General features: G+C 60.8%; 101 protein-coding genes and 3 pseudogenes (1 of these 104 running past the window's edge). 51 read left to right on the forward strand and 53 right to left on the reverse strand.

What is annotated here, in order from left to right; translation table 11 throughout:
* Positions 1–166 precede the first annotated feature (166 nt).
* A complete protein-coding gene (locus AC1Q6D_RS17540) occupies positions 167–1,090 on the reverse strand; it encodes a TIGR03571 family LLM class oxidoreductase (RefSeq protein WP_103405881.1) in 924 nt (307 codons plus the stop codon).
* Between the two features lie 268 nt (positions 1,091–1,358).
* On the opposite strand from AC1Q6D_RS17540, the gene mrdA reads away from it, so the two are divergent.
* The 5 genes from mrdA (at position 1,359) to qhpG (ending at position 8,962) form a co-directional block, all read left to right on the forward strand.
* Entirely contained in the window at positions 1,359–3,251 is a 1,893-nt protein-coding gene (gene mrdA, locus AC1Q6D_RS17545) for a penicillin-binding protein 2 (protein WP_103405880.1), read from the forward strand.
* Positions 3,252–3,380: 129 nt separating this feature from the next.
* Positions 3,381–5,285, forward strand: coding sequence for a sigma-54-dependent Fis family transcriptional regulator (locus tag AC1Q6D_RS17550; RefSeq protein ID WP_103405879.1), 1,905 nt, complete (start codon positions 3,381–3,383; stop codon positions 5,283–5,285).
* A complete protein-coding gene (locus tag AC1Q6D_RS17555) occupies positions 5,285–7,003 on the forward strand; it encodes an ABC transporter ATP-binding protein (protein ID WP_103405878.1) in 1,719 nt (572 codons plus the stop codon). Before AC1Q6D_RS17550 ends, AC1Q6D_RS17555 begins: the two co-directional genes overlap by 1 nt.
* Positions 6,993–7,670, forward strand: a complete 678-nt coding sequence (qhpE, locus tag AC1Q6D_RS17560; RefSeq protein ID WP_103405877.1) for a subtilisin-like serine protease QhpE — start codon at positions 6,993–6,995, stop codon at positions 7,668–7,670. The genes AC1Q6D_RS17555 and qhpE overlap by 11 nt, the downstream gene beginning before the upstream one ends.
* Positions 7,667–8,962, forward strand: a complete 1,296-nt coding sequence (qhpG, locus tag AC1Q6D_RS17565; RefSeq protein WP_103405876.1) for a flavin-dependent monooxygenase QhpG — start codon at positions 7,667–7,669, stop codon at positions 8,960–8,962. The genes qhpE and qhpG overlap by 4 nt, the downstream gene beginning before the upstream one ends.
* Positions 8,963–9,029: 67 nt before the next feature.
* Here qhpG and AC1Q6D_RS17570 read toward each other — a convergent pair whose 3' ends face one another.
* Both AC1Q6D_RS17570 and AC1Q6D_RS17575 read right to left on the reverse strand, forming a co-directional pair.
* Entirely contained in the window at positions 9,030–10,520 is a 1,491-nt protein-coding gene (locus tag AC1Q6D_RS17570; protein WP_103405875.1) for an aldehyde dehydrogenase family protein, read from the reverse strand.
* 225 nt (positions 10,521–10,745) lie between these two features.
* A complete protein-coding gene (locus AC1Q6D_RS17575) occupies positions 10,746–11,474 on the reverse strand; it encodes a hypothetical protein (RefSeq protein ID WP_103405874.1) in 729 nt (242 codons plus the stop codon).
* Positions 11,475–11,853: 379 nt separating this feature from the next.
* Here AC1Q6D_RS17575 and peaA point away from each other — a divergent pair, with 379 nt between their 5' ends.
* The 4 genes from peaA (at position 11,854) to peaD (ending at position 16,428) form a co-directional block, all read left to right on the forward strand.
* Positions 11,854–13,434, forward strand: coding sequence for a quinohemoprotein amine dehydrogenase subunit alpha (gene peaA, locus AC1Q6D_RS17580; protein WP_103405873.1), 1,581 nt, complete (start codon positions 11,854–11,856; stop codon positions 13,432–13,434).
* Between the two features lie 95 nt (positions 13,435–13,529).
* Complete coding sequence (gene peaB, locus AC1Q6D_RS17585) at positions 13,530–14,960, forward strand: quinohemoprotein amine dehydrogenase maturation protein (RefSeq protein WP_103405872.1); 1,431 nt, start codon at positions 13,530–13,532, stop codon at positions 14,958–14,960.
* Position 14,961: 1 nt separating this feature from the next.
* A complete protein-coding gene (gene qhpC, locus AC1Q6D_RS17590; protein WP_007971075.1) occupies positions 14,962–15,285 on the forward strand; it encodes a quinohemoprotein amine dehydrogenase subunit gamma in 324 nt (107 codons plus the stop codon).
* Between the two features lie 24 nt (positions 15,286–15,309).
* Complete coding sequence (gene peaD, locus AC1Q6D_RS17595; RefSeq protein WP_103405871.1) at positions 15,310–16,428, forward strand: quinohemoprotein amine dehydrogenase subunit beta; 1,119 nt, start codon at positions 15,310–15,312, stop codon at positions 16,426–16,428.
* Between the two features lie 143 nt (positions 16,429–16,571).
* On the opposite strand, the gene AC1Q6D_RS17600 is transcribed toward peaD, so the two are convergent.
* Both AC1Q6D_RS17600 and AC1Q6D_RS17605 read right to left on the reverse strand, forming a co-directional pair.
* Positions 16,572–16,973 carry a lysozyme inhibitor LprI family protein gene (locus tag AC1Q6D_RS17600; RefSeq protein WP_103405870.1) on the reverse strand — a complete coding sequence of 134 codons (402 nt, stop codon included), beginning with the start codon at positions 16,971–16,973 and terminating at the stop codon, positions 16,572–16,574.
* A 64-nt stretch (positions 16,974–17,037) separates the two neighbouring features.
* Positions 17,038–17,436, reverse strand: coding sequence for a GFA family protein (locus AC1Q6D_RS17605; RefSeq protein ID WP_103405869.1), 399 nt, complete (start codon positions 17,434–17,436; stop codon positions 17,038–17,040).
* Positions 17,437–17,638: 202 nt separating this feature from the next.
* On the opposite strand from AC1Q6D_RS17605, the gene AC1Q6D_RS17610 reads away from it, so the two are divergent.
* Positions 17,639–18,121, forward strand: coding sequence for an SRPBCC family protein (locus tag AC1Q6D_RS17610; protein ID WP_103405868.1), 483 nt, complete (start codon positions 17,639–17,641; stop codon positions 18,119–18,121).
* A 334-nt stretch (positions 18,122–18,455) separates the two neighbouring features.
* Here AC1Q6D_RS17610 and inhA read toward each other — a convergent pair whose 3' ends face one another.
* Positions 18,456–19,142, reverse strand: a complete 687-nt coding sequence (gene inhA / locus AC1Q6D_RS17615; RefSeq protein WP_047527351.1) for an isonitrile hydratase — start codon at positions 19,140–19,142, stop codon at positions 18,456–18,458.
* 90 nt (positions 19,143–19,232) lie between these two features.
* Between inhA and AC1Q6D_RS17620 the strand changes: the two genes are divergently transcribed.
* On the forward strand, positions 19,233–20,216 hold the full coding sequence (locus tag AC1Q6D_RS17620) for a GlxA family transcriptional regulator (RefSeq protein ID WP_090468199.1): 984 nt from the start codon (positions 19,233–19,235) through the stop codon (positions 20,214–20,216).
* A gap of 35 nt (positions 20,217–20,251) precedes the next feature.
* On the opposite strand, the gene AC1Q6D_RS17625 is transcribed toward AC1Q6D_RS17620, so the two are convergent.
* Positions 20,252–22,078: a glycoside hydrolase family 15 protein gene (locus tag AC1Q6D_RS17625; protein WP_103405867.1), complete on the reverse strand. Its 1,827-nt coding sequence runs from the start codon at positions 22,076–22,078 to the stop codon at positions 20,252–20,254.
* A 174-nt stretch (positions 22,079–22,252) separates the two neighbouring features.
* Here AC1Q6D_RS17625 and AC1Q6D_RS17630 point away from each other — a divergent pair, with 174 nt between their 5' ends.
* On the forward strand, positions 22,253–23,428 hold the full coding sequence (locus tag AC1Q6D_RS17630; RefSeq protein ID WP_103405866.1) for an MFS transporter: 1,176 nt from the start codon (positions 22,253–22,255) through the stop codon (positions 23,426–23,428).
* 96 nt (positions 23,429–23,524) lie between these two features.
* Here the strand turns inward: AC1Q6D_RS17630 and AC1Q6D_RS17635 are convergent, their stop codons facing one another.
* Positions 23,525–25,987, reverse strand: coding sequence for a TonB-dependent siderophore receptor (locus tag AC1Q6D_RS17635; RefSeq protein ID WP_103405865.1), 2,463 nt, complete (start codon positions 25,985–25,987; stop codon positions 23,525–23,527).
* A 423-nt stretch (positions 25,988–26,410) separates the two neighbouring features.
* Between AC1Q6D_RS17635 and AC1Q6D_RS17640 the strand changes: the two genes are divergently transcribed.
* From AC1Q6D_RS17640 to AC1Q6D_RS17660, 5 genes are all read left to right on the forward strand, one after another.
* Positions 26,411–26,893: a sigma-70 family RNA polymerase sigma factor gene (locus AC1Q6D_RS17640; protein WP_103405864.1), complete on the forward strand. Its 483-nt coding sequence runs from the start codon at positions 26,411–26,413 to the stop codon at positions 26,891–26,893.
* Positions 26,894–27,348: 455 nt separating this feature from the next.
* Positions 27,349–30,066: a magnesium-translocating P-type ATPase gene (gene mgtA, locus AC1Q6D_RS17645; RefSeq protein WP_090468206.1), complete on the forward strand. Its 2,718-nt coding sequence runs from the start codon at positions 27,349–27,351 to the stop codon at positions 30,064–30,066.
* A 153-nt stretch (positions 30,067–30,219) separates the two neighbouring features.
* The gene (locus tag AC1Q6D_RS17650; RefSeq protein ID WP_103405863.1) at positions 30,220–30,633 is read left to right on the forward strand and encodes a chemotaxis protein CheY; all 414 of its coding nucleotides are present in this window, start codon (positions 30,220–30,222) and stop codon (positions 30,631–30,633) included.
* 110 nt (positions 30,634–30,743) lie between these two features.
* Positions 30,744–31,370, forward strand: coding sequence for a response regulator transcription factor (locus AC1Q6D_RS17655; protein WP_103405862.1), 627 nt, complete (start codon positions 30,744–30,746; stop codon positions 31,368–31,370).
* Complete coding sequence (locus AC1Q6D_RS17660; protein WP_103405861.1) at positions 31,371–34,610, forward strand: transporter substrate-binding domain-containing protein; 3,240 nt, start codon at positions 31,371–31,373, stop codon at positions 34,608–34,610.
* A gap of 3 nt (positions 34,611–34,613) precedes the next feature.
* On the opposite strand, the gene dkgB is transcribed toward AC1Q6D_RS17660, so the two are convergent.
* Positions 34,614–35,417 carry a 2,5-didehydrogluconate reductase DkgB gene (gene dkgB / locus AC1Q6D_RS17665; RefSeq protein ID WP_103405860.1) on the reverse strand — a complete coding sequence of 268 codons (804 nt, stop codon included), beginning with the start codon at positions 35,415–35,417 and terminating at the stop codon, positions 34,614–34,616.
* Between the two features lie 270 nt (positions 35,418–35,687).
* Between dkgB and AC1Q6D_RS17670 the strand changes: the two genes are divergently transcribed.
* From AC1Q6D_RS17670 to AC1Q6D_RS17680, 3 genes are all read left to right on the forward strand, one after another.
* Positions 35,688–36,554 carry a pirin family protein gene (locus AC1Q6D_RS17670; protein ID WP_103405859.1) on the forward strand — a complete coding sequence of 289 codons (867 nt, stop codon included), beginning with the start codon at positions 35,688–35,690 and terminating at the stop codon, positions 36,552–36,554.
* A 180-nt stretch (positions 36,555–36,734) separates the two neighbouring features.
* On the forward strand, positions 36,735–38,177 hold the full coding sequence (locus AC1Q6D_RS17675) for a mechanosensitive ion channel domain-containing protein (RefSeq protein WP_207291519.1): 1,443 nt from the start codon (positions 36,735–36,737) through the stop codon (positions 38,175–38,177).
* Between the two features lie 142 nt (positions 38,178–38,319).
* Positions 38,320–38,760: a carboxymuconolactone decarboxylase family protein gene (locus AC1Q6D_RS17680; protein ID WP_103405858.1), complete on the forward strand. Its 441-nt coding sequence runs from the start codon at positions 38,320–38,322 to the stop codon at positions 38,758–38,760.
* A gap of 24 nt (positions 38,761–38,784) precedes the next feature.
* Here AC1Q6D_RS17680 and AC1Q6D_RS17685 read toward each other — a convergent pair whose 3' ends face one another.
* From AC1Q6D_RS17685 to AC1Q6D_RS17700, 4 genes are all read right to left on the reverse strand, one after another.
* Positions 38,785–40,377 (reverse strand): DHA2 family efflux MFS transporter permease subunit, encoded by a 1,593-nt coding sequence (locus AC1Q6D_RS17685; RefSeq protein WP_103405857.1) that lies wholly within the window; start codon positions 40,375–40,377, stop codon positions 38,785–38,787.
* Positions 40,374–41,495 (reverse strand): HlyD family secretion protein, encoded by a 1,122-nt coding sequence (locus AC1Q6D_RS17690; RefSeq protein WP_103405856.1) that lies wholly within the window; start codon positions 41,493–41,495, stop codon positions 40,374–40,376. Before AC1Q6D_RS17690 ends, AC1Q6D_RS17685 begins: the two co-directional genes overlap by 4 nt.
* A 177-nt stretch (positions 41,496–41,672) precedes the next feature.
* Positions 41,673–42,854 (reverse strand): acetyl-CoA C-acyltransferase family protein, encoded by a 1,182-nt coding sequence (locus tag AC1Q6D_RS17695; protein WP_103405855.1) that lies wholly within the window; start codon positions 42,852–42,854, stop codon positions 41,673–41,675.
* Complete coding sequence (locus tag AC1Q6D_RS17700) at positions 42,851–43,633, reverse strand: enoyl-CoA hydratase-related protein (protein WP_103405854.1); 783 nt, start codon at positions 43,631–43,633, stop codon at positions 42,851–42,853. Before AC1Q6D_RS17700 ends, AC1Q6D_RS17695 begins: the two co-directional genes overlap by 4 nt.
* Positions 43,634–43,865: 232 nt before the next feature.
* Here AC1Q6D_RS17700 and AC1Q6D_RS17705 point away from each other — a divergent pair, with 232 nt between their 5' ends.
* Genes AC1Q6D_RS17705 through AC1Q6D_RS17715 form a run of 3 tightly spaced genes read left to right on the forward strand, consistent with a single transcriptional unit; the run spans position 43,866 to position 47,323 of the window.
* Positions 43,866–44,969, forward strand: a complete 1,104-nt coding sequence (locus AC1Q6D_RS17705) for a polyamine ABC transporter substrate-binding protein (RefSeq protein WP_103405853.1) — start codon at positions 43,866–43,868, stop codon at positions 44,967–44,969.
* 30 nt (positions 44,970–44,999) lie between these two features.
* Entirely contained in the window at positions 45,000–46,418 is a 1,419-nt protein-coding gene (locus tag AC1Q6D_RS17710; RefSeq protein ID WP_103405852.1) for an aminotransferase, read from the forward strand.
* A gap of 53 nt (positions 46,419–46,471) precedes the next feature.
* Positions 46,472–47,323 carry a helix-turn-helix domain-containing protein gene (locus tag AC1Q6D_RS17715; protein ID WP_178083151.1) on the forward strand — a complete coding sequence of 284 codons (852 nt, stop codon included), beginning with the start codon at positions 46,472–46,474 and terminating at the stop codon, positions 47,321–47,323.
* Between the two features lie 126 nt (positions 47,324–47,449).
* Here the strand turns inward: AC1Q6D_RS17715 and paaZ are convergent, their stop codons facing one another.
* From paaZ to paaA, 9 genes are all read right to left on the reverse strand, one after another.
* The gene (gene paaZ / locus AC1Q6D_RS17720; RefSeq protein ID WP_103405850.1) at positions 47,450–49,519 is read right to left on the reverse strand and encodes a phenylacetic acid degradation bifunctional protein PaaZ; all 2,070 of its coding nucleotides are present in this window, start codon (positions 49,517–49,519) and stop codon (positions 47,450–47,452) included.
* Positions 49,520–49,577: 58 nt separating this feature from the next.
* Positions 49,578–50,831 carry an OprD family porin gene (locus tag AC1Q6D_RS17725; protein ID WP_103405849.1) on the reverse strand — a complete coding sequence of 418 codons (1,254 nt, stop codon included), beginning with the start codon at positions 50,829–50,831 and terminating at the stop codon, positions 49,578–49,580.
* A 34-nt stretch (positions 50,832–50,865) separates the two neighbouring features.
* Complete coding sequence (locus AC1Q6D_RS17730; RefSeq protein ID WP_103405848.1) at positions 50,866–52,512, reverse strand: cation acetate symporter; 1,647 nt, start codon at positions 52,510–52,512, stop codon at positions 50,866–50,868.
* Entirely contained in the window at positions 52,509–52,817 is a 309-nt protein-coding gene (locus AC1Q6D_RS17735; RefSeq protein WP_103405847.1) for a DUF485 domain-containing protein, read from the reverse strand. Before AC1Q6D_RS17735 ends, AC1Q6D_RS17730 begins: the two co-directional genes overlap by 4 nt.
* Before the next feature lie 183 nt (positions 52,818–53,000).
* Positions 53,001–54,077, reverse strand: coding sequence for a 1,2-phenylacetyl-CoA epoxidase subunit PaaE (paaE, locus tag AC1Q6D_RS17740; RefSeq protein WP_103405846.1), 1,077 nt, complete (start codon positions 54,075–54,077; stop codon positions 53,001–53,003).
* A 33-nt stretch (positions 54,078–54,110) separates the two neighbouring features.
* Positions 54,111–54,644: a 1,2-phenylacetyl-CoA epoxidase subunit PaaD gene (gene paaD / locus AC1Q6D_RS17745; protein ID WP_103405845.1), complete on the reverse strand. Its 534-nt coding sequence runs from the start codon at positions 54,642–54,644 to the stop codon at positions 54,111–54,113.
* Complete coding sequence (gene paaC, locus AC1Q6D_RS17750; RefSeq protein WP_103405844.1) at positions 54,631–55,392, reverse strand: 1,2-phenylacetyl-CoA epoxidase subunit PaaC; 762 nt, start codon at positions 55,390–55,392, stop codon at positions 54,631–54,633. Before paaC ends, paaD begins: the two co-directional genes overlap by 14 nt.
* An 8-nt stretch (positions 55,393–55,400) precedes the next feature.
* Positions 55,401–55,682: a 1,2-phenylacetyl-CoA epoxidase subunit PaaB gene (gene paaB / locus AC1Q6D_RS17755; protein WP_007943393.1), complete on the reverse strand. Its 282-nt coding sequence runs from the start codon at positions 55,680–55,682 to the stop codon at positions 55,401–55,403.
* A gap of 28 nt (positions 55,683–55,710) precedes the next feature.
* Positions 55,711–56,700: a 1,2-phenylacetyl-CoA epoxidase subunit PaaA gene (paaA, locus tag AC1Q6D_RS17760; protein ID WP_047527409.1), complete on the reverse strand. Its 990-nt coding sequence runs from the start codon at positions 56,698–56,700 to the stop codon at positions 55,711–55,713.
* 15 nt (positions 56,701–56,715) lie between these two features.
* Here paaA and AC1Q6D_RS17765 point away from each other — a divergent pair, with 15 nt between their 5' ends.
* Positions 56,716–57,075, forward strand: a complete 360-nt coding sequence (locus tag AC1Q6D_RS17765; protein WP_103405843.1) for a hypothetical protein — start codon at positions 56,716–56,718, stop codon at positions 57,073–57,075.
* A gap of 12 nt (positions 57,076–57,087) precedes the next feature.
* On the opposite strand, the gene paaK is transcribed toward AC1Q6D_RS17765, so the two are convergent.
* From paaK to paaF, 6 genes are all read right to left on the reverse strand, one after another.
* Positions 57,088–58,413 carry a phenylacetate--CoA ligase PaaK gene (gene paaK, locus AC1Q6D_RS17770; RefSeq protein ID WP_047527413.1) on the reverse strand — a complete coding sequence of 442 codons (1,326 nt, stop codon included), beginning with the start codon at positions 58,411–58,413 and terminating at the stop codon, positions 57,088–57,090.
* A gap of 99 nt (positions 58,414–58,512) precedes the next feature.
* Positions 58,513–59,724 (reverse strand): 3-oxoadipyl-CoA thiolase, encoded by a 1,212-nt coding sequence (gene pcaF / locus AC1Q6D_RS17775; protein WP_103405842.1) that lies wholly within the window; start codon positions 59,722–59,724, stop codon positions 58,513–58,515.
* A complete protein-coding gene (paaI, locus tag AC1Q6D_RS17780) occupies positions 59,717–60,166 on the reverse strand; it encodes a hydroxyphenylacetyl-CoA thioesterase PaaI (protein ID WP_103405841.1) in 450 nt (149 codons plus the stop codon). The genes pcaF and paaI overlap by 8 nt, the downstream gene beginning before the upstream one ends.
* Positions 60,159–61,676 carry a 3-hydroxyacyl-CoA dehydrogenase PaaH gene (gene paaH, locus AC1Q6D_RS17785; RefSeq protein ID WP_103405840.1) on the reverse strand — a complete coding sequence of 506 codons (1,518 nt, stop codon included), beginning with the start codon at positions 61,674–61,676 and terminating at the stop codon, positions 60,159–60,161. Before paaH ends, paaI begins: the two co-directional genes overlap by 8 nt.
* Positions 61,677–61,679: 3 nt before the next feature.
* On the reverse strand, positions 61,680–62,471 hold the full coding sequence (gene paaG / locus AC1Q6D_RS17790) for a 2-(1,2-epoxy-1,2-dihydrophenyl)acetyl-CoA isomerase PaaG (RefSeq protein ID WP_047527419.1): 792 nt from the start codon (positions 62,469–62,471) through the stop codon (positions 61,680–61,682).
* A gap of 50 nt (positions 62,472–62,521) precedes the next feature.
* Positions 62,522–63,295 (reverse strand): 2,3-dehydroadipyl-CoA hydratase PaaF, encoded by a 774-nt coding sequence (gene paaF / locus AC1Q6D_RS17795; protein ID WP_103405839.1) that lies wholly within the window; start codon positions 63,293–63,295, stop codon positions 62,522–62,524.
* Between the two features lie 349 nt (positions 63,296–63,644).
* Here paaF and paaY point away from each other — a divergent pair, with 349 nt between their 5' ends.
* From paaY to feaR, 3 genes are all read left to right on the forward strand, one after another.
* Entirely contained in the window at positions 63,645–64,238 is a 594-nt protein-coding gene (gene paaY / locus AC1Q6D_RS17800) for a phenylacetic acid degradation protein PaaY (RefSeq protein ID WP_103405838.1), read from the forward strand.
* 178 nt (positions 64,239–64,416) lie between these two features.
* On the forward strand, positions 64,417–65,340 hold the full coding sequence (paaX, locus tag AC1Q6D_RS17805) for a phenylacetic acid degradation operon negative regulatory protein PaaX (RefSeq protein ID WP_103405837.1): 924 nt from the start codon (positions 64,417–64,419) through the stop codon (positions 65,338–65,340).
* Positions 65,341–65,425: 85 nt separating this feature from the next.
* Positions 65,426–66,340, forward strand: coding sequence for a transcriptional regulator FeaR (gene feaR, locus AC1Q6D_RS17810; protein WP_103405836.1), 915 nt, complete (start codon positions 65,426–65,428; stop codon positions 66,338–66,340).
* Between the two features lie 39 nt (positions 66,341–66,379).
* Here feaR and AC1Q6D_RS17815 read toward each other — a convergent pair whose 3' ends face one another.
* The gene (locus AC1Q6D_RS17815) at positions 66,380–67,117 is read right to left on the reverse strand and encodes an anti-sigma factor family protein (protein ID WP_103405835.1); all 738 of its coding nucleotides are present in this window, start codon (positions 67,115–67,117) and stop codon (positions 66,380–66,382) included.
* Positions 67,110–67,622 (reverse strand): sigma-70 family RNA polymerase sigma factor, encoded by a 513-nt coding sequence (locus AC1Q6D_RS17820; RefSeq protein WP_103405834.1) that lies wholly within the window; start codon positions 67,620–67,622, stop codon positions 67,110–67,112. Before AC1Q6D_RS17820 ends, AC1Q6D_RS17815 begins: the two co-directional genes overlap by 8 nt.
* A gap of 153 nt (positions 67,623–67,775) precedes the next feature.
* On the opposite strand from AC1Q6D_RS17820, the gene AC1Q6D_RS17825 reads away from it, so the two are divergent.
* Together AC1Q6D_RS17825 and AC1Q6D_RS17830 are read left to right on the forward strand one after the other, a co-directional pair.
* Positions 67,776–68,744 (forward strand): metallophosphoesterase family protein, encoded by a 969-nt coding sequence (locus AC1Q6D_RS17825; protein ID WP_103405833.1) that lies wholly within the window; start codon positions 67,776–67,778, stop codon positions 68,742–68,744.
* 14 nt (positions 68,745–68,758) lie between these two features.
* Positions 68,759–69,067, forward strand: a complete 309-nt coding sequence (locus tag AC1Q6D_RS17830) for a cupredoxin domain-containing protein (protein WP_047527430.1) — start codon at positions 68,759–68,761, stop codon at positions 69,065–69,067.
* 47 nt (positions 69,068–69,114) lie between these two features.
* Here AC1Q6D_RS17830 and AC1Q6D_RS17835 read toward each other — a convergent pair whose 3' ends face one another.
* The 9 genes and pseudogenes from AC1Q6D_RS17835 to AC1Q6D_RS17875 form a co-directional block, all read right to left on the reverse strand.
* A complete protein-coding gene (locus AC1Q6D_RS17835) occupies positions 69,115–69,387 on the reverse strand; it encodes a hypothetical protein (RefSeq protein WP_158249409.1) in 273 nt (90 codons plus the stop codon).
* Between the two features lie 3 nt (positions 69,388–69,390).
* Positions 69,391–70,572, reverse strand: coding sequence for a hypothetical protein (locus AC1Q6D_RS17840; protein ID WP_103405832.1), 1,182 nt, complete (start codon positions 70,570–70,572; stop codon positions 69,391–69,393).
* A 2-nt stretch (positions 70,573–70,574) separates the two neighbouring features.
* Positions 70,575–70,838 (reverse strand): PAAR domain-containing protein, encoded by a 264-nt coding sequence (locus AC1Q6D_RS17845; protein ID WP_103405831.1) that lies wholly within the window; start codon positions 70,836–70,838, stop codon positions 70,575–70,577.
* Positions 70,839–71,038: 200 nt separating this feature from the next.
* Positions 71,039–71,473, reverse strand: coding sequence for a hypothetical protein (locus AC1Q6D_RS17850; RefSeq protein WP_103405830.1), 435 nt, complete (start codon positions 71,471–71,473; stop codon positions 71,039–71,041).
* Positions 71,467–72,174: pseudogene (locus AC1Q6D_RS17855) on the reverse strand (VgrG-related protein). The gene AC1Q6D_RS17850 and the pseudogene AC1Q6D_RS17855 overlap by 7 nt, the downstream one beginning before the upstream one ends.
* Before the next feature lie 144 nt (positions 72,175–72,318).
* Entirely contained in the window at positions 72,319–73,005 is a 687-nt protein-coding gene (locus AC1Q6D_RS17860) for a hypothetical protein (RefSeq protein WP_146041545.1), read from the reverse strand.
* An 82-nt stretch (positions 73,006–73,087) separates the two neighbouring features.
* Entirely contained in the window at positions 73,088–73,879 is a 792-nt protein-coding gene (locus AC1Q6D_RS17865) for a hypothetical protein (protein ID WP_146041544.1), read from the reverse strand.
* Entirely contained in the window at positions 73,876–76,542 is a 2,667-nt protein-coding gene (locus tag AC1Q6D_RS17870; RefSeq protein ID WP_158249418.1) for a glycoside hydrolase family 19 protein, read from the reverse strand. Before AC1Q6D_RS17870 ends, AC1Q6D_RS17865 begins: the two co-directional genes overlap by 4 nt.
* A 32-nt stretch (positions 76,543–76,574) precedes the next feature.
* Positions 76,575–78,953 (reverse strand): type VI secretion system Vgr family protein, encoded by a 2,379-nt coding sequence (locus AC1Q6D_RS17875; RefSeq protein WP_103406780.1) that lies wholly within the window; start codon positions 78,951–78,953, stop codon positions 76,575–76,577.
* 599 nt (positions 78,954–79,552) lie between these two features.
* On the opposite strand from AC1Q6D_RS17875, the gene AC1Q6D_RS17880 reads away from it, so the two are divergent.
* Entirely contained in the window at positions 79,553–79,900 is a 348-nt protein-coding gene (locus AC1Q6D_RS17880) for a DUF6124 family protein (protein WP_103406779.1), read from the forward strand.
* 188 nt (positions 79,901–80,088) lie between these two features.
* On the opposite strand, the gene tynA is transcribed toward AC1Q6D_RS17880, so the two are convergent.
* Positions 80,089–82,377, reverse strand: coding sequence for a primary-amine oxidase (gene tynA, locus AC1Q6D_RS17885; protein ID WP_103406778.1), 2,289 nt, complete (start codon positions 82,375–82,377; stop codon positions 80,089–80,091).
* A gap of 233 nt (positions 82,378–82,610) precedes the next feature.
* Positions 82,611–83,762: an MFS transporter gene (locus AC1Q6D_RS17890; protein WP_103406777.1), complete on the reverse strand. Its 1,152-nt coding sequence runs from the start codon at positions 83,760–83,762 to the stop codon at positions 82,611–82,613.
* A 171-nt stretch (positions 83,763–83,933) separates the two neighbouring features.
* Here AC1Q6D_RS17890 and AC1Q6D_RS17895 point away from each other — a divergent pair, with 171 nt between their 5' ends.
* Complete coding sequence (locus tag AC1Q6D_RS17895; RefSeq protein ID WP_103406776.1) at positions 83,934–84,926, forward strand: diaminopimelate epimerase; 993 nt, start codon at positions 83,934–83,936, stop codon at positions 84,924–84,926.
* A 48-nt stretch (positions 84,927–84,974) separates the two neighbouring features.
* Here the strand turns inward: AC1Q6D_RS17895 and codA are convergent, their stop codons facing one another.
* From codA to AC1Q6D_RS17915, 4 genes are all read right to left on the reverse strand, one after another.
* Positions 84,975–86,222 (reverse strand): cytosine deaminase, encoded by a 1,248-nt coding sequence (codA, locus tag AC1Q6D_RS17900; protein WP_103406775.1) that lies wholly within the window; start codon positions 86,220–86,222, stop codon positions 84,975–84,977.
* Positions 86,223–86,409: 187 nt separating this feature from the next.
* Positions 86,410–87,240, reverse strand: a complete 831-nt coding sequence (locus AC1Q6D_RS17905) for an alpha/beta fold hydrolase (protein ID WP_103406774.1) — start codon at positions 87,238–87,240, stop codon at positions 86,410–86,412.
* Positions 87,241–87,462: 222 nt separating this feature from the next.
* A complete protein-coding gene (queD, locus tag AC1Q6D_RS17910) occupies positions 87,463–87,819 on the reverse strand; it encodes a 6-carboxytetrahydropterin synthase QueD (protein WP_047527439.1) in 357 nt (118 codons plus the stop codon).
* A 75-nt stretch (positions 87,820–87,894) separates the two neighbouring features.
* Entirely contained in the window at positions 87,895–88,974 is a 1,080-nt protein-coding gene (locus AC1Q6D_RS17915; protein ID WP_103406773.1) for a patatin-like phospholipase family protein, read from the reverse strand.
* Positions 88,975–89,233: 259 nt separating this feature from the next.
* Between AC1Q6D_RS17915 and AC1Q6D_RS17920 the strand changes: the two are divergent.
* From AC1Q6D_RS17920 to AC1Q6D_RS17935, 4 genes and pseudogenes are all read left to right on the forward strand, one after another.
* A pseudogene (locus AC1Q6D_RS17920) lies at positions 89,234–89,305 on the forward strand (PepSY domain-containing protein); the annotation flags it as partial.
* Positions 89,306–89,369: 64 nt separating this feature from the next.
* Positions 89,370–89,690: a PepSY domain-containing protein gene (locus tag AC1Q6D_RS17925; protein WP_103406772.1), complete on the forward strand. Its 321-nt coding sequence runs from the start codon at positions 89,370–89,372 to the stop codon at positions 89,688–89,690.
* A gap of 3 nt (positions 89,691–89,693) precedes the next feature.
* Entirely contained in the window at positions 89,694–90,362 is a 669-nt protein-coding gene (locus AC1Q6D_RS17930) for a response regulator transcription factor (protein WP_103406771.1), read from the forward strand.
* Positions 90,359–91,675, forward strand: coding sequence for a sensor histidine kinase (locus AC1Q6D_RS17935; RefSeq protein ID WP_103406770.1), 1,317 nt, complete (start codon positions 90,359–90,361; stop codon positions 91,673–91,675). Before AC1Q6D_RS17930 ends, AC1Q6D_RS17935 begins: the two co-directional genes overlap by 4 nt.
* Before the next feature lie 110 nt (positions 91,676–91,785).
* Here AC1Q6D_RS17935 and AC1Q6D_RS17940 read toward each other — a convergent pair whose 3' ends face one another.
* Entirely contained in the window at positions 91,786–92,541 is a 756-nt protein-coding gene (locus tag AC1Q6D_RS17940) for a methyl-accepting chemotaxis protein (protein ID WP_404943293.1), read from the reverse strand.
* Between the two features lie 102 nt (positions 92,542–92,643).
* A pseudogene (locus AC1Q6D_RS17945) lies at positions 92,644–94,215 on the reverse strand (methyl-accepting chemotaxis protein); the annotation flags it as partial.
* A 68-nt stretch (positions 94,216–94,283) separates the two neighbouring features.
* Here AC1Q6D_RS17945 and AC1Q6D_RS17950 point away from each other — a divergent pair.
* Complete coding sequence (locus AC1Q6D_RS17950; protein WP_103406732.1) at positions 94,284–95,600, forward strand: Na+/H+ antiporter family protein; 1,317 nt, start codon at positions 94,284–94,286, stop codon at positions 95,598–95,600.
* 142 nt (positions 95,601–95,742) lie between these two features.
* The gene (gene ctpM, locus AC1Q6D_RS17955) at positions 95,743–97,419 is read left to right on the forward strand and encodes a methyl-accepting chemotaxis protein CtpM (RefSeq protein ID WP_492574010.1); all 1,677 of its coding nucleotides are present in this window, start codon (positions 95,743–95,745) and stop codon (positions 97,417–97,419) included.
* Positions 97,420–97,612: 193 nt separating this feature from the next.
* Here ctpM and AC1Q6D_RS17960 read toward each other — a convergent pair whose 3' ends face one another.
* Positions 97,613–98,548 (reverse strand): LysR family transcriptional regulator, encoded by a 936-nt coding sequence (locus tag AC1Q6D_RS17960; RefSeq protein WP_103406730.1) that lies wholly within the window; start codon positions 98,546–98,548, stop codon positions 97,613–97,615.
* A 116-nt stretch (positions 98,549–98,664) separates the two neighbouring features.
* On the opposite strand from AC1Q6D_RS17960, the gene AC1Q6D_RS17965 reads away from it, so the two are divergent.
* From AC1Q6D_RS17965 to AC1Q6D_RS17975, 3 genes are all read left to right on the forward strand, one after another.
* Positions 98,665–99,159, forward strand: coding sequence for a DMT family transporter (locus tag AC1Q6D_RS17965; RefSeq protein ID WP_103406729.1), 495 nt, complete (start codon positions 98,665–98,667; stop codon positions 99,157–99,159).
* A complete protein-coding gene (locus AC1Q6D_RS17970) occupies positions 99,159–99,617 on the forward strand; it encodes a DMT family transporter (protein WP_103406728.1) in 459 nt (152 codons plus the stop codon). Before AC1Q6D_RS17965 ends, AC1Q6D_RS17970 begins: the two co-directional genes overlap by 1 nt.
* Before the next feature lie 685 nt (positions 99,618–100,302).
* The gene (locus AC1Q6D_RS17975; protein ID WP_047527454.1) at positions 100,303–100,470 is read left to right on the forward strand and encodes a metallothionein; all 168 of its coding nucleotides are present in this window, start codon (positions 100,303–100,305) and stop codon (positions 100,468–100,470) included.
* 23 nt (positions 100,471–100,493) lie between these two features.
* On the opposite strand, the gene AC1Q6D_RS17980 is transcribed toward AC1Q6D_RS17975, so the two are convergent.
* Both AC1Q6D_RS17980 and AC1Q6D_RS17985 read right to left on the reverse strand, forming a co-directional pair.
* A complete protein-coding gene (locus tag AC1Q6D_RS17980; RefSeq protein ID WP_103406726.1) occupies positions 100,494–100,766 on the reverse strand; it encodes a hypothetical protein in 273 nt (90 codons plus the stop codon).
* 37 nt (positions 100,767–100,803) lie between these two features.
* Positions 100,804–101,031, reverse strand: a complete 228-nt coding sequence (locus AC1Q6D_RS17985; RefSeq protein WP_047527456.1) for a DUF6555 family protein — start codon at positions 101,029–101,031, stop codon at positions 100,804–100,806.
* Between the two features lie 146 nt (positions 101,032–101,177).
* Here AC1Q6D_RS17985 and AC1Q6D_RS17990 point away from each other — a divergent pair, with 146 nt between their 5' ends.
* From AC1Q6D_RS17990 to mnmH, 5 genes are all read left to right on the forward strand, one after another.
* Positions 101,178–101,957, forward strand: a complete 780-nt coding sequence (locus AC1Q6D_RS17990) for an AraC family transcriptional regulator (protein ID WP_103406725.1) — start codon at positions 101,178–101,180, stop codon at positions 101,955–101,957.
* Positions 101,958–102,064: 107 nt separating this feature from the next.
* Positions 102,065–102,238 carry a DUF1427 family protein gene (locus AC1Q6D_RS17995; protein ID WP_081997842.1) on the forward strand — a complete coding sequence of 58 codons (174 nt, stop codon included), beginning with the start codon at positions 102,065–102,067 and terminating at the stop codon, positions 102,236–102,238.
* A 31-nt stretch (positions 102,239–102,269) separates the two neighbouring features.
* Positions 102,270–103,226, forward strand: coding sequence for a quinone oxidoreductase family protein (locus AC1Q6D_RS18000; RefSeq protein ID WP_103406724.1), 957 nt, complete (start codon positions 102,270–102,272; stop codon positions 103,224–103,226).
* 111 nt (positions 103,227–103,337) lie between these two features.
* Positions 103,338–104,372, forward strand: a complete 1,035-nt coding sequence (selD, locus tag AC1Q6D_RS18005) for a selenide, water dikinase SelD (protein WP_103406723.1) — start codon at positions 103,338–103,340, stop codon at positions 104,370–104,372.
* The gene (mnmH, locus tag AC1Q6D_RS18010; protein WP_103406722.1) at positions 104,372–105,475 is read left to right on the forward strand and encodes a tRNA 2-selenouridine(34) synthase MnmH; all 1,104 of its coding nucleotides are present in this window, start codon (positions 104,372–104,374) and stop codon (positions 105,473–105,475) included. Before selD ends, mnmH begins: the two co-directional genes overlap by 1 nt.
* Before the next feature lie 87 nt (positions 105,476–105,562).
* Here mnmH and AC1Q6D_RS18015 read toward each other — a convergent pair whose 3' ends face one another.
* On the reverse strand, positions 105,563–106,237 hold the full coding sequence (locus AC1Q6D_RS18015; RefSeq protein ID WP_103406721.1) for a histidine phosphatase family protein: 675 nt from the start codon (positions 106,235–106,237) through the stop codon (positions 105,563–105,565).
* Between the two features lie 356 nt (positions 106,238–106,593).
* Between AC1Q6D_RS18015 and AC1Q6D_RS18020 the strand changes: the two genes are divergently transcribed.
* Positions 106,594–107,304, forward strand: a complete 711-nt coding sequence (locus tag AC1Q6D_RS18020; protein ID WP_103406720.1) for a glutathione binding-like protein — start codon at positions 106,594–106,596, stop codon at positions 107,302–107,304.
* Between the two features lie 187 nt (positions 107,305–107,491).
* Positions 107,492–108,466 carry a porphobilinogen synthase gene (gene hemB / locus AC1Q6D_RS18025; protein WP_103406719.1) on the forward strand — a complete coding sequence of 325 codons (975 nt, stop codon included), beginning with the start codon at positions 107,492–107,494 and terminating at the stop codon, positions 108,464–108,466.
* 41 nt (positions 108,467–108,507) lie between these two features.
* Here the strand turns inward: hemB and AC1Q6D_RS18030 are convergent, their stop codons facing one another.
* Positions 108,508–110,037 (reverse strand): FAD-dependent oxidoreductase, encoded by a 1,530-nt coding sequence (locus AC1Q6D_RS18030; protein ID WP_103406718.1) that lies wholly within the window; start codon positions 110,035–110,037, stop codon positions 108,508–108,510.
* Between the two features lie 156 nt (positions 110,038–110,193).
* Between AC1Q6D_RS18030 and AC1Q6D_RS18035 the strand changes: the two genes are divergently transcribed.
* The 3 genes from AC1Q6D_RS18035 to AC1Q6D_RS18045 are packed head-to-tail and all read left to right on the forward strand — an operon-like array spanning position 110,194 to position 112,739.
* On the forward strand, positions 110,194–111,285 hold the full coding sequence (locus tag AC1Q6D_RS18035; RefSeq protein WP_103406717.1) for a DUF1615 domain-containing protein: 1,092 nt from the start codon (positions 110,194–110,196) through the stop codon (positions 111,283–111,285).
* Positions 111,282–112,097, forward strand: coding sequence for a hypothetical protein (locus AC1Q6D_RS18040; protein ID WP_178083172.1), 816 nt, complete (start codon positions 111,282–111,284; stop codon positions 112,095–112,097). The genes AC1Q6D_RS18035 and AC1Q6D_RS18040 overlap by 4 nt, the downstream gene beginning before the upstream one ends.
* A gap of 18 nt (positions 112,098–112,115) precedes the next feature.
* Entirely contained in the window at positions 112,116–112,739 is a 624-nt protein-coding gene (locus tag AC1Q6D_RS18045) for a glutathione S-transferase (protein ID WP_103406715.1), read from the forward strand.
* Positions 112,740–112,804: 65 nt separating this feature from the next.
* Here AC1Q6D_RS18045 and AC1Q6D_RS18050 read toward each other — a convergent pair whose 3' ends face one another.
* A complete protein-coding gene (locus AC1Q6D_RS18050) occupies positions 112,805–113,245 on the reverse strand; it encodes a CBS domain-containing protein (RefSeq protein WP_103406714.1) in 441 nt (146 codons plus the stop codon).
* 289 nt (positions 113,246–113,534) lie between these two features.
* Here AC1Q6D_RS18050 and AC1Q6D_RS18055 point away from each other — a divergent pair, with 289 nt between their 5' ends.
* On the forward strand, positions 113,535–114,503 hold the 5' portion of the coding sequence (locus AC1Q6D_RS18055) for a DNA polymerase II (RefSeq protein WP_178083171.1). It continues 1,392 nt past the right edge of the window; 969 of the gene's 2,361 nt are visible here — the first part of the coding sequence; the start codon lies at positions 113,535–113,537; its stop codon lies off the right edge, out of view.

The raw sequence follows: 114,503 nt of genomic DNA on the forward strand, positions 1-114,503 counted from the left end.
TCGCCGATGGTAGTGTGGGGTTTCCCCATGTGAGAGTAGGTCATCGTCAAGATTAAATTCCAAAACCCCTATCTGCGTATGCAGGTAGGGGTTTTGTTTTTGTCCGCAGGAAAGTGTCGCTAAAAAAGGGATAGTCTGATGGCTATCCCTTTTTCATCCCAAAGCGCTAGTGAAACTTCGGCAACACGTAGTCCGCAATCTCTTGAATAATTTCTGCGACGGGTCGTTCACTGCGCCGTAGATGCAGGCCAACATGCTGTACCCCGGCTTCGCGCAATGCCTGAAGTTCGTCAATCAACGCCAACCGCCCACAAGTGCCGCCGAACCGTACTCGTCCCATGGGGGCGTGGGGATCGTCTGCGAGATCCAGGTGAATGAAGCTGACATAAGGTTTGTTGCCGCCAACCTCGCGCCACAACCCGACTCTACGACGATGTTCGTCTGGCGTGCCTGGATAGGCGAGCCAGCCGTCCATGTGTTGACCAATCCACGCTGGAGATTGTTGGCCAAGACCCGCAACGAGCAACGGTGCTGACTCACCTCGCTCGGGAAGCAAGCGAGCCCCCTCGGGTAAATGACCTTCCCCTTGGCTGCGCAGCAATTCAACGGTATCGCGGAAGATTTCACCGCGCCGATCGTAATCCACGCCAAACAACGGATACTCCATCGGGCGGTCACCACTGGCCACGCCCAGCAGCAGGCGCCCGTCACTCAACTCATCGACACTGTTAGCCGATTTCAACGTCAGCCAAGGCTGACGCAGCGGCAATACAACCGCCGCCGTACCCAGCATGATGTTTTCGGTAATGCCGGCCAGGTACCCGAGATAGGAAAAGGTTTCGAAAACCTGTGCCGCATCACCGAAATGCGGGTCATAAATCGGCACATCACGAACCCAAAGGGCACGAAAACCCGACTTGTCGGCCAGGCGCGCCATGGCCGCGTGTTGCCTCAGGTCCGGTACGCCAAAAGGTCGACCTTCGGCCATCCGCAGACGTTGACCGCCGCTGGACCAATCGTTGTCGAGTGGCAGTTCCAGTCCGATGGAAAACCCATTCGGCCCAAGCAATCGTTGGAATCGTGGATGCATGTATAACTCCCAAAAACAGAACGGAATGACATGCACCCAGTATTCACGGGCTAATCAGCAAGAAAAATGCATGCAAGGGAATATCAGTCTTGAGTAAGACGCACGAGTCAGCGGCAACCGAGATCACTTTGCGACGCTCAACGACTGCCCTTAGAGGAAATCGCACTAAAGTGACCGGGCAGTTTTTGTTATGGTGCAGCTCGTTTTTTTAATGGACTGATTTCAAGCCCACGGATCGGTACTTCCTCTTCAAAGAGTTGCTCCAGAAATGCCCGAACCGATACCGATCAAGGACCACGAAAATGAGACGCGCCTGGTCAACAAAAGACTGATCGCCTGCGCCTTGTTTGTCGTCGCCATTACCTGCGCGCTGGTGGTGCGCATGTATGTCCTGCAGGTAGTCGAATTCGACTATCACTCCACGATCTCCGAAAACAATCGTGTCCACGTCCTGCCGATCACCCCGACTCGTGGGTTGATCTATGACCGCAATGGCGTGGTTCTCGCCGACAACCGGCCCAGTTACAACCTGACCATCACCCGCGAGCGCGCTTCGGACGTCAAGCAAGAACTGGACGAAGTGATCAACCTGCTGCACTTGCCTGCCGAAGACCGCGCGCTGTTCGACAAAGCGATGAAGCAGGCGCGGCATCCGTTCGTACCGGTCACGCTGTTCTATGAGCTCAGCGAAGAACAGATTGCGGTGCTCGCGGTCAACGAATTCCGCTTGCCTGGCATCGATGTCGAACCTCAGTTCGTACGCCACTATCCGTTCGCTGAACACTTCGCTCATTCAATCGGCTACGTCGGTCGTATCAACGAGAAAGAATCCAAGGCCCTGGACTCGGTCGAATACCGTGGCACTCAATCCATCGGCAAAACCGGGGTCGAGAAATTCTACGAGTCGGAACTGCATGGCCATGTCGGTTACGAAGAAGTTGAAACCAACGCTCAAGGGCGCGTATTGCGAGTGCTCAAGCACACCGACCCGGTTCCGGGTAAAAACATCGTCCTGAGTCTAGACGTCAAACTTCAGGAAGCCGCCGAGCAAGCCCTGGGTGACCGCCGTGGTTCGGTGGTTGCGCTTGATCCGTCGACGGGTGAAGTGCTGGCCATGGTCAGCAAGCCCAGCTTCGACCCGAATCTGTTCGTCACCGGCATCAGCTTCAAGGAGTACGCGGCGCTGCACGATTCTATCGACCGGCCGCTGTTCAACCGCGTGCTGCGCGGTCTCTATGCACCGGGCTCGACCATCAAGCCGGAAGTCGCGATTGCCGGCCTCGATGCGGGCGTGGTCACACCGCAGACTCGAGTTTTCGACCCGGGCTACTACCAACTGCCGGACTTCGATCACAAATACCGTAACTGGAACCACAGCGGTGACGGATGGGTGGACATGGACGCGGCGATCATGCGTTCCAACGATACCTATTTCTACGACCTGGCACACAAGCTGGGCATTGATCGTCTGCACGACTATATGGCGATGTTCGGTCTCGGTGAAAAGGTCTCGCTGGACATGTACGAAGAGTCTCCCGGCTTGATGCCGTCCCAGGCCTGGAAGCGCGCCACGCGCCGCCAGCCTTGGTTCCCGGGTGAGACGGTGATCCTCGGCATTGGCCAGGGCTACATGCAAGTCACGCCGCTGCAACTGGCCCAGGCCACCGCGCTGATCGCCAACAAAGGGGTGTGGAACCGCCCGCACCTGGCCCGGACTGTGGACGGTGTCGCACCGGTGGATGAGCACCCGATGCCGAATATCCTGCTCAAGGATCCCCGTGACTGGGAGCAGGTCAACCATGGCATGCAGATGGTCATGCACGATGCCCGAGGAATTGCCCGGGCAGCCGCAGTGGGGGTGCAGTACCGCATCGCCGGCAAGAGCGGCACCGCGCAAGTGGTGGCAATCAAGCAGGGTGAGCGTTACAACCGCGCGAAGACCCTGGAGCGCAACCGCGACAACGCCTTGTTCGTCGGTTTCGCACCGGCGGAACACCCCAAGATTGTCATATCGGTGATGATCGAAAACGGCGAGGCCGGTGGCCGCGTCGCCGGTCCCGTGGTGCGGCAGATCATGGACGCCTGGCTACTTGATCAGGACGGTCACTTGAAGCCGCAATACGCCGCGCCGAGCAAACCGCCGGGCGATCCTCACGTCTGAAAGCCATCGCGATCCACCTGTCGAAACACAAACGCCCTACGGCACTTGCCATAGCCCTTACGTTAACGTAAAGATTGCGGCAGGGCGCCGTTGTACCAAGGCGCAGGGCGGACCGACCCGGAGCGCTTGATGACTCTAATAAAAACAAACTCCCCCAAATTGCACCGCGAAGCCCGGCTGGCCCGGGAAAAGCTGCATCTGGAAGGCGAAGTGCCGGACGGCGTCCTGCGCGCCGAAATCGATGCCTCGTGGCGGCGCAGCCTCAGCCATGGCGTGCATTTCAACGCCAAGCATGAACTGGCGCTGGAATCGACGGCCAGCCTGGATGTTCTGCTGGCAAGCAACCGGCTGCTGATCGATGCGGCACTGCCGGCGATCGATTACCTGGCCGAACGCCAGGGCAAGGAAGGGCTGATCATTCTCGCCAACTCCGAGGCGACCATTCTCGCGGTCGAAGGACGCGCCGACCGTCTCAAGGGCAGCGGTCTGCAAGACATCACCCTCGGTGCCTGCTGGAGCGAAGCCGTACGCGGTACCAATGCCCTCGGTACGGCGCTGGTGGAAGCCCGGCCAACCCTGATCGATTGCGGCGAACATTACCTGGATCGCCTCAGTGATTTCTCTTGCACCTCGGTGCCGATCCATTGCCCCCAGGGCGACATTCTCGGCGTCCTCGACCTGACCCGCGAAGGTCCACTGGGCCGCGCCCACGACAGCACCGCGTTGCTGGCCATGGCCGTCAGCCAGATCGAAAGCCGGGTGTTCAACGCCAGCTATCCGGACGAAATCGTCCTGGCCTTCCACAGCCGTCGGCAGTACCTCGAATCTCCCTGGCAGGGTTTGTTGGCCGTCAGCCTCGGCGGGCAGATCCTCGCGGTCAGTGCCCAGGCCTGCCAGTTGCTGCATGCCGAGCGCTCGGCGCTGGTGGGTCGACGGTGCGAAGAGTTTCTCGGCGTCGATGGCTTGCAACTGTTGGCGCGGCTGCATCAGGGCGGCGTTGGCAGCCTGCAGACCGCCAAAGGCGAGTTCTTCTACAAAACCCTGCGTGCGCCGCAGCGTTCGATCAACGTCAGCACCCCGCCGCGCAGCGTCGCAAAACCCGCCAAGACCCAGCCGGACCTCGAATCACTGGCCGGCAACAACGTGCGTTACGCCCGGGCGTTGCGCATGGCCCGCCAAGGCCTGGCCAACGAACTGCCGGTGTTGCTGTTGGGCGAAACCGGCACCGGTAAAGAAGTCATCGCCCGCGCCCTGCACATGGCTGGCAGCCGCGCCGAAAAGCCCTTCGTGGCGGTAAACTGCGCGGCCATTCCTGAAGGTCTGATCGAGTCCGAACTGTTCGGCTATCGCGAAGGCGCATTCACCGGTTCGCGGCGTGGCGGCATGATCGGTCGCTTGCAACAGGCCCATGGCGGCACGCTGTTCCTCGACGAAATCGGTGACATGCCGCTTGCATTGCAGGCGCGATTGTTGCGCGTGTTGCAGGATCGCAAAGTCGCGCCGTTGGGCGCTGGCGAAGAACAGGACATCGACATCGCATTGATCTGCGCCACCCACCGCGACCTCAAGCGTCTGGTGGAAGAACAACATTTTCGCGAAGACCTGTTCTACCGGGTCAACGGCATCAGCGTGATGCTCCCGGCCCTGCGCGAGCGCGATGACTTCAGCGCGCTGGTCAGCCGTTTGCTGGCCAGACTCGATGCGCCCACAGTGGTGCTGCATGACGACTTGAGTCGTTTGCTCGGCGGTTACCACTGGCCAGGCAACATCCGCCAACTGGAGATGGTCCTGCGTACCGCGCTGGCCATGCGCGAACCGGGGGAAACCGTGCTGACCCTCGATCACCTGCCCGACAGCATGCTCGACGACCTGAACTCCAGCGAACGACCGCAGTCCGGGAGTATTCGCGAAAACGAACTGGAGATGATTCGCCAGTCCCTGGATAGCCATCAGGGCAACGTCTCGGCCGCCGCCGACGCTTTGGGCATCAGCCGCGCGACCCTGTATCGCAAGCTCAAACAGTTGCGCTCGTGATGCAGCGCCTGATCGTTCGGCTGATCGACAGCCAGAACCCCGAAGCTCTGCAATCAGCGCTGCGCTGGCTCTACAGTTTCGTGCGGCCCCATCGGCTGGCGATCGCCGGGCTGCTCGGCTTGTCGGTCTGTGCTTCGGCATTGGTGCTGGTGCAACCGTGGCTGACCAAGCTGTTGATCGACGACGGGTTGCTCGCGCGCAATTTCCCGATGCTGGTGCTGATCGCCGGGTTGATGATCGTCGCCGGCTTGCTCGGCACGGCGTTGTCCGGGATCAACCGTTATCTGCACACGCGGCTGTCCGGGCGCATGCTGTTTGCACTGCGTGATGACCTCTATCGGCATTTGCAGACCCTGTCACCCAGCTTCTACGGCCAGCGGCGCATCGGTGACCTGATGTCGCGCCTCGATGGCGACGTGGCGGAGATCCAGCGTTTTGCCGTGGACTCGCTGTTCTCGGCGGTGTCCAGCGTGATTGGCCTGGTGGTGGCGCTGGCGATGCTGCTGACCCTGTCCTGGAAACTTTCGCTGCTGGCGCTGGTGCTGATTCCCCTCGACGTGCTCTGGCTGCGCTGGATGCGACGCAAGGTCGAGCGTGATGTGCGGCAGTTACGCGAGCGCTCGGCAGACATGTCCTCATTCATGGTCGAAACGCTGCCGGTGATGAAATTCATCCAGTCCGCCGGTCAGCAGCAGCGCGAAGCACGGCGCCTGGAAAACCTCGGCCAGGGCTACATGAGCCAGTTGCTGCGCCTGCAAGTCACCGAGTTTTTCACCCAGGCCGTGCCGGGCACGCTGACGTCCCTGTCCCGCGCCTGCGCCTTTCTGATCGGCGGATACTGGGTGGTGCAGGGCACTTGGCAACTGGGCGCGCTGATCGCGTTTTCGACCTACCTGGGCATGGCCGTCGGGCCGGTGCAGAGCCTGCTCGGGCTCTATGTCGCCATTCAGCGAATGACCGTCAGCCTCGGGCGCGTGATGGAACTGCGCGGCGAACAGCCGACCGTACTGACACCCGCGACGCCACAGCCGCTGCCGTCCTCTGGCGATCTGCGTTTCGATGACGTGCACTTCAGCCATCCGGGTCGATCGACCACCCTGCGCGGCATCCAGGCATCCATACCCTACGGTTTGAAAGTCGCCTTGAGCGGCGGCTCCGGCGTTGGCAAATCGACCTTGATCGACCTGCTGCAACGCCACCATGACCCGCAATCCGGTCGGGTGCTGCTCGGCGAAGTGGACTTGCGAGAACTGGATCTGTTCCAGCTGCGTCGGCGTATCGCCGTGGTCAGTCAGGACATCGTGCTGTTTCGCGGCAGCCTGGCCGACAACCTGGCCTATGCGGTGCCGGATGCCAGCCGCGAAGCGATTGCCGAAGTGGCCCGGCTGGCGCAACTCGATAGCCTGATCGCCTCCTTGCCCGAAGGCCTCGACAGCCCGCTGGGTGAGCGCGGGCAGCAGTTGTCCGGTGGGCAAAAACAACGCATCGCCATTGCCCGCGCACTCTTGCAGGACCCTATGATCCTGGTGCTCGACGAAGCCACCTCGGCGGTGGACGAAGCCACCGAGCGCGAAGTGATCGAGGCTATCGACCGCCTGTTCGCCGGGCGCACACGGATACTGATCAGCCATCGTCCTTCGACCCTGGCCGATGCCGACCTGCGCTTTGAATTGCTCGACGGCGTATTGATTTCCAAAGCGGTGCTGCATGAAGCCTGAGTTGCGTATTGGTGTGGTGGACAGCGGTCACTCGGCGGCGCAGCAGGTGCAAGTTATCGCCGGGCGGCGCTTTGCGCTGGTGGAGGACGGACTCACCGAGAGCGATTTGCACGGCGATCCCCTGGGCCACGGCAGCGCGGTCATCGAAGCCATCGGCCGCCGTGCGCCATCGGCACTGTTCTGCGTGGCCCAGGTGTTCGATCAGCGTGGGGTGACCAGTGCCTTACAAATTGCCACGGCGATCGACTGGCTGGTGGCCCGTGATGTGCGGCTGATCAATTTGAGTCTCGGCCTGCGTCAGGATCGCAGTCTGTTACGTGGCGCGTGCGCGGCGGCGGTGGCGAAGGGCGTATTGCTTTGCGCGTCCAGTCCGGCCCAGGGCGAAGGCGTGTTCCCGGCGAATTATCCACACGTGCTGCGCGTGACCGGCGATGCGCGCTGCGCCGAACTCGAATGGTCGTGGCTCAACACCACGCAGGCAGACTTTGCCGCCTGCGTGCACGGCACTTATCCGGGGCAGTCGGGCGCCAGTCTCGGTTGCGCGGCGTTGAGCGGGCATATCGCTGCGTTCCTGGTGGCCCACCCCGAGGCGAGCAATGAACAGGTGATCGACTACCTGCAACACAACGCTCGCTATCGCGGACCTGAACGGCGCCTCGGGCCATGACCGCGATTGTGGTGCTGGGCGCCGGACCGGCGGGCGCGGCGGTGGCACTGGGGCTGCGGCGCCTCGGCTATGCCGTGACCCTGGTCAGCGAGTGGCGCCGGTTTGCCGCGCTGGAAGGCGTATCCGTGCGGGTACTGGAGGCCTTGCGCGGTGCAGGGCTGCATCACGCTTTGGAGGAGGCGGCGTTGCCTTCTCAACGGCAGGTCAATTGGAACGGCCAGCAACACGCACAAAACATCGAATTCCTGTTGGATCGCCCGACCTTCGATCGCGGCCTGCGCCAAGACTTGCGCGCGGCTGGCGTGCTATTGATCGAAGGCCGGGTGCTGGGCGTGCAGTCATTCCCCGATGGACATTGCATCGACATCGAAGGCCGCGAAAGCCTGAGCGCAGACTTTCTGGTCGAAGCCCGTGGGCGTCAGGCACCGGCGCTCGGCAAGGGCCTGCGCGGGCCGGAGACGGTCAGCCTGCTCAATCGCTGGCAAGGCACCCCGGGCGACACTGCCAGCGCCGTGGAAAGCCTTGAGGACGGCTGGGCGTGGATGGCGCGGCGGGCCGACGGCCAGTGCTACTGGCAATGGACGGTGGACGTGGCCAGCGCCGGGTTGCCGGGCAAGGCGCAGTTGCTGGCGTACTGTCGCCACCGGCGTCGGGATTCGGCCGTGGCTCGGGCGTTTTTTGCCGGCGAAGCGGAGGTTGATCTGAACCTGCACGCCCGCAGCAGCACAGCCATCCTGAGCCCGCAGGTGTGTGGCGATCACTGGATACGGGTCGGCGATGCGGCGATGGCGGTGGATCCGCTGTCGGGCAATGGCATCTTTCAATCGCTGTCGTCGGCATTGCAGGCGCCGACGGTGATCAACACCCTGTTGTGCAAACCCGAACGGGCTGCGCTGGCCCGGCGTTTTCACCAGCAACGGGTGGAACAGCTGTTTTTGCGTTTCGCACGGATCGGTCGGGATTTTTATGCCGATGAGCAGCGCTGGTTGAGCCAGCCGTTCTGGGAGGCGCGGCGACAGTGGCCGGATGCCGAGATCGCCCATGCCGAGGCGGATTTCAGTGCGCTGCGAATCGAGCGGGCGCCGGTGTTGCGCGACGGGTTTGTCGATGAGGCCGAAGTGGTGATCACGGCGGATCAGCCGTTGGGGATCTGGCATGTACAGGGGATTGAGCTGGCACCATTGATACGGCGGTTGCGCACCGAGCCGGCCGAGCAGGCGCTGGCCGGGCTGACGGTGGAGCAGGGGAGGATGGTTCGCAGTTGGTTATTGGCTCAAGGCTTCAAACCCTGAAATTTGTGCTGTCTGGACCGGCCCCATCGCGGGCTTGCCCGCGATGGCGGCCGAAAGGGCCCCGCTATTACAACTTGATCAACACCGACTTCAACTCCGTGTAATGCTCGATCGCCGCATAACCCATCTCGCGCCCGACCCCCGACATCTTGTAACCGCCGAACGGCAACGCCGGGTCCAGCGCGCTATGGCAGTTGACCCACACAGAACCGGACTTGATCCGCGGAATCATCCGGTGCACCGCCGCCAGGTCATTCGACCAGATACTCGCGCCCAAGCCGTAAGGGCTGTCGTTGGCCATGCGCAGCGCATCGGCTTCGTCATCGAACGGAATCGCCACCAGCACCGGGCCGAAGATTTCTTCCTGCACCAGTGAGTGCTTCTGATCGACGTCGACGATCACCGTTGGCTTGACGAAAAAACCCGGCCCGAATTGCTCGCCGCCGCAGGCAATGGTCGCACCGCTTTCCCGGCCTTTTTCGATATAGCCATACACCCGCGCCTGCTGGCGCGCAGAGATCAGCGGCCCCATCTCGACGCTCGGGTCCAGGCCGTTGCCGAGCTTCATGGCATTGGCGATGCCGGCGATGTCCGCCACTACATTGTCGAAATGCTTGCGCTGCACATACAGGCGCGAGCCGGCGCAGCACACCTGGCCCTGATTGAAGAAAATCGCGCTGGCGGCGCCGGCGGCGGCGCTTGGCAGGTCGGCATCGGCCATGACGATGGTCGGCGACTTGCCGCCCAATTCGAGGGTGACCCGGGTCATCGAGTCCATGGCAATCTTGCCGATCTGCTGGCCCACGGCGGTGGAGCCGGTAAAGGTCAGCTTATCCACCAGCGGGTTGTGGGTCAGTGCGGAGCCGGCGGTGATGCCCGTGCCGGTGACCACGTTGAACACGCCTTCGGGATAGCCGGCTTCCAGTACCAGCTCCGCCAGTTTCAGTGCGGTCAGTGGCGTTTCATCGGCAGGCTTGAGCACCACGGTGCAACCGGTGGCCAGGGCCGGACCGAGCTTCCAGCAGGCCAGCAGCAACGGGAAGTTCCAGGCAACGATGGCACCGACCACACCCACCGCTTCGCGACGGATAAAGCTGTGGAACTGATCGTTGGGCATCAGCGGCAACGACACCTCGACGCTGGAGCCTTCGATCTTGGTCGCCCAACCGGCCATGTAGCGCAGGAAGTCGATGGCCAGTTGCACATCCATCACCTGTGCGACGGCAGCGCTTTTGCCATTGTTCAGGCACTCCAGCTGCGCCAGCAGCTCGGCGTCGCGTTGCATCAGGTCGGCGAGTTTCCACAACAGGTTCTGCCGCTCCCGGGGGCGGGTACGGCTCCAGGCCGAGTCATCGAACGCGTGACGCGCGGCGAGCACGGCGTGGTCGACATCTTCCGGCGTGGCCCGTGGCACCACACAAAGCACTTCGCCAGTGGCCGGGTTGTGCAGGGGCATGGTCTGGCCGTCGGCGGCCTCGACCCAATCACCGCCGATCAACATGCGCGGTGCGCGCTGGATGAAGGCCGAAGTGGCGGGGAGTAGATTCGGGAGGGACATGGCAAAGCCTCTTGTTGTTCGTGAGAACGAGACTTTCGCAATGGCTGTGCCAACTGCCCCGGGAAGGCCTTACGGCCCGCTGTTGGCGGGAGTTGGATAAAGCCCGGGACGGGCGGCAGCGGGGGAATTGTCGCAATTCGCGACGTCGGCTGAGACGCACGCGACGGATTGGTCAGCCCCGGCCAGCGATGAGGCCAGGGCGTGTCCGGGCAGGGCTATTGGGAATCAGACCTTCTCATTGATTCTTTTGGCATCGCGTGCAGCCACGATTGCGGCATCCGTCTGCGGCGTCCCCAGTTCACCTTTACGCCATAACTGGTGTGAGAAATAGCCGTCGATGGCTTCAGCGCTTGGCGCGTTGCCCTTTGGCAGAAACAGGGCCGCCATATCAATAGTGTTGGCGAAGTTGTCTTTGGTCAGGTTGTACTTGCCCAAATGGCTGCCTCCCCAGCCTGCATCGGCCGCGACCAACTCGATGGACGTGTCCCGGTAACCGCTCGCCGCCATTTTCAGTGAGCTTGAGGCATTGAGCAGTGAGTTCAGTTGATCCATGTCTGAAGCACTCAGCTCGTTGGCGGTGTTCAGCACTTTGAGGTTGCCATCGGCTTCAATGGTAAAGCCGAATTTCTTGTTGGCGAGATCCGGAAAAACATCACTCAAGGCCGACTTGAAGTCTTCGAACGCCAGTTTCAGCGACTCGTGCGCATTTTTGTGCTGTTCGGCAATTTGCGGGAAGTCAGCTGTCTGGGAACGGCCGATCCAGGTCTCGATGACTTCCATTGTCGGGCTGATTGTCTGGGCTTCATCGCTGGGATGGTAAACCGCCGCCGGATTGAGGTTGACCGCCGTCTTTTGGAGGTCTTCGCTGAGCGTTGTCTTTGTCAATGGTTGCGCGGTTTTGCTCAGCTCAGCGGCTGATGGCTGGATAAAGACAGAGGTTAAAGAGATTGCCATGTCGTCATTCCCTGATCATTGGTCGTAAGTCGTTTATCGACGAGTTGAAGCCAGGCTTGAGCGATTGCGTTTCGATAGACGTTACTGAATGTGTCGGGAGTGTATTGGGAGGTGACTGCAAGCATAGGCATCTATGCTTGTCTCAGATTGCTACAGCTGTCGCGAAACTGGACGCCGGGGCTTGGGGTAAATGCCGACGCAATGCGGTGATAAACCCGTAACTGTTTGATTAAAAAGATTATCGGCAAGCTGGCACGCTCCGTGTATTGCTCATCGCAGACGTTTCTACTGCCTCCGTCAGCGGCTCGCCGCCGGCGGCAGAAACCCAAAAAACGATAAGCCACAAAAATAAGAAAGCACCGTGCGAGGTTCGACGTTGATGAAGAGAAAACTCCGATCAGGCATGAGCGCCAGCCTGCTGGCTGTAGCCGCTTGTATAGCACTGCATTCGCCTCACAGCCTGGCAGCCCGCGACGCCCAGACCATCCTCAAGGAAACCTGTCAGGGCTGTCATACCCCCGAAGCCGATAACGCCCTGAGCCGCATCAGCCACCAGCGCAAGACGCCGGAGGGCTGGTTGATGAGCATCGCCCGGATGCAGACCATGCACGGTTTGCAGATCAGCAATGAAGACCGCCGGACGCTGGTCAAGTACCTGGCCGACACCCAGGGCCTGGCACCGAGCGAGACCGACGGCGTGCGTTATGCACTGGAACGCCGGCTCAACACCGCCGAGAAGTTCGACGAGCAGACCAGCCAGATGTGCGGTCGCTGCCACTCCGGTGCGCGGGTTGCCCTGCAACGACGTCCGGCCCAGGAATGGGAGCGTCTGGTGAACTTCCACCTCGGCCAGTGGCCGTCCCTGGAATACCAGGCCCTGGCCCGCGATCGCGACTGGTTCGATATCGCTCGCAAAGACATGGTGCCGCTGTTGGCCAAGCGCTATCCGCTGGACAACCCGGCCTGGAAGAAATGGCAGAGCGTGGCGCCGAAGTCCGATGCACTGGTGGGCGACTGGAGCTTCAGCGGTCATTTGCCGGGCAAGGGTGAACTGGCGGGTGTGATGAGCGTCAGCGCCGACGGCAGCGACACCTTCAAGGTCAGCGTCAAAGGCCAATACGCCGACGGCACCCCGTTCAACGGCGACGGCAGCGCGATCCTCTACACCGGCTACGAATGGCGCGGCAACGTGACCATCGACGGCGTGACCATGCGCCAGGTGTTCGCCGCCCAGGGCAATGCGATGCAGGGCCGGATGTTCGAGGCCGAGCACGATGAGCGTGGCCTGGACTTCGTTGCCGCCAAACAGGGTTCCGCCCGTTTGCTGGCGGTGCAGCCGGGTTATCTGAAGGCCGGCAGCGAAAGCGAAGTCACCCTGGTCGGCAGCGGTCTGAGTGGCAAGCCGAATTTCGGCAAAGACGTGGAAGTGCTCGAAGTCATCGAGCAGAGCCCGCAGCGGATCAAGGTCAAACTCAAGGCCGCCGCCAATGCCCAGCCGGGTCTGCGCGCGGTCACTGTCGGTACGCTGAAAGGCCCGAGCCTGTCGGTGTACAGCCAGATCGCCGAAGTCAAAGTCGTGCCTGAGTTCTCGGTGGCGCGGATCGGCGAGGGCGGCGGTTCGACGCCGAAAGTCCAGGGCCGATTCGACGCCGAAGCCTGGGGCAAGGGCGCCGATGGCAAGCCGTATCGCATCGGCGTGTTCCCGGCGCAGTGGAAGGTCGAGGCCTTCGACGACCGCGCCAGGGAAGACGAAGACGTCAAGTTCGCCGGCACCATGCAGGCCGACGCGGGCGTGTTCACACCGGGCGATGCCGGACCGAATCCGGCGCGCAAAATGTCCACCAACAATGCCGGCAACCTCAAGGTGATCGCCGCCGTCGACGACGCAGGGAAATCCCTGACCGGCGAAGGCCACATGATCGTGACTGTGCAACGCTGGAACAACCCACCCATTCCGTGATGTTGAAACGTGAGCTGCACTGACAGCAAAGGCTTCAGACACTTTTCGGAATGACCGCAAGCCCCGCAGAACGGGGCTTGCACAGGAGGTTTGCCATGGGCGCTATCTTGAATCTGGTCGAACGCAACCTGCACGAAGTGCACGTTGATGCCGACCGCATGCTGTTCCATATTCCCAGCAGTTCGCTGTTCGCCAGCGATGAACTGACGGGCACCATCATCGATACCTTGCGCGGCCCCGGCTGCTCGTCGGACGACCTGATCGAGCGGCTGGCCGCGCGTTTCAACGGTGAAGAAGTCACCGAAACCCTGCGCGAGCTGATAGCCCTGGAACTCGTCAGCGACGGCTCGCCGCTGACCCCGGACATCGCCACCAAACGGGTCGAGCGCACGGCGATCAACACCGTGGTGCTCAACGTCAACACCGGCTGCAACCTGAGCTGCACCTACTGCTACAAGGAAGACCTCGACAAGCCCTCGGCCGGCAAGAAAATGGACGTTGAGACCGCCATTGCTTCGGTGGAGATGCTGCTGCGCGAATCCCCGGAGGAAGAACGTTTCACCGTGGTGTTCTTCGGCGGAGAGCCGCTGAGCAATCGCAAGCTGATCGAGTACATGGTCGATTACTGTGAAAAGCGTTTTCGCGAGGCCGGCAAGTTCGTCGAGTTCGTGATGACCACCAACGCCACGCTGCTCACCGAAGAAACCGTGGACTACCTCAACGCCCACCGTTTCGGGCTCTCGGTGAGTATCGACGGGCCGAAAACCGTGCACGACCGCAACCGCATCACCGTGGGCGGGCAGGGCACCTACGACGTGGTGCGGCGCAAGGCCGAAATGCTGCTGTCGCGCTACAACAGCCGTCCGGTCGGCGCGCGGGTGACCCTGACCACCGGCGTCACCGATGTCGAAACCATCTGGGATCACCTGTTCAACGAACTGGGTTTTGCCGAAGTCGGTTTCGCCCCCGTCACCTCAGGCGACATCAGCACCTTCAACCTGACCAGTGACGAACTGATCGAAGTTTTCGCCAACATGAAGAAGCTCGGCCGACGTTACCTGGAAGCAGCGCTGGAGCACCGCAATATCGGCTTCTCCAACCTGCATCAGTTGATCACCGACATCCACGAAGGCCACAAAAAAGCCCTGCCCTGCGGCGCGGGCCTGAAGATGCTGGCGGTCGATCACAAGGGTGAGTTGAACCTGTGCCACCGCTTTACCGGTTCGAGCCTGCCGACCTTCGGCAACGTACACAGCGGCGTGAAACAGGTGGAGTTGAACGACTTCCTGTCCCAGCGCCTCGACCGTACCAACACCGGCTGCGAAGACTGCCAGATCCGTAATCTGTGCTCCGGTGGCTGCTACCACGAAAGCTACGCCCGCTACGGCGACCCGACCCATCCGACCTATCACTACTGCGAACTGATGCGTGACTGGGTCGACTTCGGCATCGAGGTCTACACCCGGATCATGGCTCATAACCCTGCGTTCATCAGCAGCTACATCACTCCGCGCAAGGCTCACTGATATGAAACATCTCAAGGCAATCAATAACAAAGCGTTGAAGCTGGATCAGGCCGCGGACGAAAACCGCATCGAAGAAGTGGTGGCGATGAGCTCGGTGGCGGGCTGCGCCTCGACCACCGACCCGGGTTGGGAGATCGATGCATTTGGCGGTGTGTCGTCGCTGTGCCAGCCGATGGAAGCCGACCTGTATGGCTGCTCCGATCCGTGCTGGTGGCCGGCCCAGGTGCCCGACATGATGAGCACCTATCCGGACTGGAACAAGGATGCCCAGGCGTCCAACGAAAACTGGCGCAACCTCGGCACTGTCTTCCCCAAAGACAAGTGATCAGATAAGAAGAAGGATTCCAGCATGCACAGCATCAAAGTCTGCGGCCTGGCCGCTTTCGCCCTCCTGAGCACCTGTTCGCTCAGTGTTCTGGCCGATGAAAACACCGCATTGCAAGACGGTCACGAATACATGTTGACCACCAATTACCCGAACAACCTGCACGTGATCGACCTGTCCACGGACACCTTGTACAAGACCTGCAAGATGCCCGACGCCTTCGGTCCCGGCACCGTGCAACTGTCGCCGGACCGCAAGACCGCCTATGTGCTGAACAACCACTATGCGGATGTCTACGGCGTCGAACTGGACAGCTGCAAGCAGGTGTTCCACGCCAGCATCACCCAGAAGCCGGGGGAGAAAGCGCGGTCGATGTTCGCCTTTACCCTCAGCCACGACGGCAAGGAACTGTTCACCGTCGCCAACCCGACGTTGATGCTCAACGACCGCTACGAAGTGCAGCAGCCGCGGCTCGACGTGTACAAGACTGACGCCGGCATGGACGCCAAACCGGTGCGCAGCTTCCCGGCGCCGCGACAGCTGACCATCATGCAGAGCGGTGACGACGGCACGCTGTACGTGGCGGGGGCGGATGTCTACAAGGTCAACGTGCAGACCGGAAAATTCGACGTGCTGATCCCGAGCCGCCACTGGAAGCGCCCGAACTACAGCGCCCCGGACGTGCTCTACGTGTGGAACCAGCAGACCTATCGCCATGACTTCTCGCTGCTCTACACCGCCGCGAAATTCAAGGACAAGAAACAGGACCCGGCCACTGCCGAATACCTGTATGGCCTGTTCAGCATTGACCTGAAAACCGGCAAGACCGAAACCACCGACTTCGGTCCCCTGACGGAAATCTATTTCAGCGGCATGCGCTCACCCAAGGACCCGAACCTGATGTTTGGCGTGCTTAACCGCCTGGCCAAGTACGACATCAAGCAGAAGAAACTGCTCCAGTCCGCCACCCTGGATCATTCCTACTACTGCATTTCCTTCAACAAGGACGGCAGCAAGATCTACCTGGCCGGGACCTTCAACGACGTGGCGATCTTCGATGCCGACAGCCTGAAGCAGATCGGCAGCATCAAGATGCCAGGTGGGGATATGGCGATTACCACGGCGCAGGTGTTTGTGCGGTAATCACGGCGCCTGAGCTGCCTTCGCTGGCAAGTCAGCTCCTGCAAGGATTTCGGTGGATCACACATTTGTGTACGCCGCTGAACCCTGTAGGAGCGAGCTTGCTCGCGATGGGGCCCCCACAAACACAGCAATAATAGGCAGAATCAAATCCCCGGCACCGGACACCCCAAATCCCCTTCCTGACACTTCAGATACGTCTTGAACGTCTCGATCCGCGCCTTGGTCAATTGCGTGATGCAGTTGCCGTAGACCAGCGGATAGACACTCCCGCCTTCCACCCCTGACGCCGAAAACTTGCACTCGGCATCCCTGAACGCAATCCACGAACGCTGTGCGCCCACCAACAGTTTCTTGCTGTCGGGATTGGCCTTCAGTCGAGCGGTGATTTGCTGGTAGAGCGCATTCAGCTCCTTGTCAGCCGCGGCGTGCTGTTGCGACGCGCACTGGTTCATCGTCGCCTGGTCGGAGGCGTTGTCGCAGTCCACGGCATGGGCCATGGGGGTCAACATCAAGGGTGCCAGCGCCAGAAGAAAGCGTGGATGCATGTCAGAAGCTCGCTATGACAGGGAAAAGAGCGGTGCAGTTTGGCGCAGTGCAATCTCCAGCCCTCTACGTCTGCCATTCAGGGTGTTTTTTCACCGCGTCACAGGCAAGCCAGGGCACGTCGTGGGACGTCCAGATGTGCGCCTGAGGCGTCATTTCCGGATCGTCATCCAGTGTGGCGACACGAACGATCACGTGGGGCTGGGCCAAACGTTCCGCCATCAAATGCGAGCCGCAGACTGAACAGAAATGCCGCCACTTACCCGGTGAGGACTCATGGCTGCTCAGCCGATCCTGGCCCTTGATCCAGCGAAAATGCTCGCGCATCACTCCGGCAGTCGACGCAAAAGCCGCCGCGTGTGCCTTGCGGCAGGTATGGCAGTGACAATGGCTGATGGGCATGTCGAGGCTGTCGACTTCGTATTGGATGGCTTTGCACAGGCAGCTTCCCTGCAGTTTGTTCATGGTGCCTCCCGGTGGCATGGCTGGATTCTGCGTTGTGGCGGGCAACGTTAGCAGGTTTGATCGACGCCAACCGCCACCGTCAAAGCAGAACTTATCGCCACGAATACAGCCGAATACTTCGGGCAACGTTGATCGCCACACAACTTTAGGGTTGGACAAGTGGTCTTACAGGCCTACTGTTGTTCAGTACAGGAGGTGACTTATGAACCCAGCATCAGATCGCATCGAAAGGAAGATCCTGCTCAAGGCGCCGCGTTCACAGGTCTGGCGCGTCATAGCCCATGCCGAGCAATTCGGGAAATGGTTTGGCGTGGCGCTGGACGGAAGGCGTTTTGTCGCCGGCGAGTGGACCCAGGGGCAGGTGACGTACCCGGGTTATGAACATGTGTTGTGGAATGTGTTGGTCGAACGGGTCGAGCCGGAGCGGCTGTTTTCGTTTCGCTGGCATCCATACGCCGTGGAGCCGGGCTTCGATTACTCCCAGGAGCCCACCACACTGGTGAAATTCGAGCTCGAAGACATGGAAAACGGCACGTTGCTGAAGGTCTCCGAGTCGGGATTCGACCACATTCCCCAAACTCGCCGACTCAAGGCGTTCCGCATGGACAGTCGTGGTTGGGATGAGCAAATGAGCAACATCGAGCAGTTTCTTATCGCCAAGGCTCACGAACGCCAGGTGGAGTGATGGCACCCGGATAGCTGCAAGTCAGCCACTGGTCGCGTCACTCGCGGCCTCCGAGCTCGATGTCCGACGTCTCTCAGGGATTTCGGAAGGGCGGCTATAGCGAATGTCCTACAAGTGTTAGTAGATATGTCCTCTATCGCAGATTGGATCCCATGCGTATTCTGGCCCCATCCACTGAAGCACAGGGAGTGCTCAGGATCATGGATGATCGGCCTGCATGGAATGCTGACGACAGGGAGTCGTAATGGTCTTGGAAGAACCCGCCTCGGCGGGTTTTTTTATGAGCGCAAGAAAAGTACTGGCTGCGGGGACCCGGTTCCCGCAGCCATTTCTGTCAGCGTCGATCCAGTTTCGCCGCAGCACGTTCGGTGATTTCTGCGCGCAGCTTCAATGAACCGGCAGCGCGTTTGCGGGCTTCTTCCAATACGCTGGCGGGCGCCGTTTCCGGACTGCCTGCGGCGAACGGCGGCGCCGGGGCGTATTCGAGCTGCAATTGCACCAGTTCGGCGGTGTCCTTATCGAACAACTCCGCCGCCAGGGTCAGGGCGAAATCGATGCCGGCGGTGATTCCACCACCGGTCAGCAAATTGCCGTCGCGCACCACCCGGTCTTTCACCGCAATCGCCCCCAGCGGTGCCAACAGTTCGTGATAGGCCCAGTGGGTGGTCGCACGCTTGCCCTTGAGCAGGCCCGCCGCACCGAGTACCAGCGAACCGGTGCAGACCGAGGTGACATACCGCGCGTTGGCAGCCTGGGTCCTGATGAAATCCAGGGTCTGCTCATCCTCCATTAATGGCCCGACGCCACTGCCGCCCGGAATGCAGATCACATCCAGCGCGGGGCAGTCGTCAAAGGTGACGGTCGGTTTCAACATCAGACCGGTGCTGGCGGTGATCGGCATCAGGTCCTTCCAGATCAAATGCACCTTCACATCCGGCAGCGAGGCCAGCACGTCGTAAGGGCCGGTCAGGTCGAGTTGCTGAACCTGTGGAAACAACAGAAAACCGATCTGCAAGGTCATGGTGTATTTCTCATGAAGTGGGTGGACGGCTTCACTGTAGGCTCGTAGGATTTGGCGCATACGCCAATTACCCCACGAATTACGCCAATCATGCCCAAGACCATTCATGTGCTCGCCTTCACCAACGTGCAATTGCTGGACGTCACCGGGCCGTTGCAGGTCTTTGCTTCGGCCAACGACATCGCCCGTCAGCAAGGCTTGCCGCCGCCCTATGCGCCGACGGTGATCGCCAGCGGCGGCGGGGCGGTGATGTCGTCGGCGGGGTTGGCCTTGCTGGCCGAACCGTTGCCGGAGCAGGGCAGCGACACCTTGATCATCGCCGGCGGCTGGGGCGTTTATGCGGCGGCTGAAGATCTGCCGCTGGTGGCGTGGGTGCGCGAGCATGCAGCGGGGTGTCGGCGGGTTTCATCCGTATGCACCGGGGCGTTTTTGCTCGCGGCCAGTGGCTGGCTCGATGGGCGGCGTGTGGTGACGCACTGGACCCGTTGCGAGCAGCTGGCGCAGCAGCATCCGCAATTGCAGGTCGAACCCAATCCGATTTTCATCAACGACGGTCCGGTCTGGACCTCGGCCGGGGTCACCGCCGGCATCGACCTGGCGCTGGCCATGGTCGAGCAAGACCTCGGCCGTGGCATGGCCCTGGAAGTTGCCCGGCAACTGGTGGTGTTCCTCAAGCGGCCCGGTGGTCAGTCGCAATTCAGCGTGACCCTGTCCTTGCAAAAAGAAGGCAACCGGTTCGACGAGCTTCACGCCTGGATCAGCGAAAACCTGACCAAGGACCTCGGCATTCCGACCCTGGCCCAGCAGGCCGGCATGAGCGAACGCAGCTTCGTGCGCCATTACCGCGCCGACACCGGCCAGACCCCGGCACGGGCCATCGAGCAGATCCGCGTCGAGACCGCGCGACGGCTGCTCAGCGACACCGGCGTGCCGATCAAACGGGTCGCCGTGCAATGCGGGTTCGGCAGCGAGGAAACCCTGCGACGCAGCTTTCTGCGCGCCATGGGCGTGACACCACAAGCCTATCGTGAGCGGTTTTCCGTCAATGCCGGGACAGATCCAGTGCTGCCTTGAACGGGTTGCTGGCGTTGCCACTGTAGTCAGCCCGTTCAAGGCTGCCACACACTCTTTTCCCCACTCAACTTCCGATCCAGAAAACACGCCGCGCTGATCAACGCCAGGTGCGTCAGCGCTTGCGGCGTGTTGCCCATGTGCCGCGCCTGGCTGTCGAATTCTTCCGCGTACAGCCCCAGCGGGTTGGCGTAGCGCAGCAGCTGTTCGAATTCCAGATGGGCCTTTTCCACGCGGCCCGCCCGGGCCAGGCATTCGACGTACCAGAACGAGCACGCGGCGAAGGCGCCCTCGGTGCCGGGCAGGCCGTCGATGGGGTTGTCGTCATTGTGATAGCGATAAACCATGCCGTCGCGCACCAGGTTCTTTTCGATGGCATCGAGGGTGGCCAGCCAGCGTGGGTCCTTGGCGCTGACGAAACGCACCAATGGCATCAGCAGCATCGAGCCGTCGAGGGCGGTGCTGCCGATGTGCTGGACGAAATGCCCGCGTTCCTCGTGCCAGAAATTTTCCCAGATATCGGAATAGATGGCCTGCCGCGTCTGGTCCCAACGGGCGAACGGGGCGGGCAGGGAGCGTTTCGAGGCGAGGCGGATCGCCCGGTCCAGCGCCACCCAGCACATCAGGCGCGAATGCAGGAAATGATGCTGCTCGCCGCGCATTTCCCAGATGCCGACATCGCCCTGCTGCCAGGTTTCGCAGACCTGATCGACCACTTCTACCGTGTGCTTCCACCCTTCGTGGGAAATGGCTTCGCCGTACTTGTTGACCAGGTACACCGCGTCCATCAGCTCGCCGAAGATATCCAGTTGCACCTGCGCATACGCCAGATTGCCGATGCGCACCGGAGTTGCACCACCATGGCCGGACAGGTGGGTGAGTTCGATTTCCGGCAGTTCCTGACGGCCGTCGATGCCATACAGGATATTGAGTTTCATCGCGTGGCCCCGGCAGTCACTGACCCGCCCACGCAACCAGCGCATGTAGGCGTTGGCCTCGTCGACGAAACCCAGGCGCATGAAGGCGTAAACGGTGAACGAGGCGTCGCGGATCCAGGTGTAGCGATAGTCCCAGTTGCGTTCGCCGCCAACGCTTTCCGGCAGGCCGAAGGTCGCGGCGGCGAGGATGGCGCCGTGTTTGCGCGAGGTGAGCAGCTTCATCGCCAGTGCCGAGCGATTGACCATTTCCCGCCAGCGACCGCGATAGCTGGACTGCCTGATCCAGTCGCGCCAGAACTTCAGGGTGCGCTCAAGACACAGATCGGCGGCGCCCTCCCTGAAGCGCGGATCGTCGATGGCGCCGAGCAGAAACTCGGCGGTCTGATCCTGTTCGAGGGTGAATTCGGTGACCGCCACGTTGCCGTCGATCCTTAGCGGTTGGTCCGTGGACAGCCGCAGTGACGGTTGATCGGCGGCGCTGAAAATCACGTCTTTGCCGTCCAGTCGTGCGAGGGTCTTGGCGCGGGCGTAGTCATGGCGTACGGCGCAGCGCAGGCGAAACGTCACCCGGCCACTGACCACCCGCACCCGACGCATCAGCATCGGCAAGTCATCTTCGGTGTCGCCGATGGGCAGCAGATCGGTGATTTCAACAACAGCGCGGTCACTGAGCCAACGGGTTTGCAACACGTTGGTGTCTGGCAGGTAAATCTGCTCGCGACGCGCATCGGGCAAATCCGGGGAGAGCTGGAAAATGCCGGCCTCGGGGGTGTCCAGCAGCGAACAGAAAATCGACGGACTGTCGAACTCCGGCCAGCAGAAAAAATCCACGCTGCCCTTGTCGTTGACCAGCGCGGCGCTGCGCATGTCACCGATGATGCCGTGGGCGTCGATGGGGCTTTGTCGTTCCGGGTGATGATCAGGCATAACCGTGAAACTCCGGGAGTTGAGCTCCTATGCAACTGACTGGCCCGAACGCCCTGGAGTTCATTCGATGGGAAAGCAGGGTGTCTGTGGCCTTCACATTCAAGCAACAAATTGCTGCTTCCCCCTCAATCCGCCGTTGTGGCAACTTGCAGGCCCCTATCGAGGCCGGACCCCATGGCGAACCCCTACCGCGAACTGTTCAACGCCCCTGGCAGTCGTGCCTTCGTGCTCGCGGGGATGATCGCGCGCATGCCGATTTCCATGACCGGCATCGGTCTGATCACCATGCTCTCGCAGTTGCAGGGCGGCTATGGGTTGGCCGGGGCAGTGGCGGCGACTTTTGCCCTGGCCACGGCGTTTTGTGCGCCGCAGGTGTCGCGGCTGGTGGACCGTTTTGGCCAGCGGCGGATCTTGCCGGTGTCGGCGTTGGTCGGGGGCGGGGCGCTGTTGATGGTGTTGCTCTGCACCCGCTTGCAGGCGCCGCACTGGACGCTGTTCGTGTTCGCCGCGCTGGCCGGTTGCATGCCGAGCATGTCGGCCATGGTGCGGGCGCGCTGGACCGAGGTCTATCGCGGTCAGCCGCAACTGCAAACGGCCTATGCCCTGGAATCGGTGCTGGACGAAGTCTGCTTCATTGTCGGGCCGCCCTTGTCGGTCGGGCTGTGCGTGGTGGCGTTCCCCGAGGCCGGGCCCTTGGCAGCGGCACTGATGCTGGCGATCGGCGTGACCGCGTTTGTGTTGCAACGCGACACCGAGCCCGCGCTGCATCCCCATGAAGAACATCACCAGGGGTCGATCATCCGTTCAACGGACATTCAGTTGCTGATGCTGTTGATGGTCGCCATGGGCACCATCGTCGGCGTGGTGGATGTGGTCAGCGTGGCCTTCGCCCAGCAACAGGGGCAACCGGCGGCGGCGAGCGTCGTGTTGTCGGTGTATGCCATTGGTTCGTGCCTGGCCGGGCTGGCGTTCGGCGCATTGCGCTCGAGCGTGCCGCTGCCGCGCTTGTTCCTGTACGGCGGCGTGGCGACGGCGGTGACCACCTTGCCGCTGCTGTTGGCGGTGAACATTCTCGGGCTGTCGCTGGCGGTGTTCGTCGCCGGGCTGTTTTTTGCGCCGACGCTGATTGTCGCCATGGCCCTGGTGGAGCAAATCGTGCCGCCGGCCAAACTCACCGAAGGCCTGACCTGGCTGGTCACCGGGTTAAGCATCGGCGTGGCAATCGGCGCCGCCAGTTCGGGGTGGCTGGTGGATGCCTTCGGGGCGCGCAGCGGATTCTGGGTGGCGATTGCGGCGGGGATGGTGGTACTGGGGTCGGCGGTGCAAAGCCACCGTCATTTGAAAGGATGATTCACCCGTGGGAGCTGGCTGGCGATGGCAGCATCGCAGACGGCAAAAAATGCCCGCCTCTCACAAGGCGGGCATTTTTCATTTCGGTTCACCCGCTCAGAAGTTGTACTTCGCGGTCAGTTGCAGGTTGCGCGGTTCGCCGTCGAACGTGGTGCCGAAGTTGCCCAGGCCTGTCAGGTAGCGCTTGTCGAACACGTTGTTGGCGTTGACGGTGAAGCTCAGGTGGTCGTCGTACTGATAGCGGGTCATCAGGTCCACCAGGGTGTAGCCGCCTTGTTTGAGGGAAGTGGCGCCTTCGGTAGGGCTGGAGCTCTGGCCGTAGAACGCGCTCTGCCAGCTGATGCCGCCGCCGACGGTGACCTGGTCCAGTACGCCGGGCAGGCGATAGGTGGTGAAGGTGCGCACGACGTGTTCCGGTTTGGTGGTGGCCAGCGGAAAGCCGTAGATGCGCTGTTCGTCCTTGTCGCGGGTACGGGCGTAGGTGTAGCCGGCCGAGACGTTCCAGCCTTCGGCCAGTTCGCCGGCCAGTTCCAGTTCGACACCCTTGGTGGTCGCGCCGGAGGTCGGCTTGTAGATGTCCTGGCCGGTGTTCGTGTCGGTGATGACGTATTGGGCGACGTTGTCCTGCTCGATGCGGAACAGGGCCAGGCTGGCGTTGAGTCGGCCATCGAGGTAGGCCGCTTTCAGACCGGTTTCATAGCTGTCGCCTTCGACCGGGTCCAGGGTCTTGCCGCTGGCGTCTTTGTTGATTTGTGGCTGATAGATGTTGGTGTAACTGGCATAGACCGAGTGGGTGTCGTTGAGGTCGTAGACCACACCGGCATAAGGCGTGACGACCCCGTGTTCCTTATAGCCGGCATGGGTGTCGGCTTGACCGGCGTCAGCGTTGTAGCGGTAATCCTCGTTGTATTTGAAGGTACTCAGGCGGCCGCCGAGGATGAACGACAGGTCGTCGGTCGGGCGCAGGCGCGTGGCCAGGTAAATGCCGTTCTGGCTCTGGGTGCGCTCGTATTTGCCGTTTTTCGGGAAGTCCTGATAAGCCAGGTCGCCGTTCCAGTCATAGATGCTGCCAGGGACCAGTTCGAAGGCGCTGGTGTCGTAGGTCGCGCCGGTCTGACGGGAGTGGGAGGTCATGAAACCTGCCACCAGTTCATGCTCACGACCGCCCAATGTAAACGGGCCGGTCACATTGACGTCTGCGGTGTTCTGCACCCGATGACCTTCCCAGCGGCCCCAGTAAAGGAACATGCCTTCACCGGTGGCGCGGTCCGGGCTGCCGCCGCTGGCCGAGGCCAGGCGGGTGTCGTGGTCGGTGGTTTTCTGGTCGAGGCTGAGCTTGAGTTTCCAGTCGTTGGCCAGTGCCTGTTCCAGGGCGGCGAAGTAGGTGGTGCTGTCGAAATCCCGACGGCTCCAGTCGGCACCCGGGTTGAAACTGCGCGGGAAGTCGGTACGGCCGCCATCGGCAAAGTACACCGCGTTGCCGGTCCAGGAGCTGCCGCGCGGGGTGGCACTGGACTTGTCGACGCCGAAGGTCAGCAGGGTGTCGTCGCTCAGGTCGGCTTCGAGGATGCCGTAGAACAGGTCTTTTTTCTGGCTGTAGTGGTCGATGTACGAATCCTTGTCCTGATAGGCGCCGACAAAGCGACCGCGCACGTTACCGGAGTCGGTCAACGAACCGGAGATGTCGCCTTCGGTCCGATAGTTGTCCCAGGAACCGGCGGTGGCGCTGATCGACGCCTTGAAGTCCTTGGTCGGCTTCTTGCGTACCAGGTTAACGGTGGCCGACGGGTCGCCCGCGCCGGTCATCAGGCCGGTCGAGCCCTTGATGACTTCGACCCGATCCAGGCTGGCGGCGTCGTCGCTGTTGTTCGGGTTTTCACCGTAGACGCCGTCGTAAGGGATGTTGACGCCGTCGTACTGAAAGTTGGTGATGGCAAAGCCGCGAGCGGAGAACTCGGTACGGTCACTGTCGTACTTTTGCGCCGAGACCCCCGGGGTATTGCGCAGCACATCACCGACGCTCTTTGCACCCTGATCGTCCATTTGCTGGCGGGTGATCACGGTGACCGTCTGTGGGGTTTCCCGAATGGTCAGCGGCAGCTTGGTGGCGGTGGTGGTCGCGCCGGTGGTGTAGGAGCCGGTGTCTTCGGTGACCAGCCCCAGGGCCTGGCCGGAAATGGTGGTCGCGCCCAGTTGCAGGCTGGAGGCACCGCCGGACGTCAGCGTGACGCTGTTGCCATTGATCTGGAACGAAATACCGCTGCCCTTGAGCATTTCGGCCAATGCCGTGGAAGGCTCCAGCGACCCGGACACCGCGCGGGATTTGAGGCCGGCCACTTGATCGGGGCTGTACAGGATCTGCAGGTTGGTCTGCATGCCCAGTTCCGTCAGGGCACTGGACAGTGGTTGCACGGCAATACTGACTTTTACCGGTTGCGCATTGGCCATCGAGCTCCCCAGCAAGGTCGCGGTCAGCAGAATGCCGGTCAGCAGGGTTCGATGCAGGGTCGGGCGCTGAACGGCCAGCGCGAGAGGTGTGCGGCGTGAAAGGGATCGCATTACGTGCCTGTGCTCCTGAAAAGGGTCGTGCGGAGTTTTTGTTAATGGGAATTATTATTAAGACGGGGCTTGGGCGCGAAACCGGAAAAGAAATTTCAGAATGATGAATGGCCGAGGTTTTTAGGTTCAGGCGGGGCGAAAAACAACCTGTAGGAGCGAGCCTGCTCGCGATGGACGTCTGGGCGCCGCGTATCGTCAGGTTGTCTCGCGTAATCGTTGACGTTTTTCGCGAGCAGGCTCGTGCCTACAGAAAGCGATGCGTGGGGCCACGACTATTTCCGAGCAGGGCAAAGCATTACTTTAAATCTATATGAGAATTACTATAAATTACGCACCTCAAATTGCCACTATCGTGCCACTGTCTGCTTCAGTGTCCGATCAAGTCGCTCAAGGACAGAAACCGCACCCGTGCGGACGGGAGTCATGTTGGAAAACTACTATCGCGAGCTGGTGTGTTTCTTGAACGCCAAGCTCGGCAACCGTCAGGTGGCCGAAGATGTGGTGCATGACGCTTACCTGCGTGTCCTGGAACGCTCCAGTGACACGCCGATCGAGCAGCCGCGGGCGTTTCTCTATCGCACCGCGCTGAACCTGGTGATCGATAATCATCGGCGCAATGCCTTGCGCCAGGTCGAATCGCTGGAAGTGCTGGACAGCGAAGAACGCTATGTCAGTCCTTCGCCCCTCAACAGCCTCGACCATGGCCAGCGCATCGACATGCTCCAGCGCGCATTGGCCGAACTGCCACAGCTGTGCCGCGAGAGTTTCCTGCTGCGCAAGATCGAAGGACTGACACACCCGCAGATCGCCGAGCACCTGGGTATTTCCAAGGCCATGGTCGAAAAGCACATCGTTAATGCGATGAAGCACTGCCGGGTGCGCATGCGGCAATGGGATGCGCATTGATCGGCCCGTTGCCCCGTCCGTTTCATAAAAACACCTTGCAGCCGCTGCGCAACAAGGCCCTTAAAAGCGCTGCAACGCTTGTAAACTGAACCCTTCCTGAAGAACCCCACGATTCCCCCTGCAAGATTCTGTAACAGGTTTACTCTCCAAAAACCGGGGCGTAAGCTTCGCGCGTTTTCATCAATAGCGGAGACCCACAGTGGGTACTTGTTCGAGTGACAGTAGTCGGCCGGTTTCGATAACCGGCACCTTCCCGGCAAGATAACGCGCATTTTTTTATGCCGTTGTCTCGCCGTAAAGCGAGCAGCGGCATCCCGATTCCCGCCGGCCCAGGCTGGATTCCCGACGTCCTCTCATCGACGCTGAACCGTGCGTGATGTTCGACTTTGTGTCGTCATCGCGGCGCATCGACACGCCTGCTCGACGGTTTCCTGGCCGACCCTGGGGGAACTGCCATGAACCTGACCCTGCTCAAGGAATTCTTTGCCGGATTCCTGCGCACCCGCCACATTGCCCGGCACTTCCGTCGCCTGGCGCTGCTGGAAAATTTCACCGACACCACGGTCAGCCGTGAGGTCCCGCCCACCCTGGCACAAACCCTGGTCAACGCCGCGATCAGCGATACCGGCCACTTGCTGGAGAGCCTCGGCAGCCACACCGACGGTCTGAGCGAACTCGAAGCCGAAGCCGTGCGTGAGCAGGTCGGCCTCAACGAAGTCGAACACGAACAACCGCTGCCATGGTGGGTTCACCTGTGGCACTGCTACAAAAACCCGTTCAACCTGCTGCTGACCCTGCTGGCGGTGATCTCCTGGCTGACCGAAGACATGAAGGCCGCCACCGTGATTTTTTCGATGGTGGTGCTCTCGACCTTGCTGCGCTTCTGGCAGGAAACCAAATCCAACCAGGCCGCCGACGCCCTCAAGGCCATGGTGAGCAACACCGCCACTGTGCTGCGGCGGGATCTGGAGGACCACGGTGCCCAGCGCATCGAGCTGCCGATCAAGCAACTGGTGCCAGGCGATCTGATCGTGCTCTCGGCGGGTGACATGATTCCCGCCGATTGCCGGGTGCTGAGCGCCAAGGACTTGTTCGTCAGCCAGGCGGCCATGACCGGTGAATCGATGCCGGTGGAGAAGTTTCCACGCCAACAGGACAACGACACCTGCAACCCGCTGGACCTGGACAACATTCTGTTCATGGGCACCAACGTGGTGTCGGGCACGGCCATGGCGGTGATCCTGACCACGGGCAACAGCACGTATTTCGGCGCACTGGCGCAGCGGGTCGGCGCCACCGACCGGGCACCGACCTCGTTCCAGACCGGGGTCAACAAAGTCAGCTGGCTGCTGATCCGCTTCATGTTCGTGATGGCGCCGCTGGTGTTGTTCATCAACGGCTTCACCAAGGGCGACTGGACCGAAGCGCTGTTGTTCGCCCTGTCGATTGCCGTGGGCCTGACCCCGGAAATGCTGCCGATGATCGTCACCTCGACCCTGGCCAAGGGCGCGGTGTTCCTGTCGCGCAAGAAAGTCATCGTCAAACGCCTCGACGCCATCCAGAACTTCGGTGCCATGGACGTGCTGTGCACCGACAAGACCGGCACCCTGACCCAGGACAAAATCTTCCTGGCGCGCAATGTCGATGTCTGGGGCAACGATTCCGACGATGTGCTGGAAATGGCGTACCTGAACAGCTACTACCAGACCGGTCTGAAAAATCTGCTGGATGTGGCGGTGCTTGAACACGTGGAAATCCACCGCGAACTGAAAGTCGGCACGGCGTTTCGCAAGGTTGACGAGATCCCGTTCGATTTCAATCGCCGGCGCATGTCGGTGGTGGTGGCCGAGCGTGACCAGCCACACTTGCTGATCTGTAAAGGGGCGGTCGAAGAGGTGCTGGCGGTCTGCTCGCGGGTGCGCCATGGCGAGATTGACGAAGCGCTGAGCGAGGAACTGCTGGCGCGGATTCGCCAAGTGACCGCGACCTTCAACGCTGAAGGGCTGCGGGTGGTTGCCGTGGCCGCGCGGCCGATGGTTGAAGGGCGTGACGCCTACAGCCTGGCGGATGAACGGGACCTGACGCTGATCGGCTACGTCGCCTTCCTCGACCCGCCGAAAGAAAGTACCGCGCCCGCGCTCAAGGCGTTGGCCGCCCACGGTGTGGCGGTGAAAGTGCTGACCGGCGACAACGAACTGGTCACCGCGAAGATCTGCCGTGAAGTCGGCCTGGAGCAACAAGGCCTGCTCATGGGCAATGACGTTGAGCGCATGAGCGACGCGGAACTGGCGGTGGCGGTGGAGCACACCAATGTGTTCGCCAAACTCACGCCATCGCACAAGGAGCGCATCGTCCGTCTGCTCAAGGGCAACGGCCATGTGGTCGGCTTCATGGGCGACGGCATCAACGATGCGCCGGCCCTGCGCACCGCCGACATCGGGATTTCGGTGGACAGTGCCGTGGACATCGCCAAGGAGGCGGCGGACATCATCCTCCTGGAAAAGAGCCTGATGGTGCTGGAGGAGGGCGTACTGGAAGGTCGGCGGACCTTCGCCAACATGCTCAAGTACATCAAGATGACGGCCAGTTCGAACTTCGGCAACGTGTTCTCGGTGCTGGTGGCCAGTGCATTCATTCCGTTCCTGCCGATGTTGCCGATGCACCTGCTGGTGCAGAACCTGCTCTACGACATCTCGCAGATTGCCATTCCGTTCGATAACGTCGACGCGGACATGCTGAAAAAACCACAGCGCTGGCAACCCGCCGACGTCGGGCGGTTCATGCTGTTTTTCGGGCCGATCAGCTCGATCTTCGACATCACCACCTTTGCGTTGATGTGGTACGTGTTCGACGCGAACACCCCGGACCACCAAACCCTGTTCCAGTCGGGCTGGTTCGTGGTCGGGCTGCTGACCCAGACGCTGATCGTGCACATGATCCGCACACCGAAGATCCCGTTCCTGCAAAGCCGCGCGGCGATGCCGTTGATGGTGATGACTGCGGTCATCATGGCGGTGGGCATTTTCCTGCCGATGGGACCTCTGGCGCACTACTTCAAACTGCAGGCGCTGCCATCGCTGTACTTTGTATTCCTGCCGGTGATTCTGCTGGCGTACATGGGCCTGACCCAGGCGGTGAAGGGGTTCTACATCCGGCGATTCGGCTGGCAATAAGGCTGTCAACCGCAGGCGCCGGGCAAGCCCGGTGCCTGCGGGAGAACGCGCCGCCAACGGGGTACGGGATTTAGGAAAAGTCCTACAGAAAGCTCGACAGGTCTTCCGTAGCCTTGCGCCCTCACTCATCTGACACCTTTCTGGGGGCGCACGTTGTCGAACAAGTCCTTACGCATCCTGATCGCTGACGAGCAACACTTCAATCGGCTGAGAATCGAGCGCTGGTTCAACCAACTCAGTTACTTTCGGATAGCGCCAGTGCAAAATCTCGACGAGTTGCTGAGCCTGGTGGAATACGGTGGCGAGCCCTTCGACCTGTTGGTCATCAATGCCGCGCTGCCGGGCGGGAAGCTGGATCTGTTGGATTACTGCCTCGACAACCGACAGTTGGATCGCGTGTTGATCTACGACGGCCAGCAGGCGCAACTGCCACCTGTCCCAGCCTGCGAGCGGCAGAAAATTCAGGTCAGCCATGCCTCGCTGCCGGATCCGGGGACGATCCAGCGCCTGATGGCGATCATCGATCCACGCCTGCCGTTTGTCGGCACTGTCATTTCTGTCAGGTAGTTTGCAGAGGCTTTTCATGCAACAGTCTATGCGCAGCTACTGCGTCCAATTCGAGCTTTGCTCATGGGTAATCAGTGCCTAATCGTCGTGTTGTTGCACAGGGAGTAGCCATGAAGTCAGTGCTGATAGTGGACGATCACCCGGTGATTCGCGGCGCACTCAAAATCGTACTCAAGCAAGAGGGGTACAAACGCATTTACGAAGCGGCCAGCGGTAACGAAGTGCTGCCGATGATCCGTAAGCACCGACCGGAACTGGTGGTATTGGACCTGAACATTCCGTCCCTCGACGGGCTGGATGTGCTGGCCAGGATCAAGGGCGGTGAGGTGCCTTGCCGGATCGTGGTGTTCACGTCCCAGGAGCCGGAGTTTTTCCAGGACCGGTGCATGCGTGCAGGGGCCTCTGCCTTCGTCGCCAAGACCAATGACCTGCAGCATTTGCATAAAGCCGTGCACGCGGTGATGTCCGGTTACACCTATTTCACCCGCTTACCCTCCAGTTCAGTGTCGTTGAGCACACTGCAACGCAGCGAGAAACAGATGATCGCCAATCTGTCGGACCGTGAGCTGTCGATCTTCCAGCACCTGGCCAGGGGGATGAGTAACAAGGCCATCGCCGAAATCATGCATTTGAGCCACAAGACCGTCAGCACCTATAAAACCCGTTTGACGGACAAGCTCAACGTCGATTCACCGGTGCACCTGCGCGATCTTGCCCGGCGCAATCACCTGATCTGAATGAACATTTTTCGACGCCCGCGCGACCTGAGCATCCTTTTGCTACTGGGACTTTGCCTATGGGCATCGAGTGCCTGCGCGCAGCCGCAAACGTTGACCTTGCTCGGGCGCTCAAGCGTGGAGGGCCACGGCATCAAGCTGTCCGCGGCCGATTCGCGCTGGCTGCAGCAAAAGGGGCGGCTGGTGCTGGCCGTCTCGGCTCCGGATTATCCGCCCTTCGACATCACCACCACCGGCCATGCGCTGGAAGGGGTGACGGCGGACTATGCCGGTGTGCTCCAACAACTGTTGCAGGTGCAGATCGACGTTCAGCGCTACGAGTCCCGGGAGGAAGCGGTCCGGGCGCTCAAGGAGGGGCATGCGGACCTGTTGGGCACGGCCAATGGTTATGAGGCTCAGGACCCGCAGTTACAGATGTCCAGTGCCTATGCCGTCGATCAACCGGTGCTGGTGACCCAGACCGATGCGCCTCGGATAACGGACCCGACGCTGGCCGGCAAGCGACTGGCGATGCTGTACCACTATTTGCCCGAACACAGCGTGCAGCAGTTCTACCCCGACGCGAACGTTCAGCTCTATCCCTCGACGCTGGCGGCAGTGGGTGCCGTGGCCTTCGGTCAGGCGGATGCGTATCTGGGCGATGCGATCAGCGCCCATTACCTGATCAGCAAGAACTACCTCAACAATGTGCAGTTGGCCGACTTTTCGCGCATGGAGTCCGGCCGTTTCGCTTTTGCGATGACCCGCGACAACCGTCCGTTACTGGGCATCGTCAACCAGGCGTTGGCCGTGATTGCCACCAATGAGCAGATGAACATTTTGCGGCGCTGGGGGGCGGGGGGGGTGTCCATGCCGGGCACTCAGTCTCTGCAATTGAGCGCGGCCGAGCAGCGTTGGCTCGACCGGCACCCGCGTGTGAATGTGGCGATCAATGCGAACATCCCGCCGATCACGTTCACTGACAGCGAGGGCCGGTTTCGTGGCATCGGTGTCGATGTCCTGGCGAAAATCGGCCTGCGCACCGGCATGCAGTTCGACATTCACGTCATGCATTCGGTGAGCGAAATGTTAGAGGGCATCAAGAGCGGCCAGATCGACATGCTGGCCGGGATCGGCCTCAGTTCTCGACGGGAAGAGGCGCTGCTCTTTACCCGGCCATTCCTGACCAGTCCTTCGGTGCTGGTGACACGGGTAGCACCGGGTAGCCCCAAAACCCTGGATGAGATGGCCGGAAAAACCCTCGCGCTGACCCAGGGCAACATCGCCAGCGAGTACATTCGGGAGCACTTCCCGTTGATCCGTTGTGTGGATGCGCCCTTGTCGGCGCAGGCCATGGAAATGGTCGCCCAGGGCAAGGCCGATGGCAGCATCAACTCCTTGATCGGCGCCCGTTACCAGATTTCCCGGCAATATCGCGATCGTCTGCAAGTGACCAGCACGGTGGGCACCGACCCTGCTCGCAGCACCCTGGCCACCAGTCGCGAAGCCACCGAGTTGCATTCGATCCTGGACAAGGCGCTGCTGAGTATCCCCCCTGAAGAAATCGACGAGATGATACTGCCCTGGCGCAATGACCTGATGGTCGAGCAGAGCTATTGGCTGCGGCATCGGCAGACCATTTTCCAGGCGTTCGCCGCCGCTGGCGTCTTGCTCTTGATCGCTTTGGCAGGGATCGTCTGGCAGCGTCGGCAGATCCGGCAGCGTCAACAATTGCTGGCGCAACTGCAGGACGCCAAGGACGCCGCGGACGACGCCAACCGGGCCAAGACCACGTTTCTGGCGACCATGAGCCATGAAATCCGCACGCCGATGAACGCCCTGATCGGCATGCTCGAACTGGCGCTGAAACGGGCGGATGAAGGCGTCACCGACCGTTCGGCCATCGAAGTGGCATCCAATGCCGGCCAACAATTGCTGGCATTGATCGGTGACATTCTGGACATCGCCCGTATCGAGTCCGGGCATCTGTCGCTGACGCCGGAGCGCACCCGCTTGCAGGCGTTGGTGCTGTCGGTGTGTCGGATCTTCGAAGGCCTGGCGCGGCAGAAAAACCTGCAATGGCGGGTTGAGCTCGACCCACAGAGCGACTGTGATGTGCTGATCGATCCCACGCGTTTCAAGCAAGTGCTGTCCAATCTGTTGAGTAATGCGATCAAGTTCACCCCTCAAGGCGAGGTCAGTCTGAAACTGCGGGTGGATCCGCTGTCATCGCAGCGTCTGGCGGTCAGTGTGCAAGTGCAGGACAGCGGTATCGGCATCAGCGCCTTCGATCAGCAGCGCTTGTTCAGTCCCTTCGTGCAGGCCGGCAATGGTCAGCAATCGGGTCGGCAGGGTTCCGGGCTGGGACTGGTGATCAGCCGCACCTTGTGCGAAATGATGGGCGGCCGCTTGCAGCTCGAAAGCACCCTCGGGGGCGGTACCCGTGTCGACATCAACCTTGAACTGGTCGCCCTGCAACCGCTGCCCGCCAGCGCGCTGGAGGAGCGCGCCGTGCAGGCACCGACACGACCGCTGACGATATTGGTGGTCGACGATTACCCGGCCAATCGCCTGTTGCTCTCGCGGCAGTTGAGCTGGCTGGGGCACCAGGTGCTGGAGGCCGAGGATGGCCAGCAAGGTCTTGAGCAGTGGAGCGAGTACGAATTCGACCTGGTCATCACCGACTGCAACATGCCGGTGGTCAGTGGTTATGAGTTGGCGGGGGCGATTCGCGACGAGGAGCGGTGCCAGGGATTGTCGCCGACGGTGATCCTGGGGTTAACGGCCAATGCGCAACCCGAGGAGAAAATTCGCTGTATCGAGGCGGGGATGGACGATTGCCTGTTCAAGCCGATTCGGCTGGAGGAACTGAGCGCCTGGTTGGCCGCAAGGTTTTTGAGCGAGCCGGCCGCGCCGGTCAAAGCGCCTTCACCCGGCGAGATCGACTTGAGCGGGCTGGAACGCTACGTGGGCGCCGATCATGAGCTGCTTACCCAGTTGTTGCACGATCTGGCGGTGACCAATCGCGATGATCGTGAACGCCTGCTGCAGGAGCATGCCAGCGGCAATCACCATGGCTTGCAGGAACTGGCGCACCGGATCAAGGGCGGAGCGTTGATGGTCCGGGCCATGAATCTGGTCGAGTGCTGCGAACAGCTGGAGCGTGCGTGTGGCGAGGACAACGCGTCACTGATCGACGTCGCCGTCGATCAGCTGCAGCAAGCCATGAGGCGCCTGGAACAAGGCCTTGAGCAGGGCTGACGCTTAGTCCCAGTGTGGCGCGATGCCTTTGGGGCTGGTCAGGCGATGGCCGCGATCCAGACTGGCGATCAAGGCCATGTCGGCATCGCTCAACTTCAGTTCGCAAGCCTTCAGGTTGCTTTCAAGGTTGGCGCGTTTCGTCGACGAAGGAATCACCGCGTAACCCGATTGCATGGCCCAGGCCAGGGTGACCTGTGCCGGAGTCGCCTGCAGGCGTTCGGCAATTTGCCGGATAATCGGATCCTTGAGCACTTCGCCGTAAGCCAGGGTCATGTACGAGGTGATCTGGATGCCCTGGCGCTGCGCGAACTCGACCACTTTGCGGTTTTGCAGATAGGGGTGCAGTTCGATCTGGTTAGTAGCGATGTGCTCGGCGCCGATGGCGGCGATGGCTTGTTTCATCAGGTCGATGGTGAAGTTCGATACCCCGATCTGCCGGGTCAGGCCCAGTTGCCTGGCTTCGAGCAAGGCGCCCATGAATTCCTCCACCGGTACCTGATCTTCCGGCGACGGCCAGTGGATGAGCGTCAGGTCCAGGTAGTCGGTGCGCAGTTTGCGCAGGCTGTCCTTGAGACTGTCGATGAGGCGCTCCCTGGCGAAGTTGGCCACCCAGATCTTGCTGGTGATGAACAGTTCTTCACGGGCAATGCCACTGGCGGCGATGGCCTGGCCGACCTCGGCTTCGTTCTCGTAGATTTGCGCGGTGTCGATGACCCGGTAGCCCAGTTCGAGGCCGGTGCGCACCGAATCGATGACCACCTGGCCTTGCAAGCGAAAAGTACCCAGGCCGAATGCGGGAATAGACATGAAAGACTCCAGAGGTTGCAGTGGGAATGGGCGCGAGTATCCGTATTCGCTTCCCTGGGAAAAACCGCTGCAATGGCAAAGCAATGTTTACCGGAAATCATCAATCGGACAGTCTGCTGTAGCGCGAGGACTGATCTGGCGGCGTGGGCGTCAGCTGAGTAGTCATCGTTCCGCTAGTAGAACGATCAAGCTGTTTTTCACCGTCTAGCGCTTCATTGGCGATGTTTTTAAGCTATGTCCATGGTTTCACTCACCTCTTCAGGAGACACCATGAAAAACATCATCGGTATCTACACCAGCCCGCATATGCACTGGGTCGGCGACGGTTTTCCGGTCCGTACGCTGTTTTCCTACGACAACCTGGCCAAACACATCAGCCCGTTTCTGCTGCTGGATCACGCGGGGCCGGCTGAATTCACCCCGACCACCGAGCGACGTGGCGTGGGTCAGCACCCGCACCGGGGTTTCGAAACCGTGACCATCGTCTACAAGGGCGAACTGGAACACCGCGATTCCACCGGCAGTGGCGGCAAGATCGGCGCCGGCGATGTGCAATGGATGACCGCAGCTTCCGGCATTCTCCACGAAGAGTTCCATTCCGAAGGTTTTGCCAAAAGCGGCGGCACCCTGGAGATGGTGCAGTTGTGGGTCAACCTGCCGGCCAGGGACAAAATGGCCGACCCCGGTTACCAGACCCTTCTTGACGCTGATATCCCAAGCATCGCCCTGAAGAACAACGCGGGCCGTCTGCGCTTGATTGCCGGTGAGTTCGATGGGCAAACAGGCCCGGCGCGCACCTTTACGCCGATCGACGTTTGGGACCTGCGTCTCAATGGCGGCCAGGCGCTCACGCTTGACCTGCATGAAGGTCGTAACACGGCGTTGGTGATCTTGCGCGGCACGGTTCAGGTCAATGGTCTGGAGTCGGTGGGCGAAGGCCAGTTGGTCCTGTTCGAGCGCCAGGGCGACCAGCTCAGCCTGCAAGCGAGTGCCGATGCAGTGGTGCTGTTGCTCAGCGGTGAGCCGATTGACGAGCCGATCGTTGGTCACGGTCCGTTCGTGATGAACACCGAACAGGAGATCCACCAGGCTTTCGCCGACTTCCAGTCCGGCCGCTTCGGTCGCATGCACGGTTGACGCGAAGACCCGCGACATCGCGCTGAGCATGGGCACGTACATCCGGCAACCCCCATAACCTGTGGCAACGGGCAAGCACGCTGCTGCAGGTTTGTGCACGTCAGGCTCCAGCTAAATCAATTGCTCCTACACTGTGGCCAATGCGATCTTGCGTTCATTGTTCCGGGCTGGAGTTGCTTGATGTTGTCTTTTCTTACCGAACATCCGCTGATTTGCGCCATGGCGCTGGTGTTGATCGATCTCGGGCTGTGGCGTTTGGTCAGTGCCAATCGCAATGGCTGGAAGCTGTTGGTGCGGGTCGTGATTTTTTCATTGTTCAGTCTTCTGCTGTTCAACGAAGGCTTGAATCCGATGGAGCCGGCGCCGTGGGCCGACAATGTGCCGTTGCATCTGGCGGCGACAGGGTTGCAGATCGGTTGGTGGCTGTTCGGTGCGCGCACCCTGACCGTGTTGATTGGCGCGGCGATGATGCAACGGGTCGGGCATACCGGGCGACTGTTGCAGGACCTGCTCGGCGCGGTGATTTTCCTGGTCGCGGTCATCGCGGCCCTGGCGTATGTGCTTGATCTGCCGGTCAAGGGCGTCCTGGCCACATCCGGCGCGCTGGCGATCATTGTCGGCCTGGCCTTGCAGAGCACCCTCAGCGACGTGTTTTCCGGGATCGTCCTCAACACCACCAAACCCTATCAACTGGATGACTGGATCTCCATCGACGGCACCGAAGGCCGGGTCATCGACATCGATTGGCGCGCCACGCGCCTGCAGACGTCCCTGGGCAGCATGGCGGTGATTCCCAATTCGCTGGCGGCCAAGGCCAAGATCATCAACTTCAGTCGGCCCAGCGACATTTTCGGCATTTCGATCAGTTTGCAGGTGAGCCCCCATGTCCGGCCGAACAAGGTGATCGATGCCCTTGAGCGGGCGATGCAGGGCTGTCGCATGCTGTTGAACAAGCCGGCGCCGAAAGTGGCGTTGAAAAGCGCCAGCAGTGCCGGTGTCGAATACGAAATCAGCGGGTTTGTCGCCTCGATGAACGAGCAGCGCGAGGTACGCAATCAACTCTACGATCTGGCGTACCGGCATTTGCAGGCGTCCGGGGTCAACCTGTTGTCGAGCGAGGAACCCATCGCATCGACCAACCATTCACGGCCACGGGCGCTGCTCGACAGTTCACCGATCTTCTCTACCTTGCGTCAGGAAGAGAAAGAAACCTTCAGCCAGAACATGAGCCTGCAAACCTTTCGTGCCGGCGAGACGATATTGGCGGCGGGGGAGGTCAGTGATCATTTGTTCATCATTGAATCCGGGGTGGTGACGGTCACCTTGAGCCGCCACGGTACGCCTTTCGAATCCGGGCGCATGGGACCGGGCGAAGTGATCGGCGAGGCGGGCATCCTGGAAGACAGTTCGGTGCCCGCCGCGTTTGCGGCGAAAACCCCGTGCGCGCTTTACCGCATCGAGAAGGAGTACCTCAAACCTTGTCTGGATGCCCGTCACGACATCAACGATGCGATGAAAAACCTGCTGGATTTCCGTTTGCACAAAGCGCAGACACTGACTCAGGACGTGCCGCAGGTTGTGCAGAAAACGGGTTTTTTGCATTGGTTGCGTAATCGGGTATGAAGGGTCGTTGCAGGATTCGTGGGGGAGGTTGACCTTTCTTCTGGCGCAAGTGGCCTCCTCGACTTCGGGAATATTGGCTATTTGTCCAAAGCGCTTCAGGCACTAACGTAGTCACACACCCACTTGCCCTGGAGCACATCCCATGCAACCACGTACCGATTTCTATACCGCCAGCCCTGACGCCCTCAAAGCGATGATCGCCCTGGAAACCGCGGTTTCCAAGCTGCCGCTGGAGAAACCCCTGATCGAGCTGGTCAAGCTGCGTGCTTCGCAAATCAATGGCTGCGCCTTCTGCATCGACATGCACACCGCCGATGCGATCAAGGGGGGTGAAACCCCGCGTCGCCTGTTCGCCGTGACCGCCTGGCGTGAAGCGCCGTTCTTCACCGAGCGTGAACGCGCCGCGCTGCTGTGGACCGAATCCCTGACCCAACTGAGCCTGACCCACGCGCCGGATGCAGACTACGAAGTGGTCAGCGCCCAGTTCACACCCAAGGAAATGGTCGACCTGACCGTGGCCATCAGCACCATCAACAGCTGGAACCGCCTGGCGGTAGGCTTCCGCAAAACCCCTCAGGCCTGATCCTCAAGTCGTTGCCGATGCGCCTCAATGGGCATCGGCACTTGGCGCGGCCGGTGGTTGCACCTTGCGCATCAAGGGCACCATCGCCGTGGCGATGACGAAGCAGACCCCGATCATCAGAAACGCGTCGCCATAGGTTTGCGTCTGGGCTTCGCGATAGGTCAACAGCCAGAGCTGATGCAGGCTGGCAGTGACCCCGACATCGCCGCTCTGTCCCAGGGCGGCGAAGTTGTTAGCGACCTGCGACAGCCACTGGTTGAGGGCTTCGTTGGTGCTGTTGAGATTTTCCGCCAGCCGGGTGAAGTGCAGGTTGGTGCGGTCATTGAGAATGGTCGCACAAGCGGCGATGCCAATCGCGCCGCCCAGGTTACGCATCAAGTTGAACAACCCCGAAGCATGTTTCAGTCGCGCCGGTGCCAACCCGCCCAGGGTCAAGGTCACCGCGGGCGGCACCGCCAATTGCTGGGCAATCCCGCGCAGGGCCTGCGGCAGCATCAATTCCCTGGCCCCCCAGTCATGGGTGATCGGGCTGAAATCCCACATCGACAAGGCGAACAGCCCAAGGCCGGCCATCATGATCCAGCGCAGGTCGACACGGTTGGCCAGAAAGGCATACAGCGGAATCGCCATGATCTGGAACACGCCGGTGGAGAAAACCGCCAGACCAATGTCCAGCGCGCCGTAGCCACGCACCCGACCGAGAAACAGCGGCGTCAGGTAAATGGTGGCGAACAGGCCGATGCCGGTGACGAACGAGAAGAAGCAGCCGAGGGCGAAGTTGCGGTCCTTCAGGGCGCGCAGATCGACGATCGGATTGGCCACGTGCAAGGTCCGGCCAATGAACGCCAGCCCTGCCAGGCCACTGATCCAGGCGGTGGTCAGAATCGTGCGGTCACTGAACCAGTTCCAGCGCGGGCCTTCTTCGAGGGTGTATTCCAGGCAGCCGAGAAACAGCGCGAGAAAGACCATGCTTATGTAGTCGGCGCCTTTGAGCAGCGACAGTTCCGGCTGGTCGATCTTCACCAGCATCGGCACCGCCACTGCAACGAAAATCCCCGGCACCAGGTTGATGTAGAACAACCAGTGCCAGGAGGAGATGTCGGTGATGTAGCCGCCGATCACCGGGCCCAGGGTCGGCGCCAAAGACGCCACGGCGCCGATGGTCGCGGCGGTGATGACCCGTTGTTTGCCGGTGAAGAAAAAGAACGCGGTGGTGAACACCAGCGGGATCATCGATCCACCGAGAAAGCCTTGCAGGGCACGGAAGGCGATCATGCTCTGGATGTTCCACGCCGCGCCGCACAACAGACTCGTCAGGGTGAAGCCCACCGCCGAGGCGCAAAACAGCCAGCGGGTGGAAAACACTCGGGAGAGCCAGCCCGACAGCGGAATGACGATGATTTCGGCGATCAGATAACTGGTTTGCACCCAGGCAGTTTCGTCGGTGCCGGCCGACAGTCCGCCACCAATGTCACGCAGCGATGCCGAGACGATCTGGATGTCCAGCAACGCAATGAACATGCCGATGCACATGCTGGCGAAGGCGAAGACCTTGGTCGCCGTCGCCATGTTCGCCGCATTGAACGGTTGCGCCGGGGCGGCGAAGGCGCGGCTCATGGCGCGCTGGCCACGGCTGGCGCTTCAGGCTCCTTGCGGGTGTCCACTTCGGCGGTCACCGACAGGCCGGGGCGCAGGTGGCCGAGCACGCCGTCAGCCGGATCGAGGTGGATGCGCACTGGCACCCGTTGCACGATCTTGGTGAAGTTGCCGGTGGCATTTTCCGGCGGCAGCACGCTGAACTGAGCGCCGCTGGCCGGCGCGAGACTGTCCAGGTGACCGTGGAATTCCTGACCCGAGAGCACGTCGGCATGAATCACGACTCGCTGGCCGGGCGTCATGCGTGCCAATTGGTCTTCCTTGAAATTGGCATCGACCCACAAGCCGCTGGAGGGCACCACCGACAGCAGTTGCGAACCGGCCTGGGCATAAGCGCCGAGCCGTGCCCGGCGGTTGCCGATCACGCCGTCGACGGGGGCGCGCAGTTCGGTATAGCCAACGTTCAACTGCGCCAGATCACGTTCGGCCCTGGCCTGGATCAGCGCGGCGCGGGCCTGCTGCTTCTGGGTGGCGATCACGTTCAACTGCCGCTGAGCGGCCAGCAACTCAGCCTGGGCGCGATTGCTTTGGGCCTGGGCGGTCTTGAAGGTGGCGTTGGCCCTCTGCGCGCTTTCCACGGAAACGGCGTTGGTGCTGACCAGTTTTTTGTAGCGCGCGTCGTCATCCCGCGAACGGGCGGTTTCGGCGCCGGCGGCGTCGATGCCGGCGCGGGCCTGGCCGATGACGGCTTGCTGCAGTTGTTCGGTCGCATCGAGGTTGGCGAGCAAGGCTTCCTCGGCCGCCACCGCGCCTTCGGCCTTGGCCAGGTTGGCGCGGTAATCGCGGGAGTCGAGACGAATCAGCACATCGCCGGCCTTGACCTTCTGGTTGTCGGTCACCAGCACTTCGTCGATGTAACCCGCCACTTTCGGCCCGATCACCGTTACGTCGCCGCCGATGTAGGCATCGTCCGTTGCTTCGATGAAACGGCCGGTTGTCCACCAATGCGCGGTATACACGCCGGCCACTACCAGCGCCGCCACACCCAGCGTTGGCAGCAGCAGGCGCTTGAGCAGGGGAGACCGGGGGGTGTTCACCGGGATAGCAAGGTCGGGTTCAACGGAGGGCATGCCGGTCATGGAGAATTACCTGTCGGAAGCGGCTTTTAATTACGTACGTAATATGACGTATGTAATATTTAGTGGCAAATGGTTTTTGCGGCCGGTCGTCAGGTGCAAGGTCAACGGAGGATTGAAGTCGGAAACGAGGACGGAGGAGCTGCCAGCGGCAGCTCCTCACAGGTGTAACGTAGGGGATTAAACGCGTTCGAAAATCGCCGCAATCCCCTGACCGCCACCGATGCACATGGTCACCAGGGCGTAACGGCCGTTGATGCGGTGCAGTTCGTGGATGGCCTTGGTGGCGATGATGGCGCCGGTCGCGCCTACCGGGTGACCCAGGGCGATACCCGAACCGTTCGGGTTGACCTTGGCCGGATCGAGGTCCAGTTCCTGGCTGACCGCGCAGGCTTGTGCGGCGAAGGCGATGTTGGCTTCGATCACGTCCAGGTCAGCGACGGTCAGGCCGGCGCGCTTGAGTGCCAGGCGCGTGGCCGGGATCGGTCCCAGGCCCATCAGTTCAGGCTCGACGCCGGCGTGGGCGTAGCTGACCAGACGCGCCAGTGGGCGCAGGTTGTTAGCCTGGACCGCGTTGCCGGTGGCCATGACCAGCGCAGCCGCGCCGTCGTTCAAGCCCGAAGCGTTGCCGGCGGTGACCGAACCCTCTTTCTTGAACGCCGGCTTCATTGCGGCCAGCTGTTCCAGGGAGGTGGCGCGTGGATGCTCGTCGACGTTGAACAGCTTGGTGCCCTTGCGATCCTGGATTTCCACGGTCGCGATCTGCTCGCTGAAATAACCGTTGGCAATCGCATGGGCGGCGCGTTTCTGGTCTTCCAGCGCCAGGGCATCCTGCATTTCGCGAGTGATGCCGTTGCGTTCGGCGATGTTCTCGGCGGTGATGCCCATGTGGATGTTGTGGAACGGGTCATGCAGGATGCCCAGCATGTAATCGATGGCCTGGACGTTGCCCATGCGCGCGCCCCAACGGGCCGAAGGCATCAGGTACGGGCCGCGGCTCATGGATTCGGCGCCGGCACCGATGGCGATTTCGGCATCGCCCAGCAGCAGCGTCTGCGCCGCGCTGATGATCGCTTGCAAACCGGAGCCGCAGAGGCGGTTGACGTTGTAGGCCGGGGTTTCTTTCGGGATGCCGGCGTTCATCGCGGCGACCCGGGAGATGTAGGCGTCACGGTTTTCGGTCGGGATCACGTTGCCCATGACCAGATGACCGACCAGCGCCGGGTCCACGGCGGCCCGTTGCAGGGCGGCCTTCACGGCGATGGTGGCCAGGTCGGCGGGTGGCACGTCCTTGAGTGAACCGCCAAAGGTGCCGATGGCGGTACGGGCGGCGCTGACGACGTAGATTTGCGGAGTGTTCATGGCTGGTTTCCTTTCGGTGAATTCTTATCAGTACTGCGATTGAGCAGGGCGTTCAAGGCCGTTTTCGCTTCGTCGCTATTGAGGCGTTCGATGAACAGCAGGTTCTCTTCACGCAGGGTGGCTTGCAGTTCGGCCATGCCGGCCTGTTTCATCAGTTGTCGCGATTGCCGCAGGGCGTGCCGGGGCATTGCCAACAGCCGATGGGCCACACGGGTGGCCGCCACCAGGCATTGCGCCCCGTCGTCGAACACCTCGTTGGCCAGGCCCCATGCCACCGCTTCGCTGCCGTCCAGACTGTCGCCCAACAGCAACAGGCGTGCAGCGCGGGCCTGCCCGAGCAGGCGCGGCAGCAGCAGGCTGGCACCGAACTCCGGGCACAGGCCCAGGTTGACGAACGGCATGCGCAGCTTGGCATTGCGGGTGACCAGCACCTGATCGCAATGCAGCAGCACGGTGGTGCCAATGCCGATGGCGGCTCCGCACACGGCCGCGATCAGTGGTTTTTGCAGATGGGTCACGGCGCGCATCAGGCGAAAGGCCGGGCTGTCCAGATGCGTAGGTGGCTGTTGCAGGAAGTCCACCAGGTCATTGCCGCTGGAAAAACAGGTCGGGCCACCGGTCAGGATGACCACGCCGACCGAGTCGTCCTCGTCCGCCGCGAACAACAGGTCGGCCAGGCGCATGTACATGGCGTTGGTCAGTGCGTTGAGCTTGTCGGGGCGGTCGATGGTCAGCGTCAGTACGCCATCGCGTTGTTCATGTTTGATCAGGTCGGTCATGGATGGCTCTTGCAGAGTCGGTTCGGCCGCCACTTTAAGCGGCAGGCAAACCCCGCAGCTATGACAAAACGGGTCAACCCACCTGATGCTTTTTGCCATGTGCCGTGACTTGGCCGGCAGTGCCAGTCGGTCCGCACACACCCATTCGGGGTATGGTGCCGCCTGGCGAATCGCCCAATAGTAGGTTCACCGCTCATCCAGAGCCGAACTCGCTTGATAAGGTGAATGTGCAATGCGCAAGACACTGAGGGTGATTTCCAGTCTGTTTGCTCTTCCGTTGATCATCAACGCCCAGGCCGCCGAAGTGGACGACAGCCATACGCTGCGGCTCTACAACTGGGCGGATTACATCGGTGAAAAAACCCTGTCGGACTTTGAAAAGTCCACCGGCATCAAAGTCATCTACGACACGTTCGATTCCTATGAAACCGTGCAGGCCAAGTTGCTCACCGGCCACTCCGGTTACGACCTGATCGTGCTCAACGCCTCCCTCGCACCGCCGCTGATCCAGGCCAGGGTCTTCCAGCCGCTGGATAAAAAGTTGCTGCCGGGCTGGAGCAATCTTGACCCGAAAGTCCTGCACGACCTGCAAGGGTTCGATCCGGGCACCGCCTATTCGGCGCCCTACACCTGGGGCAGCAACGGCGTCACGTACAACGTCGACAAAATCAAGGAGCGCATGCCGGACGCGCCGATCGGCTCGCTGGCGATGATCTTCGATCCGAAGATCGTGTCGCGCTTCGCCGACTGCGGCGTGACCCTGCTCGATGCCCCCACCGAAGTCATTCCCATGGCCTTGAAATACCTGGGACGTGACCCGAGAAGTGCGGCCCCGGCGGACCTGAAAGCCGCCCAGGACTTGCTGCTGTCGGTCAGGCCGTACATCCGCAAGTTCGACTCGGTCAATTACCTCACCAGTCTGCCCAATGGCGACGTGTGCATGGCCATGACCTGGTCCGGTGACTACGCGACGGCCATGGCCCGCGCCGAAGAAGCCAAGAAGCAGATCAACCTGGCGTACTTCATTCCCAGGGAAGGCTCGCTGATCTGGTTCGACAACATGTACATCCCGGCCGATGCGCCCCACGTCGCCAACGCCCACAGGTTTCTGCAATACCTGATGCAGCCGCAGGTGATGGCGGACGTGAGCGACTTCATCAATTACGCCAACAGCAACGCGGCGGCCACGCCATTGCTCAATGCCAGCGTGCGAAACAATCCGGCGATTTATCCCGATGAAGATGTTCGTCAACGGTTGTTTCCGCAGAAAACCCAGGACGCGAAAGACATGCGAGCCATGACACGCGTCTGGAGCACCGTGAAAAGCGGGATTTGATCGTCCAATCGTTTCGTTTGAGGTTCTTGTATGGCTACCCCAACTAAAAAAGTGTTCTCGACCGTCGAAGCGGCTGAACTGGTCAAGGCCGACAAGGCCCATCACATGCACGGCTATCACGTGTTCGACGAGCATGCCGAGCAGGGCTCGCTGAACATCGTCGCCGGCGACGGCGCCTATATATATGACACCCAGGGCAACCGTTTTCTCGATGCCGTCGGCGGCATGTGGTGCACCAACATCGGTCTGGGCCGTGAAGAAATGGCCCTGGCCATTGCCGATCAAGTACGGCAACTGGCGTATTCCAACCCGTTTTCCGACATGTCGAACAACGTGGCGATTCAGCTGTGCGAAAAACTCGCCAGCCTCGCCCCCGGCGACCTCGACCATGTGTTCCTGACCACGGGCGGTTCCACGGCGGTGGACACGGCGTACCGGCTGATCCAGTACTACCAGAACTGCCGCGGCAAGCCGCAAAAGAAACACATCATCGCGCGCTTCAACGCCTATCACGGCTCGACCACCTTGACCATGTCGATCGGCAACAAGGCCGCCGACCGGGTGCCGGAGTTCGATTACGCCAACCCGCTGATCCATCACGTGTCCAACCCCAACCCGTACCGCGCCCCGGACGGCATGGACGAAGCGCAGTTCCTCGAGTTCCTGGTCAAGGAGTTCGAAGACAAGATCCTGTCGATCGGCGTGGACAAGGTCGCCGGCTTTTTCGCCGAGCCGATCATGGGCTCGGGCGGGGTGATCATTCCGCCCAAGGGTTATCTCAAGCGCATGTGGGAGGTGTGCCAGCGCTACGACATCCTGTTCGTTGCCGACGAAGTGGTCACTTCGTTCGGGCGCCTGGGCAAGTTTTTCGCCTCCCTGGACGTATTCGATGTGCAACCCGACATCATCACCACCGCCAAGGGCCTGACCTCCGCCTATCTGCCATTGGGGGCGTGCATCTTTTCCGACCGCATCTGGACAGTCATCGCCGAACCCGGCAAGGGTCGCTGCTTTACCCACGGCTTCACCTACAGCGGTCATCCGGTGTGCTGCACGGCGGCGCTGAAGAACATTGAAATCATCGAGCGGGAAAACCTGCTGGCCCATGTCGACGATGTCGGCGGCTATCTGGAACAGCGCCTGGCCACGCTCAAGGATTTGCCGTTGGTGGGGGATGTGCGTTGCCAGAAATTGATGGCCTGCGTGGAGTTCGTCGCCGACAAACGCACCAAGGCGTTGTTCGCCGACGACATCAACATCGGCGAAAAAATCCATGTGCGGGCACAGGCCAGGGGCTTGCTGGTGCGGCCGATCATGCACCTCAATGTCATGTCGCCGCCGTTGATTCTCAGCTATGACCAGGTCGATGAAATTGTCGAGATCCTGCGGGTGTGCATCCTCGAAGTGGCGGCCGAGCTGGAGCAGAGCGGCCAGTATTTCGGCCAATGAGTCTTTCCGTCAGGTTTTTACCAAGGGCCTGCTCACCCGCTAGACTGCGGGGCATGAGCAAACCAGACGACGACACACTGATCGCAATGCCCTTCGGGGCGTTGCACAAATGGCATGGGGGCATGCGCGAGGCATTCGCCCATGTCGACGAGCCTGACGCCCTGCAATACCTGGCGTCCGCCTTGGCGCAACTGGTGTCCATCGAGTCGATGATGATCAGCCTGGAGCGCAAGGACCGCGCGCCCCGGTTGCTGCATCAGCGCGGTATTGCCCAGGAGTACCAGGTCTCGATTCTCGACCGCTATTTTTCCGGGGGCTACCTGCTCGACCCGTTTTGCCTGGCGGTGGAGCATGGCCTGGCGCAAGGCTTCTATCATCTGGAGGAAATCGCCCCGGACAACTTCTTCGACAGTGACTACTACAAGTCCTATTACCTGAAGGCGGGTTGTTCGGAAGACAGTTACTACATCGTCGATACGGGCAACGACACCAAGATCTCCATCAGCCTGTTCCAGGGTTTCGGGGGTGAATGCCTGCGGGTCGATCAGCTGAACCTGCTGCGCGCCGTCGAACCGCTGGTGCGCGAATTTGTCAGCGAGTTCAGCCAGCGTGGCCTGCTGCGCAGTCACGAAATCCAGAGCAATAACGATCAGGGCCTGCGTGATGATCTCAAGCACCGGGTGCAGTCGGCATTCGAGCAATTCGGGTGCGACGTGCTGACCGAGCGCGAGCGGGAAGTGGCGCACATGGTGCTACGCGGCCACTCGGTGAAATCCACCGCCAGCCAGATGGGCATCTCCCCGGAAACCGTACGCATGCACCGCAAGAATCTGTACCTGAAACTGGAAGTGGGGTCGCAGTCGGAGTTGTTCGCGTTGTTTATTGAGTGGTTGCGCAAGCACTGACTACAACGCAGAGCCCATGTAGGAGCGAGCTTGCTCGCGAAGAACCCGAGAGCACCGCGCTCATCCAGAAAGCGCGCGCCATTATTCACGTCCATCGCGAGCGAGCTCGCTCCTACAGGTGTTGCATCAGTCTTCGCGTTTGACCACCAAGGTCAAAATGTCATAGCTGGCCACCAGTTCACCCAACTGGTTGGTGACTTCCACGTCCCACGCCACCACCCCTTGCGGGACGCCTTGCGGGCTCTTTTTGCCCTGGTCGATTTTGCGTTTGCAGGTCAGGCGAGCCTGGATGGTGTCGCCGATGCCCACCGGGTTGATGAAGCGCAAGGTGTCCAGGCCGTAGTTGGCCAGTACCGGGCCGACGCCTGGGGATACGAACAGACCGGCGGCGGCCGACAGCACGAAATAACCGTGGGCGATGCGCTTGCCGAACTGCGATGCCTTGGCGGCGATGTCGTCGAAGTGCATGTAGAAGTGATCCCCCGACAGGCATCCGAAGTTCACCAGATCCGCTTCGGTGACGGTACGGCGGTGAGTCAGCAGCGACTCGCCGATCTGCAGGTCCTGGAAGTAGCGGCGGAACGGGTGCACGTCGGTTTCGATCACGTTGGCGCCACGCACGTATTCACCGGTCACCGCCGCGAGCATGGTGGGCGAACCCTGTACCGCCGCGCGTTGCAGGTAGTGCTTCACCGCACGCAGGCCGCCCAGTTCTTCACCGCCACCGGCACGACCGGGGCCGCCATGCTTGAGTTGCGGCAGCGGCGAGCCGTGACCGGTGGATTCGCCTGCGCAGTGGCGATCCAGCACCAGTAAGCGCCCGTGCAACGCAGCGGCCACCGGAATCGCCTTGGCGGCGATCTGCGGATCCTTGGTTACCAGGCTGGCCACCAGGCTGCCTTTGCCGCGTGCGGCCAGGGCCAGGGCTTCGTCGAGATCGTCATAGGCCATCAAGGTGCTGACCGGACCGAAGGCTTCGATATCGTGGGCGCCGCCTTCGGCGTGCGGGTCGCGGGCTTGCAGCAGGGTCGGGGCGAAAAACGCGCCCTGGCTGACGTTCTCACCGCGTGGTTCGAAGCCGTCACGGGCACCGAACAGCATGTCGCTGCTCTGCAACAGGGCTTCCAGGCGCTCGGCGACGTCTTTCTGTTGATCGTGGGACGCCAGCGCACCCATGCGCACACCTTCCACCGACGGGTCGCCGACCACCACTTTGGCCAGGCGATCGCGCAGGCGGGTGGCCACGGCATCGATGTGTTTGGCCGGGACGATGGCACGGCGAATGGCGGTGCATTTCTGCCCGGCCTTGGTGGTCATTTCCCGGGCGACTTCCTTGATGAACAGCTCGAACTCTTCGTCGTCCGGGGTGACATCCGGGGCGAGGATCGCGCAGTTCAGCGAGTCGGCTTCGGCGGTGAACGGCACCGAGTTGCGAATCAGGTTCGGGTTGACCCGTAGCTTGGCCGCGGTGTCGGCGGAACCGGTGAAGGTCACCACGTCCTGGCCTTGCAGGCGGTCGAGCAGATCGCCGGTACCGCCGATGATCAGTTGCAGGCTGCCCGCTGGCAGCAAGCCGGATTCGTCCATCAGGCGCACCACGGCTTCGGTCAGGTAGCTGGTGGCGCTGGCCGGTTTGACGATGCATGGCATGCCGGCGAGGAAGCTCGGGGCGAATTTTTCCAGCATGCCCCAGATCGGGAAGTTGAAGGCGTTGATGTGCACCGCCACGCCGCCCCGAGGCACGAGGATGTGGGTGCCGGCGAAGGTGCCCATTTTGCTCAGCTGCAGGGCCGGGCCTTCATGGACGACGTTGCCCGACGGCAGTTCCCGCGAACCGAGGCCGGCGTAGGTGAAGAGCGTGCTGTTGCCGCCTTCGATGTCGATCCAGCTGTCGGCGCGGGTGGCGCCGCTGTGGTGGGAGATCGCATAGAGCTGTTCCTTGCGTTCGGCTAGGTACAGGGCCAGGGCCTTGAGGCGCTGGGCACGCTGCTGGAAGTCCAGCGCCATCAGGCCGCTGACACCCTGGCGACGGCCATGTTCGATGGCTTCGGCGAAGTCCGGGCGTTCTTCGTGGGTACGGGCGATTTCATGGCCGTCGATAGCGCTGCGCAGCACCTGGGCGCCGTGTTGGCCGATCCAGCGGCCGGCGATGAAACTTTGCAGGGTGGGGGCGTGCAGTGCAGGTGAAGAGGACATCACGATTGCTCCAGATTATGAAAGGTGTTGGCGCGGCCGCAACCGCGCTTTTCAGGGATTACCAAAGCGCCAGGGTGTAACCGACAATCAGCCGGTTCTCATCGATGGCGGTTTTCAAGCCATTGCCGGAACGGAAGGTCACGTTGCGCCAGCGCAGGCTGACGTCCTTGAACACGCCGCTCTGAATGACGTAACTGATGTCGGTGTCGCGCTCCCGCTCGCGACCGTTGTCGACGCTGCCGGCCTTGACGTGGCGACCGTCGGTGTAGCGCGTCATGAAGGTCAGGCCGGGGATGCCTTGCGCTGCGAAGTCATAGTCGTAACGCAGCTGCCAGGAGTCCTCGTCCGCGCGGGTGTAGGTGTTGTAGGTCACCAGGTTGACCACGTACGGGTCGCCGCCGTTGAGGAACGGAAAGGCACTGTCGCCAGACAACTGCTGGTACGTGGCACTGACCTTGTGGGCACCGTGGGACACGGTGAACATGCTGTTGAAGTTGCGGTTGTCGATACGCCCGGCCCGCTCGGCGCCGTCACCCCGGCTGTCGAAATAGCGCAGATCGCTGCGCAGGTTGAAGCCGTTGCCCAGCGGCTGGGTGTGCACCAGTCCGACGAACTGCTGGCGATAAATCTGATCGAGCTTGCCGTAGTAGTAGCTCAGGTTCAGTTGCGGGCTGAAGGCGTAGGTGCCGCCGGCAAAGTCGAAGTGATCACTGGTGGCGGTGCCGTAGCCGATGTCATCGTTGCTGGAGGAATCTCGCAGGTTGGTCTTGGTCAGGCGCCCGGTGTTCAGCGTCAGGCCACTGATTTCCTGGCTGGTGAGCAAGCCGCCTTCGAAGGTCGACGCCAACAGGCGGGTGTCGTTGTAGGTCGCCACCGGCAGCAAGGGTTGCAGGGTGCCGAGCTTCAGCACGCTTTTGGACACTCGCAACTTGCCGGTCAGCCCCAGTTGGCTGTACTCGTCCGCCGGTTCATGGCTGTTCGGGCCGTAGGGCAGCAACCCGGTACCCCGGCGATCCGGGCTGGAATCGAGCTTCAGCCCCAACTCTCCCAACGCGTCGAGACCGAAGCCGAATGTGCCGTCGGTGAACCCGGACTCGATGCGCGCGGTGAACCCCTGGGCCCATTCTTCAGCCTTGGATTGTGGTGCGTTGTCCTGACGGAAATCGCGATTGATGTAGTGGTTGCGCATTTCAATGCGGGCCTTGCTATCGTCGATGAAGTCGGCCATGGCGCTGGTGGCGACCATGGGCAGACTCAATGCGGCGGCCAGCGAAAACAGTGATTCGTAGGATGCGGTACGCGCGGGCTTCATTATTTTTGTTCCCTGCCATCAGATCGATTGTCGTTTAGTGATTGCTGGCGCCGGAGGCACCGATGCCGGTCATTGAACGGATGAACTGCGCCAGGTAACGGCCGCGTTCAAGGGCGGCACGGGGCGAGGTATCGGTGACCGAAAACACCCAGGCACTGAAGAAGGCCAGGCTCATGGAAAACAGCGCCGGGTTGGAGTAAGGGAACAGGGCCTTGTCGTGGTGCAGCACGTTGACCCATACCGCCGGGCTCAGGATCAGCAGGACAATCGCCGAGACCAGCCCCGCCAGACTGCCGGTCACTGCGCCACGGGTGGTCAGGCCTTTCCAGTACATCGAGAGGAACAGCACCGGGAAGTTCACCGACGCGGCGATGGCCAGGACCAGCCCGGACAGGAACGCAATGTTCTGCGACTCGAACAACAGACCGAGGATGATTGCCAGCACGCCGATGCACAGCGTGGCCATGCGCGACACGCGAATTTCCTGCTGCTCGGTGGCCTGACCCTTGCGCATCACGCAGGCATACAAGTCGTGGGACACCGCCGATGCGCCGGACAATGCCAGCCCGGCGACCACCGCCAGAATGGTGGCGAAGGCCACGGCCGAGATGAAGCCGAGGAACAGGTTGCCGCCCACGGCTTGCGCCAGGTGTACGGCGATCATGTTGCCGCCGCCGATGATCGCGCCGCTGGCGTCACGGAACGCCGGGTCGGTGCCGACCATGACGATCGCGCCGAAGCCGACGATGATCAGCAGCAAGTAGAAATAGCCGATGAAACCGGTGGCGTAGAACACGCTTTTACGCGCTTCCTTGGCATCGCTGACGGTGAAGAAGCGCATCAGGATATGCGGCAGGCCGGCGGTGCCGAACATCATGCCCAGCCCCAGCGAGATCGCATCGATCGGGTTCGACAGCAGCCCGCCGGGCGCCATGATGGCGTTGCCCTTGGCATGCACGGCGGTGGCGCCGGCGAACATCGCTTCGGTGCTGAACCCAAAATGCTTGAGCACCATGAACGCCATGAACGTGGTGCCGAACAGCAGCATCACGGCTTTGATGATTTGTACCCAGGTGGTGGCGAGCATGCCGCCGAAGGTCACGTAGAACACCATCAGCACGCCGACCAGCATGACCGCGTAGAGGTAGTCGATGCCGAACAGCAACTCGATCAGTTTGCCGGCGCCGACCATTTGTGCCACCAGGTACATCAACGCCACCGTGAGGGTGCCGAACGCTGAAGTCAGGCGCACCGGGGTTTGTTCCAGGCGATAGGACACCACGTCGGCAAAGGTGTATTTGCCGAGGTTGCGCAGGCGCTCGGCGATCAAAAACAGAATGATCGGCCAGCCCGCCAATACACCCAGGGCGTACAGCAAACCGTCGTAACCATTGAGGAACATCATCGCGGAGATGCCGAGGAAGGACGCCGCCGAGATCATGTCGCCGGCAATCGCCAGACCGTTCTGAAAGCCGGTCATGCCACCGCCGGCGGTGTAGAAATCGCTGGCGGAGCGAGTACGCCGTGCCGCCCAGCGCGTCACGCCGAAGGTGAACAGCACGAACACCAGAAACATGCCGATGGCGTTCCAGTTCATTGGCCGGGACGCGCCGTCGGCGGCCACGGCGAAATCAGTGACTGCCGCCAGCGGCAGCAGGAACATCGCGAGAGGACGGCTCATCGGGCGCACTCCTGCTTGAGTTTTTCATTCAGCGGATCGATCACGTTGTTGGCGCGATAGACATAGAAACCGGTCAATGCAAAGGCCAGCAGCACGATCACTACACCCACCAGCATGCCCACGCTGGTTACGCCGCCACTGAGGGATTGGCCGAGGGTAGAAGGGGAGAAAGCCACCAGCAGCACAAAGCCGTAATAGATCACCAGCATGGCCAGGCTCAGTGACCAGTACAGTTTCTGTTTGCGACGAACCAGCTGGATGAAATCCGGGTGCTGGCCGATGAGTTCTATTTCCTGGGGGGTCATGACGCGAGCTCCTTTGTTGTTTTTGTTTTGGGTGTAACGGTGTATTCGGGTTGATCACTGAACAACTGTGGGAGCGAGCCTGCTCGCGATGGCCGTGAACGATGACGCGTGTAGTCTGGATACACGCGTTGCTCTCAGGTTCTTCGCGAGCAGGCTCGCTCCTACAGGGGTGCGGTTGGGGGATTAGAGCTGATCGAAATCCAGCACCACCTTGTCGCTCACCGGAAACGCCTGGCACGACAGCACATAGCCGGCGGCCACTTCGTAGTCTTCCAGGGCGTGGTTGCTGTCCATTTCCACTTCGCCCTCGATGACCTTGCATTTGCAGGTCGAGCACACCCCGGCCTTGCACGAGTAAGGCAGTTCGGCGCCTTGGGCGTTGCCGGCGTCGAGGATGCTCTGGCTGTTGCGTGGCAGGTCGAAGGCCAGGGCGCGGCCGTCGCTGATCACGGTGATCTGGCTGACGGCGGCGTCGACCTGGCGCGCGGCTTCGCGGGCCTGACGTTTTTGCTGGCTGCCAGCGGCGGCAAACAGTTCGAAGTGGATGCGTTCAGGCGCCATGCCCTTGGCCTTGAGGCTGTCGCGCACGGTCTCGGTCATTTCCTGCGGGCCGCAGATGAAGGCGGCGTCGAGGGCTTTGACATCGATCCAGCGGCTGAAGAGTTGCTCGCATTTCTCGGCGTTGATCCGGCCGTTGTACAGGTCGACATCCTGCTGCTCGCGGCTGAACACGAAAATCAGGTTCAGGCGTTGCAGGTAACGGTTCTTCAAATCTTCAAGCTGTTCGCGAAACAAGGCGCCGGAGCTAGAACGGTTGCCGTACAGCAGGGTGACGCGGCTGTGCGGCTCGGTTTCCAGGGTGGTCTTGATGATCGACAGGATCGGCGTGATGCCGCTGCCCGCCGCGACCGCCAGGTAGTGGCCGTGGCGCGCCGGATCGAGTTCGACGCAGAAATGCCCGGCAGGCGGCATCACTTCCAGGCTGTGCCCGGCCTTCAACTGTTCGTTGGCAAAGGCGGAAAAGCGCCCGCCGGCCACGCGCTTGATGGCGACACGCAGTTCACCGTCGTTGACCCCGGTGCAGATCGAGTACGAGCGACGCACTTCTTCGCCGTCCAGATGGGTGCGCATCACCAGGTGCTGGCCCTGGGTGAAGTGAAAACTGTCTTGCAGGTGTTGCGGAATCTCGAAGGCGATGGACACCGCGTCACGGGTCTCGGTGCGCACGTCCTTGATGGTCAGGCTGTGAAATTTACTCATTGTTGTTCTCCAGCTGGGACGGCCGATTGCCGCTCAGATGCACTTGAAATAGTCGAACGGTTCCCGGCAATCGACGCAGCGATACAGCGCCTTGCACGCAGTGGAACCGAACTCGCTGAGCACTTCGGTGTGGGCGCTGCCGCATTGCGGACAGCGGATCACCGGGCTTTCACCGAGCAGGCTGCGTTTGCTGGTGCTGCCTTCGGGCGGTGCGATGCCATAGGCGCGCAGGCGTTCGCGGCCGCTGTCAGTGATCCAGTCGGTGGTCCAGGCCGGGGTCAAGCGACGCTCCAGCTGCGGCGCCTGGAAACCGGCCTGTTCCAGCGCCTGGCGAATATCGCCTTCGATCACTTCGGTGGCCGGGCAGCCGGAGTAGGTCGGCGTGACCACCACGTGCAGATGGCCGGCCTGCCAATCGAGATCGCGGACGATGCCCAGGTCGACCACGCTGACCACCGGCACTTCCGGGTCCATGACCTCGGCGAGGATCGCCCACGCAGCAGCCAGGTCGGTCGGTTGTGCCGGCCGGGCGCCGAGGTCGCTGGCGATCAGCTCACCAGGTTGCATCGGGGTACGCTCGTGGCAGGAATTGCATCTCGGCCAGCAGGATGCCCAAGTGTTCGGTGTGCAGGCCCTTGCGTGCATTGAGGTAGAAATAACTGGGCGCGGCAGGCACGGGCAGGGTGGCGCTGGCGAAGATTTCGTTGACCTTGGCTTGCCAGGCGGCGGCGACTTGCGCGGTGTCCGGGGTGATGCCGGCCGCGTGCAGGCGCTGTTCGCTGTCATCGGCGCTGGTCAGTTCGACGGTGAATCGCCAGACCTCGGGGATCGCCGCCAGCATGCGTTTGTGGCTTTCCTCGGTGCCGTCACCCAGACGCTCGACCCACTCGCCGGAGCGGCGCAGGTGATAGGTGACTTCCTTCACGGCTTTGGCGGCGATCCCGGCGATGCGTTCATCGCTGGACTGGCTCAGGCCGTTCAGCACTTGCAGGTGCCAGGCGTCATACAGGAACTGCTTGAGGATCGTCACCGCGTAATCGCCGTTGGGTTGCTCCACCAGCAGCAGGTTGCGGTAGGCGCGCTCGTCGCGACGGAACGCCAGGTCGTCGGCGTCGCGGCCGTCGTCCAGCAGCTCGGCAGCGTAGTCCAGCCAGTTGCGCGCCTGTCCCACCAGGTCGAGGCCGACGTTCATCAGCGCAAGCTCTTCTTCCAGGGCCGGGGCCTTGCCGCACCATTGGCACAGGCGCTGGCCCTGGATCAGGGCGCTGTCGCCGAGGCGCAGCAGGTATTCGATCAGATCGGTCTTGTTATTCATGGTCGACCTCACATGTGCCCGACTTCGGCCGGCAGCTCGTAGAAGCTGGCGTGGCGGTAAACCTTGTCGTCCGACGGATCGAACAGCGGGTCTTTTTCATCCGGGGAGGAGGCGGTGATCAGCGCCGATGGCACGACCCACAGGCTGACGCCTTCGCTGCGACGGGTGTAGAGCTCGCGCGCGTTCTCGATGGCCATGGTGGTGTCGGCGGCATGCACGCTGCCGACATGCTTGTGGTTGAGGCCGTGCTTGCTGCGCACGAAGACTTCAAAGAGGGTCCACTCGGACATTTCAATTACTCCACATCAGGTGGCCGAATCAGGCGGCGTTCTTGTTTTGTTTTTTGCGGGCGTGGGCGACGGCGGCTTCACGAACCCAGGCACCGTCTTCAATCGCCTTGCGGCGGGTGGCGACGCGTTCCTGGTTGCACGGGCCGTTGCCCTTGAGCACTTCGTAGAATTCGCTCCACTGGATCTCGCCGAAATCGTAGTGGCCGCGCTCGGCGTTCCACTTCAGGTCCGGATCGGGGCAGGTGCAGCCCAGCAGCTCGAGTTGCGGGATGGTCTGGTCGATGAAGCGCTGGCGCAGTTCGTCGTTGCTCTGGCGCTTGATTTTCCAGGCCATGGACTGGGCGCTGTTGGGCGAGTGTTCGTCGCTTGGACCGAACATCATCAGCGACGGCCACCACAGGCGGTTGATCGCGTCCTGGACCATGTCTTTTTGCGCCTGATTGCCGTGACGCATCATGGTCAGGAGGATTTCGTAGCCCTGGCGCTGGTGGAAGCTCTCTTCCTTGCAGATACGCACCATGGCGCGGGAGTAGGGTCCGTACGAGGTGCGCTGCAAAACCACCTGGTTGACGATTGCCGCGCCGTCCACCAGCCAGCCCACCGCGCCCATGTCGGCCCAGTTCAGCGTCGGGTAATTGAAGATGCTCGAGTACTTGGCCTTGCCGCTGTGCAGCTTGGCGATCTCTTCATCGCGGTCGGCGCCCAGGGTTTCCATGGCGCTGTACAGATACAGACCGTGACCGGCTTCGTCCTGAATCTTGGCCATCAATTGCAGTTTGCGTTTGAGCGTCGGCGCGCGGGTGACCCAGTTGCCTTCAGGCAGCATGCCGACGATTTCGGAGTGGGCGTGCTGGGAAATCTGCCGGATCAGGGTTTGCCGGTAGGCATCTGGCATCCAGTTCTTGGCTTCGATCTTGATTTCTGAATCGATTTTTTCCTGAAAGGCGCGTTCCTGGTCGGACATTTCCGACAGGTCTTTGATGCGCTTTACGCCTGTTTCTACGAGCTGTGCGTACATTAGGGGTCTCCCGCCGTGAATCTGTTCGAGGGCATGGAGAACTTTATAAGCGATACGGAAATTAATATCAAACGGAAAATGATGTGTCGTATTTGTTTTTTGTATCGCTTTGGGGGAGGGACGCTTGGTTTTGGGGGTATATCCATTTCTTCGGTAACGGCGGCTGGCGGTTTCGCCGTTCAGGCGAACCATTTGGAAGAACGTAACGCCGCCCCCTGTAGGAGTTCGCTCGCGATGGTGGATAACGATGACGCGGGCTGTCTGAATGCCCGCGTTGTCCCGGCGTTTTTCGCGAGCAGGCTTGCTCCTACGGAAAAGCTGATGGACGTACACCAAAAAAAACCAAAAAAAAGCCCCGCAAAAGCGGGGCCATAAGGGGTGCAGCAGTCATGCTTTCGGGCGCTTGTCCATCACGTGGCAAGCCTTGCCCTCGGAGCGTTTGATCGAGTGGAAAGGCTGCAAAACAATCCGCGAACTGATCCCGATATAGGTCTTGATGTGCTTGCTCAGCTCGCCGCAAACAGCCTTCTGCTGTTCATCGCTCAAGTGCTGATGTTCGGCCTTCAATTCGACATGGACATCGACGCTGTCCAGGTTGCCATTGCGATACAGATGGATCTCGTAGCACTCGGCCAGTTGTTTGACTTTCAGCACCTGTTCTTCGATCTGCGTCGGGAACACGTTGACCCCACGGATGATCAGCATGTCATCGCTGCGTCCGGTGATCTTGTCGATGCGTCGCATTGGCCTTGCGGTGCCCGGCAGCAGGCGCGTCAGGTCGCGGGTGCGGTAGCGGATCATCGGCAGGGCTTCTTTGCTCAGGGAGGTGAACACCAGTTCGCCCATCTGACCGTCCGGCAGAACCTCGCCGGTCACCGGGTCGATGATTTCCGGGTAGAAGTGGTCTTCCCAGATGGTCGGGCCGTCCTTGGACTCGGCGCATTCCATGGCGACACCCGGGCCCATGATTTCCGAGAGGCCGTAGATGTCCAGGGCGGTGATGCCCAGGCGTGTTTCGATGGCGCTGCGCAGTTCGGCGGTCCATGGCTCGGCGCCGAAGATGCCCAGGCGCAGGGCCAGTTTGTGCGGGTCGATGCCCTGGCGCTCGATTTCATCGGCGATGTTGAGCATGTAGGACGGCGTGACCATGATGATGTCTGGCTGGAAATCCTTGATCAGCTGCACTTGTTTCTCGGTCTGGCCGCCGGACATCGGGATCACCGTGCAACCCAGGCGTTCGGCGCCGTAATGCGCGCCGAGGCCGCCGGTGAACAGGCCGTAGCCATAGGAAATATGCACCTTGTCGCCGCGACGTCCGCCCGCGGCGCGAATCGAGCGGGCGACCACGTTGGCCCAGGTGTCGATGTCGTTCTGGGTGTAGCCGACGACGGTCGGTTTGCCGGTGGTGCCGCTGGAGGCGTGCAGGCGAACGATGTCATGCATTGGCACGGCGAACATGCCGTACGGGTAGTTGTCACGCAGGTCGGACTTGGTGGTGAACGGGAATTTCGCCAGGTCTTCGAGAGACTGGATGTCGTCCGGGTGCACGCCCAGGGCATCGAAACGCTGGCGGTACAGCGGCACGTTCTCGTAGGCGTGCTTGAGGCTCCAGCGCAGGCGATCCAGCTGATGTTGACGCAACTCGTCGATGCTGGCGGTTTCCAGCGGGTCCAGCACAGGATCAAGCACGGATTGGGCAATTGGCATGTTCATGACTTCACTCGAATTGTTTTTGTGTTCCAGCCCCTTTGCACAGGGGCTTTGAGTGCATGACCCAAGGATACCTCTCGGCTCCCCGGGAATCGCGGTTCTTTAGTGGGAGAGTCGCTCGATGATCAGCGCGATCCCCTGGCCGACGCCGATGCACATGGTGCACAGGGCGTAGCGGCCACTCCGTTCCTCAAGCTCATGCAGGGCCGTGGTCACCAGGCGCGCGCCGCTCATGCCCAGTGGATGGCCGAGGGCAATCGCGCCGCCGTTGGGGTTGACCCGTGGATCGGTGTCGCTCAAGCCCAGTTCACGCAACACCGCCAGGCCTTGTGCGGCGAAGGCTTCGTTGAGTTCGATCACGTCCATGTCCGCCAGGCTCAGGTTGGCCAGCTCCAGCACCTTGCGAGTGGCCGGCACCGGGCCGATGCCCATGATGCGTGGCTCGACCCCGGCAGTGGCCATCGCCACCACCCGGCCGCGAGCGGTCAGGTCGTGACGCTTGGCGACTTCCGGGCTGGCCAGTAACAGCGCGCAGGCACCGTCGTTGACCCCGGAAGCGTTGCCGGCGGTGATGCTGCCGCCTTCGCGGAACGGCGTGCCGAGTTTGGCCAACTGCTCAAGGGTAGTGTCGCCGCGCGGGTGTTCATCTTGCTCGACCACTTTGGCCGGGCCTTTGCGCTGGGGGATTTCTACCGCGACGATTTCCTTGGCCAGGCGCCCGTTGGCCTGGGCGGCAGCGGCCCGTTGCTGGCTGCGCAGGGCGAAAGCGTCCTGGTCGGCGCGGGAGATGTTGAACTGTTCGGCCACGTTCTCTGCGGTTTCCGGCATGGAGTCGATGCCGAAGGCCTTTTTCATCAACGGATTGACGAAGCGCCAGCCGATGGTAGTGTCGAAAATCTCCGCCTGGCGGGAAAACGCCTGCTCGGCCTTGCCCATCACCAGCGGTGCGCGGGACATCGATTCGACGCCGCCGACCAGCATCAACCCGGCCTCGCCACTGCGAATGGCGCGCGCCGCCGTGCCGACCGCATCCAGCCCGGAACCGCACAGGCGATTGAGGGTGGTGCCGGGCACGCTGACCGGCAACCCGGCCAACAGCGCCGACATGCGCGCGACGTTGCGATTGTCTTCGCCGGCCTGGTTGGCGCAGCCGTAGATCACGTCGTCGACGCTGCTCCAGTCCACTTGCGGGTGACGGCGCAGCAGTTCGCGCAGCGGCACCGCGCCGAGGTCGTCGGCGCGCACGCTGCTCAAGACTCCGGCGTAGCGACCGATCGGGGTCCGTACCGCATCGATGATCAGGGCGTCATTCATTCGGGTTCTCCTGCGTCAGCACCGGGCCGCGCACTTTGTAGGATTTGCCATGGAACAGGGCGATCAACTGGCCCTGTTGGTTTTCAATGCGTACGTCGTAGTTGCCGGTGCGACCCGAGCGGCTCTGCTCGGTGCAATCGGCGTTCAACGTGTCGCCCAGGCGCGCCGGGGCGATGTAGTCGATGCTGCAACCGATGGCCACGGTGGCTTCGTTGTAGCTGTTGCAGGCAAAGGCGAACGCCGAGTCGGCGAGGGCGAACAGGTAGCCGCCGTGGCAGGTGCCGTGGCCCTGGAGCATGTCGGCGCGCACGGTCATGCCCACCCGGGCGCAACCGGGGCCGGCGGACAGCAGGCGCATGCCCATGGCCTGGCTGGCGCTGTCACGCTGGAACAGGGCCTGGGCGCAATCGCTGGCCAGGGTCATGGCTTCGTGATTAGTCATGGAAGTTTCTCCCTTCGGCGACCCGACGGCGCAACAGCAACGATGGGCGATAGCGTTCTTCGCCGTAGGCGGCTTGCAGGTTGTCGAGCACGGTAACGATGTGTGCCAGGCCAATGTCATCGGCCCAGGCCAGCGGCCCTTGCGGGTAATTGACCCCGGCACGCATGGCCAAATCGATGTCGGCCGCCGAGGCCACGCCTTGCAGCAGCGCATCCGCCGCCTCGTTGGCCAGCATCGCCACCGTGCGCAGGACCGCCAGGGCCGGGCTGTCGCTGAGCAGGCTGACCTTGAAACCGGCCCGTTGCAGCAGGGCGACGCCTTGTTCGAGGGCCAGTGGATCGATGCCCGCCGCGCAGCTGATGGCGATGCGTTGGGCCTTGCTGTAATCGAGGACCAGATCCAGCAGGATCAGGTTGCGCAGTCCGTCTTCCCGGGCGCGCTGACAGGCCATGCGCCCGTCGCTCAAGGCCAGCACCGCCTCACCGACCCGCAGCAGGCCCAGGCCATCACGCTGGATGATCTCGACGCCTTGTTCGCGCAAACGCGCGAGCAAACCTTGGGCAATGCCGAGGTCGCCTTCAGCAGCGCAAACCTCGACCGTTGCTTCGCTGCTGATTTGAGCGGCTTGCGCACGTTCGGCGCCTTGGGCGTAGCTGTAGAAACCCTGGCCGCTTTTACGTCCCAGGCGTCCGCCGTCCACCAGTTCTTTCTGGATCAGTGAAGGCAGGAAACGGGTGTCCTGGTAATAGGCGTCGAACACCGAGCAGGTCACGGCATAGTTGACGTCGTGGCCGATCAGGTCGGTCAGCTCGAACGCACCCATGGCAAAACCACCGGCCTCGCGCATCAGCGCATCCAGGGTCGGGCAATCGGCGGCGCCTTCCTGCAACAGGCGCAGGCTCTCGGCGTAGAACGGCCGGGCCACGCGGTTGACGATGAAGCCCGGCGTGGAACGGGTGTGCACCGGTTTTTTGCCCCAGGCTTTGGCGGTCTCGTACAGGCACTCGGCCAGGGTTGGATCGCTGGCCAGGCCGGAAACGATTTCCACCAGCGCCATGACCGGCGCCGGGTTGAAGAAGTGCAGGCCGAGCAGGCGATTGGGGTGATCAAGTTGTGCGGCGATGCTGGTGATCGACAGCGACGACGTGTTGCTGGTCAGGATGCAGTGTTCGCCGCAAATGCCTTCCAGCTGCCGGAACAGCGCGCGTTTGACCTCAAGGTTCTCGACGATGGCCTCGATGATCAGCTCGCAATCGGCCAGCGCTTCAATGGCTTCTACCGCTTGCAGGCGGGCGATGGTCGCGCTGCGGGCATCGGCCGAGAGCTTGCCGTTCTCGACCCGTTTGCCCAGTTGCCGGTCGATGCCTTCGATGGCCTGGGCGGCGGCGCCGGGGCGGTTGTCCAGCAGCAACACCGGGTGACCGGCCTGCGCCGCGACCTGGGCAATCCCGGCGCCCATGGCGCCGGCACCGATCACCGCGATGCGTGCGTTGACGTTCAGTGCGGTCATGGCTCAGCGTCCCTTGAAACTTGGGGTGCGTTTTTCCATGAAGGCGCTGACGCCTTCGCGATAGTCCTCGCTGCGCCCGGCCAGGCGTTGCAGATCGCGCTCCAGTTCCAGCTGTTCGTCGAAGCTGTTGCTCAGGCTGGCGTTGAGGCTGCGCTTGATCAGGGCCAGGCCGTAGGTCGGTTGGGTCGCCAGGTGTTGTGCAAGTTTCAGCGCTTCGTCGCGCAGTTCCGCGTCTTCCACGCAGCGGTAGATCAGGCCCCATTGCTCGGCCTGTTCGGCGGTCAGGCGATTGCCGAGCAGGGCGAGGGCCTTGGCGCGGGCCATGCCGACCAGGCGCGGCAGGGTCCAGGTGCCGCCGGAATCAGGGATCAGGCCGATCTTGCAGAACGCCTGAATGAAACTGGCCGAACGGGCCGCCAGTACCAGGTCGCAGGCCAGCGGAATGTTGGCGCCGGCACCGGCCGCCACGCCGTTGACCGCGCAGATCACCGGCATCGGCAAGTCGCGCAGTTGGCGGATCAGCGGGTTGTAGAACTTCTCGATGGATTCGCCCAGGTCCGGCACGGCGCTGCCCGGTGCGACATTGCGGTCGCTGAGGTCTTGTCCGGCACAGAAGCCACGACCTTCGCCGGTCAGCAGCAGCACGCGCACGTCCGGGTTCTGCCGGACTTGCTTGAGCGCTTCCTTCACTTCGCCGTGCATCTGCGTGTTGAAGCTGTTGAGCTGGTCCGGGCGATTGAGGCTGAGCAGGGCAACGCCGGCCTCGATGGAAAACAGAATGTGTTCGAAGTTCATGGTCTTGGCGCTCTCTGAGAGATCGTTCTTTTTTAAAAGGGGCGGGGTGATCACTGGCCGGTGAAGGTCGGCGTGCGTTTTTCCTGGAAGGCGGCAATGCCTTCCTCGCGGTCGCGGGTGCCGGCCAGCACGGTGAAGACATGGCGCTCGAAGCGCAGGCCGGTGGCCAGGTCGGTGTCCATGGCCTTGAGCAGCGCTTCCTTGGCCAGGCGCACCGCCAGCGGGGCTTTGCCGGCAATGCTGCGGGCGATTTGCAGGGCGCGCTCAACGGTGAGTTCCGGTTGCGTCACTTCGCTGACCAGCCCGGCGCGCTGGGCCTGGCGCGCATCGATCGGCTCGCCGGTCAGGACCATCTGCATGGCCATGGATTTGCCGACGGCACGCAGAAGGCGTTGGGTGCCACCGGCGCCGGGCATGATCCCGAGGTTGATTTCCGGCTGACCGAAGCGGGCGTCCTCACCGGCAATGATGATGTCGGCGTGCATCGCCAGTTCGCAGCCGCCGCCGAGGGCGAAGCCATTGACGGCGGCGATCAGTGGTTTGCTGAAGCGGGTGATCGCCTGCCACGAAGCCTGGCGGGGATCGTCGAGGATGCCGACCAGGTCGCGCTCGGCCATTTCCTTGATGTCGGCGCCAGCGGCGAAGGCCTTGCGGCTACCGGTGAGGACCACGGCGCGGGTCTGGGGGTCGGCTTGTGCGGCGCTCAGTTCGTCGGCCAGCTCACCCAGCAATTGGGTGGTCAGGGCGTTCAGGGCTTGCGGGCGCTGCAGGGTAATCAGGCGGACGCCGGGCTCGATCAGTTCGACGGCAAGGGTTAGAGGCATGGCGGATGCCCTCACGGTGCACGCTCGGCGGTGATGCCGGCTTGTTATTGGATCGGTCGCAGGAACCGGTTTTGCCCGAGTATACCTGCAACGTGATACGCAAATGCAATACAAAAATAGATTTAATGTGTCCTTTTGTCATTGCTTCAGTCTTTGCGTACCTGCCGGGAGAGGGTGCTGATATGCCTGAATATCCCGATTTTATTGGCTGGTAGTCCCGTCGTTGCGGCGGGTGAGTGGCGGCGTTGACCGGTCTTTTCAAGTGATACGGTTTTTAGTCTTTGTGCTGGTAAAACTGATGTGATACAAAATAAGCCATTATTTGCATCGCTTTGTGAAGGAGCCTGCCATGACCTGCTACAGCCTTGATGGCCTGACCCCGGTGGTTGACCCCAGTGCCTATGTGCATCCGTCTGCCGTGTTGATCGGTGATGTGATCGTCGGTCCTCATTGCTACGTCGGGCCGCTGGCGAGCCTGCGTGGCGACTTTGGCCGGATCGTCCTGGAGGAGGGCGCCAATCTGCAGGACACCTGCGTGATGCACGGTTTTCCCGACAGTGACACCGTGGTCGAGCGCAATGGCCACATCGGCCACGGTGCCGTGCTGCATGGTTGCCGGATCGGCGCCGACGCACTGGTGGGCATGAATGCGGTGGTGATGGACAACGCGCGCATCGGTTCGCGTTCATTCGTCTCGGCGGCGGCGTTCGTCAAGGCCGGTTTCGAATGCCCCGAGCAGTCGCTAGTGATGGGCGCCCCGGCCAGCGTCAAGCGCAGCCTCAGCGATCAGGAGGTGGCGTGGAAACAGGCAGGCACCCGTGAGTATCAGCAATTGGCCCGGCGTTGCCTGGAACAGATGCAGGTCTGCGAACCACTGAGCGAGCCGGAGCCGGATCGCCCGCGCATCAGCGACAGTGGTCTGCGGCCAAAGGGCACGTCGTGAACACAAATCCCCTCGTAGGAGCGAGCTTGCTCGCGAAAAACGCCAGGACAACACGGGCCTTCAGACAGAGCGCGTCATCGTTGACGTCCATCGCGAGCGAGCTCGCTCCTACAGAGGGATTTGCGATTAACAGGTGGACTTTCGGTATATTCGTTTTCTTTTTTCGCTCGGTACGCCCATGTCGTCCCTGACACCTTTGAACCACTTGATTACCCGCTTCCAGGAGCAGACGCCGATCCGCGCCAGCTCCTTGATCATCACGTTGTACGGCGATGCCATTGAGCCCCACGGCGGGACGGTGTGGCTGGGCAGCCTGATTCAGTTGCTCGAACCGATCGGCATCAACGAACGGCTGATCCGCACCTCGATTTTCCGCCTGACCAAGGAAGGCTGGCTGACCGCCGAAAAAGTCGGGCGTCGCAGTTACTACAGCCTGACCGGCACCGGTCGCCGGCGTTTCGACAAGGCGTTCAAACGGGTCTACAGCACCAGCATGCCGGCCTGGGACGGTTCATGGTGCCTGGTGATGCTGTCGCAGCTGACCCAGGACAAGCGCAAACAAGTGCGTGAAGAACTGGAGTGGCAAGGTTTTGGTGCGATTTCGCCGGTTGTCCTGGCCTGCCCGCGCAGCGACCGTTCCGATGTCAACGCGACGCTGCTCGATCTCGGCGCCCAGGAAGACACCATCGTCTTCGAAACCACCGCCCAGGACGTACTCGCCTCCAAGGCCCTGCGCCTGCAAGTGCGCGAGAGCTGGAACATCGAGGAGCTGGCAACGCACTACAGCGAATTCATTCAGCTGTTCCGGCCGCTCTGGCAGGCGCTTCGCGAGCAGGAAAACCTGCAACCGTCCGACTGCTTCCTGGCGCGGATCCTGCTTATTCATGAGTACCGCAAATTGCTGCTGCGCGACCCGCAACTGCCGGACGAGTTGTTGCCCGGTGATTGGGAAGGCCGCGCGGCCCGGCAGTTGTGCCGCAACATTTACCGTTTGATCTATGCCAAGGCCGAGGAATGGCTGAACAGTGCACTGGAAACCGCCGACGGCCCATTGCCGGATGTGGGTGAAAGTTTTTATCGACGGTTTGGCGGGTTGAAGTAACCCGTCGCCGTTCAGGGAGAGTCGCTGTTCAGGAGAACCTGTGTTTTGACGTAGACAATAAAAATAAGCCTGCGTGAGGCCTGACATGATTTCTACAATTGCACAGCGCCAGGATGGGTTCGATCAGTGGATCCATCAGATCAACCAGATCTGTGGCGCCTTCAATGCACAACCGCTGGGCAGCGGGTTTACCGGGCAGATCCGGGAATACCGCAGCGATGCCCTCAAGCTCAGCTTTGTCGATGCCTGTCAGGCGCGCCTGTACCGCACGCCGCAGGAAGTCGCGGCGGGCGAGGGCGGCAAGTACTTCGCAGTGTTCCAGCTCGATGGCTCGGCGGGCATGGCCCAGGGCGACGACAAGGTGCTGCTGTCCGCCGGCGACATCACACTGATCGATGCGTCGCGCCCAAGCGACTTCACCTACAGCGAAAACTCCCGACAGTTGTCGCTGATCCTGCCCTACCCATTGGTCGAGCAGACCCTGCGCTTCAATCAGGTCAAGTGCGGTCACCGCATCGCCGCGACATCGCCCATCGCGATGCTGTCGCACCGGCTGATCCTTGATGCCACCCGTCAGCCAAGCCTCAGCCGTCAGGAAAGCGAAGCGACCCTGGAAGCGATTGTCAGCCTGCTGCGCCCGGCGATCAGTCAGACCGACGACTGCACGGATCTGCATGAACGCACCTTCCGCAAGACCCTGAGTTTTATCGACCAGCACATCCGCTCCGAAGAGCTGTGCCCGGAATGGCTGGCGCGGGAAGTGGGCATGTCCACTCGCGGGCTGTACCGGATGTTTGCCAAGAAGGGCCTGGTGGTGGCGCGCTACATCAAGAATCGTCGCCTGGACCTGTGCGCCGAATCCCTGCGCCAATCGGGCAAGGAGCAAAAGTTGTCGGTGCTGGGCTACTCGTGGGGTTTTTCCGATTCGAGCTACTTCTCCACGGCGTTCAAGTCACGCTTCGGTATTGCGCCGGGGGAGTATCGCAAGCTGCATGCCTGAGGTCCTTTAACTGATTGCAGCGTTCGATGCCTGGACGTTCTAGGGTTTGAGCAATTCGCTAAACGCCTCCAGCTCGCCTTTCTCCAGATCGGAAACCATGACGAAGCGCATGTGGTTGGCTTGCCAGGACACGACATTGAAACCGCGGATCGTCTGACTCTGGCGCGGCTTGTCGGCCTCGGGCGCGGGCAGGATAAACACGTTGATGATGTGCTTGGCACGGCCATAGCTCAGGGCCGCCGTGGTCTGGTGTTGCAGATAATCCAGACGCCCGCCCAGCAGGGGAAAGCCTTGCGCCGAGTAATCGAACACCGGTGGCGAGAAGTCGAGCTTGCCGGTGAACCAGGGCTTGACGGTGTGGCGGTCGGACGACACCACATCGTTCAGATGTTCGCCCATCAACGAGCGGACATGACTGGAGACCGCTTCGTCCATCAACGGCTGGTCGCTGCCTGGCGTTGCCACATACAGCACCATCGCCAAGGCCAGCGCCGCCGCTGAAAAAGCCGGTGCAAACCATTTTCGCCAGCGCTCCAGGGCTCGGGGTGCTGGCGCCTCAGGGGCTTTCAGGCGGGCAGCCAAGGACGCCGGTGCGGCGTAATACGGTGCCTTGTGCCTGACGCTGACCTTCAGCAGTTGCGCCTGATCATGTAGCCGCGCGCACGCGACGCACTCGGCCAGATGCCCGGCCACATTCGCCGTCGTCGCCGGATCGAGTTCCTTGTCCAGATAGCCGTGCATCAGCGTCTGGCAAACCGTGCAGTCGAGTTCATTCATGGGCGTGCAACTTCAATAGTTCGAGCTTGAGCATGGCGCGAGCCCTGGCCAGCCTCGACATGACGGTACCGATGGGGACGTCGACCACCAGGGCGATGTCCTTGTAAGCCAAGTCTTCGAGTTCTTTCAGAACGATCACCTCACGAAACGCCGGTGGCAGGGCGCACAGGGCTTGCTGGACCAGCGCCGCATTTTCGGTGTGGATGGCCAGCAGTTCCGGGGTCTGGCTGTGGCTCATCGCAGCCTCGTTTTCATCGGATTCGTCGTCGAAAGCGACCCAATGCCGTCCGGCCGAGGCCTTGAGCCAGGTGTAGCTTTCGTTGCGCACGATGGTCAGAAACCAGGCCTTGGCGTTGCCGTCGACGAAGCGGTGCGCAAACCGCAAGGCGCGCAGGGCGCTTTCCTGCACGACATCGTGCGCGGCGCTGTCATTGCCCGTGAGCCAGCGCGCGAGGTTGTAAGCGGCGTCCAGGTGCGGCGCAAACAGTTCCTCAAATCGCTTCATAGTGGTTCCCGCACTGTCCCACCCCTATAACTGCAGTGCAGGGTCTTTTATTCCCGGGAAAATTTATTTTTTCGACCGGGAATAAAGACCCGTCCTGCAAGGTTTTACCTCGTGTCAGCTACATCACTGTAGTTCTCCAGCGAGGGAATACCGATGGACATTCAAGCAAAACATCCACTGCGCACCGACGCCCCGTTGAACCCCGACCGCCGGACACTGCTCAAGTGCTCGGCGTGGGCCGGGGCCGGGGTCATCTGGGCCTTGAGCGGCGGCATTCCCCGGGCCTTCGCTCTGGATGACACGGGGAATGTTTCCGATCCCAAGGCGCTGGCCAGCACCTTCCATTTCGTGCAGATCAGCGACTCGCACATCGGTTTCAATAAAGAGGCCAATCCCGATCCGGTGAAGACCTTGCAAGTGGCGATCGACAAGGTCATCGCGCTGCCCAAACGGCCATCGCTGATCCTGCATACCGGCGATATTACCCACCTGTCCAAACCCGCAGAGTTCGACACCGCCGCACAATTGCTCAAGGCCCTGCCGTCCACCGTGCACTATGTGCCGGGCGAACACGACACCCTCGACGAGGGCGGCGGCCAGCTCTATCTGGAGCGTTACGGCAAGGGCACCAAAGGCAATGGGTGGTACAGCTTCGACGACCACGGCGTGCATTTCATTGCCCTGGTGAACGTCTTCAACTTCCAGGCTGGCCATGAAGCGACCCTCGGCGCCGATCAACTGGCCTGGCTGGCCGACGACTTGCGTGCGGTGAGCAGCAGCACACCGATCGTCGTGTTCACCCATATTCCGTTGTGGACCATTTATCAGCCGTGGGGCTGGGGCACCGAGGATGGCGATCAGGCGATTGCCATGCTGCGCAAGTACGGATCGGTGACGGTGCTGAACGGGCACATCCATCAGGTCATCCAGAAGGTCGAGGGCAACATCACCTTCCACACCGCGCGCGGCACCGCCTATCCACAACCGGCACCGGGCACGGCGCCGGCTCCGGGACCGATGACGGTGCCGGCGGATCAATTGCGCAATTACCTGGGGATCACCGATGTGCGAGCGACGCAGGGTGAGCACCCCTTGGCGCTGATCGATTCGACACTGGTTTAGCGGAGGGCATTGGAATGAAAGCGCGATTGTTGGCTGTTGTTTGCGTGTTGCTGTCGATGCCGGTGTGGGCTCAGGAGGTGAAAGTCGATATCAAGGCGTTCATGTTCGGGCCCAAGGATTTGAACGTAGCGGTGGGCACCAAAGTGACCTGGGTGAATGACGACGAAATTCCGCACACGGTGGCGGAAACCCACAAGCTGTTTCGCTCCGGGGCGCTGGATACCGGTGACAGCTATTCCTGGGTGTTCAATACACCGGGGGAGTATGAGTATTTCTGTGCACTGCATCCGCAGATGCTGGGGAAGATTGTGGTCAGCCAATGAACGGACCGATGTAACCCTGTAGGAGCGAGCCTGCTCGCGATGGTGTGTCAGTCGACACCCATGTTGCTGATACTACATCGCGAGCAGCGACAATACACCGAGCGCCCCAACGGGCGCCCCAGCAGGTAATAGCCCCCCAGGAACGCCAGCAGCACAAAGGTGGTGGCCGAGATCACGGAAAACCAGAGGGTTTGCCGCACACTGCCGGCCGCCATGCCCAAGGATTCAGGGTAATACCAGACCAAAACGCCCAACACCACACCGGCAATTAGCAGCACACCAAACAGCCCATAAAATCCAACCGCGCGTCGCAACTGCATTCGCTATTCCTGTTTCGAAAGGGGTGACACGGGCATCAACACCGTGCTCCAGAGTCCGGCAGCGACATCGCCACCGCTGAAAATGAATTGCGCTCCGGCACCGTGTTCAATCGTCTGCGTCGCGGCGGCGATCGCCAGCCAGGGTGAGGCTTTCCCGGGATGGCCCAGCCAATCATCGAGGTCGCACAGTCCCTGCTTGGGCTTGGCTGGCAGAGGAACGTCGGCCGATACCGTTGCCAGATCGACACGACGTTGCGCATCGATACCGACCCGCCAGACCTGCTCGATCGACGGCGCAGGCAACGGCACCCAGTCGAGCGCCTGACGTGCGGCGTACAGCAGATCGGCACCGGTGGGCGTGCGCTCCTGCTCAGGGCGATGCAGATAGGCGATCGGCGCCAAAGTGGTTTGCGTCAGGCGGTTGCCGAACAACAGGCCAACGGCTGCTTCCGCCGTGCCTTCGGCCTGTTCCGGTGCAAACTGCGCCGCCACCACCATCAGCAGGGCCTGATCGTTAATGCGCTGGTCAAGCCATTGATCCACCGCGGCCAGGCCATGGCCCTCGACGGGGACCGTCGATTGGCGGATGCCGGACTCTAGCCATACCTTCCGCCATGCTGGGCGCCATTGGTCCTCTGGTAAGCAGTCGATCTCCAGTAACAAGGCCAAAGGCTTATCGTCAGGCACTTGTGCCAGGATCGGTACCAGATCAGCGACCACCTGCCTTAATACAGTCAGCAATGCCGCTTCCTGGTCTTCACCAGAATCTTCAAAAAAACGGCTGTGACTCACTGTTGCACCGCCCATAATGGGCGTTTGCTCATCTGTTGGATCTCGCAGGGCGGTGTACAAACTCACCCCCAAAACTTGCTGCGAGCGCCGCCCACGACGAATCATGCCGATCATGTCTTCCTCGCGGGCTTCATCCCAACCATCGGCAGCAGACTGTTTGCCGATGTGCAATGAAACTCGCCCGAAACCCAACACACACCAAACCAGGAACGGAAGACCAAAAGCAAAGCTGAAAAAATCAGCAGATTGTTGGTGCAAAGATTCATCGCCGAACAATAAAGTCGCGCCCAAGCCAAGCAGCAAACACAGCAACAACAAGACAAGCCAAAGCCAGAGGCGAGGCCGTGCAGGGCGCAACGCGAGAGCAGGCACCGTATAGAGTTTGACCGGCATGTCTACCTCACCCCAGCTTCAGGCAAAGAGGAAATCAAGGCACAACCACAGGCACATAAATGACCGTCAAATGCGACCGGAATACAGTTGTCCTTAAACGCCGGGTGCCCCTCGGCAATCACGGTGCGGCCATGGCCGGGAATGGGGCACAACACTGGATCGCCCTCGCGAGCTACTCCGATACCGGAAAATTTCATTGCAGCGGAACCTGAGAGAACGGTGCCGCCGCCAGTTGTTTTGTCACCGATACGGATAATGTTTTTCATGGTTTATCCCTTATCAAGATTTTTTATTCATGTTTGTTTAGTGCTGCTGGTCTAACCTAATTTCTCCATTCTCACGACCAGAAGCGTATTCCATCACTCCCTCCAAAGTAACGCCTCCAAATATCAAGCACCTACGGTGCTACCCGCCAACGAGCTTTCTGAACTCCTGTATCTTTTTAAACTCCCTGCAGTCATTAAGCCTAGATACCAGCCTCGTCTAGAATATTTTTCACGAACAATTTTCGATGAGCCATCTCATTTAGAACACAACTTTCTGATAGAAGCTCCCCTCTTTGACCTCCTAACTGAATGTACATGTCGCAAAGTTTTTTAACATACACCACCCATAATTGATCACTCTCAGCGATCGAAGCAACCAGTTCCCTCATTGAAGGATCTTTACTCGCAGCATTAATCTTAATCTCCATATTTTTCTTTTGCCTCCCTATTTCCGACTGCACACATGAAACTATTTTCGGGTGAATCGCTTTGGCCTCATCAATACAATCGAAGTACTCTTGGGATGCCTCAATTTGGCCCGCATTAAGTTCAGTACCATTTGCAAAACCAACAAAAAGGAAACTTATCGCGAATAGCCCACCTCGTACTGCGATAGAGTTATTCAATTTCAGCACCAGCCACCTCCAAATCTAATAGTTTTCTTTTCTCGTCCACGGCTCTTGCGAGCAGCCCTGCCTGCAATGCAGGGGAACTTGAAAAAAAGACGAGAGTTATTAGCAGCTTTATAAGCTTGAACCGCACAAATAATGTCTTCTACCGACATAGAACTCAGCGTCAACTCCTGCAACGCCCGCTTGATTAGTTTAGTCTGCGGGCCAAATTGAACACATGTCGACCACACCATGTCGTGCAGCGCTGCGCTCTTATCGGAAATGGGATACTCAATCCCACGCAATATGGCATCAACCTGCACATCATAATGTGTCCTTTTTATATATTCGTGCTGCGCCTCTCTAAACTCTTCGGGATTTCTTTTTGCAATGCTTTTCCATTTTTCATTGAATTCACTAGTTCCGGCTTCTAACCCAAAAAACGTCTCGGCATAAGCAAATAGTTGAATATAATCCTGAACAACCCCCATTTTTTAGGACATTTGGTAGACCCCATAAGAAACACCTCCGCGATCACCACGTCCTGTAGAAACGACACCAGGACCTCGCCCTCCTGACTCGTAACGCTTGGAAGTGGTCCATAACTTCCACAGACTGTTTTTTTTCCGAGCAAACATTCCAAACAACCCCATCGGATGAAAATGATAAGGCCGCCCCCATGACGGCAGCCCCACCTTCTCCGCCACCTCAGTCCACCACCCCATCTGCTCGATCCGCTGCTTCTCCGCCAAGTTCAAGTGCGCGTCGACCCGCTATGGCCGAACAGTTCATCCACTTGCGTGTGGGGCGCCAGGCGCAGCGTTGCCAGTTGCGTTTCGATTTTCATTTTGACTCGTTATCGCCGACTGTCATGAGGAATTTCTCAGAATATTTATTAATACTTTGTTTTTATTCATCTTTTTTAAAATACTCGAATCCAGGCTCTTCAAGTTGAAGTTATTCCTTTCAATAAGGATTCGATAATCACTTACATTGTTAATATTAGGCGGATCGCAAAATAAAAGATTATCAAAGGAAGATGCAGGAGAGTCCGAAAATTGTTGTAATCCACCCACATAATTTTTTGCTTTAGGAGTTTCGGCAGCCAAATTAAATTCAGGATAAAGTTGATTATTCCATTTACCATCTGAAGAAAATGTGCCCCCACAGAACTCGCCAGTTTCTTTTGCGATAATGCAGCCACTACGTACATCCAACAAGTCACAGTAGGCCACCTCGTGATGAGTTATTGACCCGCTCGAAGCTTCTACTTCTCCGGACTCGATTTGATTTATTAACGCGAAATTACCATCCGGTGACAATACAGGCACTTCTGTTTGTTCAAATACTCCGCCATTATCTACTTCACCACGAAGAACTCGCACAACTTTTGTGTCGTCAAGTATTGTCAGCGTGCGATACCGTGCGCCAATTGGATCGCCATATTGAAATATCTCCGCACACGACGACCTTCCAACATTAAGACATTGAACTGCCGCAATACCAATATTTACCGAAGTAAAAAATATTAGCAAAATTACAAGGAGATATTTCATAATACATTCTTCAGACCTTGATTAGATTAGGAGATATTAATCACAAGTGCCCTGCTAAAATCATATCGCAGCTGGTCGCATATTATCTCTCATCACAGTATTTGAGATCAGTGCATTTAACCCAACCCTCTGTCACTACAATACCTACGTACCTGAATTTAACCCAGTCCTCGCCTTCATCGTCTTTAATAAAATCAAGCAGCGCAATCTTATCTCCGTCAACTAAATATTTTTTTGTCTTTTTTGAAGCTTCTGGAGATAAAAAAATAGTTGCCTTACTCGATGAAACCGAACTCGTCAGCGGAACTCTAAGTCTAAAATCAACATTATCTGACACCAAAAACTGAGCAATTGCCCCATCCGTGTTGTGGACCTCTCTTTTGATCTCCCCACACCCCACACAACTGTCTATAACTTCAATCTCTGCCAATCCTTCTCTAAAACGGTAAATATATTCCTTCCAAACCGACCCATCTCTATACGAGCTAGTTACATAGCCTTGCCCAACCTTGAAATTACACAAACTCCCTTCTTTAAATGCAAGCTCACTTAGGGAGTTATCTACAGCCCTATACTGCAGCACCTTCGAGCAATTGTTTACGCTCCCCCCCTCTAAGGGAAAAATCACCTCTCCTATTCCATCACCATTTAAATCCCTGATATAAGCATCACCATATAAATCTTCAGTCTCCTTCAAAAATTCAGGAGGCAGCGTAAGCGGGTGCGAACGCCCCTGTATATCGACCGAAATTGCAAGCGGTTTACGACCATCAATTTTCAATACGGGCAGAGACGACTCAGCATTAATCAAAGAAGAAAAAAAACATAAAATCAATGACAATCCAGCAACCGATACCACTCTCCTCAAGGTCATTTACTTAGTCCCCATTCTTTCGCAATTGCTTCGTATATTTTTATTCGTTCATGCAGACCATTATCACCACCGTTTACAGCTAACGTTACAAGCCTAACGTTATCGGGCTCATTATTTATCAGAACATTAATATCTCCTCGCGCATTATGCCTCCTACTAACTGCTCCATTACGGCGCCAATACCAACAGGAGACATCTATGGCATTGAACATGTTTTCAGCAATTAAGTTTGGCGAGCGCACAAAGTCCACCCCCCTATACGTTGAATAGGACGCGTAATTATTTTTCCAAGTAAGTTGAATCAGACCTTTTCCTTTGTATTTGGGACCATCACCAGCTTCAGTATTTCCGCTCGCTATAGCATTGACATGCCTATCAGGGTCGTATTGCTCACCTGACGCAAACTCGACTGTCGTTTCAAAAGCCGCAGACTCGTGAAAACACTGCGCAACAAAATGTGCCTGCTGATGCGGTGAGGTAATTTGATATCTTTCAAGGGCGTCATTTAAATGAGTGACAAATTCATACTTATCATATTTATATATTGACGGGTACTTTGCCTGAAACTCATTAATAAAAGTACTTCCACCCCCTCTCCCCGTAAACCAACTACCAGACTTCCCAGTAACTTTTTCTAACAGCTCTACCGTGATTTTTCGTTCACTAGTATTAAACCAGCCACCCAACCCCATCGGATGAAAATGATAAGGCCGCCCCCATGACGGCAGCCCCACCTTCTCCGCCACCTCAGTCCACCACCCCATCTGCGCGATCCGCTGCTTCTCCGCCAACCAGTTCAAGTGCGGCGTCGACCCGCTATGGCCGAGCAACTCATCTAGCGCGTCCCATTTCTGTGTCTGGTAAAACCACTCGCTTTCCTTGCGTAGGATCATTTGCGAGATCGCTTGCGCGTGGGCGGGTAGGCGCAACGCTGCTTGCAGTTCTTCGGCGGTCATCTTGCCCACCCGGTCGCGGTCGATAATCTCGTACAGTCGACTCTTCATCGGTCCGTTATTGTCTTTCTCGGCCCAGGGCTGAAAGCGCTCGCGTTGCGCGTCGCTGAAGCGGTTAAGAGCGCTGAAAAAAGAAGCCATGGCGTGTTTGGGTAGGCTGTAGTCAAAAATGACGTTATAGCCCTCCCACGACCATGGACTGAACCAAGGTGTAACACCCACTTCTTCACACACCCAGCCATTGAGCAGGTTGTTGTTCGCATCGTGCAGCAGCTCATCCAGGCGATACCAGCAGCGGGCGTTGTGGCTGCCGCCGTCGGGTACGTGGATTTTTCGGTCCGCCGGCAGGCCATCCAGTAGGCTTTTGGGCACCAGCAGATCGGCAGCACTCACGGGGCTGCCTGCACTCTTTACTTTCAGGAGTGCGGCCGTGACGTTGTCTTCATGAGGTACCACCGGGGTGCCCTTGGCCAGTTTCAGCCAGGTTTTGTGTTTGTCCGGCAGACGCTTGGCCCAATCCCGACTGGCCTCGATGAACGCCTCGACGTCATCACCACTGAACGTTTCGAGGTGCAGCCTTTCGTCCGGCTGGTCCGCGTTACAGCCCTGATATTGACCGAGGTGGCCGATCAGATCCCCGGCCTTGATCGGCACAGGCTGGTCGAGCACAACGATTCGATCCGTCGCCTGCGGTTCCTGCCCGCCTTCCAGTGAGTCGAAATGCACGTACTGGCGGACGCGCTCCAGCTTACGGAACTCGCCCTCGCCGCTGACCGTGACGACGGTGCCAGTCGGCAGCTCTAGCAATATCGGGCAAGGAGCTTTCGGTTCAGCGCGAACATTGACCCACTCTTTCGACGAGGTGATCCGATACTCGTTGCCAGCCATCGATAGCAGAAGGCTGGCGTGAATGTAGCCCGCCAGCGAACCATCGGCATTGATCAGTTTGGCCGGGCCAGGACGGTTTTCCAGCTTGCGGTAGCGTCCGGTACCACTGACGGTCACCTCTGCGCCGCGCGGCAGCAGGTCAATCACTTTGCCGTGGTGCTCCGCGTGACGCACGTTCAAGCCGGGCTGCTCCGGGTGGCCGGGACGGATGTCGTTGGCCGTCTGTTTGACCCGCAAGGTTGGGCTTTGCGGCCAGAACGCCGGACGTCGCACGGCGGGAGCGTCCCGATAATCCGCCCAGTCCTGCAGGTGCATGTACAGGCTGTAGAAGGTCAGGCTGGGCGGTATGTCCTGGCTGCCTTCGATCTTCGGCGGCTGCAACCGATGGCGCACCAGCACGAAGTTGCGCGAGAACGGTTTCGCGACGGGAATGGAGTTGACGAAATGGGTCGTCGGCGCGTGGGTATCGATGCGGTAGGCCACCACTTCACCGTCAGCCAGGCAATGCACACTGGACTGATCCAGAATGCCGGCGGTACCGCCATCGAAATGCACGCCACCGTGAAACAGCCCGCCGCGGCCGAGCGGGTAGTAACCGGCAGCGGCATTGGCCATGTGAGTCAACTGCGCCAGCGGATCGCGTTTGTCCTTGAACGGATGGCACCAGCTTTTCAGAGGCACCAATGTGGAGGTGTCGGATTCCGGGGGGCCGGGCGTTGGCCGGGTATCGCGTGTTGGCAAGATCGGGTCGCTCGGCCCCTCCCATCGCGCGTCCCTGTGGTTGTGGTGTAGTCCGAACAATCGGTAAAGCAAACTGGCCATGTTGAGTGTCGCTCCTTGTTCCGGAAAAGGGATCAGGCAGAGAAATCCGTAAGGTCCATGGACTTGGCGTCGTGCTCGGTCAGTTGAGGTAGCGCTGGCGTTTGCAGTGCTTGCTTGGCCGCACCGCTATAGGCAAAGTGCGCGGCCTTGACCTTGTGGTCGCCCGCCGTGCCCGATTCGATGCCGCCCCCGTCCAGCGTGAAGTAACTGCCACCGCCATTCAGGACGATTTTCTTCTTCGCCGTGATACGGATTTCGTCCTCGGTGCTGGTGATGTCCAGCCCATGCCGCGCCGTCAGTTCCAGACGATCGTTTTGTGCCTGGATCTGCACCGCGCCCTGGTTGGCGATCAGCTTGATGCCGAGCTTGCGCACGAACAGGCTCAAGCCCTGGCCCACGCCGATGAACAGGCGCTTGACCACGCTGAGGTTCGCTTCGCCGCCGGCGTTGAGCATCAGGTTGTGTTGCGCCGCCAGTTGCAGGTGCTGGCCGCTGGTGAGGGCGATGCCTTTGGGGGCGCTGAGCAGCAGCACTTGGGACTTGAGCTGTTCGAGATCTTGCCGCAGCAGTTGTATTTGCGCGGCGACGTCCGCCGGTTCGGCACTGGCGGCCTGGGCGTCGACCGAGAGTTGTTGCAGTTGTTCGCCGGCCTGTTGCAGACGGTCGATGGCGCTGGCCATTTCCAGCACTTGGCCCTGCGCCTTGGGCTGTCCATCGGCGCTGATAAAAATGCCCTTACCACCGCGAATCGCCCCCCAATCATCCGTCCTCAGCTCAAACCCTTCCCCGCGTTTGTGCTTCTGCGCATCCACCAGATGCCCCAGGTTCAGCTGGCTTTTGCCGCCGTATTCGGTGCTGAGTTTGACGTGCTCCTGGCCGCGCCGGTCTTCCAGGCGCAGTTTGTTGTTGGCCGGGGTGCGCAGCACGTTGCGGGTGTAGTTGCGTTTGGCCAGGGTGACGTGATCGGGGTGCTGGTTGTCGTGCAGGGCGTGGGCGATGTAGGGGCGGTCGGGGTCGCCTTGTTCGAAGGCGATGGCCACTTCGGTACCGGCCAGCAACGGCAGGTGCAGGCCGTGGGTGTCGCCGGCGTAGGCCCGGGCCTGGCGCAGCCACATGCTTTCCTGGCCGGGTTTCCAGGTGTCGCGGTCGAACAGGAAGTTGACCCGGTAGCGCCCTTCGAGGTCGATTTCGGCATAGGGGTCGTTGGCCTGGGGGTTGGTGACGCGGGCCGGGACGGTGCCGGCGATTTGCGGTTTGGCCCGCAGCGGCGGCCGAAAGCAGATGGTTTCGGCGTAGGGCATGGCCTCGAAGCGGGCTTCGAAGCTGCGGTCGCGGGCGGCCTGGGTGACCAGCCCGGTGATGACCGCGCCGGGGGCGAAGGCCTGGGGCGCGCCGCCGGTGATTTTCAGGACCTGGCCGGGCGCCAGGGTGGCGCTGCTGCTGACGCCGCTCAGCCGGGTCTGGTCGTTGAGGTAGCGTTCGTGGCGCAGGCGCGCATAGAAGTAGCCGCTTTCACTTTGCAGGTCTTCGTCCTGGAGGTAGGCGTTGCCAAGCTCGCGGTAGCCCTCGGCGTAGTGGTAGGCCTCGCCGTAGGTGGTGGTGGCGCCACGGGTCTGGTCCACGTCGCCGTCGAGGTAAGCATGAGCATCGCGGTGGTGATAGGCGCGGACGTTGACCTGCCGTTCCACCACCTGATGGCGGGTTTGCAGGTCCCAGACGCCGTCCTCGTCGCTGCTGCTCAGGCCGGCGGGCGGGTGGTGCGGCAAACGCACATCGAACTGGTAACCGCGCTGGTCGTCGCAGAACTCCACCACGTCGATGCGCAGGCGCTCGTCGCTGGTGAAGCGGTACCAGATGCCGACGTCGGCGAGCAGGCGGCTGATGAACATCAGGTCGCTCTCGTTGTATTGCATCACCTGCTCGCGCCTGGGGTACTCGCGCACCAGGCGAAAGAAGAAATCCTGACCCCGGAAACCGTGGCGGCTGCGCAGGATGCTCTCGACGATTTCCGGCACCGATTGCTGCTGGTAGATGCGCGACTGCCGGCCGCGATCGAGCAGGGCCAGGCGCGGTTGCAGGGTGATTTCGTAACGCGCTTCATCCACCGACGCAGACAAACGCTTGAAGGCGCTGACCACACCGAACAAGGTGCGCAACGGCTTGACCTCGGGCAACTTCAGCCCCGGCAAGGGCTTGACGGGCGGCGCGTGCAGGCTGAAACGCGTGTCCTGGCCGAGCAGTTGTTGGGGGCCGAGGTCGAGGTGGTTGCTGGTGAATTCAATGGTGTAGAGGAAGGGCTCGCTCAGGCGTTCGGTGCCGTGGAAGGCGAGTACGTCGAGGGTGGCGTCGAGGTTACGGACCTGGAGTTTGTGGCGGCTGTGGTCGAAGAAAGTGCGTAGCGAATTTTGCAAAATTCAGACCTCCCTGGCCTGTTTGAGGTGTACGGGGAGGCATTTTTTCCACCCTCGTTCAAGCGCGTGAAAGCTTTCACGAAGGTGAAAAGGGTTGAAATAGGAGGTTTCCGAGGGTGGTGTAGGAGGCTTCCGTATCTGGATGCGCCGGGGCTGTAGGCGTTTTCCTAGCCTCGTCGGAAGGCATCTTCTGACAGCGATAACCCGTTCGGGCCGAGGGGGGCGGCGATCCGACAAGCTCCCTCGCCACGGGGGCTCATCGTCTAGCAGCTCTCAAGGTTACTTCGTGAAAGCCACAGCGCCTTGCGTCGTTGCCTACGGTTACGCCAGAATCCGCCGGCTTGTGCGCCTTGGGGCCGCTCGGTAACTTGATTCGCGTCACTGATGGTCAGTGATCGGGTTTAGTCGCCCGGCTAGTTTTCCTCGGTTGCACCAGTGTCATCCAGTCAGGCATCCGCTCTGCACTTGATGGTGGCTGTGCGCATGGCGCCTTCGGGCGCGCCGGGTTTTGGGAAACTTTACCGGTCGACTAACTTGCGCACGGCTACCACCCTTCGTTTAGTCGCGAGTTGATGGTGGCCCTTACTGGAAAAATTCCCATGCTCAAACCAACACCGAATCCACCGGACACCGATCCGGCAACGCCCTCGGAAACCATCGATTCAAACACTTCCCACGCGCCGCCCGACCGCATCCCCTCCGCCGCCGACATCCGCGCCACCCCACGCAAACTCTGCACCATGTTCATCGTCAACCCGGAGCTCGATGTCGAGTCCCTGCTGGCCCACGCCTGCGAATCATTGGCTTCGGCCAATGTCATGACCCTGGATCTGGCGGATCGAACGGAGGGGACCAGTCGCAATACACTGCTGGGCATTGCACAAGTGATCATGCTGGGCGAGCTGGCGGTGAACCGGGCGCTGGATCGCATCGATCCGCCTGAGTAGACGTCAAAAGATCGTCCGAGTGCGGCCCGAACCTGGGCCAGCTCAGGATTGGATGATGGGCATAAATCGGCTGGTCGACACGGATCACTGTAGGAGCGAGCCTGCTCGCGATGGAGTATCAGCAACATTGGTGTCGCCTGACACACCATCGCGAGCAGGCTCGCGCCTACAGGTTGTGTTTTGCCTGGTTACTTCGGTGAATTGAGGTTCAGCGTCGGCGTTTCATCGAAGAAGTTCCACGGCTTGAGCAGCACGTGCACCCATTCGGTCGGCATGATCGGCCACTCTTCGGCGCGGGCGATGTGGGTGGTGCCGGTGGTCAGCCACACGACATCGTCGGTGTTTTCGATGGAGTGGTTGTCCTGGGTGAACTGCCCCAGGCCCGAGTCTTTGTCCGAGCGATTCGGGTACTTGCCTTCCGGGTATTTCTCCTCCGGGTTGTATTGCGTCACCCACAGTTGCTTGTCCATGAAGCTCAGGCGGTGATACAGCCATTCGTCCTTGCCGAAGTTGGCGCCCTTGGCCACCGGGTGCGTGCCGCCGGCATAGGGAATCAACTGATAGGACACCGGGTTGCCGACCTTGTTTTCCTTGCTGAAGTTGGTCAGCAGGCGAACGGTCGACGGGTCGAATTTCTGCGCCGCCTGTTGCTCGGTGCTGACCACTTTGGTTTCGGTCTGCATGGTGCTGGTGCGCGGTCCGCCACGGTCGTTCGGGGCAATGACCGGATTCACCTCCACCAGCGAGTTGCTTTCACCGTCCACGTCCATGTCGAGGCGGAAGTTGTAGATGTGCTGGTGGGTGGTGCCGACGATGTTGTGATCGAGCAGGGTGCCGTAACGGGTGTCTTCCTTGGCGGTGTCCTCGTGCATGGTCTTGGATTTCACACCCTTGACCGCTTCGATGCCGGTGGCGCCGGCGTCGATGCCGATGGTGCCGTTCTGCTGGAAGACCCAGTCGAAGATGTAGTCATAGTTGCCGACGGTGCTGATCCAGCGCACCACCAGTTCCCGGCGTTCGGTACTGAGGTTGGGCTGGCCCATTTCCTGGTGTTTGTACTCGGGGCCGGCGTAGCGTTCGAACACCGCCATGGCGCGCGGGATCGCCGTCGGGGCGCCGGTGTAGTCGGCGATGGTGGCGTCCAGCAGCACGGCGTTTTCCGGGGCGTCTTTGCCCCGGGCGATCGGCGAGGTCAGGGTGCCCATGCCGTAGTCGCCCGAGTCCAGGTAGGCCTTGAAGTACCAGCCGACATCCGGATCGCCATACGGCACGATCATGCCGCCCAGCGAGCCCTCGTACATGATTTTGCGTTTCTTGCCCTTGTCGTCATAGGTGACGGTGGACAGGATCGGGCCGACCCGCGAGTCGAGGCGAACATGGAAATCCCAGTTCTGCCAGTGAATGCTGTTGCCGGTGATGGTGTAGTTCTTGCCCTCGGGCTCGATGATCTCCAGCGGCTTGACCGACGTACCCTTGCGCCCGCGCCCGTCATACGGCGTCGGCTTCATCGGCACCGGGATAAGCGCTTCGTCTTCGATCTTGATGAGTTTCTTCTGCTCCAGATCGACAATCGCCACCAGGCCTTCGATCGGATGCGCCCAATAGTTACCGTCATCGGTATTGAGGTAGCTGACGATCTTCAGCAGGCGCTTGTCCTGGGCCAGGCCGTCCTTGCCGTCGAAGTAGCCGACGGTCAACGGGGTGGCCACGACCTTTTTCACATCGTTGATGCCGCGCTTGGCCAGGGCTTGTGCGTACTCCGGGCTGGTTTCGACGGCCGATTGCACCGTGGCGAAATCGTCCAGCAGCACCATGCCATGGGCGCCTTCAATCGGTTTCCAGGACTTCAGTTCCTTGTTGTCGAGATCGACCAGCGCTTCGATCACGTGCTTGCCGTCCAGCACCACGATATTGGCCTGGCGTGGCTGATCGACCTTCTGCCCGGTGTAGACGAAGTTCCACACCTGATCTTTCGGCGGCTCCTTGACCGAGACTTCGGTGAAGCGAAAACCGGGTTGGTAATGCTCGGACTTCTTGACGATGTCCACCGCCGCGGTGATTTCGTCCGCGCTCAGGGGATTGAGCGGGTTAGGGCGGGTTTCGACGACAAAGGTCTTGTCCAGGCCGGACTGGAACACCTGGTTGATGAAGTCCTTGGACATGAAGGCGGTCTTGCCCTTGAACACCACCGGCACCGTCAGCGCCATGGGCTTGCCGTTGAGCATGGCCACTTTGCTGTTCGGCTTGACCTTGAGGTAGACCCCGTCCTTGGCAATGGTGAACAGGTTGGAATAGTCGTCCCATTTGACCGTGGCGCCGAATTCCTCGAGGCCCGCCTGCAGCGGCACCATTTCGGCGTGACCGCCGTGGGCCTGGGCATTGTCCGCCCAGTAAGGCAGGCCAAGGGTGCCCAGGGTGATCGCCAGGGCGAGCCGGGCAAGCGGTTTTCTGTTTCGCAACGCAAGGGAGGTGAACATTCTGGGTTCCTTCGAAAAAGCCGGTGACAGCGCACCTGTACTTTGCTACAGCCCGGCGATGGCTGCTTTTGGATGCCTGCCAAAATCCTTTGGTTCTGTGCCGCCATCAGCTTTCCCGACTGGCGAGGGCTTGGCAAGCGGATATAGCGCTTTGCCATCGCGCCGCCGCTGGTTAACGGGAAGCGTTTATGAACCACATGGATCAACCGTAGCGGGCTTGCCAGCGATGCTTTTCAGGCCTTCAACACCTTCCCGCCAATGGCCACCGCCACCAGCAGCAGCGCCATCAAGCCAAAGGCAAAGCTCAAACTGCTGCCATGGGCGATGAAGCCGATCACTGCAGGCCCCGCGAGAATGCCGGCATAACCGAGGGTGGTGATGGCCGGTACGGCGATGCTTTGCGGCATGACCGTCTGCTTGCCCACTGCGGTGTACAGCACCGGCACAATGTTCGAACAGCCTGCGCCCAGCAACGCATACCCCAGCAGTGCCGACTCCCAGCCGGGCGCGAATGTGGCCAGAAACAGACCGGCCGCCGCCGTTAGTCCACCGAACACAATGACCCGCGTGGCGCCAAGGCGACGCACGATCGAATCACCGGTCAATCGTCCCGCCGTCATGGTCAGGGCAAACGCTGCGTAACCCAATCCGGCATAGGCCTTGTCGATTCCACGCTCCTGGGCCAGGAACACCGCGCTCCAGTCGAGGGCTGCGCCTTCGGCGAGAAATACGATGAAACACATCGCGCCGATGAACAGCACGATGCCGTGGGGAACGGCAAACGCCGGTCCCGAGCTGTCGCTGCCATAGGGCAGCAGATGCGGCGCGGCTTTGGCCAGGGCGATCAGCAGAATCACGATCACCACCAACGTCGCGCCCAGCGGTGAAATCCCCAGGCCGAGCAGCCCGCTGACGCCGGCTGCGCCGACGATCCCGCCGAGGCTGAACAGGCCATGAAAACCCGACATCATGTTCTTGCCGCTGGCCCGTTCGACGATCACTGCTTGCAGGTTCACCGTGGAATCCACCGTGCCGAGGCCGGCACCGAAGATGAACAACGCCGCGATCAGGGCCGGAATCGATGACACCGTTGCCAGCAGTGGCAGCGCCAGGCAGATCAGCAAGGTGCCGCCAGTGGCCACTTTGCGACAGCCAAAACGCGAGGCGAGCAGTCCGGCCATGGGCATCGCCAGAATCGAGCCCACGCCCAGACACAGGAGCAACAGACCGAGGGTGCCTTCATCCAGCCCGGCCCGGGCCTTGGCATACGGCACCAGTGGCGCCCACGCGGCGATGCCGAACCCGGCGATGAAAAAGGCGATGCGCGTGGACATTTGTTCCAGTCGCCCCGGCACGAATGAGGTCTGGGTGTTGAGGTTGGTCATATCGATCCTTGGCCAAAAAAAACGTCGCGATTCCAAGGGACAGTGATCCGCCTGCAAGGGTTCGATCAGTGTCCGCCAGGCTTGCGCTCAAACAGGCTGACATCCTTGCACAGCCAGAGTGTGTTTCGCGATATGTTGAGGCAGTCCAATCATTCCAGCAGGGAGGGCGCCATGGCGCGGATGTACGATGCACGGGGCAATATCTATATCGTTGTGGCGCCAGAGGCGCTGCGCCAACAGGGTATCGCCGTACCCGATCAGGCCGGCCATGCCGCGCAAACCCGCGAGGTCTGGGCGTTGGCGGCCATTGCGGCGTACTGTGGCTGGGCCCCGGGTACGCAACCACCTGGTAGCAAAGACCATTGCAGCGATGGTCTGTTGGTCGGCCCGTTCCAGTCGTCGCCGCCGTTTGATCTGCTGATCGTCAATACCGACGGCACACTGGCCGAGCGCAGTGGCAACGGGCTGACGATTTTCTCCCAGGCGCTCAGCGACCAGGGTTTTTTACCCAGCGATGACCCTTGCGTGCTCAGGGTCCACCACGACAAATCCGACACGCCTTCACCGGGCCAGACGTCCGTGAAAGCCGCGCAAGTCGAGGGTGTCCGGGGTTTCTGGCTTGACTTGGGCCAACCTGGGTTCGGGCCGGCGGCGGTCAGCGCGGCAGGCGTTGACACGGTGCTGTTGAACGGGCGCGAACTCAGCCACGTTCAACAACTGTCAGCACTCAATGGCGTCTGGTCGCGCAGCCAGTTCGTGCGGCTCGGCAATCCGCACTGCGTGACCCTGGTCGACAGTGCCGATGCCTTACCGGGCAATGAGCAGATGCGCGAGCCGGCGTTGGGCGAAGGGCTGACGCGGATCGCCTACGCCATGCCGACCGGCGCAGGGAAACCTTGCCCGGCGGGGATCAATCTGCAATGGGCGATGCGGCTGTCACCCGGCCACATCGCCGCGCGGGTGTTCGAGCGCGGGGAGGGGCCGACGGCGTCCTCGGGCACCAGTGCCAGTGCGGTGGCGTGTGCGGCATGGCGGGTTGGTTGGGTCGATGCGGGGGAGGTGAAGGTGACGATGCCGGGTGGGACGGCGCCGATTCTGCTGGAGGAAGAACAGGGCGCGTTGAGTCGGGTGAGCCTGTTTGGGACGGCACAGTTAATTGACTGATCCCGAGACAGCCATCGCCGGCAAGCCGGCGATGGTGTCGACCCGAATTCAGCCCAAGCCATCACCGAACTCAACCACCGGCATCGTCCGCTTCATCAACACCTTACCCCTGCGAACCGAATAAAGCGGCAGGCCCTGGCTGCGGATCACCTCGTAATCGCTCTCCGCCGACAAAATCAGCAAGTTCGCCGGCCGCCCGGGCTCCAACCCGTAACGATTACCCAGGGCCATGGCCTTGGCGCTGTTATCGGTCACCAGGTCCAGCGCGCTTTGCAGGTTGCGGTAACCGAGCATGTGGCAGATGTGCAGGCCGGCTTCGAGCACCCGCAGGATGTTGCCGTTGCCCAGCGGATACCACGGGTCGACGATCGAGTCCTGGCCGAAACACACGTTCATGCCGGCTTCGAGCAATTCGTTGACCCGGGTCACGCCACGGCGTTTCGGGAAGTTATCGAAGCGCCCTTGCAGATGAATGCTTTCGGTGGGGCAGGAGACAAAACTGATCCCGGAATGCCCGAGCAGGCGGAACAGTTTGGCGCAGTAGGCATTGTCGTAGGAGCCCATGGCGGTGGTGTGGCTGGCGGTCACGCGCGAGCCCATGTCGCGGCTGCGGGCTTCTTCAGCCAGCACCTCGAGAAAGCGCGAGTGCGGGTCGTCGGTTTCGTCGCAATGCACATCCACCAGGCAACCGGTGCGCTCGGCCAGGTCCATGAGGAACTTCACCGAACTCACGCCTTGATCGCGGGTGTATTCGAAATGCGGAATGCCGCCGACCACGTCGGCGCCCATGTGGATCGCTTCTTCCATCAGGTCCCGGCCGTTGCGGTACGACTCGATGCCCTCCTGGGGGAACGCGACGATTTGCAGGTCGATCAGATCACGGCTTTCCTCGCGCACTTCGAGCATGGCCTTCAGGGCGGTGAGTTGCGGGTCGGTGACATCGACGTGGGTGCGTACATGCTGGATGCCATGGGCGGCGAGGGTCTGGATGGTTTTCTTGGCGCGGGTCTTGGTGTCTTCCTGGGTAATGGTCGCCTTGCGCTCGCCCCAGCACTCGATGCCCTCGAACAATGTGCCGCTCATGTTCCAGCGGGGCTCGCCGGCGGTCAGGGTTGCATCGAGGTGAATGTGCGGCTCGACGAAGGGCGGTACCACCAGGTTGCCACCGGCATCCAGATCGTCGGGGCCCAGGGTTGGGGCCTCGGTTTGTCGGGCGATGTGACTGATCAGGCCGTTTTCCAGGTGCAACTCATGCAGGCCTTCCTGGTGACGCAGCCGGGCGTTGATGATGTGCATCAGGAGCGTCCTTTTCGATAGGCAATGACTCTACGTTAGCGCGACGAGGGCAATCCCTGCCAGCGTCATTGATCTTGCCTGTGCAAATGTCGGGCGAGCGTGCTTGCGATTGCGCTGGATCAGTCAATTGCGTGGCGTGGTTGATGCCATCATTGCTGGCAAGCTCGCTCCCGCAAGGGCCATTCCTTCAGGAAGACGGGGGCTGCGGCAAAAAGCGCATCAGTGCGGCGACAATGGCTTCTGGTGCATCTTCCTGGACCAGATGACCGGCGTTGGGAATGGGGTGAAATTGCGCTCCCGGAATCATCTGTTGCAGGGCGCGCCCGCGTTCGATGGGGATCCATTGATCGTCTTCACCCCAGAGAATCTGCACCGGGCAGCGGATCGTCGGGTACAAGCCCTCGACCTCGCGGGTGTAGCGCTCGTCCATCTGGGCGATCTGCCGATAAAACGCCGCTTGCCCGGGGTCGCCCACCCACGGTTGCACGTAAGGGTCGAGCTCGTCATCAGGGATATCGCGCTTGATCGCCCCGCGAATATAGGTCGGTGCGATGGCGCGCTGAATGTAGTCGGGCAGCCCGCTGAACGCGGCCTCATGCTGGCGAACATGCTGCACGAACGGCGAACCCCAGGGCGTCAGCGCCACCGGGTCAATCAGTGTCAGGCTGCGGTACTCCTTGCCGTTCAACAGGTGGGCGCGCAGGGCGGTCGCGCCGCCAAAATCATGGGCCACCACATCGGGACGATCCAGCCCCCAATGCTCCAGCAGCTGCGCCAAGAGTTGATTTTGCACACCCAGCGACACATCGCCGTCGACCTTCTCGGATTGCCCATAGCCCAACAGATCGAAGTAATGCACCCGGTGCGAGGTGATGAAGTGCGGTGCAATCCGGTGCCAGACATAAGAAGAGAAAGGCGTGCCATGCACGAACACCAACGGCGGGCCGTCGCCCCTTACCGCATAGCGAACGCAGTGACCATTGAAGCGGTAGCTCTGAGCCAGTGGCCAGTCTGTCATTGGGCGTGTCCTCTTGGCGTGTGAACGCCAAAAAGCATAGGCATAAAAAAACAGCCGTTGAAGGCTGTTTTTTGTATCACTGACGAAACGCATTTCCCCCTTAGGCGCGAGCCTGCTCCGGGCGGCGTTCCGACGATGGACGTCAAGACATCGCGGTTTTCCAGATACACCGCGTCATCGTTTACGTCTTTCGCGAGCAGGCTCGCTCCTACGGGGGCTGGTTTACTCGCCGCGATAGATGCAACCGCTGGTGCAGGTCTCGTGGATACGAATCGCACTGAGTTCCGGCAGCAACGGCTTGAGTTCGGCCCAGATGAATTTGGCCAACACTTCGCTGGTCGGGTTTTCCAGGCCAGGAATGTCGTTCAGATAGTTGTGGTCCAGACGCTCATACAGCGGCTTGAAGATCGCCTTGATCTCCGAAAAATCACGAATCCAGCCGGTGTGCGGATCAATGTCGCCACTCAGGTGAATCGCCACTTTGAACGAATGGCCGTGCAGGCGGCCGCACTTGTGGCCGTCCGGGACGTGGGGCAGGCGGTGGGCGGATTCGAAGGTAAATTCTTTGAAGATTTCCACAGTGTTTTCAGCTCTGTTCAGGTGGCGATCGCCGTGGCGATAGGGGCAGGCGGCGAGTTTAACAGCTTGTCCTGACTAAAGGGTCAGCAAGCGCTCGCCGAGGCGACCGTTGGCGGCCAGTTCGAGGAATTCATCACCCAGGCGACGGCTTTCATCCATCGCCGCGCGCCAGTATTTCTGCCGGCTCGGGGCGTCGCCCATGAAGCGTTTGAAGTCATTACGATCCGGCAGTTTGCCGTAGGGCAAACGCGACAGGTATTCCCTGGACGGTGCCAGCAACAGCACATTTTGCAGGCGCGCAGGGCAGGCGCGGCGCCATGGCAGGGTCTTGTCGAACCAGCCCGGAATCACCCGATCGGTGAAATGCGGGTAGAGCACGATGTCGTCGCCGCTGTAGGGCAGGTCGAGGTGGTAGTCCAGCAGGCCGCCATCGCGGAAGGTCCCGGCGCCTGCACCTGGCAGGTCGCGCACGCCTTCCATCACCATCGGAATCGACCCCGAGGCGAGCAGGGCCTGGCGCAGATTGCCGGCGTTCAGCGTGACGAAGCGCGACGGGAAATCGTTCAGCGTGTTGACCGGCGGAGCCAGGCGCGGATCGTGGATGATCACGCGTTCGAAGTGCCGCGACAGGCGCGCCCGGCCGCGCAGGTTGTCGGCGATCACCGACGACAGGCCCAGGCCCAGGCGGCCGCGATGATCGTCCGCGAGCAGGCCGTGGCTTTTGACCACCATGATGTTCAGTCGGTAATGGGCGTTGTCGAGCAGGGCGGCGTCGCGGCCGTCTAGCAGGTCATCGAGCATGCGCCGCGAACTCTGGCTGATCTGCGCCATGGTCACGCCTTTGGCGAAGTTCTGCTCGGTGTAGAGATGGCCGAGGCGGCGGATGCCTTCGGCGGCATCCGGCAGGCAGGCGCTGGCGAAGCGCCAGGACCCGACTGATGCTCCGATCAGCGAGCGCTCCCGTGGCGCCGCCGGCAGCCATTCGCCGAACAACGCCAGGTCCAGCCCCTGGATTCCCAGCGCCTTCGGGCCACCGGCGGCACCCGGTAGCGTGCCGACATCAACGGCGTTCAGGCCGTTTTCACGGATGCGCGCAAAGGCACGGGGGCCGGCCTTGAGCGTCAGGGAAGGGAACTTGATGTGGATGGCGGTCATACCGGTCTCGATGTCGGGCAAGCGGGGAATTATAAGCAGGTTCCATCACGGCGCTAATCCTGTAGGAGCGAGCCTGCTCGCGAAAAACGCGAGGACAACGCGAGCATTCAGACAGCCCACGCCATCGTTATCCTCCATCGCGAGCGGGCTCGCTCCTACAGGTTTGCATCCGTGTCTGCTTGCCACTGCAACCCAATGATGGCCATTCAGTTTCAATTAAGTTCAGGCCGCTAAAGTGGACCCCGTGTGCAACCCCCAGGGGCCGGACCAAGCCTTGAGGCTGCAAGACGCTGGTACCATTGTGCCTTTCGAGAAACTCAACGCCGCGGCATCGACCGGGATCTGGAATTAAACGCGGCCGGCGGCCAGTGACTCAAGGATCATCAGGATTGGTAATGACGCTGCTTTCTTTTTTACATCGGCGCGCGGGCATTCTGGCGCTGGTGTTGCTGGCTTTCTGCTCGGTGGTCATGGCCCGCGATCTGGACCAGGACGAAGCCCTGCGCTTGCGCCAGCAAGGGATCATCCTGCCGCTCGAGCAAGTGTTGCAGCAGGCGCTGGACCGTTATCCCGGGGCCAGACTGCTGGAAGCCGAGCTGGAAGAGAAACACGATGTCTACATTTATGAAGTCGAGTTGCTGACGGCGGCAGGCGTGGTTCGAGAGCTCGATATCGACGCTGCCACGGGCCGGTTACTCAAAGACAAGGAAGATTGATCGATGCGTTTGCTCCTGGTGGAAGACCATGTGCCCCTGGCCGACGAACTGATGGCCGGCCTCAATCGCCAAGGGTACGCGGTGGACTGGCTGGCCGACGGTCGCGATGCGGTCCATCAGGGCAGCACCGAGCCTTACGACCTGATCATCCTCGACCTCGGCCTTCCGGGGTTGTCAGGGCTCGAAGTGTTGGCCCGCTGGCGTGCCGAGGGTTTGCCCACGCCGGTGCTGATCCTCACCGCCCGCGACTCCTGGGCCGAGCGCATCGAAGGCCTCAAGGCCGGCGCCGACGATTACCTGACCAAACCCTTTCATCCCGAAGAATTGCACTTGCGAGTCCAGGCGTTGCTGCGCCGTTCCCACGGCCAGGTCAATCAGCCAACCCTCAAGGCTGCGGGCCTGCAGCTGGATGAGGGGCGTCAGTGCGTGACCCGCGACGGTGCCGAGATTCAACTGACCGCCGCCGAATTCCGCTTGCTGCGTTATTTCATGCTGCACCCGGAACAGATCCTTTCCAAAAGCCACCTCGCCGAACACCTCTACGACGGCGAGACCGAACGCGACTCCAACGTGCTGGAAGTCCACGTCAATCACCTGCGGCGCAAGCTCGGGCGCAGCGTGATCGAGACTCGTCGCGGCCAGGGTTATCTGTTCGGTGGGCAAACCCGGTGAGGTCGATCCAGCGCCGCTTGAGTCTGGGCTTGATCAGCGTGATGGTGATTGTCGGCCTGGTGCTGGCGCAGACCAGCCTGTGGCTGTTTGAAATGGGTTTGCAGCGCTACCTCGAAGCCGGGCTGCGCAACGACAGTGAAAACCTGTTGGTGGCGCTGGTGCGTGGTCCGCAAGGTTTGCAGCTGGACGAAAGGCACCTGGCACCGGCCTATCAACGACCCTTTTCCGGGCATTATTTCCGCATCGATTTTGCTGACAGCCATTGGCGTTCCCGTTCGTTGTGGGACCAGGAACTGCCACGTCTCGAACATCCCGGCCTGGACAGCGACTTGCAATTGGGACCCGAAGGGCAGCAGTTGCTGGTGCTGCGCTCGGACTATCGCCGCCTGGGCCAGTCGATCTCCATCAGCGTGGCGCAGGACTACACCCCGGTGCGCGAGAGCTTCCGGCGCATGCAGCAGGTGGGGTTGGGGCTCGGGCTGGCGGGATTGTTGCTGATTCTGCTGCTGCAACGAATCACCGTACGGCGCGCCTTGCGCCCGCTGGAAAAGGCCCGCGAGCAGATCGCCCAGTTGCAGCAGGGCCAACGCTCGCAACTCGATGATCAGGTTCCGGTGGAACTGGAGCCGCTGGTGGCGCAGATCAACCATCTGCTGGCCCACACCGAAGACAGCCTCAAGCGTTCGCGCAATGCCCTGGGCAACCTCGGCCACGCCTTGAAAACCCCGTTGGCCGTATTGCTGAGCCTGGCCTCAAGTGCACAGCTGGACGCGCATCCGCAGCTGCGCAAAACCCTCAAGGCGCAACTGGAGCAGGTGCAGCAACGGCTCAATCGCGAACTCAACCGTGCCCGTCTCGCCGGCGATGCACTGCCGGGAGCATTGTTTGATTGCGATGCCGAACTGCCGGGATTGCTGGCGACCTTGAACATGATCCATGGTGAGCACCTGACGCTGAGCGCTCGCGCCCCCGAGGGCCTGCAGTTGCCGTGGGATCGTGAGGACTTGCTGGAATTGCTCGGCAACCTGCTGGACAACGCTTGCAAGTGGGCGGATGCCGACGTGCGACTGAGCGTGCTCGAAACCGTTGAAGGCTTTGAACTGAGTGTGGAAGACGACGGGCCGGGGATCCCCGAAGATCGCCGCAAGCAGGTGTTCAGCCGCGGTACTCGGCTGGATGAGCAGACTGACGGGCATGGCCTGGGTTTGGGGATTGTCCGCGACATCGTCGAGGCGTGGGGCGGGGTATTGCAGCTGCAGGAGAGCGAGTGGGGCGGGTTGAAAGTGCTGATCGAATTGCCCAAGCGCCTCTGAAACCAGATGGGGACTCTGTGGGCGGGCCTGCTCGCGATGGCGTGTCAGTCACCGAGGTGCCAACTGATACGCCATCGTGAGCAGGCTCGCTCTTACAGGGGGGGGCGGGGTCAGACGCGGAACTGGTCCATCAGACTCTGCTGTTGATTCGCCAGGCTATTGAGCGACTGGCTCACCCGCGCCGACTCGTTGGCCTGACCCGACAGCGATTCCGTCACGTCACGAATGGTCGCCACGTTGTTGTTGATCTCCTCGGCCACCGCGCTTTGTTCTTCGGCGGCGCTGGCAATCTGCAGGTTCATGTCACTGATCACCGTCACGGCATCGCCGATCTGGCGCAGCGCGGTCACGGCCTGGCCGACCTGATCGACGCTGCCCTGGGCCAGGCGATGGCTGTTGCCCATCGAACCGACCACATCCTGAGTACCGCTTTGCAGTTGTTCGATCACCAGGCGGGTTTCTTCCACCGACTCCTGGGTGCGCCGCGCCAGGTTACGCACTTCATCGGCGACCACGGCAAAACCACGGCCGGCTTCCCCGGCACGGGCCGCTTCGATGGCCGCGTTGAGCGCCAGCAGATTGGTCTGTTCGGCGATGGCGCGGATCACTTCCAGCACCGAACCGATTTTCTCACTGTTGGCCGCCAGGCCTTCGACTTGCACCATTGCCGCGCTCATGTCGGCGGCGAGGTTGTCGATACTGGCGGTGGTACGGTCGATTACGGTCAGGCCCTGACGGGTCGCCTGATCGGCATCCCGCGCAGCCTGTGCCGCTTGTGCGGCGCTGCGGGCAACGTCTTGGGCGGTGGCGCTCATTTCGTGGGAAGCGGTCGCGACCTGATCCACCTGCCGGTATTGCTGCTCCATGCCGGCGCTGGTCTGGGTGGCGATGGCGGAGGACTGGTCTGCGGTGCTGCGGGCGTCCTGCACCGAGCGTTTGACCTCGGCGATGATTGGCTGCAGCTTGTCGAGGAAGCGGTTGAACCAACCGGCCAACTGGCCCAGTTCATCCTGTTTGTCGTAGGCCAGGCGTCGGGTCAGGTCGCCTTCGCCGCTGGCGATGTCTTCGAGCATGTGCGCCACGCCGAGGATCGGTCTGGTCACGCTGCGAGCCATCAGCCATACCAGGAGCAGACCCATCAACGCCGCCAGAACGCCCAATGCGAGTTCCGTCAGGGTGCCGGCGGTGTTGCTTTCATCCAGTTGCTTTTTCAGGGCTTCGGCGGGGCCAACCAACACTTTTTCCGGGACGTCGAGCAATACGCCCCAGGTTTTGCCACCGGGAATCGGCTGGAACGGCGACAGCACCTTGAGCTGTTGCTGGCTGTGCAGGCTGGCGGTCTTGCTGCTGGCGGCGAGCATGCGTACCAGCTCGGCACCGTTGGTCTTGTCCACGGTTTCCAGGCGCTGGCTGAGCTTGCTGGCGTCGGGGCTGTAGCCGGCGAGCAAACCGGCCGGGCTGAGAATGCTGACGCTGGTCTGGCCGTCATAGAGCTTTTTGCTGGCGCTCTGGCTGATCGTTTGCAGGCTGTTGAGGTTGATGTCCACCGACAGCGAGGCGATGAGCTTGCCGTTGAGTATCAGCGGGAAAACGATACTGGTCATCAGCACGTTCTGGCCGTCGATCGTATAGAAGTAGGGCTCGATCACGCAGGGCTTGAGGGTGGTGCGCGGGCAGGTGAACCAGGCGTTGGCCGCTTCGCCGCTGGGGCCGGTGCTGGTATCGGCGATGTCTTTTTCCGGCAGTGGCATGGAGGTCAGCTGGCCTGGCGTCGGTTGCGACCAGTACAAGGCAAAACGCCCCTTTTCATTGCTGCCGACGTCACTCTGGCCGGCAAACAGTTCGTCCTTGCCATCCAGGCCGTTGGGCTCGAACACCAGGGCCAGGCCGAGCAGTTCAGGGTTGGCTTGCAGTGTCGACTTGACCTGGCGGGTCAGGTCTTCGCGCAAGTCGAAGGCATCGAGAAAGCGCTTTTCGGCCTGGTCGCGCAGAAACAGCACCTGGCGTGAAAAACCGTTGCCATATTGATAGGCGTCCATGAACTGCTGGCGAATGCCCAGCGCCTGGTTTTCACCCTGGGACTCGATCCGTGCCTGGGCGGATTCGGTCAGCATTTCCATGCTCGAGGCTTTCACCAATTCCGAGCTGTTCTCCATGCGATACAGCGAAAGACCCACCAGCAGGGTCACGATGCCCGCCAGACAAAGCCCGGCCAGCAGGGTGATTTTCCATTGAATGGACAGTTGCTTGAGTGACATGGAGACGTCCTTATTCGATAAATATCTGCGACTTTGAACTGTAACGGCCGGGTTTCTGGTTTCTTTATCCCGTCTATCGTCGATCTCCCTGTAGAAGCGAGCCTGCTCGCGAGGGTCGTCAACTATTACGATGGAAACCTGATACCCCTCGGTGCTCTCATGCGCTTGGCGAGCTGGCTCGCTCCTGCAGGTATTCATATGCCGGTACATCTGCGCAGGGCTTGGACGCTTTGACACGAGGGTGAGTCTGCGGCACAGTGCGCGCCCTCTAATAAAACCCATTCCTTTATCCGCTGGCGGCTCACGCAGACTGCCGGGCGGACTCTTTCCTATTGTCTCGAGGTAATGAAATGAATGCAGTGATTGCCGCGGTCGGCATCATGCTGATACTCAGCCTGTCCCGCGTGCATGTGGTCATCGCGCTGATCGTCGGTGCGCTGGTGGGTGGCCTGACCGGCGGCCTGGGCATTGACGCGACGCTCAAGGCCTTCAACAGTGGCCTCGGCGGCGGGGCGACGGTGGCGCTGTCCTACGCATTGCTCGGTGCGTTTGCCGTGGCCATCGCCAAATCCGGCCTGGCCCATGCCCTGGCCGACAAGGCGTTGGCGATGGTCGATCGCCAGCACGCCAGCGGGGGTGGTCAGGTCAAGTGGTTGCTGATCGGGTTGCTGTGGGTGGTGGCCATTGCCTCGCAGAATATTCTGCCGATTCATATCGCCTTTATCCCGTTGCTGGTGCCGCCGCTGCTTTATGTACTGACCAAGCTGCAACTGGATCGACGTTTGATCGCCTGCGTGATGACCTTCGGCTTGATTACGCCGTACATGTTCCTGCCGGTGGGCTTCGGCAACATCTTCCTCAATGAAATCCTGCTGGCCAACGTGGCCCGCAGCGGCGTGGACATCACCGGCATCAATGTCACCCACGCCATGGGCATTCCGGCGCTGGGCATGGTGGCGGGCCTGCTGATCGCGTTTATCAGTTATCGCAAGAAGCGCGTCTATGACCTGGCAAAAATCGAGCAAGTCGAGCAGGTCGCGGTGCAGTACAACCCGCTGAGCCTGATGGTGGCCGGGGTGGCGATTGCCGCCGCCTTCATTGTGCAACTGCTGCTGGACTCGATGATCATCGGTGCACTGGTGGGTTTCCTGATTTTTTCGGTGTCGGGCATCGTCAAATGGCGCGACACCGATGACCTGTTCACCGAAGGCATGAAGATGATGGCGATGATCGGCTTCATCATGATCGCCGCCTCAGGGTTCGCCGAAGTGATGAAGGCCACCGGTGAAGTGCAGACGCTGGTCGAGTCGTCGGCGTCCTGGATCGACCACAGTAAGGGCATCGGTGCCTTGTTGATGTTGCTGGTGGGACTGTTGGTGACCATGGGCATCGGTTCGTCGTTTTCCACCGTGCCCATTCTGGCGGCGATCTTCGTGCCGCTGTGCGTGCAATTGGGTTTCAGCCCGCTGGCAATCGTCTGCATCGTCGGCACCGCCGGCGCACTCGGCGACGCCGGTTCGCCAGCCTCGGACTCGACCCTAGGCCCGACCTCCGGCCTGAACATCGACGGCCAGCATCACCACATCTGGGACACCGTGGTCCCGACCTTCCTGCACTACAACCTGCCATTGCTCGCGTTTGGCTGGGTGGCGGCGATGGTGCTGTAAAACCGCAACCCCTGTGGGAGCCAGCTCGCTCTCACAGGGGGGGCTCCAGTGCTCCCGATGAACGTGTTCAACTTTTGACCTGGCCTGCCGTTAACGCCTTTAACCACGCCAATAAAATCAAAAAAGAGTGAACGTCATGCGCATGAGCCTGAAGGCCAAAGTCCTGTCCCTTGCCGTCCTCCCGGTGTTGCTCTTTGCGCTGGTCATCAGCCTGACCACGTTATTCATCTTGCAGGCACAGGCTCGCCACGAAGTCGAAGAAACCCGCGAACGCCTGCTCAGCGATGCCAAGGCCACCCTGCAAAGCTACGTTGCCGTGGCCATGACCGCGATCAAACCGCTCTACGACGCGGCAGCCCCTGGCGATGACGCGGCGCGGGCCCAGACGATCAAGCTGCTGTCGAGCATCACTTACGGCAAGGAAGGGTATTTCTTCGGCTACGACTCCAACACCGTGCGGCTGTTCAAGGCCAACAGCCCCGAAGGCGTGGGCCAGAGCTTCAAGGACAACCGCGACCCGAACGGTGTCTACGTCAACCGTGATCTGGTGAAGGTCGCCAAGGACGGTACTCACTACCTGCAATACAGCTCGCCGCTGCCCAGCAACAACCAGGTGCTGGTGCCCAAGCTCGGATACACCGAATACCTGTCGAAATGGGACATGGCGGTGGGTACTTCGGTCAATCTGGACGGCATCGAGGCGCAAGTCGCGGTGGTTGAGGCCAAGGTTCAGGAACGCATGGAAGGTGTGGTGCTGAGCATCGTCGGCGTCGCCGTGGTGGTGCTGCTGGTGATCGCCGCGGCCGGGATGCTGCTGGCCAATACCATTCTGCGTCCGCTGAACCTGATGAAAGCCAACCTGGACGACATTGCGGCGGGCGAGGGCGACCTGACCCGTCGCCTGACCATCACCAGCCAGGATGAGTTGGGCCAACTGGCCGGATCGTTCAACCGTTTTGTCGACAAGATCCACGGCCTGGTGCGCCAGATCACCGAAATGACCACGCAGCTGACCGGGTTGGTGCATCAGGTTTCCGATCAGGCGCACCGTTCTGACCAGGCCATGGAGCGTCAGCGTCACGAGACTGATCAAGTCGCCACGGCGATCAATGAAATGTCGGCGGCCGCTCAGGAAGTGGCCAAGAGTGCGCAAAACGCGGCGGTGGCCGCTCAGCAGACCGACGAAGAAGGCCAGGCGGCCAAGCGTGTGGTGGCTGGCAGCATCGTGAAGATTCATGCGTTGGTGGACGACATTCGTAGCAGCGGTGTGTCCCTCGACAGCTTGCAAAAAGACGTGTCGTCGATTGTCAGCGTGCTCGGGGTGATCCGTTCGATTGCCGAACAAACCAACCTGCTGGCGCTCAACGCTGCCATTGAAGCGGCGCGCGCCGGTGAGGCTGGTCGCGGATTCGCAGTGGTGGCCGATGAAGTGCGGGCACTGGCCAGCCGCACGCAAATCAGTACCCAGGAAATCCAGGGCATGATCGACCGCTTGCAGGCCGGCACCCAGTCGGCGGTGGAAGCGATGCGCCGTTCCAGTGAAGCCGGCGACGGCACCTCGGCCCAGGCCAACGAAGCGGGCGCGTCGCTCGATACCATGGCCCAGTTGATTGCTACCATCAATTCGATGAACGCACAGATTGCCAGCGCCGCCGAAGAACAGACCGCCGTGGCCGAGGAGATCAACCGCAGCGTGCATCAGATCGCGGTGGCGGTGGACAACGTCGCCGATGAAACCCAGCTTGGTGCGCAAACCTCGCGCAGTCTGGCGGAGCTGGGGCAGCGCTTGGGCAATCTGGTCGGGCAGTTCCGCATCTGACCAGCCACCCTGACCCAAGGAGCCAGCCTGCTGGCGATGGACTCAAGGGCGACGCGTTGAATCAGGTCACCCGCTTGATCGTTGACGACCATCGCGGCGATGCGGCGACCCGACAAGCCAACTCCTACAGGGGACGGTCTCGGTCACGTAATAGTTATAGGCACCGGCAAGCAGGCTTCTATAAGAAAGCCTGCTACGGCCTGTCCCAATACGGCACTGCACCAAAGCATTCGACAAAGAAGTCGATCACCGTCCTGACCTTCACCGACAGGCGTCGGCTACCGGGCCAGAGCACGGCAATCTGCTGCGGCTCGAGGCTGTTGGACACTTGATAGTTCCCCAGCACCGGCACCAGCGTGCCGTTGCGTACCGCCTCACCAATCAACCACGACGGAAACATCACCAGCCCCAGCCCCTGTTCGGCGGCTTGGGTCAGGGTATCGGCGTGGTTGCCGGTGATCTGTCCCCTCACCGAGTAGGGCGTCCACGTTTGCTGGCCCTTTCGGAAAAACCAGCGCTGCTGGCCGGTGACGCCCTTATAGGCCAGGCATTGATGGGTCGCGAGATCGTCGGGATGTTGCGGCGTGCCGTACCTTTGCAGATAAGCAGGGCTTGCCGCGACCTGGAAACGGTGGGGCGCAAGAATCCGCGCCTGCATGCTCGAGTCGTGCAGCGGCCCTATGCGAAACAACAGGTCGGCGCCTTCCTGCAACGGGTCGACGTAACTGTCGGTCTGCTGGATGTCCAGTTGCAGCTTCGGATAACGCGCGCATAGCTGTCCCAACCAGGGCGTCAGGTGGCGTTGGCCGAACACCACCGGGGCGTTGATGCGCACCAGTCCGCTGGGCTCGCTTTGTTGTTCCTGCAGGGCTTGCTCGGCTTCCTCCAGTTGCACCAGCACCAACCGCGCATGATGACCGAGCATGCGCCCCGCTTCGGTGGGGGTGACGGCGCGGGTGTGGCGGTAAAGCAATTGCTGGTTCAGGGCCTGCTCCATCAATTGGATCTGTCGGGAGATCGAAGAGGGCGCCAGGCCCTCACGGCGCGCCACTTCGGAAAAACTGCCATGGTCGAGTACCGCGACAAACAGCCGAAGTGCCTTGAATCCGAGTTCGTTGAAGCCGTGCATGAGCGACCTGCTGTGCGTATTACGCAAAAGTGTTGTCGGCATGCTCCCATTTATCGCACAGATGCGCCAATCGATAATGCCCGCCTAACGTTTTGATCCATTTCACGGGGCTCTTTATGCAAACTTCTTCAATCAATCACGCGGACGTTGTCACAACGCCGGCGACCGGATCGGGGCAGCGGTTGTTGCTGTTGCCGCTGGTGATCCTGGCCGGCATGGGCCTGTCCGTGGAGGCCGGGTTGCTTGGACCGCTGGGTGCACAGGTCGGGCACTTGTGGGCGACCTTGAGCATTTTCGGTGTCGGCTCGGCGATTTTGTTCTTGCTGTTGTTGTTCAGCGGCCGGCAACAGGGGCCTGCCTTGGGCGAACTGCCGCGCTGGCAATTGATCGGCGGTTTTCTCGGGCCGATCTACGTGGTGGTGCTGACGCTGGCCACGCCGCATATCGGTATTGCCATGACCATGATCGCGATCCTGTCCGGGCAAGTCGGCAAAAGCGTCTTGATCGATCATTTCGGCTGGTTCGGCGCGACTCGCAAAAAGGTCAACGGTGAACGTTGGCTAGCCTTGCTGCTGATTGTGGCGGCACTTGTTCTGACCGCCCGGGGTTGATGATGAATCTGATTATTTTGTTGGCGGTGGTCGTGGCTGCCGGTGCGGTGTTGAGTGTGCAAGCGGCTATTAATGGTCGACTTGGCGAAACGGTCGGTGTGTTGCGCAGCAGTTTGCTGACGTTCGTGGTGGGGGCGGTGAGTACCGGGTTGCTGATTCTGTTTTTTGAGCCAGCGCATGCGGTGAGTTTGCTGGACGTGCCGAAATGGCAGCTGAGCGGTGCGTTGTTCGGTGTCGTCTACATGATGGTGATGGTGGGCGCGGTGCCACGGGTGGGGACTGCGGTGGCGACGGTGGCGGTGATTGTCGGGCAGTTGGGGATGGGGATGCTGATTGATAATTTCGGTTGGCTGGGGAATCCGGCGATCGAGTTGTCCGGGAGTCGGGTGCTTGCTATGGGGCTTTTGGGGTTGGCCCTGGTGTTCATGTATCGCAGTAGTGTGCGGTGTCAGGGGTGACCTTGGCGGCCTCTGGGCCGACCAGGTTTTGGGTTGGTTGGGGACATATCCGTTGCTGCGGTAACGGCGGCTGGCAGTTTCGCCCTTACGGCGACTTACTTTTTTTTCAAACCGGAAACGCCAAAAAAAAGATAAGCAAAAAAAGGCTCGCCCCGGCGTCCGGCCCCTCGCTGGGGCTCGGCGTTCCTTCGCTACGGTATCCATCCGGGGACACTGCCCTCCGGTTGGCTTCGCTTCAACCTACATGCAGCGTGTTCGACTGCGTCGAACGGCGCTTCGCGCCACTCCCCGGATGCACACCTCCACTCAGCCTCCCGAAGGGGCGGGTAGATCAAAAGCTGCAGGCGAGCTAACGCTCGGCCTGATGAGTGGTGAAGAGCGGGTGGGTGTACGCCGACTTGCTTTTCCGTAGGAGCGAGCCTGCTCGCGATGGACTTGAGGACAGCGCGGGGTACCAGACTCCCCGCGTTTTCGTTGACGACCATCGCGAGCGGGCTCGCTCCTACAGGGGCGCTAGCGAATGAAGTGGATCTTGCCCGGCCTGCCGCACTTCGAAATAGCGCGAAGGCGGCCTCATAGCCAACCAATCTCTCGCGATTGCACGTGTTCGCCTTAACCAACTCCTACACTGGTAACACGGGTTGTTCTTATCGCCCCGACGACCACTACCTCAGGAGTCAGGCTCATGATCAACAGTGACAGTATCTGCGATTGCCCGAAATGTTCGTGCAAGCTGGGCGCGCATCCGATTGCGCGCCACGGCAAGCACTATTGCTGCGAGGCCTGCGCCAAGCACCACGAGCACGGTGAAGAATGTTCCAGCAAGGGCTGCAAGTGCGCTCACGCCAAATAGTTCGGTTACGTTGGAAGTGGAGCCTAGTCGGGCTCCACGTCCAGTTTCAGGCTGTCATCGTCGAGGCGTTCGGTGTGTCGGACGGTGCCCGACAGGCGGCGTCCTTCGACCCTGAGCACGACAGTCCTGGCCCGCTCGAGATCTTCCGGCAGCGGCGGCGGAACGCGAATCGCGAAGCAGGTCGGGTCGTTCATGACCTGTTCCAGGCCAACCCGGCACTCGGCGCTTTTGGTGATGCGGCCAAACAGCGTATCCAGACCATAGTCGAGATGCGCAGGGCTGCTGCTGAGTGTCATGTATTTGGCCCCCTCCAATCCTGTCGCGTGCCGGGCATCAGTTAGCCGGCCGCCACTTGACGTTTTCCACGCCGAATTTCTCTGCCATCGGCTTGCTGGTCTTTTGCACCTTTTCCCGGCCAAAGCGCGGTATCCGGCCGACTCCCGCGTCGCAGCTCGCCCAATGCCAGGCTTCTGCGTTGTCCATTTTGTCCAGACGGATAATGAACGATTTGGGGACGCCATGAAGGGTGTATTCAATGACGAAGAGTTTTGCATTGTTCATATAGCCCGTATTCCTCCCTGTGGTACATAAACGGATCACGGGCCGAACGGAAAATTCACTTGGATTGGCGGACGGTGGCAGCCGCTGGCGGCAAATTCAAGGCCTCGTTACCATTGAGCCTTTCCCAACCCCAATGATTGCTGCCCATGGCCCTTGCCGCACCGCCGGATTTGAGTGACACCGATGTCCCCGTGCAACCGCTGGCGCGCACTTATCCGCGCGGGTTGTTCATCGAGCCGCATGAGCATGTCTGGGGGCAGTTGCTGTATGCGATGAGTGGCGTGATGTGGGTCGAGACGCCCTACGAGGCACTGGTGGTGCCGCCGCAACGGGCGGTCTGGCTGCCGCCCGGCGTGCCCCATGGGATTCGCGTGGTCTCGGACCTGCAGATGCGCAACATCTACTTGCGACCATCGCTGGCGGCAACACTCGATGCCAGTGTCCAGGTCATCGAAGTCGGCGGGTTGTTGCGCGAGCTGATCGTCGGCCTGGTGGAGCAGGGCGACGACGGTGCGCCCGAGTATTACGAAGCACTGGTGGGGCTGGCGCTGCTGGAGCTCAAGCGGGCCCGGCGCTCACTGCTGAAGATCCCGCTTCCGGATGATTCTGACCGGCGACTGATGAACCTGTGCCAGGCCGTCATGGCCGCGCCGTCGCTGGACATCGCTTTCGAGCAACACGCGGAAAACGCCGGCGCCAGCGTGCGGACCCTGGCGCGGTTGTTCAAGGACGGCCTGGGCATGGGCTTTGCCGAATGGCGGCGACAGGTGCAACTGGCGACGGCGGTGGCCGAGTTGATTCAGGGGGTGCCGGTCAGTGCCATCGCCCGTGAACTGGGTTATTCGCCCAGCAGCTTCAGCGACATGTTCCGTCGGGAACTGGGTGTCGCGCCGTCGCAGTTTTCGGCCAGTCAGCATCCGGGCTGACGTTTTCAGGGCCAGGGTTTGGCCGAAATTCAGAAGCACTTGGCCGGTACTCGTTGGCACTGCGCACTAGACTTTCAGGCATATCCCAATGGCCCACGGAGTCTGTCATGAACTACCTCATTTCACTGGCGATCGGCCTGGGTGTCGGTCTGCTCTACGGCGCCCTGGATTTTCGTTCCCCCGCACCACCGGCGATCGCACTGGTAGGCCTGCTCGGCATGCTGGCCGGTGAAAAGCTCTGGCCGATGGGCCGCGAGCTGGTGGCCGGCTGGATCTCCTGAAACCCTTCTGATCATTCGATGGAACCCCCTTATGAAAGCATTGCAGTTCGACAAAACCGGCGACCTCTCGGCCCTGCGCTACGTCGAGGTTGCGACGCCCGTTCCCGGCGTCGATGAAGTACTGGTGGAAATCAAGGCGGCCGGGCTCAACCCCAGCGATGTGAAGAACGTGCTGGGACGTTTTCCCTACACCACGTTGCCGCGCATACCCGGTCGCGACTTTGCCGGCATCGTCGTTGAAGGCCCACAGGCGCTGGTGGGTCAACACGTCTGGGGCACCGGTCGCGAACTGGGTTTTTTTGCCGATGGCTCCCACGCGCAATTCGTCAAACTGCCGGCCAATGGCGTCGCCCTCAAGCCCACGCATTTGAGCTTTGCCCAGGCCGCCAGCCTGGGTGTGCCCTACACCACGGCATGGGATGCACTGGAGCGCAGCCTGGTGACCGCCGAAACCCGCTTGCTGGTGATCGGCGGCGGCGCGGTGGGCAGTGCCGCGCTGGCATTGGCCAAGGTGCGTGGCGCCCAAGTGTTGGCGGCAGCGCGGCGGCCCGAGCAGGTCAAGGAGCTGCAGGACCAGGGTTTTCAGACGCTGCAACTGGACAAGCCCGAGGACCTGGGCGCTCAGGTGAATGCCGTGTTCAAGGGCGGCGCCGACGTGGTTTTCGACACCACCGGCTTCTGGTTGCCGGCGTCTGTTGCGGCATTGGCCACCTTCGGCCGTATTGCCATCATTGCCGCACCGGTGGATGGCATGGTGCAGCTACCGGCCCTGGCGCTGTATCGCAAGGGCGGTTCGGTGGTTGGTATCAACTCGTTGCTCTACGGCGTACAAGCCTGCGCGGCGATGCTGGATCAGTTCGGTCAATTCTTCGATCAGGACTTGTTACCGTTGCCCCAGGGGCTGTTCGAGTCGCCATTGGCAGAAGGTCTGGAACGTTATGCAGAGGTCAACCAAGGCGGCGGTGACAAGGTGATCCTGTTGCCGTAACACTGACCCATGCGGGAGCGGGCTCGCTCCCTCCGGGGCTGCGGCGGTGCAATGCACTGCCAGAAGGGTGCTCTGCTAGAATCGACGGCACTTATCCTGCGAGGTGCCCCCATGAGCGAGCCGATTCGCCTGACCCAGTACAGCCACGGCGCTGGATGCGGTTGCAAGATTTCTCCCCAGGTGCTGGAAGTGATTCTCGCCGGCAGCGGGGCGCAGAATCTGGACCCCAGGCTCTGGGTCGGCAACGCCTCGCGCGATGATGCGGCGGTCTATGCCATCGACGAAGAGCGCGGTGTGGTATCGACCACCGATTTTTTCATGCCGATCGTCGACGATCCCTTCGATTTCGGCCGCATCGCCGCCACCAATGCCATCAGTGATATCTACGCCATGGGTGGCGACCCGTTGATGGCCATCGCCATTCTGGGCTGGCCGGTCAATGTGCTGGCGCCGGAAATTGCCCGGGAAGTGATTCGCGGTGGCCGTTCGGTGTGCGATGAAGCAGGTATTCCGTTGGCTGGCGGGCATTCCATCGACGCACCGGAGCCGATCTTTGGCCTGGCCGTCACCGGGCTGGTGGAAAAGCGTCACATGAAGCGCAACGACACGGCGACGGCCGGTTGCCTGCTTTACCTCACCAAGCCCTTGGGCATCGGCATCCTCACCACCGCCGAAAAGAAAGGCAAGTTGCGCAATGCCGACATTGGCCTGGCCCGGGACTGGATGTGCACCCTGAACAAGCCCGGCAGCCGTTTTGGCAAGCTGGACGGGGTGACCGCGATGACCGACGTCACCGGTTTTGGTCTATTGGGGCATCTGGTGGAAATGGCCGACGGCAGCCAGTTGACCGCCCTTATCGAATATGACCGCGTGCCGCGTCTGCCGGGTGTCGAGTATTACCTTGAGCAGGGCTGCATTCCCGGCGGGACCTTGCGTAACTACGACAGCTACGCCAGCAAACTGGGGCGATTGCAGGCGTTGCACAAAAACGTGTTATGCGACCCGCAGACCAGCGGAGGCCTGTTGATCGCCGTGACGCCCGAGGGTAACGACACTTTTCTGGAGACCGCTGCGCAAATGGGCCTGAACCTTGCGCCCATCGGTGAATTGGTCGAGCGACAGAGCCATGCAGTCGAGGTCTCCTGATGTTCGCCGACTGCACCGATTACCGCGATATTTTCCTCAACGACCGGCCGCTGATGGATGCCCGTGCGCCAGTCGAGTTTCTCAAGGGCTCGTTTCCCGGTGTGGTCAATTTGCCGCTGATGGACGATCACGAGCGGCAACGGGTTGGCACTTGCTATAAGCAACAGGGTCAACAAGCCGCCATCGAACTGGGCCATCAACTGGTGTCCGGCGCAATCAAGGCCGAGCGCATCCAGGCCTGGGCCGACTTTGCCCGGGCTCATCCCGATGGGCTTTTGTACTGTTTTCGCGGCGGGTTGCGCTCGCAGATCGTGCAGCAATGGCTCAGGGACGAGGCGGGTATCGACTACCCGCGAGTCGCGGGTGGCTACAAGGCCATGCGCAGCTTTCTGCTCGATACCCTTGATCAAGCGGTGGCCCAGTGCGATTTCGTGTTGTTGGGGGGCATGACGGGCACCGGCAAGACCGAAGTACTCCTGCAACTGAGCAATGGGCTGGACCTTGAAGGGCACGCCAATCATCGCGGTTCCAGTTTCGGCAAGCGCGCCACGGGGCAACCTTGCAATATCGATTTCGAAAACCGCCTGGCGGTGGATGTGCTGAAGAAGCGCGCCGCGGGCCTCGAGCAATTCGTGCTGGAAGACGAGAGCCGCGCGATCGGCAGTTGCGCACTGCCTCTGCCGCTTTATCAGGGCATGCAGCAGTTTCCGATGGTCTGGCTCGAGGACAGCCTGGAGGGCCGGGTCGAGCGAATCCTGCGCGATTACGTGGTGGACCTGTGTGCAGAGTTCATCCGGGTGCGCGGCGAGGAAGGTTTTGCGCTGTTTTCCGAGCGGATGCTGGAGAGTTTGAATAACGTGCACAAGCGCCTGGGCGGCGAGCGCCATCGACGGATGCTGATTCTGATGGAAGATGCCTTGGCGGAGCAGGGTCGCAGCGGCTCGGTGGATCTGCACCGGGGCTGGATCGAGGGGTTGCTGACCGAGTATTACGATCCGATGTATGCCTTTCAGCGTGAAAAGAAGGGCGCGCGGATCGAGTTTGCCGGGAATCGTGAAGCGGTATTGGGGTATTTGCGCGAGCGCGGTAGTCAGCGAGGGTGACGGTGGTCTTGCCGGCCTCATCGCGGGCAAGCCCGCTCCCACAGGGGCCGTGGCGTACACAAAAGGCCCGATCAGGCCCTGCTCAACTCAGGTCGGGCAGGTCTGCGGCCCGTTATCCAGCCCTTGCTTGTAGCTGTGGCTTTGCAGGCTGGCCTTGCCGTTATGCCAGGTCAGGGTCAGCACAAAGAGCGAGTCATAGTCGCTGGACTCCCAATCTTCGGTGATCTTCTGTTTCTTGCCGACCGCTTCCCCGGCGACCTTGTTGATCAACTCCGGCAGGTAGCCGTGGGACCACGCGGTGTAGATGACCGAGTTGTGATACTTGTCCTGGAGCAGTTCATCGGCCAGGTCGCTGGTGTCATTGGCCGAGAAATTGATGTTGACCGGCAAGCCGAGCTTGATCGCGCTGGGACTGATGGTCATCAATGGGCGGATGTAGCTGTAGGAATTGTTCAATTCACCTTCCTCGACATTGCGCGTCGGGTTGGCGGCAAACACGTAGTTGGCCTTGCCGAACTTTTCCGGAAGCAAGGTGGCCAGTTCGATCGCACGGTTCAAGCCCTGGCAATTGAGCTGGCCCAGGCCCCCGGCAGGTTTCTCCGCATGACGCAGGAACACCAGCGTCTGGGTACCATCTGCCGGTTGGGCACGGCTTTCGCCAGACTCCAGGGATAGAAACAACGCGCTGGTCGCCAGCAGGGCGGGCAGGAATAGATACGCGCGGTGTTTGAAGCGATGGCAGAGTTTCAGAAAGTTCTTCATGGAATAAAGGATTCTTCAGCGCATTCGGTTAAGGCTGACAAACCTCTACACCACGAATTTCCTGCGTCGGGTGTTTTCCATGTCGTCGAGCCGGTCCGTTTCAACAAGGGCATTGCTCAGAGTCCGCTGATGCCCATTTGGTTCGATTCCGGCGGAGTGCGCAGCAATCTACCGGCAACCGTGAACGGACAGGAGCGAAGGTTATCGACAGGATGTTGCTGAATTATGGATACGGTACAGGTTATGGGGCTGACCAAGGCTGCAATTCCTTGATCTTCAACATCAGTGATATTGATAACGACAGCGTAACGCCTGCATTAATATCACTACTTTCAATTTTCTCGTGGATCCTTCCCATGACCGATTTGTCTGCGTTTCCCATCACCCAAAAATGGCCTGCACGGTACCCGGAGTGGATTCAGCTGTACTCCTTGCCGACCCCCAACGGCGTCAAGGTTTCGATCATGCTCGAAGAGATCGGCTTGCCTTACGAGCCGCACCGCGTCGGGTTTGACACCAACGATCAAATGTCCCCCGAATTCCTGTCGTTAAGCCCCAACAACAAGATCCCGGCCATCCTCGATCCTAACGGCCCCGAAGACCAGCCGTTGCCGTTGTTCGAGTCAGGTGCGATCCTGATTTATCTGGCTGACAAGAGTGGACAATTGCTGGCCCGGGAAGGGGCTGCGCGCTACGAGACCATTCAGTGGCTGATGTTCCAGATGGGCGGCATCGGGCCGATGTTCGGCCAACTCGGCTTCTTCAATAAATTCGCCGGCAAGGACTACGAAGACAAGCGTCCCCGTGATCGCTATGTCGAAGAAAGCAAACGCCTGCTCGGCGTCCTCGACAAACGCCTTGAAGGTCGTGACTGGATCATGGGCGAGCGCTACACCATTGCCGATATCGCGACCTTTCCCTGGGTGCGCAACCTGATCGGTTTCTATGAGGCTGGCGATCTGGTCGGCATCCAGAACTTCCCCAACGTCACCCGCGTGCTGGAAAAATTCCTGGCGCGGCCGGCGGTCAAGCGCGGGCTGGAAATTCCAAAACCCATCGCCAACTGATTTCCGCAATCCCCCTGTAGGCGCGAGCAAGTTCGCTCCCACAGGGCGGGGCGGGTGTTTGCCCAATGATTGTTGCCATTGCAGTAACGCATTCTTGAGCGTTGGGTGTTTGTGCCCTGCACCCCGCAGGGCATAAGCTTTGCCCCCTTACGACTTTCGTCTTGCCCTCCGATTTCCAGGAATGCCCATGTCCAGTCAGTTCCCCGAAGCTCGCCCACGCCGTCTGCGCCGCAATGCGAGCCTGCGCAGTCTGTTCCAGGAAACCGAATTCAGCCTCAACGACCTGGTACTGCCGATTTTCGTCGAAGAAGAGATCGATGACTTTGTAGCCATCAAAAGCATGCCCGGTGTGATGCGTATTCCCGAGTCGAAACTGGCCGGCGAGATCGAGCGTTATGCCCGGGCCGGGATCAAGTCAGTGATGACCTTTGGCGTGTCCCACCACCTGGACAGCAGCGGCAGCGACACCTGGCGCGACGACGGTCTGGTGTCGCGCATGTCGCGCATCGCCAAGGACGCCGTGCCGGAAATGATCGTCATGTCCGACACCTGTTTCTGTGAGTACACCGACCACGGCCACTGCGGTGTTCTGCACAATCACGAAGTCGATAACGACCAGACCCTGATCAACCTCGGCAAACAAGCCGTGGCGGCGGCCCGTGCCGGTGCCGATGTGATTGCACCGTCGGCAGCGATGGACGGTCAGGTCCAGGCCATTCGCCGGGCACTCGACGAGGCCGGTTTCAGTCAGACGGCGATCATGGCCTATTCGACCAAATTCGCCTCGGCGCTGTACGGACCGTTCCGCGAAGCCGGCGGCAGCGCACTCAAGGGCGACCGTAAAAGCTATCAAATGAACCCGATGAATCGCCGTGAAGCGGTGCGCGAATCACTGCTCGACGAGCAGGAGGGCGCCGACGCGCTGATGGTCAAGCCGGCCGGTGCGTACCTGGACATCATTCGCGATATTCGTGAGGTTTCGCGTTTGCCGCTGGCGGCGTATCAAGTGAGCGGCGAGTACGCGATGATCAAGTTCGGCGCGCAAGCCGGGGCGATTGATGAAGACCGCGTGGTGCGCGAGAGTCTTGGTGCGATCAAGCGGGCGGGGGCCGATCTGATCTTCACGTACTTCGCGATGGACCTGGCATTGGCCGGGATCTGAAACTCACCCGGCCCCACGCAGGAGCCGGGAGTGTTTCGGGTTCAACCAATGAACGGCCGGATCCCGTGATCCCGGAAGTACCGCTCGATCACCTTGGGATCCGAGCAGGTTTCGGCAATCGCCACATAGGTATCCGGCCGTAACAGGTAAAACCCGTTACGCCCCAGGCCTGCCGTTTCAAACGCCGGCCGCCAGTCGAACACATGCAGCGGCAAATGATGCTCGATGCACCAGGCGATCATTTCGTCGCTGGTGTCGCCATACACATGCACCTGCCAGTTCGGGCATTTGAGCGGTTCGAAATTGTCCCCTTCGCCGTCGTGTGCCCAGGGCAGGCGGTCGCCACCATGGACCTGCCCGGCGACGCCTGTGCTCAAAGGCATGCCGCGGTAGTTCAAGGTGATCTGCGACACCGTGCGAAACAGGAATTCACGGGACCTCTCGAACGAGGCCATTTTCGGAATCAGTAAGGGCGCCAGGCGTGTACGCAGCAGGTCGGCCATGGGGCCTTCAGCGGTGACGAAGCTGAACACCCGGTCGGTGGTCGCCACCAATTTTCGGGCGAACGCAATGCGCTCGGTTTCGTAAGTATCAAGCAGTTTGGCCTCGGCGCCGCCGCTCAATACGGCGGCGAGTTTCCAGGCCAGGTTGATGGCATCGCCAATCCCGGTGTTCATGCCCTGGCCACCGGCGGGGCTGTGCACATGGGCGGCGTCGCCCAACAAGAATGCGCGTCCGGTGCGGAAGTGATCGGCCACCCGATGATGCACGCGGTAGGTCGAGAACCAGTTCACCTGTTCGATCTGCACCTTCAGATGCTCGATGGCCCGGCTGCTGACGTCTTCGAATCGCAGCGTTTCAGCACGCTCGGCGCGCTCATCGCGAACGGTGCCGATCAGGCGTGCGCGACCGCTTCCTGCCAGTGGGAACACCGCGAGAAAGTCCGCCTCATCGAGGTCCACGTGCAGTTCGCCGTTGAACGTCGGGCCGCTGGCCTGCACATCGGCCACATAGAAAATCTGCTGGTAGGTCCCGCCGGGAAATCCGGTGTCCAGGGCCTTGCGCACGACTGAACGGGCACCGTCGCAACCGGCCAGGTAACAGGCCTGGCAGGTTTCCTGCTGACCATCGGGCAGACGCAACGTGGCGTTGATGCCGTCAACGGTTTCCTCGAAAGCCTCAAGCTCGGTGTCGCGCTCCACCGTGATGCCAAAGGATTCGAGGCGTTTGATCAGCAGCCGTTCGTGTTCGTCCTGGGGGAATATTTGGAGGAAGGCGTAAGGTGTCAGGCCCTCGCCGATGTGGGTCAGCGGCAAGCGTGCCACGGGTTCACCCTTGACCCAGAAATTGGCGGCCTCCACGCAATGGCCCTTCTGCACGACACTGGCACTGAGGTCGAGTTGGCGGTACAGCTCCAGCGTACGTGCCTGCACGGCCAGTGCCCGCGAGGTGGTGCCGGGCGCCGACGTCTTGTCGACGATCCGCACGCGGACGCCCAGTGTGCTTAGCCAGAGTGCCAGTACCAGCCCGGTCGGGCCGGCGCCGATGATTAACACATCGCTTCGGTGCATGAGCCTGTCCTCCTCGCGGTGTGGAGCAAGTATGGTTCAGCCGTGGCGGGCGGCCAGGCTGGCTGCCCAACGGAGAAGGCCATTGCTCAAGGTCATAGCCTCAGACAGGCCATTGATCGTATGGTTAGCCCGGCATAACGGATTTTCTGGAGCAGCATGCAAGCCCATCGATTGATCATGAGCATCGTCGCATTGCTGGTGCTGGCCGGTTGCGGCAGTCAACGCACGCAGCAGGCGCCGGCGCGTACACCCGCCGAGGTCAAGGCCGACATCATGCGACTGTTGCCGGCCAAAACCGGCGACCGCCAGGGGTGGGCCACGGACATCCAGGCGGCGTTTGCCGCGCAGAACATCGAGACGACCACGCAAAACCTGTGCTCGGTGCTGGCTGTCACTGAGCAAGAGTCGACCTTTCAGGCAGACCCGAGTGTGCCTGGCCTGGGCAAAATCGCTCGCGACGAGATCGATCGCCGAGCGGCCAAGGCTCACATCCCCGGCCTGTTGGTCAGTGCGGCGCTGCAGGTACGCTCGCCCAATGGCAAAAGTTACAGCGAGCGCCTCAATGCGGCGCGTAGCGAAAAGGAACTGAGCGCGATTTTCGATGACTTCATTGGCATGGTGCCCATGGGGAAAAGTCTGTTTGGCGGCCTCAACCCGGTACACACCGGCGGGCCGATGCAGGTCAGCATCGAATTTGCCGAGCAGCATGCCAAGGCCTATCCCTACCCGGTGGACGGGTCGATCCGCCATGAAGTCTTCACTCGGCGCGGCGGCATGTACTTCGGTATCGCCCATTTGCTCGGATACCCGGTGAACTACCCGCAACCGCTCTATCGCTTCGCCGATTTCAACGCCGGTTGGTATGCCAGTCGCAATGCCGCGTTCCAGAACGCCGTGAGCCGTGCCTCGGGCATTGCGCTGGCGCTGGATGGCGATTTGGTCAATTACGGTTCGATCATGCCCGGCAGCACCGAAGTGGCCGTGCGCAGCCTCGGCAAGCAACTGGGCATGCGCAATACGACGATCAGGGATCAACTGGAAGAGGGCAAGAGCCTGGCGTTCGAGAACAGCTCGTTGTATCAGCGGGTCTTCGCGCTGGCGGACCGTGCCGAAGGCCGGCCATTGCCTCGGCAAGTGTTGCCGGGAATTGTCCTGCAGAGCCCGAAAATCACTCGCAAACTGACCACGGCCTGGTTTGCCAAGCGGGTTGATGAGCGTTATCAACGCTGTATGGCGCGGGCGGGTTGAAGAACAAACGATCGCAGGCGGTTTTACGCATTATCCCAGGCATAAAAAAACCGACTGATCAGGCCGGTTTTTTTGTCGAGGACTGCGGTAAAGCCATTCATTCAAGCGATGTGGTTGCTGTTCAGACGATCGGAACCATCGGCAGCGACGGTGTTGCCTTGCAGACGATCCGAGCCATCGGCAGCAACGGTGTTGCCTTGCAGACGATCCGAGCCATCGGCGGCGACGGTATTGCCTTGCAGACGATCCGAGCCATCGGCAGCAACGGTGTTGCCTTGCAGGCGATCCGAGCCATCGGCGGCGACGGTGTTGCCTTGCAGGCGATCCGAGCCATCGGCGGCGACGGTGTTGCCTTGCAGGCGATCCGAGCCATCGGCAGCAACGGTATTGCCTTGCAGACGATCCGAGCCATCGGCGGCGACGGTGTTGCCTTGCAGGCGGTCGGAGCCATCAGCAGCCACTCGATTCTGGATCAGGCGATCGGAGCCACCTTCCGCCACGCGACTTTCAATCAAGCGATCCGAGCCGCCTTCGGCGACGACAGGTTGAGCAGAGGTAGCGGCGAAAGCGTTTACTGCAAAAACCGAGAAAGCGATGCTGAGAAGAGTCTGGCGTTTCATGGTGGTGTGCTCCGGGTCTTATTGGGTGGGTATGGAGCAGATGTTACGCCGCGCAATTTTTATGAGAACTTCATTGGCATGATGGTGAACATCGACGGGATTGATAGGCCCAGCGGCATACCCCTGGCGGGCGTGATGATGCAGTCGTCGGATGGCTCCAGCGCGGTCAAGAGCGGCTTCTACACTGGATAGCGTCGCAAGGAGGTGTTTATGTATCAGCTCTACGGTCATCAGAATTCGGGCGCAGCCGCCATCGAGGCGGCACTGGAACTGTGTGAGATCCCTTATCGTTTCATTGACGTCGAGTCGTCTTCGCAGGCCGCCCTCGCGTTGGAGAAGCTCAACCCGCTCAAGCAGATTCCGACCCTGCAATTGCCCGACGGCAGCGTCCTCACCGAAAGCGCGGCGATCCTGATTCACCTCGGGCTGACGTTTCCCGAGTCGAATCTGTTGCCGGACAACCCGGCCGATCGTGATCAGGCCATCCGTGGTCTGGCGTACATCGTCAGCAATTGCTATGCGGCCATCGGCATCATCGATTACCCCGAGCGCTGGTTGGCCGAGGCAGATGAATCGTCTCGGCAAAACCTGATGGCGGGCACCCGTGCACGGTTGCATTGGAGTTGGGAGGTGTTTGCCGATCAGTTTTCCTGCGAGCTGTATCTGGGAGACGAGACACCGGGAGCGCTGGATGTGCTGGCGGCGGTGGTCAGTCGATGGTCAGGCAGCCGGGAACATTTGCGCACGGCCCGGCCGGGGTTTTACGCCTGGCTGGAGCGTATCGACCGACACCCGACGCTGGCGCCGGTGTTCGCCCGGCATTGGCCGGCCTGAGCGCTGCAAAACAAAAGCGGGAGCGAGCAAGCTCGCTCCCGCAGGGGATGGGTGGTGTGTTTGAGTTATTCCCCGCGAATGTACTGTTCCAGCTGACGAATCAGTTCCGCCTGTTCCGCGATGGCCTCCTTGACCAGGTCGCCAATCGACAGCAAACCGATCAGTTTGCCGTCCTCCACCACCGGCAAGTGGCGCAGGCGTTTGTCGGACATGATGCCCAGGCAGGTATCGACGGTTTGATGGGTGTCCACGGTAATCACCGGTGAAACCATGATGTCGCGTACCGGCGTACCCACCGAAGAGCGCCCGTGCAGCACCAGTTTACGTGCGTAGTCACGCTCACTGATGATGCCCAGCACTTCGTCATTCTCCACCACCAGCAAGGCGCCGACGTTTTTCTCTGCCATCTTCATCAGCGCTTCCAGCACCATATGATCAGGTTTGATCTGGTGCACTTCCTGATTCTTCTGATCTTTCAACTTGAGTAGTTGCGCGACGGTTTTCATGGCGGTTTCTCGGGTGTTGTCGTTGTTATTGAAGAATCGTAGACGCCGGCGCGCAGGGCAAGAGAGAAAGCGGCAGATAAACGGCAAAAAACGTCATTTGGTGGTTTTTCTTCGGTAATCCCCGGATTCTTGCCCGGCAAAATACCTGTGGGAGCGGGCTTGCCCGCGATGAGGGCAAATCAGTCGACATCCATGTTGAATGTCAGGCCGCCATCGTGAGCAAGCTCACTCCCACAGGTCCGTGGTGGCGTAGAATCACCACCCTGAATCAATGTTGAGGTTTTCAGTGGTGGATTTACCGCAGGGCTTTGTCCTGACCCGGCATTGGCGCGATACACCGACCGGTACGCAAGTCGAGTTCTGGCTGGCGACCGACAGCGGTCCCCGGCGCATTCGCCTGCCTCATCAGCCATCGGTGGCGTTTATTCCGGCCAGCCAGCGCGAGCAGGCCGAGGCACTGCTGAACGACGAAAAAAATGTCGAACTGCGGGAATTGGCCTTGCGGGATTTCGAGCACCGTCCGGTGCTCGGGTTGTATTGCTCGCAGCACGGGCAATTGATGCGCCTGGAAACGGCCCTGCGCAGGGCCGGGGTTGATGTGTATGAAGCTGACGTACGCCCGCCGGAACGCTACATGATGGAGCGGTTCATCACCGCCCCTGTGCGCTTTGGCGGTACGCCGGATGGCGAGGGCCTGTTGTTCGACGCACAGATGAAACCCGATCCGCACTACCGGCCAAGCCTCAAGCTGGCGTCCCTGGACATCGAAACCACTGCCCAGGGCGAGTTGTACTCCATCGCCCTGGAGGGCTGCGGCGAGCGGCAGGTGTACATGCTCGGCCCGCCCAATGGCGAACCCGGCGAGGTGGATTTCCAGCTCGAATACTGCGACTCGCGCACCCTGTTGCTGAAAAAGCTCAACGACTGGTTCGCCCGGCACGATCCCGACGCGATCATTGGCTGGAACGTCGTGCAGTTCGATCTGCGGGTGTTGCATAAACACGCCAGGCAACTGGGCGTGCCGCTGAAGCTGGGGCGTGGCGGCGAAGAGATGCAGTGGCGTGAACACGGCAATGGCAACCATTATTTTGCCTCCGCTGCCGGCCGGCTGATCATCGACGGCATCGAGGCGCTGCGTTCGGCGACCTGGAGTTTTCCGTCGTTCAGCCTGGAAAACGTCGCGCAAACCTTGCTGGGCGAGGGCAAGTCGATCGACAACCCCTACCAGCGCATGGACGAAATCAATCGCATGTTCGCC

The organism is Pseudomonas sp. MT92, from assembly GCF_058792515.1.

Bases quoted from the DNA above. Each gene is read 5' to 3' on its own strand.
- AC1Q6D_RS17845 (WP_103405831.1), bottom strand. From the start codon at position 70,838: ATGAAAAACATTATCCGTATCGGTGACAAAACAACTGGCGGCGGCACC.
- qhpG (WP_103405876.1), top strand. From the start codon at position 7,667: ATGACCGCGATTGTGGTGCTGGGCGCCGGACCGGCGGGCGCGGCGGTG.
- AC1Q6D_RS17905 (WP_103406774.1), bottom strand. From the start codon at position 87,240: ATGACAGACTGGCCACTGGCTCAGAGCTACCGCTTCAATGGTCACTGC.
- AC1Q6D_RS17540 (WP_103405881.1), bottom strand. From the start codon at position 1,090: ATGCATCCACGATTCCAACGATTGCTTGGGCCGAATGGGTTTTCCATC.
- AC1Q6D_RS17940 (WP_404943293.1), bottom strand. From the start codon at position 92,541: ATGGAGCAGCAATACCGGCAGGTGGATCAGGTCGCGACCGCTTCCCAC.
- feaR (WP_103405836.1), top strand. From the start codon at position 65,426: ATGATTTCTACAATTGCACAGCGCCAGGATGGGTTCGATCAGTGGATC.
- AC1Q6D_RS17715 (WP_178083151.1), top strand. From the start codon at position 46,472: ATGAGCAAACCAGACGACGACACACTGATCGCAATGCCCTTCGGGGCG.
- AC1Q6D_RS18030 (WP_103406718.1), bottom strand. From the start codon at position 110,037: ATGCACCGAAGCGATGTGTTAATCATCGGCGCCGGCCCGACCGGGCTG.
- AC1Q6D_RS17600 (WP_103405870.1), bottom strand. From the start codon at position 16,973: ATGCATCCACGCTTTCTTCTGGCGCTGGCACCCTTGATGTTGACCCCC.
- paaX (WP_103405837.1), top strand. From the start codon at position 64,417: ATGTCGTCCCTGACACCTTTGAACCACTTGATTACCCGCTTCCAGGAG.
- AC1Q6D_RS18050 (WP_103406714.1), bottom strand. From the start codon at position 113,245: ATGAAAACCGTCGCGCAACTACTCAAGTTGAAAGATCAGAAGAATCAG.
- AC1Q6D_RS17555 (WP_103405878.1), top strand. From the start codon at position 5,285: ATGCAGCGCCTGATCGTTCGGCTGATCGACAGCCAGAACCCCGAAGCT.
- hemB (WP_103406719.1), top strand. From the start codon at position 107,492: ATGTCCAGTCAGTTCCCCGAAGCTCGCCCACGCCGTCTGCGCCGCAAT.
- AC1Q6D_RS17705 (WP_103405853.1), top strand. From the start codon at position 43,866: ATGCGCAAGACACTGAGGGTGATTTCCAGTCTGTTTGCTCTTCCGTTG.
- ctpM (WP_492574010.1), top strand. From the start codon at position 95,743: ATGAGCCTGAAGGCCAAAGTCCTGTCCCTTGCCGTCCTCCCGGTGTTG.
- AC1Q6D_RS17915 (WP_103406773.1), bottom strand. From the start codon at position 88,974: ATGACCGCCATCCACATCAAGTTCCCTTCCCTGACGCTCAAGGCCGGC.
- AC1Q6D_RS17710 (WP_103405852.1), top strand. From the start codon at position 45,000: ATGGCTACCCCAACTAAAAAAGTGTTCTCGACCGTCGAAGCGGCTGAA.
- AC1Q6D_RS17625 (WP_103405867.1), bottom strand. From the start codon at position 22,078: ATGCCTGATCATCACCCGGAACGACAAAGCCCCATCGACGCCCACGGC.
- AC1Q6D_RS17985 (WP_047527456.1), bottom strand. From the start codon at position 101,031: ATGAACAATGCAAAACTCTTCGTCATTGAATACACCCTTCATGGCGTC.
- AC1Q6D_RS17995 (WP_081997842.1), top strand. From the start codon at position 102,065: ATGAACTACCTCATTTCACTGGCGATCGGCCTGGGTGTCGGTCTGCTC.
- AC1Q6D_RS17880 (WP_103406779.1), top strand. From the start codon at position 79,553: ATGCTCAAACCAACACCGAATCCACCGGACACCGATCCGGCAACGCCC.
- paaG (WP_047527419.1), bottom strand. From the start codon at position 62,471: ATGAACTTCGAACACATTCTGTTTTCCATCGAGGCCGGCGTTGCCCTG.
- pcaF (WP_103405842.1), bottom strand. From the start codon at position 59,724: ATGAATGACGCCCTGATCATCGATGCGGTACGGACCCCGATCGGTCGC.
- AC1Q6D_RS17950 (WP_103406732.1), top strand. From the start codon at position 94,284: ATGAATGCAGTGATTGCCGCGGTCGGCATCATGCTGATACTCAGCCTG.
- AC1Q6D_RS17690 (WP_103405856.1), bottom strand. From the start codon at position 41,495: ATGACCGGCATGCCCTCCGTTGAACCCGACCTTGCTATCCCGGTGAAC.
- peaA (WP_103405873.1), top strand. From the start codon at position 11,854: ATGAAGAGAAAACTCCGATCAGGCATGAGCGCCAGCCTGCTGGCTGTA.
- AC1Q6D_RS18000 (WP_103406724.1), top strand. From the start codon at position 102,270: ATGAAAGCATTGCAGTTCGACAAAACCGGCGACCTCTCGGCCCTGCGC.
- AC1Q6D_RS17895 (WP_103406776.1), top strand. From the start codon at position 83,934: ATGGCGCGGATGTACGATGCACGGGGCAATATCTATATCGTTGTGGCG.
- AC1Q6D_RS17890 (WP_103406777.1), bottom strand. From the start codon at position 83,762: ATGACCAACCTCAACACCCAGACCTCATTCGTGCCGGGGCGACTGGAA.
- AC1Q6D_RS18020 (WP_103406720.1), top strand. From the start codon at position 106,594: ATGACCGATTTGTCTGCGTTTCCCATCACCCAAAAATGGCCTGCACGG.
- AC1Q6D_RS17635 (WP_103405865.1), bottom strand. From the start codon at position 25,987: ATGCGATCCCTTTCACGCCGCACACCTCTCGCGCTGGCCGTTCAGCGC.
- AC1Q6D_RS17695 (WP_103405855.1), bottom strand. From the start codon at position 42,854: ATGAACACTCCGCAAATCTACGTCGTCAGCGCCGCCCGTACCGCCATC.
- AC1Q6D_RS17960 (WP_103406730.1), bottom strand. From the start codon at position 98,548: ATGCACGGCTTCAACGAACTCGGATTCAAGGCACTTCGGCTGTTTGTC.
- AC1Q6D_RS17925 (WP_103406772.1), top strand. From the start codon at position 89,370: ATGACGCTGCTTTCTTTTTTACATCGGCGCGCGGGCATTCTGGCGCTG.
- AC1Q6D_RS17550 (WP_103405879.1), top strand. From the start codon at position 3,381: ATGACTCTAATAAAAACAAACTCCCCCAAATTGCACCGCGAAGCCCGG.
- AC1Q6D_RS17680 (WP_103405858.1), top strand. From the start codon at position 38,320: ATGCAACCACGTACCGATTTCTATACCGCCAGCCCTGACGCCCTCAAA.
- paaB (WP_007943393.1), bottom strand. From the start codon at position 55,682: ATGTCCGAGTGGACCCTCTTTGAAGTCTTCGTGCGCAGCAAGCACGGC.
- mnmH (WP_103406722.1), top strand. From the start codon at position 104,372: ATGTTCGCCGACTGCACCGATTACCGCGATATTTTCCTCAACGACCGG.
- paaE (WP_103405846.1), bottom strand. From the start codon at position 54,077: ATGAGTAAATTTCACAGCCTGACCATCAAGGACGTGCGCACCGAGACC.
- AC1Q6D_RS17965 (WP_103406729.1), top strand. From the start codon at position 98,665: ATGCAAACTTCTTCAATCAATCACGCGGACGTTGTCACAACGCCGGCG.
- AC1Q6D_RS18035 (WP_103406717.1), top strand. From the start codon at position 110,194: ATGCAAGCCCATCGATTGATCATGAGCATCGTCGCATTGCTGGTGCTG.
- selD (WP_103406723.1), top strand. From the start codon at position 103,338: ATGAGCGAGCCGATTCGCCTGACCCAGTACAGCCACGGCGCTGGATGC.
- AC1Q6D_RS17735 (WP_103405847.1), bottom strand. From the start codon at position 52,817: ATGACCCCCCAGGAAATAGAACTCATCGGCCAGCACCCGGATTTCATC.
- AC1Q6D_RS18045 (WP_103406715.1), top strand. From the start codon at position 112,116: ATGTATCAGCTCTACGGTCATCAGAATTCGGGCGCAGCCGCCATCGAG.
- paaA (WP_047527409.1), bottom strand. From the start codon at position 56,700: ATGTACGCACAGCTCGTAGAAACAGGCGTAAAGCGCATCAAAGACCTG.
- qhpC (WP_007971075.1), top strand. From the start codon at position 14,962: ATGAAACATCTCAAGGCAATCAATAACAAAGCGTTGAAGCTGGATCAG.
- AC1Q6D_RS17725 (WP_103405849.1), bottom strand. From the start codon at position 50,831: ATGAAGCCCGCGCGTACCGCATCCTACGAATCACTGTTTTCGCTGGCC.
- peaD (WP_103405871.1), top strand. From the start codon at position 15,310: ATGCACAGCATCAAAGTCTGCGGCCTGGCCGCTTTCGCCCTCCTGAGC.
- paaD (WP_103405845.1), bottom strand. From the start codon at position 54,644: ATGCAACCTGGTGAGCTGATCGCCAGCGACCTCGGCGCCCGGCCGGCA.
- AC1Q6D_RS17730 (WP_103405848.1), bottom strand. From the start codon at position 52,512: ATGAGCCGTCCTCTCGCGATGTTCCTGCTGCCGCTGGCGGCAGTCACT.
- dkgB (WP_103405860.1), bottom strand. From the start codon at position 35,417: ATGTCTATTCCCGCATTCGGCCTGGGTACTTTTCGCTTGCAAGGCCAG.
- AC1Q6D_RS17840 (WP_103405832.1), bottom strand. From the start codon at position 70,572: ATGCCGGTCAAACTCTATACGGTGCCTGCTCTCGCGTTGCGCCCTGCA.
- AC1Q6D_RS17640 (WP_103405864.1), top strand. From the start codon at position 26,411: ATGTTGGAAAACTACTATCGCGAGCTGGTGTGTTTCTTGAACGCCAAG.
- AC1Q6D_RS17675 (WP_207291519.1), top strand. From the start codon at position 36,735: ATGTTGTCTTTTCTTACCGAACATCCGCTGATTTGCGCCATGGCGCTG.
- AC1Q6D_RS17670 (WP_103405859.1), top strand. From the start codon at position 35,688: ATGAAAAACATCATCGGTATCTACACCAGCCCGCATATGCACTGGGTC.
- AC1Q6D_RS17660 (WP_103405861.1), top strand. From the start codon at position 31,371: ATGAACATTTTTCGACGCCCGCGCGACCTGAGCATCCTTTTGCTACTG.
- AC1Q6D_RS17815 (WP_103405835.1), bottom strand. From the start codon at position 67,117: ATGAATGAACTCGACTGCACGGTTTGCCAGACGCTGATGCACGGCTAT.
- AC1Q6D_RS17970 (WP_103406728.1), top strand. From the start codon at position 99,159: ATGATGAATCTGATTATTTTGTTGGCGGTGGTCGTGGCTGCCGGTGCG.
- AC1Q6D_RS17700 (WP_103405854.1), bottom strand. From the start codon at position 43,633: ATGACCGACCTGATCAAACATGAACAACGCGATGGCGTACTGACGCTG.
- AC1Q6D_RS17630 (WP_103405866.1), top strand. From the start codon at position 22,253: ATGGCGAACCCCTACCGCGAACTGTTCAACGCCCCTGGCAGTCGTGCC.
- AC1Q6D_RS17975 (WP_047527454.1), top strand. From the start codon at position 100,303: ATGATCAACAGTGACAGTATCTGCGATTGCCCGAAATGTTCGTGCAAG.
- AC1Q6D_RS17865 (WP_146041544.1), bottom strand. From the start codon at position 73,879: ATGACCTTGAGGAGAGTGGTATCGGTTGCTGGATTGTCATTGATTTTA.
- AC1Q6D_RS17575 (WP_103405874.1), bottom strand. From the start codon at position 11,474: ATGGCAATCTCTTTAACCTCTGTCTTTATCCAGCCATCAGCCGCTGAG.
- codA (WP_103406775.1), bottom strand. From the start codon at position 86,222: ATGCACATCATCAACGCCCGGCTGCGTCACCAGGAAGGCCTGCATGAG.
- paaF (WP_103405839.1), bottom strand. From the start codon at position 63,295: ATGCCTCTAACCCTTGCCGTCGAACTGATCGAGCCCGGCGTCCGCCTG.
- AC1Q6D_RS17820 (WP_103405834.1), bottom strand. From the start codon at position 67,622: ATGAAGCGATTTGAGGAACTGTTTGCGCCGCACCTGGACGCCGCTTAC.
- AC1Q6D_RS17655 (WP_103405862.1), top strand. From the start codon at position 30,744: ATGAAGTCAGTGCTGATAGTGGACGATCACCCGGTGATTCGCGGCGCA.
- AC1Q6D_RS17605 (WP_103405869.1), bottom strand. From the start codon at position 17,436: ATGAACAAACTGCAGGGAAGCTGCCTGTGCAAAGCCATCCAATACGAA.
- paaK (WP_047527413.1), bottom strand. From the start codon at position 58,413: ATGAACATGCCAATTGCCCAATCCGTGCTTGATCCTGTGCTGGACCCG.
- AC1Q6D_RS17830 (WP_047527430.1), top strand. From the start codon at position 68,759: ATGAAAGCGCGATTGTTGGCTGTTGTTTGCGTGTTGCTGTCGATGCCG.
- AC1Q6D_RS17860 (WP_146041545.1), bottom strand. From the start codon at position 73,005: ATGAAATATCTCCTTGTAATTTTGCTAATATTTTTTACTTCGGTAAAT.
- AC1Q6D_RS17620 (WP_090468199.1), top strand. From the start codon at position 19,233: ATGCCCAAGACCATTCATGTGCTCGCCTTCACCAACGTGCAATTGCTG.
- mgtA (WP_090468206.1), top strand. From the start codon at position 27,349: ATGAACCTGACCCTGCTCAAGGAATTCTTTGCCGGATTCCTGCGCACC.
- AC1Q6D_RS17835 (WP_158249409.1), bottom strand. From the start codon at position 69,387: ATGCAGTTGCGACGCGCGGTTGGATTTTATGGGCTGTTTGGTGTGCTG.
- AC1Q6D_RS17870 (WP_158249418.1), bottom strand. From the start codon at position 76,542: ATGGCCAGTTTGCTTTACCGATTGTTCGGACTACACCACAACCACAGG.
- AC1Q6D_RS17825 (WP_103405833.1), top strand. From the start codon at position 67,776: ATGGACATTCAAGCAAAACATCCACTGCGCACCGACGCCCCGTTGAAC.
- paaH (WP_103405840.1), bottom strand. From the start codon at position 61,676: ATGACCGCACTGAACGTCAACGCACGCATCGCGGTGATCGGTGCCGGC.
- AC1Q6D_RS17685 (WP_103405857.1), bottom strand. From the start codon at position 40,377: ATGAGCCGCGCCTTCGCCGCCCCGGCGCAACCGTTCAATGCGGCGAAC.
- peaB (WP_103405872.1), top strand. From the start codon at position 13,530: ATGGGCGCTATCTTGAATCTGGTCGAACGCAACCTGCACGAAGTGCAC.
- paaY (WP_103405838.1), top strand. From the start codon at position 63,645: ATGACCTGCTACAGCCTTGATGGCCTGACCCCGGTGGTTGACCCCAGT.
- AC1Q6D_RS18015 (WP_103406721.1), bottom strand. From the start codon at position 106,237: ATGAAGAACTTTCTGAAACTCTGCCATCGCTTCAAACACCGCGCGTAT.
- paaZ (WP_103405850.1), bottom strand. From the start codon at position 49,519: ATGTCCTCTTCACCTGCACTGCACGCCCCCACCCTGCAAAGTTTCATC.
- AC1Q6D_RS17610 (WP_103405868.1), top strand. From the start codon at position 17,639: ATGAACCCAGCATCAGATCGCATCGAAAGGAAGATCCTGCTCAAGGCG.
- mrdA (WP_103405880.1), top strand. From the start codon at position 1,359: ATGCCCGAACCGATACCGATCAAGGACCACGAAAATGAGACGCGCCTG.
- paaI (WP_103405841.1), bottom strand. From the start codon at position 60,166: ATGACTAATCACGAAGCCATGACCCTGGCCAGCGATTGCGCCCAGGCC.
- qhpE (WP_103405877.1), top strand. From the start codon at position 6,993: ATGAAGCCTGAGTTGCGTATTGGTGTGGTGGACAGCGGTCACTCGGCG.
- AC1Q6D_RS17570 (WP_103405875.1), bottom strand. From the start codon at position 10,520: ATGTCCCTCCCGAATCTACTCCCCGCCACTTCGGCCTTCATCCAGCGC.
- AC1Q6D_RS17930 (WP_103406771.1), top strand. From the start codon at position 89,694: ATGCGTTTGCTCCTGGTGGAAGACCATGTGCCCCTGGCCGACGAACTG.
- paaC (WP_103405844.1), bottom strand. From the start codon at position 55,392: ATGAATAACAAGACCGATCTGATCGAATACCTGCTGCGCCTCGGCGAC.
- inhA (WP_047527351.1), bottom strand. From the start codon at position 19,142: ATGACCTTGCAGATCGGTTTTCTGTTGTTTCCACAGGTTCAGCAACTC.
- AC1Q6D_RS17990 (WP_103406725.1), top strand. From the start codon at position 101,178: ATGGCCCTTGCCGCACCGCCGGATTTGAGTGACACCGATGTCCCCGTG.
- tynA (WP_103406778.1), bottom strand. From the start codon at position 82,377: ATGTTCACCTCCCTTGCGTTGCGAAACAGAAAACCGCTTGCCCGGCTC.
- AC1Q6D_RS17980 (WP_103406726.1), bottom strand. From the start codon at position 100,766: ATGACACTCAGCAGCAGCCCTGCGCATCTCGACTATGGTCTGGATACG.